Source organism: Ramlibacter sp. (assembly GCF_050250995.1).
Taxonomy (GTDB): domain Bacteria; phylum Pseudomonadota; class Gammaproteobacteria; order Burkholderiales; family Burkholderiaceae_C; genus Ramlibacter.
The window spans coordinates 109,962-221,728 of record NZ_JBFWNP010000003.1 but is presented as its reverse complement, the minus strand read 5'-3'; the positions used below and the strand labels follow the sequence as shown (position 1 = coordinate 221,728).

Annotated in this window: 109 protein-coding genes and 1 other RNA gene (2 of these 110 cut by a window edge); 45 read left to right on the top strand and 65 right to left on the bottom strand. The window is 67.0% G+C overall.

Annotated elements, in window-relative coordinates; all coding sequences use genetic code 11:
• The 7 genes from AB7E83_RS04700 to AB7E83_RS04670 form a co-directional block, all read left to right on the top strand.
• Window positions 1-126: the 3' portion of an exodeoxyribonuclease VII small subunit gene (locus AB7E83_RS04700; RefSeq protein WP_428565843.1), read on the top strand. It extends 102 nt beyond the left edge of the window; only the last 126 of its 228 coding nucleotides appear in the window; the start codon falls outside the window, past its left edge; its stop codon occupies window positions 124-126.
• A complete protein-coding gene (locus tag AB7E83_RS04695) occupies window positions 111-1,040 on the top strand; it encodes a polyprenyl synthetase family protein (RefSeq protein WP_428565842.1) in 930 nt (309 codons plus the stop codon). The genes AB7E83_RS04700 and AB7E83_RS04695 overlap by 16 nt, the downstream gene beginning before the upstream one ends.
• Before the next feature lie 10 nt (window positions 1,041-1,050).
• Window positions 1,051-2,934, top strand: a complete 1,884-nt coding sequence (gene dxs, locus AB7E83_RS04690) for a 1-deoxy-D-xylulose-5-phosphate synthase (protein ID WP_428565841.1) — start codon at window positions 1,051-1,053, stop codon at window positions 2,932-2,934.
• 176 nt (window positions 2,935-3,110) lie between these two features.
• Window positions 3,111-4,190: a TRAP transporter substrate-binding protein gene (locus tag AB7E83_RS04685; protein ID WP_428565840.1), complete on the top strand. Its 1,080-nt coding sequence runs from the start codon at window positions 3,111-3,113 to the stop codon at window positions 4,188-4,190.
• Window positions 4,191-4,303: 113 nt separating this feature from the next.
• Window positions 4,304-4,609: a helix-turn-helix domain-containing protein gene (locus AB7E83_RS04680; protein ID WP_428565839.1), complete on the top strand. Its 306-nt coding sequence runs from the start codon at window positions 4,304-4,306 to the stop codon at window positions 4,607-4,609.
• Window positions 4,606-5,862, top strand: coding sequence for a type II toxin-antitoxin system HipA family toxin (locus AB7E83_RS04675; protein ID WP_428565837.1), 1,257 nt, complete (start codon window positions 4,606-4,608; stop codon window positions 5,860-5,862). Before AB7E83_RS04680 ends, AB7E83_RS04675 begins: the two co-directional genes overlap by 4 nt.
• A 157-nt stretch (window positions 5,863-6,019) precedes the next feature.
• Complete coding sequence (locus AB7E83_RS04670; protein WP_428565836.1) at window positions 6,020-7,102, top strand: TRAP transporter substrate-binding protein; 1,083 nt, start codon at window positions 6,020-6,022, stop codon at window positions 7,100-7,102.
• 47 nt (window positions 7,103-7,149) lie between these two features.
• Here AB7E83_RS04670 and AB7E83_RS04665 read toward each other — a convergent pair whose 3' ends face one another.
• From AB7E83_RS04665 to AB7E83_RS04655, 3 genes are read right to left on the bottom strand one after another with little or no spacing between them, the layout of a single operon-like run.
• Entirely contained in the window at window positions 7,150-7,656 is a 507-nt protein-coding gene (locus AB7E83_RS04665) for a hypothetical protein (RefSeq protein WP_428565834.1), read from the bottom strand.
• A 2-nt stretch (window positions 7,657-7,658) separates the two neighbouring features.
• Window positions 7,659-9,209, bottom strand: coding sequence for a TRAP transporter large permease subunit (locus AB7E83_RS04660; protein WP_428565832.1), 1,551 nt, complete (start codon window positions 9,207-9,209; stop codon window positions 7,659-7,661).
• 24 nt (window positions 9,210-9,233) lie between these two features.
• Complete coding sequence (locus AB7E83_RS04655; protein WP_428565830.1) at window positions 9,234-9,773, bottom strand: TRAP transporter small permease subunit; 540 nt, start codon at window positions 9,771-9,773, stop codon at window positions 9,234-9,236.
• 152 nt (window positions 9,774-9,925) lie between these two features.
• Between AB7E83_RS04655 and AB7E83_RS04650 the strand changes: the two genes are divergently transcribed.
• Window positions 9,926-11,143, top strand: a complete 1,218-nt coding sequence (locus tag AB7E83_RS04650) for an SUMF1/EgtB/PvdO family nonheme iron enzyme (protein WP_428565828.1) — start codon at window positions 9,926-9,928, stop codon at window positions 11,141-11,143.
• Here AB7E83_RS04650 and AB7E83_RS04645 read toward each other — a convergent pair.
• From AB7E83_RS04645 to AB7E83_RS04610, 8 genes are read right to left on the bottom strand one after another with little or no spacing between them, the layout of a single operon-like run.
• Window positions 11,124-12,239: a substrate-binding domain-containing protein gene (locus tag AB7E83_RS04645; protein ID WP_428565826.1), complete on the bottom strand. Its 1,116-nt coding sequence runs from the start codon at window positions 12,237-12,239 to the stop codon at window positions 11,124-11,126. The genes AB7E83_RS04650 and AB7E83_RS04645 overlap by 20 nt on opposite strands.
• Window positions 12,240-12,274: 35 nt before the next feature.
• On the bottom strand, window positions 12,275-12,664 hold the full coding sequence (locus AB7E83_RS04640; protein WP_428565824.1) for a carboxymuconolactone decarboxylase family protein: 390 nt from the start codon (window positions 12,662-12,664) through the stop codon (window positions 12,275-12,277).
• 2 nt (window positions 12,665-12,666) lie between these two features.
• A complete protein-coding gene (locus AB7E83_RS04635; RefSeq protein ID WP_428565822.1) occupies window positions 12,667-13,650 on the bottom strand; it encodes a Bug family tripartite tricarboxylate transporter substrate binding protein in 984 nt (327 codons plus the stop codon).
• Window positions 13,647-15,305: a flavin-containing monooxygenase gene (locus AB7E83_RS04630; RefSeq protein WP_428565820.1), complete on the bottom strand. Its 1,659-nt coding sequence runs from the start codon at window positions 15,303-15,305 to the stop codon at window positions 13,647-13,649. Before AB7E83_RS04630 ends, AB7E83_RS04635 begins: the two co-directional genes overlap by 4 nt.
• 39 nt (window positions 15,306-15,344) lie before the next feature.
• Window positions 15,345-16,070 (bottom strand): enoyl-CoA hydratase/isomerase family protein, encoded by a 726-nt coding sequence (locus tag AB7E83_RS04625; RefSeq protein WP_428565818.1) that lies wholly within the window; start codon window positions 16,068-16,070, stop codon window positions 15,345-15,347.
• Entirely contained in the window at window positions 16,063-17,274 is a 1,212-nt protein-coding gene (locus AB7E83_RS04620; RefSeq protein WP_428565817.1) for a CaiB/BaiF CoA transferase family protein, read from the bottom strand. Before AB7E83_RS04620 ends, AB7E83_RS04625 begins: the two co-directional genes overlap by 8 nt.
• 13 nt (window positions 17,275-17,287) lie before the next feature.
• A complete protein-coding gene (locus tag AB7E83_RS04615; RefSeq protein WP_428565815.1) occupies window positions 17,288-18,796 on the bottom strand; it encodes an aldehyde dehydrogenase family protein in 1,509 nt (502 codons plus the stop codon).
• Window positions 18,793-19,710 (bottom strand): NAD(P)-dependent oxidoreductase, encoded by a 918-nt coding sequence (locus tag AB7E83_RS04610; protein ID WP_428565813.1) that lies wholly within the window; start codon window positions 19,708-19,710, stop codon window positions 18,793-18,795. Before AB7E83_RS04610 ends, AB7E83_RS04615 begins: the two co-directional genes overlap by 4 nt.
• A 90-nt stretch (window positions 19,711-19,800) precedes the next feature.
• Between AB7E83_RS04610 and AB7E83_RS04605 the strand changes: the two genes are divergently transcribed.
• The 3 genes from AB7E83_RS04605 to AB7E83_RS04595 are packed head-to-tail and all read left to right on the top strand — an operon-like array spanning window position 19,801 to window position 22,049.
• On the top strand, window positions 19,801-20,511 hold the full coding sequence (locus AB7E83_RS04605; RefSeq protein ID WP_428565811.1) for a GntR family transcriptional regulator: 711 nt from the start codon (window positions 19,801-19,803) through the stop codon (window positions 20,509-20,511).
• 48 nt (window positions 20,512-20,559) lie between these two features.
• Window positions 20,560-21,285, top strand: a complete 726-nt coding sequence (locus tag AB7E83_RS04600) for an ABC transporter permease (protein ID WP_428565810.1) — start codon at window positions 20,560-20,562, stop codon at window positions 21,283-21,285.
• A 20-nt stretch (window positions 21,286-21,305) separates the two neighbouring features.
• On the top strand, window positions 21,306-22,049 hold the full coding sequence (locus AB7E83_RS04595; RefSeq protein ID WP_428566157.1) for a phosphate ABC transporter ATP-binding protein: 744 nt from the start codon (window positions 21,306-21,308) through the stop codon (window positions 22,047-22,049).
• Window positions 22,050-22,078: 29 nt separating this feature from the next.
• Here the strand turns inward: AB7E83_RS04595 and AB7E83_RS04590 are convergent, their stop codons facing one another.
• Window positions 22,079-22,657 carry a hypothetical protein gene (locus AB7E83_RS04590; RefSeq protein ID WP_428565808.1) on the bottom strand — a complete coding sequence of 193 codons (579 nt, stop codon included), beginning with the start codon at window positions 22,655-22,657 and terminating at the stop codon, window positions 22,079-22,081.
• A 203-nt stretch (window positions 22,658-22,860) separates the two neighbouring features.
• Between AB7E83_RS04590 and AB7E83_RS04585 the strand changes: the two genes are divergently transcribed.
• From AB7E83_RS04585 to AB7E83_RS04555, 7 genes are all read left to right on the top strand, one after another.
• Window positions 22,861-23,334, top strand: coding sequence for a (2Fe-2S)-binding protein (locus AB7E83_RS04585; protein WP_428565807.1), 474 nt, complete (start codon window positions 22,861-22,863; stop codon window positions 23,332-23,334).
• Between the two features lie 27 nt (window positions 23,335-23,361).
• A complete protein-coding gene (locus tag AB7E83_RS04580; RefSeq protein WP_428565805.1) occupies window positions 23,362-25,734 on the top strand; it encodes a xanthine dehydrogenase family protein molybdopterin-binding subunit in 2,373 nt (790 codons plus the stop codon).
• A 22-nt stretch (window positions 25,735-25,756) separates the two neighbouring features.
• A complete protein-coding gene (locus AB7E83_RS04575) occupies window positions 25,757-26,551 on the top strand; it encodes an FAD binding domain-containing protein (protein WP_428565803.1) in 795 nt (264 codons plus the stop codon).
• A 97-nt stretch (window positions 26,552-26,648) separates the two neighbouring features.
• Window positions 26,649-27,542: an AAA family ATPase gene (locus AB7E83_RS04570; protein ID WP_428565801.1), complete on the top strand. Its 894-nt coding sequence runs from the start codon at window positions 26,649-26,651 to the stop codon at window positions 27,540-27,542.
• 6 nt (window positions 27,543-27,548) lie between these two features.
• A complete protein-coding gene (locus tag AB7E83_RS04565; protein WP_428565799.1) occupies window positions 27,549-28,730 on the top strand; it encodes a vWA domain-containing protein in 1,182 nt (393 codons plus the stop codon).
• A 28-nt stretch (window positions 28,731-28,758) separates the two neighbouring features.
• Window positions 28,759-29,340 (top strand): CoxG family protein, encoded by a 582-nt coding sequence (locus AB7E83_RS04560; protein WP_428565797.1) that lies wholly within the window; start codon window positions 28,759-28,761, stop codon window positions 29,338-29,340.
• Between the two features lie 58 nt (window positions 29,341-29,398).
• Window positions 29,399-30,427 carry an XdhC family protein gene (locus AB7E83_RS04555; protein WP_428565795.1) on the top strand — a complete coding sequence of 343 codons (1,029 nt, stop codon included), beginning with the start codon at window positions 29,399-29,401 and terminating at the stop codon, window positions 30,425-30,427.
• A 93-nt stretch (window positions 30,428-30,520) separates the two neighbouring features.
• Here AB7E83_RS04555 and AB7E83_RS04550 read toward each other — a convergent pair whose 3' ends face one another.
• The 14 genes from AB7E83_RS04550 to gyrA form a co-directional block, all read right to left on the bottom strand.
• The gene (locus AB7E83_RS04550; protein WP_428565793.1) at window positions 30,521-31,492 is read right to left on the bottom strand and encodes a TRAP transporter substrate-binding protein; all 972 of its coding nucleotides are present in this window, start codon (window positions 31,490-31,492) and stop codon (window positions 30,521-30,523) included.
• A gap of 105 nt (window positions 31,493-31,597) precedes the next feature.
• Window positions 31,598-32,893, bottom strand: a complete 1,296-nt coding sequence (locus tag AB7E83_RS04545; RefSeq protein ID WP_428565791.1) for a TRAP transporter large permease — start codon at window positions 32,891-32,893, stop codon at window positions 31,598-31,600.
• Entirely contained in the window at window positions 32,886-33,395 is a 510-nt protein-coding gene (locus tag AB7E83_RS04540; RefSeq protein ID WP_428565789.1) for a TRAP transporter small permease, read from the bottom strand. The genes AB7E83_RS04545 and AB7E83_RS04540 overlap by 8 nt, the downstream gene beginning before the upstream one ends.
• Window positions 33,396-33,483: 88 nt before the next feature.
• Window positions 33,484-33,762, bottom strand: a complete 279-nt coding sequence (locus tag AB7E83_RS04535; protein ID WP_428565787.1) for a ComEA family DNA-binding protein — start codon at window positions 33,760-33,762, stop codon at window positions 33,484-33,486.
• A gap of 8 nt (window positions 33,763-33,770) precedes the next feature.
• A complete protein-coding gene (gene rfaD, locus AB7E83_RS04530; protein ID WP_428565785.1) occupies window positions 33,771-34,778 on the bottom strand; it encodes an ADP-glyceromanno-heptose 6-epimerase in 1,008 nt (335 codons plus the stop codon).
• The gene (gene rfaE1 / locus AB7E83_RS04525; protein WP_428565783.1) at window positions 34,775-35,704 is read right to left on the bottom strand and encodes a D-glycero-beta-D-manno-heptose-7-phosphate kinase; all 930 of its coding nucleotides are present in this window, start codon (window positions 35,702-35,704) and stop codon (window positions 34,775-34,777) included. Before rfaE1 ends, rfaD begins: the two co-directional genes overlap by 4 nt.
• Window positions 35,701-36,834, bottom strand: coding sequence for a lipopolysaccharide assembly protein LapB (lapB, locus tag AB7E83_RS04520; protein ID WP_428565781.1), 1,134 nt, complete (start codon window positions 36,832-36,834; stop codon window positions 35,701-35,703). Before lapB ends, rfaE1 begins: the two co-directional genes overlap by 4 nt.
• Window positions 36,824-37,114, bottom strand: a complete 291-nt coding sequence (locus tag AB7E83_RS04515) for a LapA family protein (RefSeq protein WP_428565780.1) — start codon at window positions 37,112-37,114, stop codon at window positions 36,824-36,826. The genes lapB and AB7E83_RS04515 overlap by 11 nt, the downstream gene beginning before the upstream one ends.
• A gap of 35 nt (window positions 37,115-37,149) precedes the next feature.
• Window positions 37,150-37,449, bottom strand: a complete 300-nt coding sequence (locus AB7E83_RS04510) for an integration host factor subunit beta (protein WP_428565778.1) — start codon at window positions 37,447-37,449, stop codon at window positions 37,150-37,152.
• Window positions 37,450-37,520: 71 nt separating this feature from the next.
• Complete coding sequence (rpsA, locus tag AB7E83_RS04505; protein ID WP_428566154.1) at window positions 37,521-39,242, bottom strand: 30S ribosomal protein S1; 1,722 nt, start codon at window positions 39,240-39,242, stop codon at window positions 37,521-37,523.
• A 70-nt stretch (window positions 39,243-39,312) separates the two neighbouring features.
• Window positions 39,313-41,334 carry a bifunctional 3-phosphoshikimate 1-carboxyvinyltransferase/cytidylate kinase gene (locus AB7E83_RS04500; RefSeq protein WP_428565777.1) on the bottom strand — a complete coding sequence of 674 codons (2,022 nt, stop codon included), beginning with the start codon at window positions 41,332-41,334 and terminating at the stop codon, window positions 39,313-39,315.
• Entirely contained in the window at window positions 41,335-42,216 is an 882-nt protein-coding gene (locus tag AB7E83_RS04495) for a prephenate dehydrogenase (protein ID WP_428565775.1), read from the bottom strand. It lies immediately after the preceding gene.
• Between the two features lie 5 nt (window positions 42,217-42,221).
• A complete protein-coding gene (pheA, locus tag AB7E83_RS04490; RefSeq protein ID WP_428565774.1) occupies window positions 42,222-43,304 on the bottom strand; it encodes a prephenate dehydratase in 1,083 nt (360 codons plus the stop codon).
• Window positions 43,305-43,313: 9 nt separating this feature from the next.
• Entirely contained in the window at window positions 43,314-45,968 is a 2,655-nt protein-coding gene (gene gyrA / locus AB7E83_RS04485) for a DNA gyrase subunit A (RefSeq protein ID WP_428565772.1), read from the bottom strand.
• Window positions 45,969-46,213: 245 nt separating this feature from the next.
• Between gyrA and ompA the strand changes: the two genes are divergently transcribed.
• From ompA to AB7E83_RS04455, 6 genes are all read left to right on the top strand, one after another.
• On the top strand, window positions 46,214-46,918 hold the full coding sequence (gene ompA, locus AB7E83_RS04480; RefSeq protein WP_428565770.1) for an outer membrane protein OmpA: 705 nt from the start codon (window positions 46,214-46,216) through the stop codon (window positions 46,916-46,918).
• A gap of 105 nt (window positions 46,919-47,023) precedes the next feature.
• Window positions 47,024-47,734, top strand: coding sequence for a bifunctional 2-polyprenyl-6-hydroxyphenol methylase/3-demethylubiquinol 3-O-methyltransferase UbiG (ubiG, locus tag AB7E83_RS04475; RefSeq protein ID WP_428565769.1), 711 nt, complete (start codon window positions 47,024-47,026; stop codon window positions 47,732-47,734).
• A complete protein-coding gene (locus tag AB7E83_RS04470) occupies window positions 47,734-48,429 on the top strand; it encodes an HAD-IA family hydrolase (protein ID WP_428565767.1) in 696 nt (231 codons plus the stop codon). Before ubiG ends, AB7E83_RS04470 begins: the two co-directional genes overlap by 1 nt.
• A 13-nt stretch (window positions 48,430-48,442) precedes the next feature.
• Window positions 48,443-48,814: a transfer-messenger RNA gene (gene ssrA, locus AB7E83_RS04465) on the top strand.
• A 59-nt stretch (window positions 48,815-48,873) separates the two neighbouring features.
• Window positions 48,874-49,599 carry a pseudouridine synthase gene (locus AB7E83_RS04460; RefSeq protein WP_428565765.1) on the top strand — a complete coding sequence of 242 codons (726 nt, stop codon included), beginning with the start codon at window positions 48,874-48,876 and terminating at the stop codon, window positions 49,597-49,599.
• A 77-nt stretch (window positions 49,600-49,676) separates the two neighbouring features.
• On the top strand, window positions 49,677-50,024 hold the full coding sequence (locus AB7E83_RS04455) for a hypothetical protein (RefSeq protein WP_428565763.1): 348 nt from the start codon (window positions 49,677-49,679) through the stop codon (window positions 50,022-50,024).
• A 22-nt stretch (window positions 50,025-50,046) separates the two neighbouring features.
• On the opposite strand, the gene AB7E83_RS04450 is transcribed toward AB7E83_RS04455, so the two are convergent.
• The 7 genes from AB7E83_RS04450 to AB7E83_RS04420 all read right to left on the bottom strand — a co-directional run bounded on the left by AB7E83_RS04450 (window position 50,047) and on the right by AB7E83_RS04420 (window position 56,502).
• Window positions 50,047-50,895 (bottom strand): spore coat protein U domain-containing protein, encoded by an 849-nt coding sequence (locus tag AB7E83_RS04450; RefSeq protein ID WP_428565761.1) that lies wholly within the window; start codon window positions 50,893-50,895, stop codon window positions 50,047-50,049.
• Window positions 50,895-53,321 (bottom strand): fimbria/pilus outer membrane usher protein, encoded by a 2,427-nt coding sequence (locus tag AB7E83_RS04445; RefSeq protein WP_428565759.1) that lies wholly within the window; start codon window positions 53,319-53,321, stop codon window positions 50,895-50,897. Before AB7E83_RS04445 ends, AB7E83_RS04450 begins: the two co-directional genes overlap by 1 nt.
• Window positions 53,318-54,037, bottom strand: a complete 720-nt coding sequence (locus AB7E83_RS04440) for a fimbrial biogenesis chaperone (RefSeq protein WP_428565757.1) — start codon at window positions 54,035-54,037, stop codon at window positions 53,318-53,320. Before AB7E83_RS04440 ends, AB7E83_RS04445 begins: the two co-directional genes overlap by 4 nt.
• Before the next feature lie 11 nt (window positions 54,038-54,048).
• The gene (locus AB7E83_RS04435) at window positions 54,049-54,438 is read right to left on the bottom strand and encodes a hypothetical protein (RefSeq protein WP_428565755.1); all 390 of its coding nucleotides are present in this window, start codon (window positions 54,436-54,438) and stop codon (window positions 54,049-54,051) included.
• A gap of 196 nt (window positions 54,439-54,634) precedes the next feature.
• Window positions 54,635-55,102, bottom strand: coding sequence for a spore coat protein U domain-containing protein (locus AB7E83_RS04430; protein ID WP_428565753.1), 468 nt, complete (start codon window positions 55,100-55,102; stop codon window positions 54,635-54,637).
• 227 nt (window positions 55,103-55,329) lie between these two features.
• Window positions 55,330-55,668: an H-NS family nucleoid-associated regulatory protein gene (locus tag AB7E83_RS04425; protein WP_428565752.1), complete on the bottom strand. Its 339-nt coding sequence runs from the start codon at window positions 55,666-55,668 to the stop codon at window positions 55,330-55,332.
• 60 nt (window positions 55,669-55,728) lie between these two features.
• Window positions 55,729-56,502, bottom strand: a complete 774-nt coding sequence (locus AB7E83_RS04420; RefSeq protein ID WP_428565750.1) for an alpha/beta fold hydrolase — start codon at window positions 56,500-56,502, stop codon at window positions 55,729-55,731.
• 122 nt (window positions 56,503-56,624) lie between these two features.
• Between AB7E83_RS04420 and AB7E83_RS04415 the strand changes: the two genes are divergently transcribed.
• The 6 genes from AB7E83_RS04415 (at window position 56,625) to AB7E83_RS04390 (ending at window position 62,205) form a co-directional block, all read left to right on the top strand.
• The gene (locus tag AB7E83_RS04415; RefSeq protein WP_428566152.1) at window positions 56,625-57,566 is read left to right on the top strand and encodes a YncE family protein; all 942 of its coding nucleotides are present in this window, start codon (window positions 56,625-56,627) and stop codon (window positions 57,564-57,566) included.
• 58 nt (window positions 57,567-57,624) lie between these two features.
• On the top strand, window positions 57,625-58,389 hold the full coding sequence (locus tag AB7E83_RS04410; protein ID WP_428565749.1) for a polysaccharide deacetylase family protein: 765 nt from the start codon (window positions 57,625-57,627) through the stop codon (window positions 58,387-58,389).
• Window position 58,390: 1 nt separating this feature from the next.
• Entirely contained in the window at window positions 58,391-59,374 is a 984-nt protein-coding gene (locus AB7E83_RS04405) for a sterol desaturase family protein (protein ID WP_428565747.1), read from the top strand.
• A 170-nt stretch (window positions 59,375-59,544) separates the two neighbouring features.
• On the top strand, window positions 59,545-60,249 hold the full coding sequence (locus AB7E83_RS04400) for a YdcF family protein (RefSeq protein ID WP_428565745.1): 705 nt from the start codon (window positions 59,545-59,547) through the stop codon (window positions 60,247-60,249).
• A 46-nt stretch (window positions 60,250-60,295) separates the two neighbouring features.
• Window positions 60,296-61,309 (top strand): NAD-dependent epimerase/dehydratase family protein, encoded by a 1,014-nt coding sequence (locus AB7E83_RS04395; RefSeq protein ID WP_428565743.1) that lies wholly within the window; start codon window positions 60,296-60,298, stop codon window positions 61,307-61,309.
• Window positions 61,306-62,205 (top strand): radical SAM protein, encoded by a 900-nt coding sequence (locus AB7E83_RS04390; protein ID WP_428565742.1) that lies wholly within the window; start codon window positions 61,306-61,308, stop codon window positions 62,203-62,205. The genes AB7E83_RS04395 and AB7E83_RS04390 overlap by 4 nt, the downstream gene beginning before the upstream one ends.
• Window positions 62,206-62,228: 23 nt before the next feature.
• Here the strand turns inward: AB7E83_RS04390 and AB7E83_RS04385 are convergent, their stop codons facing one another.
• The 22 genes from AB7E83_RS04385 to gmd all read right to left on the bottom strand — a co-directional run bounded on the left by AB7E83_RS04385 (window position 62,229) and on the right by gmd (window position 83,229).
• Window positions 62,229-63,113, bottom strand: a complete 885-nt coding sequence (locus AB7E83_RS04385; RefSeq protein WP_428565740.1) for a glycosyltransferase family 2 protein — start codon at window positions 63,111-63,113, stop codon at window positions 62,229-62,231.
• Window positions 63,110-64,123, bottom strand: a complete 1,014-nt coding sequence (locus AB7E83_RS04380; protein ID WP_428565739.1) for a glycosyltransferase family 2 protein — start codon at window positions 64,121-64,123, stop codon at window positions 63,110-63,112. Before AB7E83_RS04380 ends, AB7E83_RS04385 begins: the two co-directional genes overlap by 4 nt.
• Entirely contained in the window at window positions 64,120-65,382 is a 1,263-nt protein-coding gene (locus AB7E83_RS04375) for a hypothetical protein (protein ID WP_428565737.1), read from the bottom strand. The genes AB7E83_RS04380 and AB7E83_RS04375 overlap by 4 nt, the downstream gene beginning before the upstream one ends.
• Window positions 65,379-66,200: an NAD-dependent epimerase/dehydratase family protein gene (locus tag AB7E83_RS04370; RefSeq protein ID WP_428565735.1), complete on the bottom strand. Its 822-nt coding sequence runs from the start codon at window positions 66,198-66,200 to the stop codon at window positions 65,379-65,381. The genes AB7E83_RS04375 and AB7E83_RS04370 overlap by 4 nt, the downstream gene beginning before the upstream one ends.
• Complete coding sequence (locus AB7E83_RS04365; protein ID WP_428565733.1) at window positions 66,197-66,856, bottom strand: methyltransferase C-terminal domain-containing protein; 660 nt, start codon at window positions 66,854-66,856, stop codon at window positions 66,197-66,199. The genes AB7E83_RS04370 and AB7E83_RS04365 overlap by 4 nt, the downstream gene beginning before the upstream one ends.
• A 3-nt stretch (window positions 66,857-66,859) precedes the next feature.
• Window positions 66,860-67,426: a hypothetical protein gene (locus AB7E83_RS04360; RefSeq protein ID WP_428565731.1), complete on the bottom strand. Its 567-nt coding sequence runs from the start codon at window positions 67,424-67,426 to the stop codon at window positions 66,860-66,862.
• Window positions 67,423-67,983 (bottom strand): dTDP-4-dehydrorhamnose 3,5-epimerase, encoded by a 561-nt coding sequence (gene rfbC / locus AB7E83_RS04355; RefSeq protein WP_428565730.1) that lies wholly within the window; start codon window positions 67,981-67,983, stop codon window positions 67,423-67,425. The genes AB7E83_RS04360 and rfbC overlap by 4 nt, the downstream gene beginning before the upstream one ends.
• Window positions 67,980-69,053 carry a CDP-glucose 4,6-dehydratase gene (gene rfbG, locus AB7E83_RS04350; RefSeq protein ID WP_428565728.1) on the bottom strand — a complete coding sequence of 358 codons (1,074 nt, stop codon included), beginning with the start codon at window positions 69,051-69,053 and terminating at the stop codon, window positions 67,980-67,982. Before rfbG ends, rfbC begins: the two co-directional genes overlap by 4 nt.
• A complete protein-coding gene (rfbF, locus tag AB7E83_RS04345; RefSeq protein ID WP_428565726.1) occupies window positions 69,050-69,823 on the bottom strand; it encodes a glucose-1-phosphate cytidylyltransferase in 774 nt (257 codons plus the stop codon). The genes rfbG and rfbF overlap by 4 nt, the downstream gene beginning before the upstream one ends.
• A 90-nt stretch (window positions 69,824-69,913) precedes the next feature.
• Window positions 69,914-71,122: a glycosyltransferase family 4 protein gene (locus tag AB7E83_RS04340; RefSeq protein WP_428565724.1), complete on the bottom strand. Its 1,209-nt coding sequence runs from the start codon at window positions 71,120-71,122 to the stop codon at window positions 69,914-69,916.
• On the bottom strand, window positions 71,119-72,033 hold the full coding sequence (locus tag AB7E83_RS04335; RefSeq protein WP_428565722.1) for an NAD-dependent epimerase/dehydratase family protein: 915 nt from the start codon (window positions 72,031-72,033) through the stop codon (window positions 71,119-71,121). The genes AB7E83_RS04340 and AB7E83_RS04335 overlap by 4 nt, the downstream gene beginning before the upstream one ends.
• Before the next feature lies 1 nt (window position 72,034).
• On the bottom strand, window positions 72,035-72,973 hold the full coding sequence (locus AB7E83_RS04330; protein WP_428565720.1) for a hypothetical protein: 939 nt from the start codon (window positions 72,971-72,973) through the stop codon (window positions 72,035-72,037).
• 6 nt (window positions 72,974-72,979) lie between these two features.
• Window positions 72,980-73,774, bottom strand: coding sequence for a formyltransferase family protein (locus AB7E83_RS04325; protein WP_428565718.1), 795 nt, complete (start codon window positions 73,772-73,774; stop codon window positions 72,980-72,982).
• Window positions 73,771-75,105, bottom strand: a complete 1,335-nt coding sequence (locus AB7E83_RS04320; RefSeq protein WP_428565716.1) for a DUF4910 domain-containing protein — start codon at window positions 75,103-75,105, stop codon at window positions 73,771-73,773. The genes AB7E83_RS04325 and AB7E83_RS04320 overlap by 4 nt, the downstream gene beginning before the upstream one ends.
• Window positions 75,102-76,523: a hypothetical protein gene (locus AB7E83_RS04315; RefSeq protein ID WP_428565714.1), complete on the bottom strand. Its 1,422-nt coding sequence runs from the start codon at window positions 76,521-76,523 to the stop codon at window positions 75,102-75,104. Before AB7E83_RS04315 ends, AB7E83_RS04320 begins: the two co-directional genes overlap by 4 nt.
• A gap of 1 nt (window position 76,524) precedes the next feature.
• Window positions 76,525-77,166, bottom strand: coding sequence for a glycosyltransferase family 2 protein (locus AB7E83_RS04310; RefSeq protein WP_428565712.1), 642 nt, complete (start codon window positions 77,164-77,166; stop codon window positions 76,525-76,527).
• On the bottom strand, window positions 77,139-78,227 hold the full coding sequence (locus AB7E83_RS04305) for an N-acetylneuraminate synthase family protein (protein ID WP_428565711.1): 1,089 nt from the start codon (window positions 78,225-78,227) through the stop codon (window positions 77,139-77,141). The genes AB7E83_RS04310 and AB7E83_RS04305 overlap by 28 nt, the downstream gene beginning before the upstream one ends.
• Window positions 78,214-79,083: a dTDP-4-dehydrorhamnose reductase family protein gene (locus AB7E83_RS04300; RefSeq protein ID WP_428565709.1), complete on the bottom strand. Its 870-nt coding sequence runs from the start codon at window positions 79,081-79,083 to the stop codon at window positions 78,214-78,216. Before AB7E83_RS04300 ends, AB7E83_RS04305 begins: the two co-directional genes overlap by 14 nt.
• 34 nt (window positions 79,084-79,117) lie before the next feature.
• On the bottom strand, window positions 79,118-79,804 hold the full coding sequence (gene pseF / locus AB7E83_RS04295) for a pseudaminic acid cytidylyltransferase (RefSeq protein WP_428565708.1): 687 nt from the start codon (window positions 79,802-79,804) through the stop codon (window positions 79,118-79,120).
• A gap of 8 nt (window positions 79,805-79,812) precedes the next feature.
• Window positions 79,813-81,627 carry an ABC transporter ATP-binding protein gene (locus AB7E83_RS04290; RefSeq protein ID WP_428565707.1) on the bottom strand — a complete coding sequence of 605 codons (1,815 nt, stop codon included), beginning with the start codon at window positions 81,625-81,627 and terminating at the stop codon, window positions 79,813-79,815.
• Window positions 81,624-82,031, bottom strand: coding sequence for a MarR family EPS-associated transcriptional regulator (locus AB7E83_RS04285; RefSeq protein ID WP_428565706.1), 408 nt, complete (start codon window positions 82,029-82,031; stop codon window positions 81,624-81,626). Before AB7E83_RS04285 ends, AB7E83_RS04290 begins: the two co-directional genes overlap by 4 nt.
• A gap of 79 nt (window positions 82,032-82,110) precedes the next feature.
• Window positions 82,111-83,229, bottom strand: coding sequence for a GDP-mannose 4,6-dehydratase (gene gmd / locus AB7E83_RS04280; RefSeq protein ID WP_428565705.1), 1,119 nt, complete (start codon window positions 83,227-83,229; stop codon window positions 82,111-82,113).
• 297 nt (window positions 83,230-83,526) lie between these two features.
• On the opposite strand from gmd, the gene AB7E83_RS04275 reads away from it, so the two are divergent.
• The 15 genes from AB7E83_RS04275 to ntrC all read left to right on the top strand — a co-directional run bounded on the left by AB7E83_RS04275 (window position 83,527) and on the right by ntrC (window position 99,458).
• Window positions 83,527-84,666, top strand: coding sequence for an N-acetyl sugar amidotransferase (locus tag AB7E83_RS04275; protein ID WP_428565703.1), 1,140 nt, complete (start codon window positions 83,527-83,529; stop codon window positions 84,664-84,666).
• Window positions 84,663-85,280, top strand: coding sequence for an imidazole glycerol phosphate synthase subunit HisH (gene hisH / locus AB7E83_RS04270; protein WP_428565701.1), 618 nt, complete (start codon window positions 84,663-84,665; stop codon window positions 85,278-85,280). The genes AB7E83_RS04275 and hisH overlap by 4 nt, the downstream gene beginning before the upstream one ends.
• Window positions 85,280-86,065 carry an AglZ/HisF2 family acetamidino modification protein gene (locus AB7E83_RS04265; RefSeq protein WP_428565699.1) on the top strand — a complete coding sequence of 262 codons (786 nt, stop codon included), beginning with the start codon at window positions 85,280-85,282 and terminating at the stop codon, window positions 86,063-86,065. The genes hisH and AB7E83_RS04265 overlap by 1 nt, the downstream gene beginning before the upstream one ends.
• A gap of 10 nt (window positions 86,066-86,075) precedes the next feature.
• Complete coding sequence (locus tag AB7E83_RS04260; RefSeq protein WP_428565697.1) at window positions 86,076-86,942, top strand: dTDP-4-dehydrorhamnose reductase family protein; 867 nt, start codon at window positions 86,076-86,078, stop codon at window positions 86,940-86,942.
• A gap of 2 nt (window positions 86,943-86,944) precedes the next feature.
• On the top strand, window positions 86,945-87,973 hold the full coding sequence (locus tag AB7E83_RS04255; protein WP_428565696.1) for an SDR family NAD(P)-dependent oxidoreductase: 1,029 nt from the start codon (window positions 86,945-86,947) through the stop codon (window positions 87,971-87,973).
• A 13-nt stretch (window positions 87,974-87,986) separates the two neighbouring features.
• The gene (locus AB7E83_RS04250; RefSeq protein WP_428565694.1) at window positions 87,987-89,276 is read left to right on the top strand and encodes a class I SAM-dependent methyltransferase; all 1,290 of its coding nucleotides are present in this window, start codon (window positions 87,987-87,989) and stop codon (window positions 89,274-89,276) included.
• A gap of 26 nt (window positions 89,277-89,302) precedes the next feature.
• Window positions 89,303-90,385, top strand: a complete 1,083-nt coding sequence (wecB, locus tag AB7E83_RS04245) for a non-hydrolyzing UDP-N-acetylglucosamine 2-epimerase (protein ID WP_428565692.1) — start codon at window positions 89,303-89,305, stop codon at window positions 90,383-90,385.
• Between the two features lie 8 nt (window positions 90,386-90,393).
• On the top strand, window positions 90,394-91,614 hold the full coding sequence (locus AB7E83_RS04240; RefSeq protein ID WP_428565690.1) for a glycosyltransferase family 4 protein: 1,221 nt from the start codon (window positions 90,394-90,396) through the stop codon (window positions 91,612-91,614).
• Between the two features lie 10 nt (window positions 91,615-91,624).
• The gene (locus AB7E83_RS04235) at window positions 91,625-92,569 is read left to right on the top strand and encodes an NAD-dependent epimerase/dehydratase family protein (protein ID WP_428565689.1); all 945 of its coding nucleotides are present in this window, start codon (window positions 91,625-91,627) and stop codon (window positions 92,567-92,569) included.
• On the top strand, window positions 92,566-93,753 hold the full coding sequence (locus AB7E83_RS04230) for a UDP-N-acetylglucosamine 4,6-dehydratase (protein WP_428565687.1): 1,188 nt from the start codon (window positions 92,566-92,568) through the stop codon (window positions 93,751-93,753). The genes AB7E83_RS04235 and AB7E83_RS04230 overlap by 4 nt, the downstream gene beginning before the upstream one ends.
• Window positions 93,754-93,758: 5 nt before the next feature.
• Window positions 93,759-94,427, top strand: coding sequence for a sugar transferase (locus tag AB7E83_RS04225; RefSeq protein ID WP_428565685.1), 669 nt, complete (start codon window positions 93,759-93,761; stop codon window positions 94,425-94,427).
• Between the two features lie 341 nt (window positions 94,428-94,768).
• The gene (gene glnA / locus AB7E83_RS04220) at window positions 94,769-96,187 is read left to right on the top strand and encodes a type I glutamate--ammonia ligase (RefSeq protein ID WP_428565683.1); all 1,419 of its coding nucleotides are present in this window, start codon (window positions 94,769-94,771) and stop codon (window positions 96,185-96,187) included.
• Between the two features lie 158 nt (window positions 96,188-96,345).
• A complete protein-coding gene (locus AB7E83_RS04215; RefSeq protein ID WP_428565681.1) occupies window positions 96,346-96,873 on the top strand; it encodes a hypothetical protein in 528 nt (175 codons plus the stop codon).
• Window positions 96,874-96,876: 3 nt separating this feature from the next.
• Complete coding sequence (gene glnL / locus AB7E83_RS04210; RefSeq protein ID WP_428565679.1) at window positions 96,877-97,944, top strand: nitrogen regulation protein NR(II); 1,068 nt, start codon at window positions 96,877-96,879, stop codon at window positions 97,942-97,944.
• Window positions 97,944-99,458, top strand: a complete 1,515-nt coding sequence (gene ntrC, locus AB7E83_RS04205; protein WP_428565677.1) for a nitrogen regulation protein NR(I) — start codon at window positions 97,944-97,946, stop codon at window positions 99,456-99,458. Before glnL ends, ntrC begins: the two co-directional genes overlap by 1 nt.
• Window positions 99,459-99,482: 24 nt before the next feature.
• Here the strand turns inward: ntrC and xth are convergent, their stop codons facing one another.
• From xth to AB7E83_RS04155, 10 genes are all read right to left on the bottom strand, one after another.
• The gene (gene xth, locus AB7E83_RS04200) at window positions 99,483-100,262 is read right to left on the bottom strand and encodes an exodeoxyribonuclease III (protein WP_428565675.1); all 780 of its coding nucleotides are present in this window, start codon (window positions 100,260-100,262) and stop codon (window positions 99,483-99,485) included.
• Between the two features lie 351 nt (window positions 100,263-100,613).
• Window positions 100,614-101,216 (bottom strand): RES family NAD+ phosphorylase, encoded by a 603-nt coding sequence (locus tag AB7E83_RS04195; RefSeq protein WP_428565673.1) that lies wholly within the window; start codon window positions 101,214-101,216, stop codon window positions 100,614-100,616.
• Window positions 101,203-101,847, bottom strand: coding sequence for an integrase (locus AB7E83_RS04190; protein WP_428565672.1), 645 nt, complete (start codon window positions 101,845-101,847; stop codon window positions 101,203-101,205). The genes AB7E83_RS04195 and AB7E83_RS04190 overlap by 14 nt, the downstream gene beginning before the upstream one ends.
• A 486-nt stretch (window positions 101,848-102,333) precedes the next feature.
• Window positions 102,334-105,108, bottom strand: coding sequence for a conjugal transfer protein TraG N-terminal domain-containing protein (locus AB7E83_RS04185; protein WP_428565670.1), 2,775 nt, complete (start codon window positions 105,106-105,108; stop codon window positions 102,334-102,336).
• A gap of 25 nt (window positions 105,109-105,133) precedes the next feature.
• A complete protein-coding gene (locus tag AB7E83_RS04180) occupies window positions 105,134-106,573 on the bottom strand; it encodes a conjugal transfer protein TraH (RefSeq protein WP_428565668.1) in 1,440 nt (479 codons plus the stop codon).
• 22 nt (window positions 106,574-106,595) lie between these two features.
• Entirely contained in the window at window positions 106,596-107,432 is an 837-nt protein-coding gene (gene traF, locus AB7E83_RS04175; RefSeq protein WP_428566149.1) for a conjugal transfer protein TraF, read from the bottom strand.
• Between the two features lie 29 nt (window positions 107,433-107,461).
• Window positions 107,462-107,848 carry a hypothetical protein gene (locus AB7E83_RS04170; RefSeq protein WP_428565667.1) on the bottom strand — a complete coding sequence of 129 codons (387 nt, stop codon included), beginning with the start codon at window positions 107,846-107,848 and terminating at the stop codon, window positions 107,462-107,464.
• Complete coding sequence (gene traN, locus AB7E83_RS04165; RefSeq protein WP_428565665.1) at window positions 107,845-110,238, bottom strand: type-F conjugative transfer system mating-pair stabilization protein TraN; 2,394 nt, start codon at window positions 110,236-110,238, stop codon at window positions 107,845-107,847. Before traN ends, AB7E83_RS04170 begins: the two co-directional genes overlap by 4 nt.
• 4 nt (window positions 110,239-110,242) lie before the next feature.
• A complete protein-coding gene (trbC, locus tag AB7E83_RS04160; protein ID WP_428565663.1) occupies window positions 110,243-110,881 on the bottom strand; it encodes a type-F conjugative transfer system pilin assembly protein TrbC in 639 nt (212 codons plus the stop codon).
• Window positions 110,868-111,767: the 3' portion of a TraU family protein gene (locus AB7E83_RS04155; protein ID WP_428565661.1), read on the bottom strand. The gene runs 123 nt beyond the window's last position; 900 of the gene's 1,023 nt are visible here — the last part of the coding sequence; the start codon falls outside the window, past its right edge; its stop codon occupies window positions 110,868-110,870. Before AB7E83_RS04155 ends, trbC begins: the two co-directional genes overlap by 14 nt.

The window sequence follows — 111,767 nt, the reverse complement described above, 5'->3', positions numbered from 1 at the left end:
CAGTTGCTCGCCGGGTACGAGCGCGGAGCCGATCTCCTGAAGTACTGCCGTGACAAACTGCAGGCCGTGGAAGACCAGATCAAGGTGCTCGACGGAACGACTTTGAAACCATGGACGCAAGAGTGAAGGGCGCGGAGGTCGCCGCCGGCTTCGAGCTGGGTGCGTGGTGCGCCGAGCGGCTCGCCCGCGTCGAGCGTGCGCTCGACCAATGGCTGCCCGCCGATGCGCCGGCCGGCCTGGGCGAGGCGATGCGCTACGCCGTGCTCGACGGCGGCAAGCGCCTGCGGCCGCTGCTCGTGATGGCGGCGAGCGAAGCGGTGCGGGGCCACGAAGAAGCCGCGCTGCGCGCCGGCTGCGCCGTCGAGCTCATCCATGCGTACTCGCTCGTCCACGACGACATGCCCTGCATGGACAACGACGTGCTGCGCCGCGGCAAGCCCACTGTGCATGTGCGGTTCGGGCAGGCGACGGCGCTGCTCGCGGGCGATGCGCTCCAGGCGCTGGCCTTCGAATTCCTGACGCCCGAGCCGGACGACGCCGGCGGCGTGCCGCAGGCGGCGCAAGCGCGACTGTGCGCACTCCTCGCACGGGCCGCGGGCCATGCGGGCATGGCGGGCGGGCAGGCGATCGATCTTGCCGCCGTTGGCCGCACCCTGACCGAGGACGAGCTGCGCCGCATGCATCGGCTGAAGACCGGCGCCTTGCTGCAGGCGAGCGTCATGATGGGCGTGGCGTGCGGCAACGCAACGCCCGACGCAGCCGCGGCACTGGCCGATTACGGCCGGGCGGTGGGCCTCGCGTTCCAGGTGGTCGACGACATCCTGGACGTCACCGCAGACTCGGCGACGCTCGGCAAGACGCCGGGCAAGGACGCGGCGCAGGACAAGCCGACGTACATTTCGCTGCTGGGGCTCGAGCGGGCGCGCGGTTATGCGCGCGAGCTGCTCGAGCAGGCGCGCGGCGCGCTGGTCGCGAGCGGGCTCGAGGACACCCGGGCGCTGCGCGGCCTGGCCGAGCTGGTGGTGGACCGGGAACACTGATGATGCTTCTATGACGCTTCTGCAACAGATCGAGACCCCCGCGCAACTGCGCCAGCTGCCCCGTGCGCAACTGCGCCAGGTCGCCGACGAGCTTCGCGCATACGTGCTGGACAGCGTCGCCAAGACGGGCGGCCACCTGAGCTCGAACCTCGGCACCGTGGAGCTCACGCTCGCGCTGCACTACGTGTTCGACACGCCGCACGACCGCATCGTGTGGGACGTGGGCCACCAGACCTATCCGCACAAGATCCTCACCGGCCGGCGCGACCGCATGGACACGCTGCGCCAGCTGGGCGGGCTCGCGGGCTTTCCGCAGCGCGCGGAGAGCGAATACGACACCTTCGGCACCGCGCATTCGTCGACCAGCATCTCGGCGGCGCTCGGCATGGCGTTGGCCGCGAAGCACAAGGGCGAGCGGCGCAAGGCCATCGCCGTGATCGGCGACGGCGCGATGAGCGCCGGCATGGCCTTCGAGGCGCTCAACAACGCGGGCGTGTGCGACTGCAACCTGCTCGTGATCCTCAACGACAACGACATGTCGATCAGCCCGCCGGTGGGCGCGCTCAACCGCTACCTGGCCCAGCTCATGAGCGGCCGCTTCTACACGGCGGGCAAGACCGTCGCGAAGAACGTGCTGTCCATCGCGCCGCCGCTGTTCGAACTCGCCAAGCGTTTCGAGGAGCACGCGAAGGGCATGGTGGTCCCCGCGACGCTGTTCGAGAAGTTCGGCTTCAATTACATCGGCCCCATCGACGGCCACGACCTCGACTCGCTCATCCCCACGCTCGAGAACATCCGCAACCTCCAGGGGCCGCAGTTCCTGCACGTCGTCACGAAGAAGGGGCAGGGCTACAAGCTCGCCGAGGCCGACCCCGTGGCGTATCACGGCCCGGGCAAGTTCGACCCGGCGGTGGGCCTCACGAAGCCCGCGACCGTGCCCAAGCCCACCTTCACGCAGGTGTTCGGCCAGTGGCTCTGCGACATGGCCGCGAAGGACTCGCGCCTGGTCGGCATCACGCCCGCCATGCGCGAGGGTTCGGGCCTCGTCGAATTCGAAAAACGCTTTCCCGACCGCTACTTCGACGTCGGCATCGCCGAGCAGCATGCGGTGACCTTCGCCGCGGGCATGGCGTGCGAAGGCCTGAAGCCGGTGGTGGCGATCTATTCCACCTTCCTGCAGCGCGGCTACGACCAGCTGATCCACGACGTCGCGCTGCAGAACCTGCCCGTGGTGTTCGCGCTCGACCGCGCGGGCCTGGTCGGCGCGGACGGCCCCACGCACGCGGGCGCCTACGACATCCCCTACCTGCGCTGCATTCCGCAGGTGAGCATCGCCTGCCCCGCCGACGAGAACGAGTGCCGCAAGCTGCTCACCTCCGCGTTCGAGCAGAACCATCCCGTGGCCGTGCGCTATCCGCGCGGCGCGGGCGCCGGCGTCGCCATCGAGCCGGGGCTGTCGTCGCTGCCCTTCGGCAAGGGCGAGGTGCGGCGGCAGGGCAAGGGCGTGGCGGTGCTGGCCTTCGGCACGCTGCTGTACCCCGCGCTCGAAGCCGCGCAGCGACTGAACCTCACCGTCGCCAACATGCGCTGGGCCAAGCCGCTCGACACGGAATTGCTCCTGCAGCTCGCGCAGACGCACGAGGCATTCGTGACGGTGGAAGAGGGCGCGATCATGGGCGGCGCGGGCAGTGCGGTGACCGAGGCATTGAACGCCGCGGGCATCGTCAAGCCGGTGCTGCAGCTCGGCTTGCGCGACGAGTACGCGCCGCATGGCGACCCCGCCCGCCTGCTCGCGCTGCAGGGGCTGGATGCGGCGGGCATCGAAGCGTCGATCCAGGCGCGCTTCGCAACTTTGCTCGATCGCGGTGCGCCATCGCTCAAGGTTGTCGGCTGAAAAGCAACGGTTCCTGAAAAAAGACTGACTGCGCGCGTGCAGTCGAAGGTTGTCAGGGTTTCCTCACGGGAAAACCCCTGAGCTACTGCATCGGCAGATTCCTAGAATGGATTCGCTCTCGCAAACTTTAGTTGCGTCAGATTCCGTCAGCCTTGTCCTTCTCAGGAGTGCAATCCATGGATCGTCGTTCCCTCATCAAGAATGCCGGCATCGCCGGCGTGCTGGCCGCCGGCGTCGCGCCCGCGGTACACGCGCAGGCGGCAGTGCGCTGGCGCATGGCGTCGAGCTTTCCCAAGGCCCTCGACACCATCTTCGGCGCTGCTGAGGTGTTCTCCGACCGGGTGAAGAAGATGTCCGGCGGCAAGTTCGAGGTGTCGGTCCACGCCGCGGGCGAACTGATGCCCGCGCTGGGCATCGTGGACGGCGTGCAGCAGGGCTCGGTGGAGTGCGGCCACACGGCGCCGTACTACTACTTCGGCAAGAGCCCGGTGTTCGGCCTGGGCTGCGCGATTCCCTTCGGCCTCAACAGCCGGCAGATGACGGCCTGGATGTTCGAGGGCAACGGCATGAAGCTGATGCGCGAGTTCTACGCGAAGTACAGCATCATCAACTTCCCCATGGGCAACACCGGCGCGCAGATGGGCGGCTGGTACCGCAAGGAAATCAAGTCGGTCAAGGACCTCAAGGGCCTGAAGTTCCGCACGGGCGGCTTTGCCGGCATGGTGATGGAGAAGCTGGGCGCCATCCCGCAGAACCTGCCGGGCGGCGAGATCTACACCGCGCTCGAGAAGGGCACGATCGACGCGGCCGAGTGGGTGGGCCCGTACGACGACCAGAAGCTCGGCTTCAACAAGGTCGCGCCGTTCTACTACTACCCCGGCTGGTGGGAAGGCGGCCCGCAGCTCGACCTGTTCGTGAACCAGAAGGCCTACGACGCGCTGTCGCCGGAGAACAAGGCCATCGTCGAAGCGGCCGCGTCCGAGGCGCACATCATCATGCAGGCGCGCTACGACGGCCGCAACCCGATGGCGCTGAAACAGCTCGTGGGCGCGGGCACCAAGCTGCGTCCCTTCCCGAACGAGGTGCTGTCCGAGGCGTTCAAGGCGGCGATGGCGCTCTACGCGGACCTGAATGCGAAGAATCCCGAGTGGGCGAAGGTCTACGCCGACTACTCGAAGTTCCGCGCCGACCAGAACCTCTGGTTCCGCTTCACCGAAGCGACCTTCGACCGGTTCATGCAGTCGCAGAAGCTGTAAGAGGCGCTCGCGCACGACAAAGGCCCTTCGGGGCCTTTTTTTTCGTGCCGTCCGTTCGCGCTTATGTCCACCATTTTTTACAAAGAAACAGGATTTTGCTTAAAATGGTGGACATGCCGAGCCGTCCACCCATCATCTTCCCCCAGGAGCAGCGCACGCTGAAGGCCCTGGGCGAGCGCATTCGCCTCGCGCGCTTGCGTCGCAGGCTCACGGCGACCGCGATCGCGCAGCGAGCAGGCATCGCGCGGGCGACGCTTTACAACGTGGAAAGCGGCGATGGCCGCGCCACGATGGGGACGTATCTCCGCGTCCTCGCCGCGCTCGGGCTCGAGAAGGACCTCGATCTCGTGGCCGCGGACGACAAGGTGGGCCGCAAGCTGCAGGATCTTTCGCTCGACGCGCAGGGGACTCCTCCATGAGCGTGTCGGCAGGTACGCTCGAAGTGTGGCTGGACGCGGACGTCGGGCCGCTTGCGCGCGTCGGCATGCTGTCGCACGACCGGGGTCAGATCCGGTTCCGCTACGACCGGGCGTGGCTGCACGATCCTCGCGCCTTCGCACTCGACCCCGACCTGTCGCTCGACGACCAGCCGTTCTTTCCGAAGCCCGAGCTGGGCAATTTCGGGATCTTTCTCGACTCGTCCCCGGATCGCTGGGGCCAGACGCTGATGAAGCGCCGTGAGGCGCTTCAGGCCAAGGACGAAAAGCGCGCGGCGCGTACGCTCTACGCTTGGGACGTCCTCGTCGGCGTCCAGGATCCCACCCGGCAGGGCGCCTTGCGCTTCCGGCGGCCCGGAGATGAAGGCTTCTTGGCGGACGAGAAAATGGCCGCCCCGCCCGTGACGACCTTGCGCGACCTCGAAGCCGTGGCTCTGCAACTCACGGGCAAGCGCATCGACGACCTCGATGCGCTGCGCAAATGGCTCGCCGTGCTCGTTGCGCCGGGCGCATCGCTGGGCGGGGCGCGACCGAAGGCCAATTTCACGGACACTGATGGCACGCTCTGGATCGCGAAGTTTCCCGCGCGCGACGACGACCGCGACATCGGCGGCTGGGAATACGTCGTTCATCGGCTCGCGCTGCTCGCCGGCGTTGACGTGCCCCGCGCGCGCGTTCACCGGGTCGGCTCCGGATTCCACACCTTCTGCGTCGAGCGGTTCGACCGCGTGGCGGGCAAGCGCCGCTTCTACGCCTCGGCCATGACCCTGCTGCGCAAGGAGAGAAGCGAAGGCACGAGTTACCTCGAGCTCGCGGAATTCATCCGCCACCACGGCGATGCGCCGCACGCGGCGACGGACCTGCGGCAGCTCTATCGGCGCGTCGCGTTCAACGTGGCGGTCGGAAACCGCGACGATCATTTGCGCAATCACGGATTCCTGCTCGGACAGGCCGGGTGGCGGCTCGCACCCGCCTTCGACGTGAACGCGAGTCCGGACAAGGCGCACCATGTGCTGAACATCGACGACGTCGACGACAGGCCCAGCCTCGAGTCGGTGCTCGAGACCTCCGAGTTCTATGGTGTCGACGAGGTTGCCGCCGCGGTCGTCGTGGAGGAGATTGCCGGCGTGGTGGACGACTGGCGAGCCATCGCCGCGCAGACCGGCTTGTCCCGGGCGGACGCCGAGCTCATGCAGCCCGCGTTCGCGGCGCACGCCGAATACCGCGGCTCGTGACTCGCCCGACAGCCAGCCGACTCGCCTGGCGCGCCGAATACTCGCTTCGGCGCCACGTTCCCCACGCGCTGCCAGCCTTCTGACAGGGTTTCGAGTCCGCCGAGCTTCATCATCGCGCGCGCAGTAACTCGAGACAGACAACAGGAGTCTTCATCCAATGGATCGCCGTTCCCTCATCAAAAACGCCGGCATCGCCGGCATCGTCGCCGCCGGCGTCGCGCCCGCGGTGCATGCGCAGGCCGCGGTGCGCTGGCGCCTCGCCTCCAGCTTCCCCAAGTCGCTCGACACCATCTTCGGCAGCGCCGAAATGTTCTCGAAGACCGTGCGGGCGCTGTCCGGCGGCAAGTTCGAAGTGTCTGTGCATGCGGCCGGCGAGATCACGCCCCCGTTCGGCGTGGTCGACGCGCTGCAGCAAGGCAGCATCGACATGGCGCAGACCGCGCCCTATTACTTCACCGGCAAGGACCCGATCTTCGCGTTCGGCTGCGCCGTGCCCTTCGGCCTGACCGCGCGCCAGATGGATGCGTGGATGGAGCACGGCGAAGGCCGCAAGCTCATGGACGAGTTCTATGCCAAGTACGGCTTCACCAGCCGCAGCTCGGGCAACACCGGCACGCAGATGGGCGGCTGGTACCGCAAGGAGATCAAGACCGTCGCCGACCTCAAGGGCCTGAAGATGCGCCTGGGCGGCGGCCTCTTCGGCGAAGCGATGGCCAAGCTCGGCGTCGTGGCGCAGAACATGCCGGCGGGCGAGGTGTACTCCGCGCTCGAAAAGGGCACGCTGGACGCCACCGAATTCGTCGGCCCCTACGACGACGAGAAGCTCGGCTTCAACAAGGTCGCGCCCTTCTACTACTACCCCGGCTGGTGGGAAGGCGGCGCCGAGCTGGAGTTCTTCATCAACACCAAGGCGTACAACGCGCTGTCGGCCGAGTTCAAGGCGATCGTCGACGCCGCCACCAACGTGGCCGCGCGCGACATGACCGCGAAGTACGATGCCCGCAACCCCATCGCGCTCAAGCGCCTGGTGGCCGCCAAGACGAAGCTGCGGCCGTTCAGCAAGGACATCATGGATGCGGGCTGGAAGGCTGCGCAGGAAGTGTTCGCCGCGCACGAGGCGAAGTCGCCCGAGTTCAAGAAGATCCACCAGTCGATGCGCGCGTTCCAGCGCGACCAGATGCTGTGGGAGCGCTTCTCGGAGTTTCGCTACTCGAGCTACATGTCGGGCGTGAAGGTCTGATAGCAGCCCCCGTCATTCCCGCCTCCGCGGGAATGACGCAGCGGCGTTCAACGGAAGTTGCGGAACGACTTCAACTCGACGACGAGCCGCTCGAACTCCTCGAGCATCGCCTTGTCGGCCGTGTAGAACACCGCGAACTTGCCCAGCAGGGTGCGCACGTACAGGCGCGGCGCGATCAGCCATTCGAGGCCGCGCACGCGAATGAGCTTCGCGTAAGCGAGCTCGTGCAGTTCCATCTTCTTGTCCCACATCCAGCTCTGGTGCAACGCCTCGGGCGTCAGCGTGGTCTTGCTGGTCTGGATGAACCACCATGTGATCGCGACGACGGCGAAGGCCGCCAGCGGCCAGCCGAGCGCCATCGCGTTCGAGGCGCCGGCCGGCGCGAGCTTTCCCGCGGCCCATAGCGAATGCATCCAGGTGCCGATGGCGGCGACGAGGCCCGTGGCGAGCAGCCGGAAGAACCGCGAGAACGCGGCCGCCCGGATTCGCGCCGGCCGCGGCTCGAAGCGAAACGGCGGCGGACCCAGCGTCTCGGAAAGGGAGGGCGCGGACAAGGCTACTTCTTTTCCTTGAACAGCTCGTCGATCTTCCTCTGCTCTTCGTCCTCGGCCGACGTCCCGCCGGCCGCGGGTTCGGCGCCGGACGCCGCACCGGCCGCGGGCTCGGCCGAAGGCATGCCCGCGGCGGGCAGGTCGGCCGGCACCTCGATCCTCACCTTGTCGAGATCGACCTTCACCTCCTCGTCGAGGAAGACGGTGACGACCTTGGGAAAGAAGATCACGACGGCCACCAGCAGCAGCTGCATGAACACCCACGGGATCGAGCCGAGGTAGATGTCGTTGGAGAGCACCGGCCTCGGGATGCGCTTCTCCTTGAACAGCGTGTCGGCGATGCCGCGCAGGTAGAACAGGGCGAAGCCGAAGGGCGGATGCATGAAGCTCGTCTGCAGGTTCACGCACAGGATCACGCCGAACCAGATCAGGTCGATGCCCATCTTCGCCGCCACCGGCGCGAGCATCGGCACGACGATGAACGCGATCTCGAAGAAGTCGAGGAAGAACGCGAGGAAGAAGACGAAGATGTTGACGACGATGAGGAAGCCGACCTGGCCGCCCGGCAGGCCGGTGAGCAGGTGCTCGACCCAGATCGCGCCGTCGACGCCCTGGAACACCTGGCTGAAGACGCGCGAGCCGATGAGGATGAAGACGACCATCGCGGTGAGCCGCATGGTCCCGTGCATCGCCTCCCACAGCAGCGCGAACGACAGCCGCCGGTGTATCGCGGCGAGGATCAGCGCGCCCACCACGCCCATCGCGCCCGCCTCGGTCGGCGTCGCGATCGCGTGGTCCTGGAACGGCAGGCCGCCCATCGAGCCAAGCACGACGAAGATGAGCGCGGCCGACGGGACAATACCCTTGAGGCACTTGCCCCACAACGCCCAGCCGTGCAGCGTGCGGGCTTCCTTCGGCACGCCGGGGATGTCCTGCGGACGCACGAGGCCCAGCGCGAAGGTGTAGGCGGCGAAGAACAGGATCTGCAGGATCGACGGACCCCAGGCGCCCTTGTACATGTCGCCCACGGGCTTGCCGAGCTGGTCGGCCAGCACCACGAGCACGAGCGACGGCGGCACGAGCTGCGTGATGGTGCCCGAGGCCGCCAGCACGCCCGTGGCGTAGCGCATGTTGTAGTTGTAGCGCATCATCACCGGCAGCGAGATGAGCGCCATCGCGATCACCTGGCCCGCCACGGTGCCCGTGATCGCGCCGAGGATGAAGCCGACGATGATGACCGAGTAGCCGAGGCCGCCGCGCACGGGGCCGAAGAGCTGCCCCATCGAGTCGAGCATGTCCTCGGCGAGGCCGCACTTCTCGAGGATCGTCCCCATGAAGGTGAAGAAGGGGATCGCGAGCAGCAGCTCGTTCGACAGGATCGAGAAGATCGAGATGGGCAGGTTGCCCATGAACGCCGCCGGGAACCACCCCATCTCGATGGCGAAGAAGCCGCACGCCAGCCCCAGCGCCGCCAGCGAGAACGCGACCGGGAAGCCGATCAGCATCACGACCACCAGCCCCGCGAACATGATCGGGGCGAAACTTTGCATCTGCATCTTGTTCTCCGTCCTTCGTGCGGCTTACTGCACCGGCTTCTCGTAGGTCACGTCCATCGCGAAGCGGCCCTGCAGGTAGGCCACCCGCTTGATGATCTCGGCGATGCCTTGCAGGAAGAGCAGGCCGAAGCCGAGCGGCATGGTGAGCACGGCGGGCCAGCGGATCAGGCCGCCCGCGTTGTTGGACATCTCGTTGGTGACGAACACCTTCCAGAAGTACGGGACGGAGAGCCAGAAGAGCAGCCCGATCACGGGCAGCAGGAAGAACGTCAGGCCGAACAGGTCGACCCAGACCTTTCCGTTGCCGCGCAGCTTGCCGTAGATGATGTCCACGCGCACGTGCTCGTTCTTCTCCAGCACGTAGGGCGCGCCGAACATCACGATGGCGGCGAAGAGGTACCACTGCACCTCGAGCCAGGCGTTCGAGCTCATGTCGAAGCCGTAGCGCACGAAGGCGTTGCCGGCGCAGATCATCGCGGAGATGAAGACGCACCACGCCGCGAACCGGCCGAGGCGCTCGTGCAGCCAGTCCAGCGCCAGCGCAAATTTTAGTAGTGCTGCCATTTCGTCTCCTGGGCCTTAAATACTATCCGCTGGCTCGGCCGCTGTTTGAAAATAGCCTGACGAGCAACGGATCTCGCATTGCGCGGCCATCGCCGACCGGTGGCGCTGAATAATACTGAGGAATGACCCGACTTCACCCGCGCAATGAGCGAATGAGCGCCGATTCCGCCGAAGTGCGACACGCCGGCGCCGACGTGCTGTCGCTCGCTCTCATCGACGCGCGCAACCGCACGCTGCAATTGTTGTCGCACTTCGAGGGTGCGCCGGCCGACAGCGTCGCCGATGCGACGCTGCCGCGCTGGACCGCCGGCCATATCGCCTGGCTCGCCGAGTCGTGGATCGCGCGCAACCCGCAGCGCGGCCTGGGCGCGGCATGCCCGCGCGACGCCGTGCGGCTCGCGTCCATCGATCCGCAGGCCGATCGCTGGTACAACCCGGCGCTCGCGACGCCCGCGGACCGCCGCTCGGACGCGCAGCCCTCGCTCGACGCCGTGCGGGCCTGGCTGCTCGAGACGCTGGAGACGACGCTCGACCTGCTCGACAAGGCCGCGGGCGACGACGCGGCCCTGTACTTCTACCGCATGGCGCTGTGGCACGAGGACCTGCGCGCCGAACAGCTCGTGGCGCACGCGCAGGCGATCGGCCTCAACGTGGGCCTGCCCCTGCCCGGGGGCGCCGCGCCGCGCGAGCCGCTTGCGCTGCCGGCCACGCAGTGGCGGCTGGGCTGGCAGGGTGGCGGATTCGCGATCGACATCGAGGGCGGCGAGGAGGCCGTCGACGTGCCCGAGTTCGAGATCGACGCGCAGCCGGTCGGCTGGTCGCAGTTCGTCGAATTCATCGACGAGGGCGGCTACGACCGGCCGGAGTTCTGGCGGTCGGAGGGGTGGCGGTGGCTCGAACGCGCGACGGCGCTGGAAGGCCGGCGCGGACCGCGCCACGTCGAACAGATCGGCGTGGCGAGCGGCGCGGTGCTGCAGACCGTCTTCGGCAGGACCACGCGCATGAGCGGCACGCAGAACGTGATGCACGCGAGCTGGTGGGAAGCCGATGCCTTCGCGCGCTGGGCCGGCCGGCGGCTGCCGACCGAGGTCGAATGGGAAATCGCGGCGCATGCGGCGACGCGGCGCGGCTTCCGCTGGGGCGAGGTTCGCGAGTGGACCGGCGGCACCTTGCGGCCGTGGCAGGGCTTCGTATCCGACCCGTGGTCGGCCGATGCGGAACTCGATGCGACGACCGTCTTCGGTCAGGCGCGCGCGATCCGCGGCGCGTCGTTCGCCACGCCCGCGCGCATGCGCCACCCGAAGGCGCGTGCATGGGCATTGCCCGAGCGCGACGACGGGTTCGTCGGGTTCAGGACCTGCGCGCTCTGACGGCGCGCCGCTTCGGCGCGAGCGTCCACCATGGCAATTCCTCGGTGAGGCTCAGGACCTCGCCGCTGCGCCACGGTTCGTAGCCGGGCAGCTGGCGCAGGACCGACTGCCAGCCGTCGTGTTGCAGCAGCGCGCGCAGCGCGCGCACGGGCGGCTCCTCCAGCACGTCCTTCAGGCACACCAGCCAGTAGTGCTCCTGCACCAGGGGCACGAAGTCGACGCCCTGCGCGCGCGCCGTCGCCTCGATCCCCAGCCCCGCATCGGCATCGCCCGCGGCGATGGCGTGCGCCACGGCGCCGTGCGATGACTCGACGCGGTCGTGGCCCCGCACGTCGCGCGGCGCGACGCCGGCCTCGGCGAGCAGGTGATCGAAGAGGAGGCGCGTGCCGCTGCCGAGCGCGCGGTTGACGTAGCGGGCTTGCTTGTCGCGCAGGTCCGCGAGCGAACGCAATCCGAGCGGATTGCCCGGCGCGACCAGCAGCCCCTGGCTGCGCGTGGCGAATCCCATGAGCTTGTGCAGGCCCGGGCGCAGCAGCGGCGCGTAGGTCGCTTCCGCGAGGCTTCCCCGCTGCACCGACAGCGGTGTGTGGAAGCCCGCGACCGTGCATCGGCCCTCGTTCAGGGCGGCGATGGCGTCGACGCTGCCGCTGAAGCGCACATCCAGATGCAATCGCGCCTGCGCCACCGCGAACTCGCGCAGTTGCGTGAGGCCCTCGTCGTGGCTCGCGAAGAGCGTGAGCACCTGGGCGCTGTCGTCGAAAGCCACGGCGAAGGCGCGCTCGAGCTCCGCGCGCAGCGCCTCGACCTGCGGCGCGAGCCGCGCCTGCGCCTGCCGCTCGGCCCACAGCAGCTTGTCGCCGAAGGGCGCGAGCCGGGCGGGCTGGCCTTTCTCCCACACGATGAGCGCGTGGCCGAGTTCGGCTTCCCAGCGCTTGAGCTCGCCCCAGACGTGGCGATAGGAAAGGCCGACCGCCTGCGCCGCGCCCGAGATCGAGCCGTGCGCGCGCACGGCGTGCAGCAGGTCCATCAGCGCGTTTCGGATGAAGCCGGCGTCGCGTTCCGCGGACCAGGAATAGGAGAGATCGACCTTGCGCACCGCCCGAGTATGCGTCGGGACGGGCGCCAGGCCCGTCAGCTTCCCTTGCTTTCCGCCTCGTACTCGCGCCAGACTTCCTTCGCGAGCCGCAGGCTGTCGTTCGCCGCCGGAACGCCGCAGTAGATCATCGCCTGCAGCATGATGTTGACGAAGTCCTCTTTCGTGACGCCATTGCGGATGGCCGCGCGCATGTGCAGCCGCAGCTCGTGCTCCCGACCGAGCGCGGTAAGCATGGCGAGATTCAGCATGCTGCGCGTCTTGCGCGGAAAGTCCGGGCGCGACCAGACGGCGCCCCAGGCGAATTCCGTCACAATCTGCTGGAATTCGTCGGTGAGGACGTTCTGCTCGAACGCGCGATGGACGTAGTCGGGTCCCAGGACTTCCTTGCGGGTGGCCAGGCCGGTTTCGAAGAGTTGCTTGTCCATGGTTACTCCGCCGCCTTGACCTTGCCGCTCTTCACGATTTCGGAGTAGCGCACCGTCAGGTCCGCGATGAAGGCGGCCCACTCCTGCTGCGTCCGGGTGTCCGGCACGGACCCCTTTTCGATCACCTGCTGCTGGAAAGCCGGGTCCAGAATGATCTGGCGGATGTCGTTGGAGACCTTCTGGACGATTTCCGGCGGCGTGGCCTTGGGCGCCATGACGCCGGAGAAGCCGACGCTGATGGTGCCGGGGAACTGCTCGTGGACGGTCGCCACCTCGGGAAACTGCGTGGCGCGCTTGTCGGAGAGACTCGCGATCACCTTCAGCCGGCCTTCCTTGATGTGCGGCAGCGTGGCCGCCATCGTGTCCACGCCCAGCTGGATGTGCCCGCCGATGAGGTCGTTCACGGCCATCGGGCTGCCCTTGTACGGCACCGGCACGATGTCCATGCCCGTGCGCAGCTTGACGAGCTCGCCCGCGAACTCGAGGCCGGTCGCGCTCACGCTCCAGGAGAGCTTGCCGGGCGCCCGCTTGGCCGCGGCCATCAGCTCGTTGAGGTTGTTGTACGGCGCATTGCGGTTCGCGACGATCAGCCAGGCCTGCGTGAAGACCGGCGCCACCGCGACGAAGTCGCGCTGCGTGTTGTACGGCAGCCTCGGGTAGAGCGCTTCGTTGATGACCGTGCTGCTCGTGGCGATGACGGTGAAGGTGTAGCCGTCGGGGGTCGCGTCCTTGCCGGCCATCATGCCTGGGATCGCGTTGCCGCCGCCGCGGTTTTCAACGACCACGCCCTGGCCCCAGCGCTGGGCCAGTCGCTCGGCGAGCATGCGGGTGATGATGTCGGTCGCCTGCCCAGCCGGGAAGGGGATGATGAGCTTCACCGGCCGATTGGGGTAGCCGGCGGCGCGGTCCTGCGCGGATGCGCCCAAAGGTGCCGCGAGCGAGGCCAGGGCAAAGCCCAGCAGCGTGAGTGATTTGAGCAGCTTCATGTCGTCGTCTCCGGAGTTGTCTGGGGGGCCTGTGCCTTCAGTGCGAAGCCTTCGTAGTTCTTCGCGGCGATGTCGTCGCAGATCTTTCGGTACTTGTCGAGGCCGGCGACGTAGGGCATGAACACGCGCGGCTTGCCGGGGATGTTCGCGCCGACGTACCAGGAATTCGCAAGCGGATAAAGCGTCGAGTCCGCGACCTGGTTGACGTGCTCGACCCACTGGTCTTCCTTCGCGACCTCGGGCTCGATCGCGACGACACCGCGCGCGCGCAGGTGCTGCAGGCAGTCGGCGATCCAGTCCACGTGCTGTTCGATGGACGAGACCATGTTCGTCTTGACCGACGGGCTGCCGGGGCCGGTGATGACGAACATGTTCGGAAAGCCCGCGGTCATGAGGCCGAGATACGTGCGCGGACCGTCCGCCCACTTCTCTCGCAACGATCGGCCGCCGCGGCCACGCACGTCCATGTCGAGCAGGGCGCCCGTCATCGCGTCGTAGCCGGTGGCGAACACGATCGTGTCGAGTTCGTACTCCTTCGTGCCCGTGCGCAGACCCTTCGCCGTCACCTCCACGATCGGATCGCTCTTCACGTCCACCAGCGTGACGTTGTCGCGGTTGAAGGTCTCGAAGTAGCCGTTGTCCAGGCAGAGGCGCTTGGTTCCGATGTAATGGTCGTTCGGCATCAGCAGCTTCGCGACCTCGGGGTCGCGCACGATGCCGCGGATCTTGTCGCGCACGAACTCGCAGGCGGTCTCGTTCGAGTCCTTGTTCACCAGCAGGTCGTTGTACGCGTACAGGAAGCTGATGTTGCCGCCGGTGTTCCACTTCTTCTCGTACACCGCGCGCCGTTCGTCCTCCTCCTCCTGCAGCGCCGACTTCGTCGGCGGCGCGTGGCCGGCGATGCCGAACGGCGTGCGCCGCGCCTCTTCGCGCCACTCCGCGTATTTCTTCTTGTGGGCCGCATCGGCCTCCGGCGTGAGCGGCCGGTTGATCGCGGGCACCGTGAAGTTGGCGGTGCGTTGGAAGACGTGCAGGTGCTTCGCCTGTTCGGCGATGAGCGGAATGGCCTGGATGCCCGAGGAACCCGTGCCGATCACGCCCACGCGCTTGCCGGCGAAGTCGACCCCTTCGTACGGCCACTGGCCGGTGTGGTGCCACTCCCCGCGGAAATTCTCGAGCCCCGGGAAGCGGGGCACGCGCGGCAGCGAGAGGTTGCCCGACGCCATCACGCACCAGCGCGCGGTGGCGCGATGGCCGGCGGCCGTCTCCACCGTCCACTGGCTGGAGGCATCGTCGAACGTCGCCGAGCTCACCCGTGCGTTCAGCACGATGTCGCGGTTCAGGTCGAAGCGCTCCGCGACGTGGTGGATGTAGCGCAGGATGTCGGCCTGCGCGGCGAAGCGCTCGGGCCACACCCACTCCTGTTGCAGCTTCTCGTCGAACGAATACGAGTATTCGAGGCTCTCCACGTCGCAGCGTGCGCCGGGATAGCGGTTCCAGAACCAGGTGCCGCCGATGCCGCTGCCGGCCTCGAAGACCTTGACCTTCAGGCCCAGCCCTCGCAGGCGATGCAGCGCGTAGAGGCCGGCGAAGCCGCCGCCGATGACGATGGCGTCCAGTTGTTCGGCGCCGTCCGGGGCTCTGGTGTTCGACATTGTTCGTGCTCCTCGATTTCGATTCGGTCGTGCGTTCGGTCAGGCGATGGCGCCCACGCGGCGAGCCAGTTCCTCGGACCGCAGCGAGCGCTCGTAGTCGTCGCGCTCGGCCGCGGCGTCCGGCGCGTTGCCGGCGATCGCGTTCATCTGCCGCTTCATCGATCGCACGGCCTGCGGCTCGCACGCGCCTATGGCCTCCACGTAACGGCTCACCGTCGGCGCGAGTTCGTCGCGGTCCACGAGTTCGGTGAGGAAGCCGATGCGCAGCATTTCCTCGTCGGCAATGGTCTGTGCGGTCAGAAAGAGACGCTTCGCCTGCGTCGGGCCGAGCTGCGTCGTGTAGCGGCGCAGGCCACCGGGGTAGTAGTGCAGGCCGAACTTCGCGGCCGGCATGAACATGCGCGAGCCACGCACGCCGATGCGGAAGTCGCAGCACAGCGCGAGGTCGGTGGCGCCGCCGTACACGCTGCCGTTGAGCGCGCAGATCGTGGGCAGCGGGAAGTCCTCGACCACGTCCAGCAGCTTCTCGAATCGCCCGTCGAGCGTCTGCACGATGGCCTGGATGGTGTAGCCGGAACTGAAGGTCTGCTCGCCGGTGCCGGTGAGCACCAGCGCGCGCGCCTCGCCCTCGTCGAGGACCGTGTCGAGGTGCCGGCGGATCACGTCGAGGTCGTCCGGGTCGAGCCGGTTGTGTTCGCGCGGGCGGCGCAGCCGGATCACGGCGGCGGCGCCTTCGCGGTGGAGGCCGGGCGGTTCGCTATGCATGAGGCGCCATTTCGTGTTGCTGGATCACGCCTTCGGCCGCGAGCTGGTCGAGATCGCCTTCCGCGAAGCCGAACTCGGCGAGGACTTCGCGGGTATGCTGTCCGAGCAGGGGCGGCGGCGTGCGCACGCACCCGTCCTGCAGCGCTTCCATGCGGATCGGCGTCGCGACCTGCTTGAGGGCGCCGACAACCGGATGCTCGATCTCCTCGACGAGCCCGCAATGCCGCACCTGCGGATCGTCGAAGACGTCGGCCAGGCCGTTGATGGGGCCGGCGGGAATGCCGAGCGCATTGAGCTCGCGGGTCCACTCCATGCGCGTGCGGGTCTTCAGCTTCGACTCGATCAGGTCCTTCAACGCGGCGCGATTGCGCATGCGCGCCGCGTTGTCGGCGAAGCGCGGATCGCCGGCGACATCGAGGCGCAGCAATTTGCACAGACGTGCCCACATGTCGGGCGTGGCGGGTGCGAGGTTGAGCGGGCCGTCGCTCGCCTCGTAGACGCCATAGGGCGCGATGACGGGGTGCTGGTTGCCGGCAACCCCGGGCACTTCGCCGAGGCTCAGGTAGCGCTGGCCCTGCACGCTGAGCAGGCCGACCAGGCTGGCGAGCAGCGAACCCTCGACCCGCTGGCCCCGCCCGCTCGTCCGGCGGCCGATGACGGCGGACAGGATCCCGATCGCCACCCACATCCCCGATGTGAGGTCGCCGATGGCGGTGCCCACGCGCGTGGGACCCGTTTCGTCCTGGCCCGTGATGCTCATGAAGCCCGAATACCCTTGCGCGATCTGGTCGAAGCCCGGCAAGGCGCCCAGCGGCCCGCCGCTGCCGAAGCCGCTGATGCTGCCCATGATCAGCTTCGGGTTGGCCGCGGCCAGGGCGTCCCAGCCTAGGCCCATGTCCTCCATGGTGCCGGGCTTGAAGTTCTCTAGGACGATGTCGACCTCGCCCGCCATGCGCCGCAGCAGTTGCAGACCGCGCGGGTCGCGGAAGTTGACCGCGATGCCTCGCTTGTTGCGGTTCGCGGAGAGGTAGTAGACGCTCGTGTCGTGGTCGAACGGACCCCAGCCGCGGATCATGTCGCCCGCGGGCGTGGGCTCGACCTTCACGACGTCCGCGCCGAGGTCGGCGAGCACCATCGAGCAGAACGGGCCGGACAGGGCGCGGGACAGGTCGAGGACGCGAAGTCCCGCCAGGGGCAGACTCAAGGTGCTTCTCCGGTCACTCGAAGTTGACGACGACGGTCTTCTTGTGCGTGAAGTGGTCGAGCATGGATTCGAGCGAGAGCTCCTTGCCCAGGCCCGACTGCTTCACGCCGCCGTAGGACAGGTTCGGTCCCGCAACCTGGTTCTGGTTGACCTGCACGATGCCGGCTTCGAGCCGGGCGCAGGCTTCCATCGCCAGCTTGAGGTCGTTCGTCCACACGGTGGCGGCGAGCCCGAAGTCTGAGTCGTTCGCCATCGCGATCGCCTCGTCGAAGGTGCCGAAGCGGATCACGCAGGCGACGGGGCCGAAGATCTCCTCCCGCGCGAGCGTGCTGTCGTTCGAGACGCCGGTCACGAGCGTCGGCTGCAGGTAGTAGCCGTGCGCGAGAGCCGCGTTCCCGGGCAGCGCCGAACAGGTGTGGAGCACGCAGGACGCATCTCGCTTCGCGAGGTCGATGTACGAGCGCACCTTGTCGAACTGGGCCTTCGAGATGATCGTGCCGACGTCGGTGGACTCTTCGAGCGGATCGCCGATGACGAGCTTGTCGGCGGCTGCCTTGAGCCGTGCGACGAACTCGTCGTGGATGCTCTCGTGCACGAACATGCGGCTCGCGGCCGTGCAGCTCTGGCCCTGGCGGGTGAAGCGCATGCCGGCCATCGCGCCCGCGACGGCCTTGTCGAGGTCCGCGTCGGCGAGAACGATCATCGGCGACTTTCCGCCGAGCTCCAGGGTCACCGGCACGAGCTTCTTCGCCGCGGCCTGGTAGATGATCCTGCCCGTCTCGACCGAGCCGGTGAACGACACCTTCTTCACGTCGGGGTGGCTCACGAGCGCCGCGCCCGTGCTCGGACCGTGACCGGAGACGACATTGAGCACGCCGGGGGGAAGCACGCTGCCGAGGATCTGGATCACGCGAAGCACGCCCAGCGGCGCTTCCTCCGCGGTCTTGACGACCACGGTGTTGCCGGCGGCCAGGGCGGGGGCGACCTTGAACGCCATCAGCATCAGCGGTGCGTTCCAGGGAATGATCGCGCCGACGACGCCGATGGGTTCGCGCACGGTGTACGTGAGCGCCCCGGCCTTCAGCGGAATCGTCTCGCCCTTGAGCTCGGGGGTGAGGCCGCCGAAGAAGGTGAAGACGTCGCTCGTGGCGAGCGCTTCGGGGCGGCATTCGGTACGCAGCGCCTTGCCGGTCTCGAGCGCGACGAGCCGTGCGAGTTCTTCGACGTGGCCGTTGAGCACACGCGCCGCTTCCGCGAGCAGCTTGCCGCGATCGCGTGCGCTCGTGCGGGCCCAGCTGCGCTGCGCCGCACGCGCCGCCTGCACCGCGGCGTCCACGTCGTCGGCCCCGGCTTCGGGCGCGCGACCGATTTCCAGGCCGGTCGCGGGGTTGTGGACCGCGAAGGTCTCGCGGCCGCCGGGCGCCGTGAAGTCGCCGTCCACATACATCCTGCCGCTGAGCATGCGGGCCAGGCCGTGCGGGTCGAGGTCGAACCGGCCGAGGTCGCGGGACGTGCTTGTCATCGCGCTGCTCCCGAGTCGTCGTTCGCGGCCTTGCCGAGTTGCACGCCGTTCCACGCCTCGAAGAGGTGGAGGATGGCCGAGAAGTCCTTCTTGCCGCCGCCCTGCGTCATGGCGTGCGACCACACCTGCTTCACGCTGTTGCCGAGCCACATCGAAACCTGGAGGTTTTCCGCTTCGTCGAGGCACAGGCGGACGTCCTTGTGCATCAGCTCCGTTCGGAAGCCGAAGTCGAAGGTGCGTTGCGGCACGGTCTGCGGAATGATCTTCTCGGTGGCGAAGCTTCGCCCGCTGCTCGCGTTGATCACTTCCAGCATCGTGTCGAGGCCGAGGCCGAGCCGCCGCCCGAGCACGAGCGCTTCCGAGGCTGCGGCCAGCGAGGTGGCCGCCAGGAGGTTGTTGATGAGCTTGAGCGACTGGCCGTGGCCGACTTCCTCTCCGACGTAGGTGAGCCGGCTGCCGATGGTGGTGAGCAGATCCTTCAGCGCGGAGAACGTGGCGCGATCGCCGGCCACCATGATCGCGAGCGTGCCGCTCGCGGCGGCGCCGACTCCGCCGCTCACCGGAGCGTCGATCGAACTCACGCCCTTCGCGTGCAGTGCAGTGGCGACTTCCGTCATGGTCTTCGCGCCGGAGGTGGAGAGGTCGACGTAGCGCTTCATCCGCGTTCCGTGGATCAGGCCCTTGTCGCCCAGCGCGACGGCGCGCACGCTGTCCGGCGTGGGCAGGCTGACCAGGACCGTCTCGGACGCGGAGGCAACTTCCATTGGCGTCGCCGCGGAGGTCGCGCCCTTCGCGACCAGGGTCCGAACCGCCGCTTCGTTCACGTCGCACACCACCACGCTGTGCCCCTGCGCCAGCAAGCGGCTGACTATGGGCTGGCCCATGGCCCCCAGGCCGACGAATCCGAGTTGCATCCGCTGTCTCCTGAAATTCAGCACACTATCTGTGAAATTTCAGTTTTCGTCTAGTGTATTTTCCATGACTCGCGTAAAGTACAAGAACTCATGCCATCGACTAAGAAAAGTGCAGTAACGCTCGTGCGCGAGGTCCTCGAGGACGAGATCAACAGCGGCGTGCGGCAGCCCGGGGAGCCGCTCGACGAGAACGAGCTGATGGAGCGCTTCGGCGTATCGCGCACACCGGTGCGAACCGCGGTGCTGCAACTGTCGATGCAGGGCCTGATCACGATCCTTCCGCGCTCGGGCACCTACGTGGCGCGAATGTCCGCGCGCGAATTGCTGGCGATGCTGGAGGTGCTGGCCGAGCTGGAGGCCGCGTGCGCGCGGCTTGCGACGCGCCGGTTCAGCCCGGCGGACCGGCGCAAGTTGAAGGCCCTGCACGAGGAGGCGCTGCCGGCCGCGCAGCGCGAGGACCACGAGGCGTACGAGCGCTACAACGCGCAATGGCACGGCATGCTCTATGCGGGCTGCCTGAATCCGTACCTGCGCGACCAGATCCTCACCATTCGCCGCCGCAGCAAAGTCTATCGGCGCAGCGTGTTCGAGGAGCCGAGCCGCATCCGCATCTCGTACGCCGACCACGGGCGGGTGACCGACGCCGTGATGGCCGGCGACCCGGAGGCGGCGGGGCGCGCGATGCTCGAGCACATCGCGGGTTCGACCCAGGATTTTCTGGAGGTTCTCGCCCGCATTCCCGGACTCGAGGACGGCCTGGTGCGCCGCAAGCCCGCGGCCGCTATGCACGGCGCTTCATAGCTCGAATTCCTGCTTTCGCGGGACGGCCGCGGTCCGTACCATCCCCGCGTGAACCAGTTCTTCGAAAGCGCAGCCGTCGCGCTGCAATTGATCGCCGGCGGCGACCCCGCCCTCGCCGCGATCGTCGGCCGCTCTCTCCTCGTCAGCAGCCTGGCCTGTCTCGTCGCCTGCACGGCGGGTCTGGCGCTCGGCGCATGGCTGGCCGTCGCGCGGTTCGAAGGGCGCGGCGCCGTGCTGACCGTGCTGAACACCTCGCTCGCGCTGCCCTCGGTCGTCGTCGGGCTCGTGTTCTACCTCCTGCTCTCGCGGTCGGGTCCGCTCGGCTTTCTTGGCTGGTTGTTCTCCGTCAAGGCGATGGTGCTCGCGCAGGCGGCGCTCGTGCTGCCCGTGTGCATGGCGCTCACGCGGCAGGTGGTGGAGGATGCGGAGAGGTCGCACGGCGAACAGTTGCGCTCGCTCGGCGCGGGTTCATTCCTGCGCGCCCTGCTGTTCGCGTGGGACGAACGCTTCGCCCTGCTCACGGTGCTGCTCGCGTGCTTCGGCCGTGCGATCTCCGAGGTGGGCGCGGTCATGATCGTCGGCGGCAACATCGACGGCTTCACGCGCGTGATGACGACGAGCATCGCGCTCGAGACGAGCAAGGGCGACCTGCCGCTCGCGCTCGCGCTGGGCATCGTGCTGCTCGCCGTCGTTCTTCTGCTGAACGCGGCCATCGCGCTCCTGGCGCGCTGGCGCGGCGCGGCGAACGATCGCACGGTGATGGCCGCCGCATGAGGCTCGATGCGGCAAACGCGATGCCGGGACGCGCGAAGTCGGAACAACCCGCAACCCCCGGCGCGGGCGATTCGCTCGTCGCGCTCGAGGACGTGGTCGTGCGATTCGGCCGGGTGGATGCCTTGCGCAGCGTGAACCTCCGCATCTCGGCAGGCGAGCGCGTGGGCTTCATCGGCGCCAACGGCAGCGGCAAGAGCACGCTGCTGCGCGTGCTCAACGGGCTGGTCGAGCCGATCGCGGGCTCGGTGCGGCGCGAGCGCGGGCTGCGCCAGGCGATGGTGTTCCAGCGCCCCTTCATGCTGCGAACGAGTGCGCTGAACAACGTGGCGCTGGGCCTGTGGCTGCGGGGATTTCCGTGGGAGGACGCGAAGCATTTCGCGCACGGCGCGCTCGAGCGCGTGCGGCTCGACGGCGTGGAGCACCGCAGCGCGCGGACGCTCTCCGGCGGCCAGCAGCAGCGCCTCGCGCTCGCGCGCGCCTGGGCGGTCAAGCCGGCGATGCTGCTGCTCGACGAGCCGACCTCGAGCCTCGATCCGCAGGCCAAGCGCGAGGTCGAGGCGCTGATGGGCGAGTTCGCGGACTCGGGCATGACGCTCGCGTTCGCAAGCCACAACCTGGGGCAGGTGAAGCGCCTGGCGTCCCGGGTCGTCTACCTCGAACACGGGCGCGTGCTGGCCGATCTGCCCGTCAAGGAGTTCTTCGACGGGCCGCTGGCGCAAGTGTCGCGCGAAGCGGATCTGTTCGTGAAGGGCGAGCTGGGCTGATCTTGCGCCGCGCCGCGCCGCGCCGCGCCTCAGCGCGGAAACGGCACGCTCGGCCCCGCATCGCGGTACGGCCCGGAGTCCGCCCCGATGTCGGCCAGCGACACCGGCCGGGAGCTGGACATGATGCTGCTGCTGTCCATCGCCGCGCGCGGCATCACCTGGTGAAGCAGTTCGCGCAGTTCGCCGAGTTGTCCGGTGGCATGCAGTTGCTCCGAGGAATGCATCCACAGGCCGCCGAAGTGGCTGAATTCCAGCAGCCAGGTGCTGCGCACGGCTTTTCGCACGCTGTGCTCGAGCAGGGGCAGCCCGAGCAGCGAGTGAACGCTCGACTGGCGCTGCCACTTCTCCATGCGCAGCATGCCGATGAAGACGTCGAAGCCGTCGGGCGCGCGGCCGAGGCGCCGCACGTCGACCGTGACGCAGGCGGGATCGATGCCCCACTTGCGCAACTGGAGGGCGATGACGTTCTTGTATTCAACCTCGAGGCCGCGGCCGGCGGCGCTGGAGTTGAAATCGCTGTCGGCCTCGCGCGCATCGCGCGTCGCGCGGGCGTGGCGCGTGCGCTTGGGGCGTGCGCGGCGCGCGAAGAGCTTCCTGAAGTCGAACATCGGCAAGCCTCGAGGGTGAGTGAATGGGAGACGGATGACGCTCGCACTGCACGCCGGCCCGCTGGAACAGGACGCGATTCTAGATCGGCCCCGGACGAGACAAAAGCTTTGGTGTTCATCGGGCCTCATTAGGGTTTCGCCTAGGGAGGGGGCCGGAAGCCCGTCCAACAATGCCCCTTCCAGACATTCGAGGAGAGCAGGACATGCGGGTCGAGCTGAAGGTCAACGGAAAGGCGCAGGCGCTCGACGTCGCGCCCAACACTTTGCTGGTGCAGGCGCTGCGGGAGCAACTGCGCCTGACGGGCACCCACGTGGGCTGCGACACCGCCCAGTGCGGCGCCTGCACCGTGCTCGTGAACGGGCGCGCCGTCAAGTCGTGCAACACGCTTGCCGCGCAGCACCCCGGCGCGGAAATCACCACCATCGAAGGCCTGGCCGCGGCCGACGGCACGCTGCACCCGATGCAGGCCGCGTTCAAGGATTGCCACGGACTGCAATGCGGCTTCTGCACGCCGGGCATGGTGATGAGCGCGCTCGACCTGTGCAAGCGCCATCCGAATGCGAGCGAGTCCGAGGTGCGCGAGCAGCTCGAAGGCAACCTGTGCCGCTGCACGGGCTACCAGAACATCGTCAAGGCCGTGCGGCAGGGCGCCGCGGCCATGGCGTCCCAACCCTGAACGACCACGAGCGAAGGAGAAGCCAACATGGGTGCATCCGATTTCGCGAAGCTGCCGCACATCGGCGAGGCCTTGCGCCGCAAGGAGGACTACCGCTTCCTCACCGGCGCCGGGCAGTACACGGACGACATCAACCTTGCCCACCAGCGTTTCGCGGTGTTCGTGCGCTCGCCGCACGCGCACGCGGCCATCCGCGCGATCGACGTCGCGAAGGCCGAGGCGATGCCGGGCGTGGCGAAGGTCTTCACCGGCAAGGACATCGAGGGCAAGATGGGCGGGCTGCCCTGCGGCTGGCTCATCACGAGCGTCGACGGCCAGCCGATGAAGGAGCCGCCGCATCCGGTGCTCGCGCAGGGCAAGGTGCGCTACGTCGGCGACCCCGTGGCGATGGTCGTCGCGGACACGCTGGAGCAGGCGCGCAACGCGGCCGAGGCGGTGGACGTGGAGTACGACCCGCTGCCGGCGGTGATCGACATGCGGCAGGCCGCGAAGGGTGCGGCGCTGCACGACATCGCGCCGGACAACCATTGCTACAAATGGGCCATCGGCGACAAGGCGAAGGTCGATGAGGCGTTCGCGCGCGCGGCGCACGTGACGAAGATCGATCTGCACAACAACCGGCTCGTGCCCAATGCGCTGGAGCCGCGCGCGGCCATCGGCGCGTTCAACCGCGCGACCGACGAGTACACGCTCTACGTCGCCAACCAGAACCCGCACGTCGAGCGGCTGCTGATGACGGCCTTCGTGCTCGGCCTGCCCGAGCACAAGGTGCGCGTGATCGCGCCCGACGTCGGCGGAGGCTTCGGCTCCAAGATCTTCCTGTATGGGGAGGACGTCGCGCTCACCTGGGGCGCGAAGCAGCTCAACTGCGCGATCAAGTGGACGGCGGACCGCGGCGAGTCTTTCGTGTCCGACGCGCACGGGCGCGACCACCTCACGCATGCGGAGATGGCGCTCGACGCCAGCGGCAAGTTCCTCGCGCTGCGCGTGAAGACCGATGCGAACCTCGGCGCGTATCTGTCCACGTTCTCGACGGCCGTGCCGACCATCCTGTATGCGACGCTGCTGGCGGGCCAGTACACGACGCCGCAGGTCTACGTGGAGGTCGACGCGTGGTTCACCAACACGGCGCCGGTCGATGCGTACCGGGGCGCGGGCCGGCCCGAGGCGACCTACGTGCTCGAGCGGCTCGTGTCGCGCTGCGCGTGGGAGCTGGGCATCGGCCAGGACGAGATCCGCAGGCGCAACTTCATCACCACGTTCCCGTACCAGACGCCCGTGGCGCTGCAGTACGACACCGGCGACTATCCCGCCGCGATGGCCCGCGCGCAGGAACTCGCGGAGGTCGCGGGATTCGATGCGCGCCGCAAGGCGAGCGAGGCGAAGGGGCTCAGGCGCGGCATCGGCTACAGCAGCTACATCGAGGCCTGCGGCATCGCGCCGTCGAACATCGCGGGCGCGCTCGGCGCGCGCGCGGGATTGTTCGAATGCGGCGAGATCCGCGTGCATCCGACCGGCTGCGTGACGGTGTTCACCGGCTCGCACAGCCACGGCCAGGGGCACGAGACCACGTTCGCGCAGGTCGTCGCGGCGCGGCTGGGCATCGCGGTCGAGGCGGTCGACGTCGTGCATGGCGACACGGGCCGCGTCCCCTTCGGCATGGGGACTTATGGATCGCGCTCCATCAGCGTGGGTGGCGCGGCCATCATGAAGGCGCTCGACAAGATCGAGAACAAGGCGAAGAAGATCGCGGCGCACCTGATGGAAGCGGGCGAGGGCGACGTCGAGTTCTCGGGCGGCGAGTTCCGCATCAAGGGCACCGACAAGAAGGTGACATTCGGCCAGGTCGCGCTCACGGCCTACGTGCCGCACAACTACCCGCTCGACAAGCTGGAGCCGGGCCTGAACGAAACCGCGTTCTACGACCCGACCAACTTCACCTTTCCGGCGGGCACCTACATCTGCGAAGTGGAAGTGGACCCGGCGACCGGCACGACGCGCATCGACCGCTTCACCGCGGTCGACGACTTCGGCACCATCATCAACCCGATGATCGTCGAGGGGCAGGTGCATGGCGGACTCGTGCAGGGCATCGGGCAGGCGCTGCTCGAGAACTGCGTGTACGACCCCGACAGCGGGCAACTGCTCACGGGTTCGTTCATGGACTATGCGATGCCGCGCGCGGACGACCTGCCGCCGTTCCGGCTCGACACGATCTGCACGCCGTGTACGCACAACCCGCTGGGCACGAAGGGCTGCGGCGAGGCGGGCGCCATCGGCTCGCCGCCGGCCGTCATCAACGCCGTGCTGGACGCGCTGCGCGACCTCGGCGTGAACGAGCTCGACATGCCGGCGTCGCCGGCGCGGGTTTGGGACGCGATCCAGAAGGCCCGGCCCTGAGTTCAGAGGAGGAACGACCACCATGTATCAATTCACTTTCGAACGGCCGGCGAACCTCGCCGATGCGGCGAAGCAGGCGGCGGCGGGCAGCGCCAAGGTGCTCGCGGGCGGACAGACCCTGCTGGCCTCGATGAAGCTGCGGCTCGCGAACCCCGAAACGCTGGTCGATCTCGGCGGCATCGCCGAACTCGCGGGCGTGAAGCGCGAGGGCAACGCGCTCGTCGTTGGCGCGATGACGCGGCACGAGGACGTCGCGTCCAACCCCGACGTGCGGTCCGCGATTCCGGCCCTGGCCGCGCTGGCCGGCGGCATCGGCGACCGGCAGGTGCGCGCGATGGGGACGATCGGCGGCTCGGTCGCCAACAACGACCCGGCCGCGTGCTATCCGGCGGGCCTGCTGGCGTTGAACGCGACCGTGCGGACGAACCAGCGCACCATCGCGGCGGACGACTTCTTCCAGGGCATGTTCGCGACCGCGCTGAAGGACGGCGAGCTGATCACGGCGGTGAGCTTCCCGATCGTGAAGCGCGCGGCGTACATGAAATTCCGGCAGCCCGCGTCGCGCTTCGCGCTTATCGGCGTCTTCGTCGCGCAGACGGATGCCGGCGTGCGCGTCGCGGTGACGGGCGGCGGCAATGGCGTGTTCCGTCATCGGGAGCTGGAAGCGGCGCTCGCGAAGAGCTTCACGCCCGAGGCGGCCGCTTCCGTGCGTGTCGATGGCAGCAACCTGTCGAGCGACCTGCACGCCAGCGCGGCCTACCGCGCGAACCTGATCGGGGTGATGACGCAGCGCGCGGTGGCGAAGGCGCTGGGTTGAGGGGTATGCTGGAGTCCGCTGCGCTCGCCTTTCGCGCGAGCGCGCCCCGGGCGCCCACCGTTTAGGGCCCAGGCGCGCGCAGCGAACCCCCAGCACCATGTTCGCGACCATCGACGCCCTCCAGACCGAACTCGAACAGGCCGGCTACTTCGCCGACCGCCGTCTTGCCACGGCCGTTTTCCTCGCGCTCAAGCTGCAGCGTCCGCTGCTGCTCGAGGGCGAACCGGGCGTCGGCAAGACCGAGCTCGCCAAGGCGCTGTCGACAGCGCTGCAACGCGAATTGCTGCGGCTGCAGTGCTACGACGGACTCGAGCTGCGCGAGGCGCTCTACGAGTGGAACTACGCCGCGCAGTTGCTGCACATGCGCGCCGTGGAGGGCACCGAGACCGCCGAGCAGATCGAGCGCGAGGTCTACCAGCCGCGCTACCTGATCCGCCGGCCGCTTCTGCAGGCGCTGCAGACGCCCGAGCCCGGCGCGGTGCTGCTGATCGACGAGGTCGACCGTGCCGACGAGCCCTTCGAAGCTTTCCTGCTCGAGTACCTGGGCGAATACCAGGTGAGCATTCCCGAGATCGGCACGATCCGCGCCGTGGCCGCGCCGGTGACGATCCTCACCAGCAACCGCACGCGCGAGTTGAACGACGCCGTGAAGCGGCGCTGCCTCTATCACTGGCTCGAGTACCCGGATCGGGAACGCGAACTCGCCATCGTGCGCGCGCGCGTGCCCGAGGCGAGCGATGCCTTGTCGCGGCAGGTGGCGCAGTTCGTCGGCCGGCTGCGCAGCGAGCCCTTCGCGAACGCATTCCAGCGCGCGCCCGGCATCGCCGAGAGCGTGGAGTGGGCCAAGGCGCTGGTGGCGCTGGACACGCTGCAGATCGATCCCGAGGTGGTCGCGGATACGGCGGGCATTCTCTTCAAGCAGCGGGAGGATGTGGCGGCGCTGACGAAGGAAATGGCCGTGGATCTGCTGAAGCCGGAGGAAGTCCAGTGAACCCGCATGCAGCTCGGTGACGCGCGCACCGGCAAACTCGCGGACAACATCGCGGGTTTCGGCCGCACCCTTCGCCGCGCGGGCGTGCGCATCGACAGCTCGCGCATCGCGCTTGCGCAGGAGGCCGCGCGGTGGCTCGACATCGGACGGCGCGAGGACGTCTCGGCCGCGTTCGAGGCGGTGATGATCAGCCGCGAGCAGGACCGCGCCGTCTTTCGCGAACTGTTCGACGCCTACTTCCGCGATCCCGAGCTCGCGCACAAATTGCTCGCGCAACTGCTGCCGGCCGCCGAGAGCAAGGGCGAGGCCCGCAAGCGCCGCCCGCGCGTGAACGACGCGCTGTCGCCGCAGCGGGCATTCGGCGGCCAGGCGGCCAGGCCGAAGGAAGAAGAGATCCAGCGCGACGCCGCGATGACGGCGAGCGAGGTCGAACGCCTGAAGCACGCCGACTTCAACTCGCTCGGCGCGGGCGAATACCGGCTGGTGGAGCGCCTCGCGCGCGACGTGCCCCTGGCCGTCCCGACGTTCGCCGCACGGCGCAGCCGGCCCGGCGCGCGCGGCGCGCAACTGCACTGGTCGCGCACGCTGCGGCAGGCGTCGCGCACCGGCGGCGAACTGCTGCTGCTGCGCCGCCTGGAGCGACGCAAGGAGAGCCTGCCGCTGCTGGTGCTGGTCGACGTGTCGGGTTCGATGGAGCGCTACGCGCGGCTGCTGCTGGCCTTCCTGCACGCGGCGACGCGCGAGGTGCGGCGCCGCGACGTGTTCGCGTTCGGCACGCATCTCACGGACCTGACGCCCGCGTTCAAGCTGGCCGACACCGACGCCATGCTCGCCGCGTCCGCCGAAGCGATCCGGGACTATGCGGGCGGCACGCGGCTAGGCGAATCGTTGCGGACCTTGCGCGAACTGCATGCGAGGCGGCTCGTGGGACGGCGCACCCTGGTGCTGATCGTGAGCGATGGCCTCGACACCGGCGAGCCCGAACTGCTCTCGCGGGAGCTCGCCTGGCTGGTGCGACGCTCGCGCCGCCTGCTCTGGTTGAATCCGCTACTGCGCTTCGATGCGTATTCTCCGGTGGCCCGCGGGGCCGCGGTGCTGCATCGGCATGCGCACGGCATGCTGGCGGTTCACAATCTCGCCAGGCTGCAGGAACTGGCGGCTGGCCTGGCCGCGGTGATGAAGACCTGAAGACCCATCAATCAAGGGAAGAAGAAACATGGACATGGAAGGGCGCCGCCACCTGGCGGTCACGCAGCAGCAGGCCTGGGACGCGCTGAACGACCCGGAGGTGCTGAAGGCCTGCATCCCCGGCTGCGACCGCGTCGAGGCGACGGGCGAGAACCAGTACGCGGTGGGCGTGGCCGTGCGCATCGGACCCGTGGCGGCCAAGTTCAACGGACGCATCACGCTCAGCAACGTGCAGGCGCCCAACAGCTACACGATCACTTTCGACGGGCAGGGCGGCCCGGCCGGCTTTGGCAAGGGCACCGCGGACGTGTCGCTGTCGCCGCCGGAAGAGGGCGCGGGCTGCGAACTCGCGTACAAGGTCAACGCGCAGGTCGGCGGCAAGATCGCGCAGGTGGGCCAGCGGCTGGTGGACGGCGTCGCGAAGTCGATGGCCGAGGACTTTTTCAAGCGTTTCGACGACGAGATGCAGCGCCGCCACCCGGTCGCCTTCGTCGCGGACAGCAAGCTCGTGCGCGACGAGCCGACGGTGCCCCGGGGCGGCGTGCCGTGGTGGGCCTGGGCGGCGGGCGTCGTCGTCGTCGCGGTCATCGTGATGCTGGTGCGGCGATGATGCGCGGCGCGCCGGATCATCGTCTCGCGACGCCTCTCGCGCGTCGCTGAAGCAGGCCATGGAGAACCTCGACGTCACGGTGCTGCGCGCGGTGCGCGACTGGCGGCTGGCGGGCAAGCGCGCGCTGCTTGCGACCGTCGTGCGCACCTGGGGCTCGTCGCCGCGCCCGGTCGGCTCCATCATGGCTCTGTGCGAGGACGGCGCCGTGACCGGGTCGGTCTCCGGCGGCTGCATCGAGGACGACTTGATCCACCGCTACACGCAGGCGTATGCACGCGAGGAATCGGGCCACGAAATTCCCATGGGCCCGCCCGCGTTCGTGAAGTACGGCGTGACGGCGGACGAGGCGCACCGCTTCGGTTTGCCGTGCGGCGGCACGCTGGAGCTGATGCTGGAGTTCGACCCCGATGCAGCCTCGCTCGCCGAACTGGTGGCGCAGCTGGAGCAGGGGCGTCTGATGCGCCGGCGCGTGCGCCTGGCCGATGGCGTCGTGACGCTCGAAGCCGCGTCGTCGCCGCAGGAGCTGACGCTGGGCGCGGCCGAACTCGTCAACACCTTTGGCCCCGAGTACCGCATGCTGCTGATCGGCGCGGGGCAACTCGCGGAGTACCTGGCCACGATGGCCTTGTTCAACGGCTTCGCGGTCACGGTGTGCGACCCGCGCGAAGAGTATCGGGGAGCGTGGAGCGTGCCGGCGGCGAAGGTGGTGACCGACATGCCCGACGACACCGTGCTGGCCTTCAGGCCCGACCGGCGCAGCTGCGTGATCGCGCTCACGCACGACCCGAAGCTCGACGACCTGGCCCTGCTCGAAGCGCTCAAGTCCGAAGCTTTCTACGTCGGCGCCATCGGCAGCCGCCGCAACAACGAGGCGCGGCATGCGCGCATGAAGGAACACTTCGGCGAGACCGACGCGAGCCTCGCGCGCCTGCGCGGCCCGATCGGCATCTACATCGGCAGCAAGATGCCCTCGGAAATCGCGGTGAGCATCATGGCCGAAGTCCTCGCCGTGAAGAACGCCGTGCAACTCCCGCGCGACATGGAAGTCGCCGCCGCCAAGAATAAATTGGGGTCAGATTCCAATTAAACATAGAATAAATTGGGGTCAGATTCCAATTAAACATTGGCGTACCTAGTACGCCGATTAATTGGAATCTGACCCCAATTAGTTTTTTTCAGCTCAGAGCTTGCGGTAGGCGTCGACCAGCTGCTGGCCTTCGGGGCCGGCTTTCTCCAGCCACTCCTTGAGCATCGTGTCGCCGATCTTCTTCATGTCGGCCTTCAGGGTGGCAGACGGCGCGATGATGCTCATGCCGTTGGCCTTGAGCTTGTCGAGCGTCTCGGCGTTCGCCTTGCGGCTGTTCGCCCAGCCGCGCGCCTCGGCGCTGGCGCCGGCCTTGAGCAGCGCGTCCTGCGTGGCCTTGTCGAGCGCGTTGAACGCGGCGCGGTTCACGATCACCGCGTTCTTGGGCAGCCAGGCCTGCGTGTCGTACCAGTTCTTGATGTGCTCGAAGGTCTTGGTGTCGAAGCCGGTGGAGCCCGAGGACATGTACGAGTCGACGACGCCGGTGGCCATGGCCTGGGAGAGCTCGGCGGCCTGCACGGTGACGGGCTGCGCACCCACGAGCTCGGCGATGCGCGCCGTGGCGGGGCTGTAGGCGCGCCACTTCAGCCCCTTCATGTCGGCGGCCGAGTTGAGGGTGCGCTTGGTGTAGATGCCCTGCGGCGGCCAGGCCACGGCGTACAGCACCATCATGCCTTGCTCGCCAAGCTTCTTCTCGATCAGCGGCTTCTGCGCGCGCCAGAGCTTCATCGCGGCGTCGTAGCTGTCGGCGAGGAAGGGCAGGCCGTCCGCGCCGAAGATCTGCCACTCGTTCTGGAAGTTCACGAGCAGGATTTCGCCGATCTGCGCCTGCCCGCCCTGGACCGCGCGCTTGATCTCGGGCGCCTTGAAGAGCGATGCGTTCGCATGCACCTGGATCTTGAGCTTGCCGCCGGTGGCCTTGTCCACGTCGCTGGCGAACTGCGTGAGGTTTTCGGTGTGGAAGTTGGACGCCGGGTAGGCGGCCGGGAGATCCCACTTGGTCTGGGCGGAGACCTGGGCGCAGAACGCCAGGGCAGCGGCGGCGTGGAAGGCGAACTTGAGTTTCATCGCGGCTCCGGGAAAAGGGGGTTGTGATGGCGACCCAGAATACGTGCAATGACCGTGCCCGCGGATGCGGTGTTACCCCTGTCGCCCGCGCGACGCGGGCCGCGTCTACATCTTCGACGGCAGCCAGGTCGCGATCTGCGGGAAGAACCAGAGCAGCAGCACCATCGCGCACATCAGGAAGAAGAACGGCATGGTGACGCGGGCGATCCAGGGCATCTGCCTGCCCGTCATGCCCTGGAGCACGAAGAGATTGAAGCCCACGGGCGGGGTGATCTGCGCCATCTCCACGACGATCACGATGAAGACGCCGAACCAGATCATGTCGAAGCCGGCCGCCTGCACCGTCGGCAGGATGACGCCCATGGTGAGGACGACCATCGAGATGCCGTCGAGGAAGCAGCCCAGGAGGACGTAGAAGGCGGCGAGCGCGACCATCAGCATGAAGGGCGACAGGCCCAGCGACGAGATGAAGGCCGCGAGGTTGCGCGGCAGGCCGATGTAGCCCATGGCGAGCGTGAGGAAGGCGGCGCCCGCGAGGATGAGGGCGATCATGCAGTAGAGCCGCGTGGCGCCGAGCAGCGACTCGCGGAACGTGGCCCGGGTGAGCGAGCCCTGTGCCGCCGACAGCACGAGTGCGCCGACGACGCCCACCGCGGCGGCCTCGGTGGCCGTCGCGATGCCCGCGTAGATCGAGCCGAGCACGCCGCCGATCAGCAACATGACCGGGATCAGGTGGCGCGACTCGGCGAGCTTCGCGGCAAAGGTCATCGGCGCATCGGGCGGCGGAATGCGGTCGCGATTGAGCATCGCCCACACCGCGATGTAGCCGGAGAACAGCGCGGCGAGGACCATGCCCGGGAAGATGCCGGCGACGAAGAGGCGCGCGATTGACACGTCCGCCGTCACGCCGTAGACGATCATGATGATCGACGGCGGGATCAGCAGGCCCAGCGTGCCCGCGCCCGCGAGGGAGCCGACGGTGATGTCCTCCGGGTAGCCGCGCTTGGCGAGTTCGGGCAGCGACATCTTCCCGATGGTGGCGCAGGTGGCGGCCGACGAGCCCGACACGGCCGCGAAGATCGTGCAGCCGATCACGTTGGTGTGCAGCAGTCGCCCGGGCAGGCGGTCGACCCAGGGCGCGAGGCCGCGGAACATCGACTCCGACAGCCGCGTGCGGAACAGGATTTCCCCCATCCAGATGAAGAGCGGCAAGGCGGTCAGCGTCCAGCTCGATGCGGCGCCCCAGACGGTGACCGCCATCGCGTCGCCGGCCGGCCGGGACGAGAACAGTTCCATCCCGATCCAGGCCACGCCGGCGAGCGTCAGCCCGATCCAGACGCCGGAGCCCAGGAGGGCGAAGAGCGCCACGACCAGCAGCGTGGTGATCGCGACGTCACTCATTGCGCAGCGCCTCCTGCGAGCCGACGGTGCTTCGCAAGCCGCGCCATTCGAGCAACCACTCGTCCACCAGGGCCACGAGCAGGATCACGGTGCCGAGCGCCATCGCGAGCTGGGGAATCCACAGCGGGGTGGCGTCGCTGCTCGTCGAGATGTCGTTGAGCTGGCGCGACACCCAGGCGAGACGCACGGCGTAGAAGGCGAACAGCGCCGCCAGCAGCACGCCGGCCGTGAGCGCCCAGAGTTCGAGTGCGCGCTTCGCCCCGCCTTGCAGGTGGGAGACGAGCAGCGTGACGCGGATGTGCTCGTTGCGCTTCAGCGTGTGGGCGAGCGCGAGGAAGCCCGCCGCCGCCATGGCATAGCCCGCGTACGCGTCGGTGCCGGGCACATGGAAGCCGAACTGCCGGCTCACGATGGACAGCAGCACCATCGCCAGCACGCCGATCATCGCAAGGGCCGCGAGCCACGCCGCCCCGTCGTAGAGCGCATCCAGGTACCGCCGCATCGTCGCCCGTCCTCGTTGGTTCGGTGGGGCATTATTGCCCGACATTCCGGGAGTCGCTCCCGAAATGGGAGGCCGGCGTCGTTCCCGTTCAGCGCGCTCGCGTCACGGGGGCCAGCGGCAGGCCGTTCACGGTCATTCCCTCGGCCGACAGCTTCGCCGCGCGGGCGGGGGCGAGGCCCTTGACCCGCGCCATCAGGTCGGCCCAGTCCTTGAACGCGCCCTTCTCGCGCGCTTGCAGGATCGAGCGCGTGCTGGCGGGGCCGAGGCCCTTGAGGCCGTCGAGGTCGGCTTCGCTGGCGGTGTTGACGTCGAGGGCGAAGGCGCTCGAAGACAGCAGGCAGGCGCCGATGAGAAGAGGGTGCCTCACCATGCCCCTCACCCCAGCCCTCTCCCCAGAGGGGCGAGGGAGTTCATGTACGAGGCCACGCCGGTGGCGACGTCGGCGAATGCATGATCGCAGCCCGCTGCGCGCAACGCGGTCAGGTCCGCCTGTGTGTAGCACTGGTATTTGCCGCGCAGTGCATCGGGGAAAGGGATGTATTCGATGAGACCGGCCGCCACCGCGGATTCGGTCGTGTGGTTCTGCCCGGTCAGGGCGCTCACCACCGACGTCGCCACGTCGTTGAAAGGCTGCGCGCGCCCCGTGCCGAGGTTGAAGATGCCCGACTTCTCGGGATGGTCGAAGAACCAGAGGTTCACCGCCACCACGTCGTCGATGAAAACGAAGTCGCGCTTCTGCTCACCCGGCCCGTAGCCTCCGTACTCGCCGAACAGCTTCACCTTGCCGTGCTCGCGGAACTGGTTGAACTGGTGGAAGGCCACGCTCGCCATGCGCGCCTTGTGCTGTTCGCGCGGGCCGTACACGTTGAAGTAGCGGAAGCCCGCCACCTGGTGCTGCACGCGCGCGAAGTCCGCGCCGCATTCGCGCCGCATGCGTTGGTCGAACAGCAGCTTGCTGTAGCCGTAGACGTTGAGCGGCAGCTCGAACTCCGGCGTTTCGCGGAACGTGTCCGAGCCCCCGTAGGTGGCCGCGGACGATGCATAGAGGAGGCGCGTGCCGCGCTCCCGGCAGGCTTCGAACAGCGCCACGGACACGCCGTAGTTGTTGTCCATCATGTACCTGCCGTTGGTCTCCATCGTGTCGCTGCACGCGCCCTCGTGGAACACGGCCTCGACCTCGCCGAAGGCGCCTTCGCCGAAGGGGCCGTAGAACTCGGCGGCGTCGACGTAGTCGGCGATGCGCAGGTCGGCGAGGTTGCGGAACTTGTCCCCGTCCGTCAGGTCGTCGACGGCGACGATGTCGTCGATGCCGCGGGCGTTGAGTCCCTTGACGATGTTGGAGCCGATGAAGCCGGCCGCGCCGGTGACGACCACGCGTGTCATGCGAATAGTTCCTCGTAACTCACGGTGGCGGTGCCGAACTTGCCCACCACGATGCCGCCCGCCTTGTTGGCGATCGGTATGGCCTCGCGCATCGAGAGGCCGGCGGCGACCATCGCCGCGAGCGTGGCGATGACGGTGTCTCCCGCGCCCGTGACGTCGAACACTTCGCGGGCCTGTGCGCTCACGTGCAGCTCGCCCTCGGCGTCGAAGAGCGTCATGCCTTCTTCGCTGCGGGTGACGAGCAGGGCGCCCAGGTCCAGCGACTCGCGCAGCGCGCGTGCCTTGGTGCGCAATTCGTCCTCGCCGTGCCAGCGGCCCACCACGTCCTGCAGCTCCGCGCGGTTGGGCGTGATGATGTCGGCCCCGCGGTAGCGCGAATAGTCCGAGCCCTTGGGGTCGATCAGCACCTTCGTGCCGTGCGCGCGCGCCGCCGCGATCATGCGGGTGATGTGCGCGAGGCCGCCCTTGCCGTAGTCGGAGAAAAGCACCGCGTCGTGCTGCGTCACGAGCGCATCGAAGGCCTCGCCCTGCTGCGCGAGCACGTCGTGGTCGGGCTCGTTCTCGAAGTCCATGCGCAGCAGCTGCTGCTGGCGGCCGATCACGCGCAGCTTCACGGTGGTCTGCAGGCCGGGATCGCGCTTGAGGTGCGCGCCGACGCCCGACTCCCTCAGCATCGACTCGAGCCGATGTCCCGGCTCGTCGTCGCCGACGACGCCGAGGAAGCTCGCCTTCGCGCCGAGCGCGACCGCGTTGTACGCCACGTTGGCCGCGCCGCCGAGGCGAACTTCCTCGCGGCCGATGCGCACCACCGGCACGGGCGCCTCGGGCGAGATGCGGTCGACCTCGCCGTACCAGTAGCGATCGAGCATCGCGTCGCCGACGACGAGCACGCGTGCGCGGTTCATGGTCTCTCGGGTGGGTTTCATAGCTCTTCGACTCTTCGCGCGGGATAGCTGTCCCACGCCTGGCAACCGGGGCACTGCCAGAAATGCTGCTTGGCCTCGAAGCCGCAGGCCGCGCAGCGGTAGCGCACGAGCGGCTTCACGGCATGGTCGAGCGCGCGTTGCACGTTCGGATGGAACTGCTCCTGCGCAAGCGTCTCGCCCGCGAGCCACTTCGTCGCGGCCACCAGGGACGGCTCGCGTTCGAGGTGCCGCGCATACCACTGGCGCGCCGCCGCCGCATCGGGCTCGAGCGCCACGATGCCCTCGAGCACGTCGAGCGAGGGCAGCTGTTCGTAGTTCGCCTTCAGGATGTCGAGCGCCTCGGCCTGCATGCCGCTGGCGATCGCCGCCTCGGTCAGGGGGCGCGCGATAAGCGGAAGTCCGGCGGGCGAAGCCTGCGCGAGCTGCGCCAGCGTGCGGAAGGCGCCGTCGCGGTCGCCCGCACGCCGTTGCAGGGCGGCGAATTCGATGCCGGGGCGCGGGGTCGCCGGCGCGAGCCGGATCGCCTCCTGCAGCAGCTGCCGCGCCACCTCGGGCGGCGCGCTCGAGGCATCCTCGCAAAGGTAGTGCGCCAGCCGCCCCGAGAAGTTGCCCTGGCCCGCGTCTTCCAGCTTCTGCGCGATCTCGGCGGCCTGCGTCCAGTCGCGCGAACGCTCGTAGATCGCGAGCAGGGCGAGCAGCGCCTGGCCTTCGTAGGCCGTGCCTTCGAGCTTGCGCAGCGCCTCCTCCGCCCGGTCGAGCAGGCCCGCCTTGAGGTAATCGAGCGCGAGCGCATGCTGCGCCCGGTGCCGGTCCGCCCGCGCGAGGTCGCCGCGCGAGAGCAGGTGTTCGTGGACGCGCACCGCGCGCTCGTACTCGCCGCGGCGGCGAAACAGGTTGCCCAGCGCGAAATGCAGTTCGGACGTGTCCGGGTCGTTCTGCACGGCTTCGATGAAGGCGTCGATCGCCTGGTCCTGCTGCTCGTTGAGCAGGAAATTGAGGCCGCGGAAGTACGCCTTGGGCGCCTGCCGGTTCTCGATGCGCATCTGCCGAAGGTCGAGCCGCGAGGCCAGCCACCCGAGCACGAAGGCGATGGGCAGGCCCCACAGGAGCCAGCTCAGGTCAAAGTCCATGCGGGGCGTCGGATGCCACGGGGGGCAGGGGCGTGACGGAGGGCGAGCCCGGCTGCTGCGCCTGCAGGGCCTGGCGGCGCTGCCGCAGCCAGCGCGGCACCATGCCGAGCGCGCCCACGGCCAGGCCGATGGCGAACGCGGCCAGCACCACCAGCACGAGCGGGGCGCTCCACCCGGTGCCGAAGAAGAAGTGCAGCGTCACCTCGTGCTGATTGTTCAGCGCGAAGGCGAAGAGCGCAAAAAAAATGGCTGCCTTGAGCAGCCATGTCACGTATTTCATCGGGTGCCTCGGTGACGAGGATTCTATTCGGCCGGTCAGCCCCCGAGTTCCGCCGTCCGCTGGTCCACCGCTTCGCGCAGGGCCTTGCCCGGCTTGAAGTGCGGCACGCGCTTCTCGGGGATCTGCACGCTCTCGCCCGAACGCGGGTTGCGGCCCATGCGGGGCGGCCTGCGGTTGATGCTGAAGCTGCCGAAGCCGCGGATCTCGATGCGGTGCCCGCGCACCAGCGCCTCGCTCATCGCGTCGAGGATGGTCTTGACGGCGTACTCGGCATCCCGGTGCGTCAGCTGGCCGAAGCGCGCGGCCAGTTCTTCTACGAGGTCACTGCGGGTCATGCTGCGGAATCGAGGCGAAAGCGAAAAGCGGAAGTCGCCGCGGAGCGGGGCTCCACGGCGACAGTCTCGCCTTACTTGTCGCTGTTGTCCAGCTTGGCGCGCAGCAGCGCGCCCAGGCTCGTCGTGCCCGCGTTCTCGCGCGACGACTGCTGGCTCAGGTTCTGCATGGCGCCCTGCTCGTCGAGCATGTCCTTCTGCTTGATGGACAGCTGGATGTTGCGCGTCTTGCGGTCGACGTTGACCACCACGGCATTGACTTCGTCGCCTTCCTTCAGCACGTTGCGCGCGTCCTCGACGCGGTCGCGGCTGATCTCGGAAGCACGCAGGTAGCCGATGATGTCGTTGCCCAGGTCGATCTCGGCGCCCTTCGGGTCGACGGTCTTGACCTTGCCCGACACCGCGCTGCCCTTGTCGTGCACCGAGGTGAAGGTGGCGAACGGGTCGCCGTCGAGCTGCTTGATGCCCAGCGAGATGCGCTCGCGGTCGACGTCGACGCCCAGCACGATGGCTTCGACTTCCTGGCCCTTCTTGTAGTTGCGAACCGCGGCTTCGCCGGTTTCGTTCCACGAGAGGTCGGACAGGTGGACCAGGCCGTCGATGCCGGCGGCGAGGCCGACGAACACGCCGAAGTCGGTGATCGACTTGATCGGGCCCTTGACGCGGTCGCCGCGCTTGGTGTTCTGCGCGAATTCCTGCCACGGGTTGGCGCGGCACTGCTTCATGCCCAGGCTGATGCGGCGCTTGTCTTCGTCGATCTCGAGGACCATGACTTCGACTTCGTCGCCCAGCGACACGACCTTGGCCGGGGCCACGTTCTTGTTGGTCCAGTCCATTTCGGACACGTGGACCAGGCCCTCGATGCCGGGCTCGAGTTCGACGAACGCGCCGTAGTCGGCGATGTTCGTGATCTTGCCGAACATGCGGGTGCCGTTGGGGTAGCGGCGCGAAACGCCCATCCACGGGTCGTCGCCCATCTGCTTGAGACCCAGCGACACGCGGTTCTTCTCGGTGTCGAACTTGAGGATCTTGGCGGTGAGTTCCTGGCCGGCCTGAACGACTTCGCTCGGGTGGCGCACGCGGCGCCAGGCCATGTCGGTGATGTGCAGCAGGCCGTCGATGCCGCCGAGGTCGACGAACGCGCCGTACTCGGTGATGTTCTTGACGACGCCGCGGACGATGGAGCCTTCCTTCAGGGTCTCCATCAGCTTGGCGCGCTCTTCGCCCATCGACGCTTCGACGACGGCGCGGCGCGACAGCACCACGTTGTTGCGCTTGCGGTCGAGCTTGATGACCTTGAATTCGAGGGTCTTGTTCTCGTAGGGCGACAGGTCCTTGATGGGCCGGGTGTCGATGAGCGAGCCGGGCAGGAAGGCGCGGATGCCGTTGACCAGCACCGTGAGGCCGCCCTTGACCTTGCCGGTCGTGGTGCCGGTGACGAATTCGCCGGATTCGAGGGCCTTCTCGAGGCTCATCCACGAGGCGAGGCGCTTGGCCTTGTCGCGCGAGAGGATGGTGTCGCCGTAGCCGTTTTCGATGGCGTCGATGGCGACCGAGACGAAGTCGCCGGGCTGCACTTCGATGCCGCCGGTGTCGTTCTTGAATTCGTCGATGGGGATGTAGGCCTCGGACTTGAGGCCGGCATTCACGACGACGTGGTTGTGTTCGACACGCACCACTTCGGCGGTGATGACTTCACCCGCGCGCATTTCGGAGCGCTGCAGCGATTCCTCGAACAAGGCGGCAAAAGATTCGGACATTGAGTTTGCGTGTGACCCTTGCGAGCCACGGGTTATGTTGAGAACCCCGTCACCGGTGCGCTGCTGCGCGGAGGGAGTGCCGGGGGCCTGGTACTGCTTGCTTTGCTTACTTGCTTTGCTTCTCGTCCCACCACTGCAGAACCTGGGCGACCGACTCTTCGACGGCCTGGCCCGAGTTGTCCAGAAGGAGGGCGTCTTCGGCGGGCTTCAAGGGCGCGACGGCTCGATTGGAATCTCGCGCGTCGCGTGCCTCGAGGTCGGCACGAAGGGTATCGATTGTAGTCTCGATTCCCTTTGATATCAATTGCTTATGCCGGCGGTCGGCGCGCTGGGCCGCGGAGGCCGTGAGGAAGATCTTGAGCCGCGCGTCCGGGAAGATCACGGTGCCCATGTCGCGGCCGTCGGCCACGAGGCCCGGCAGCCTGCGAAATCCGTGCTGCAGAGCCACGAGCGCGGCGCGCACGGCGGGCAGCGCCGAGACCCGCGAAGCGTTCATTCCCGCCTGCTCGGTGCGGATGGCGTCGGTGACTTCTTCCTCGCCGAGGTACACGTGGCCGTGCTCGAAGCGGATCGGCAGTGCGGCCACGAGGGTGGCGATGGCGTGCTCGTGCGCGGAGTCGAGTTCGAGCCCGGCCTTCGTCGCGGCATGGCCGGCGATGCGGTAGAGCGCGCCGGAGTCGAGATAGTGATAGCCGAGGCGGCGCGCGACTTCGGAGGCGAGGGTGCCCTTGCCCGAGGCCGTGGGACCGTCCACGGCGATCACGGGGATGTCGCCCGGCTCGGCCGTGACCACGCCGAACAGCGTCTCGAAGTAATCCGGGAAGGTCTTGGCGACGCACTTCGGGTCGAGGATGCGGACCGGGCCGGCGAAGGCCGCGAGCGAAAAGCACATCGCGACGCGGTGGTCGTCGTAGGTGTGGATCGCCCGGCCGTCCTGTCCGCCTTCGCGGAAACGAGGAATGGGCGGCGAAGGCAGAGGCGTGACCTCGAGAAAATCCGCACCTTCGCGTACCTCGGCGCCCAGCTTGCGCAACTCCGTCGCCATCGCCGCGATGCGGTCGGTCTCCTTCACGCGCCAGCTCGCGATGTTGCGCAGCGTGCAGGGGCCGTCGGCGTACAGCGCCATGACGGCGAGCGTCATGGCCGCGTCGGGCATGTGGTTGCAATCGAGGTCGACGGCCTTCAGCGGCCAGGCGCCACGCCTGACTTCGAGCCAGTTGGGGCCGCTTTCGACCTGCGCGCCCATGGCCACGGCCGCGTCGACGAATCGGATGTCGCCCTGGATCGAGCTCGCGCCCACGCCTTCGATGCGCACCGGCCGCGCGTCCGCCGCGATCGCGCCGAGCGCCACGAAATAGCTGGCCGAGGACGCATCGGCCTCGACGTGGATTTCGCCCGGCGACCGGTACCGGCTTCCGGCCGGGATCGTGAAGCGCTGCCAGCCCTCGCGCCGCACCTGCACGCCGAAGCGCTGCAGCATGTTGAGCGTGATCTCGATGTAGGGCTTGGAGATGAGCTCGCCGATCACGTCGATCGTCACGTCCTGCTTCGCCACCAGCGGCAGCGCCATCAGCAGCGCGGTGAGAAACTGGCTCGACACGTCGCCGCGCACGGCGATGGGGGCGTCCAGCTTCAGCGCCGGCGCGGGGTCGATGCGCAGGGGCGGATACCCCTCTGTCCCCAGGTACTCGATCCGGGCGCCGAGTTGCCGCAGCGCATCGACCAGGTCGCCGATGGGGCGCTCGTGCATGCGCGCCACGCCGCTCAGTTCATAAGCGCCGCCAAGGAGCGCGAGGGCGGCCGTCAGCGGGCGCATCGCCGTCCCGGCGTTGCCGAGGAAGAGGCGCACGTGCCCCCGCCCCGGCCCTTCCCCAGCGGGGGAGGGAGGAATGCCCGTGATCGAAATCGCCTGCCCCTGATGCACCACGCTGCACCCGAGCGCGCGCAGCGCATCGAGCATGACGCGCGTGTCGTCGGAGTCGAGCAGGTCGTGGACGACGGTGCGGCCGCCGCATAGCGCGGCGAGCAGCAGTACGCGATTGGAAATGCTCTTGGACCCCGGCAGCACCACCGTGCCGCCCGCGCCGGACAGAGGCGGCAGGTCGAGGAAGGCCGTGGCGAACGCCATCTACTTCTTGTGCGAGGAGATGCGCCAGTGCGCGCGCGTCGTGCTGGCCTGGTGGATCATGCTTTCGAGCGCCTCGGAGTTGCCGGCCTCGATGGCGGCCTGCATCGCGTCGAGCGTGCGCTGGAAGATCTTCGTCTGCGCGATCAGTTCCTGCTTGTTGGCCAACATGATGTCGCGCCACATCTTGGGGTCCGCCGCGGCGATGCGCGTGAAGTCGCGAAAGCCCGGGCCGGCGAGGGAAAGGAACTCCTGGCCCTGGGCCTGGCCGGTGATTCCGTTCATGAGCGCGAACGCGATGAGATGCGGCATGTGGCTCACCGCGGCGAACGCGGCGTCGTGCGACTCGGGCGACATCTGCTCCACCTTGCAGCCGAGCCCTTCCCACATGTCCTGCGCGCGCTTGAGGTGGTTGACTTGCGTGCGCTCGATGGGGGTGAGGATGACCTGGCGTCCGGCATAGAGGTCCGGGTCGGCATGCTCGACGCCGGACACTTCCTTGCCGGTGATGGGATGGCAGGGCACGAAGGAGCCGATGTGGTCGCGCAGCACGCGGCGCGCCGCATCGACCACGTCGCGCTTGGTCGAGCCGACGTCCATGATCAGCATGTTGCCGTTGATCAGGTGGCGGATGGCCTTGAAGGTCGCCTCGGTCGCGGAAACGGGCACGGCCAGCAGCACGATGTCGGCGCCCGAGACGGCGAGCAGCGCCGACGGCGCCTCGACGTCGATCACGCCCATCTGCCGCGCGCGCTCGGTGGTGGAGGGCGACTTGCTGTAGCCCACGACGCGCTTCACGAGCCCCGCGCGCTTGAGCGCCAGCGCGAACGAACCGCCCATGAGGCCGCAGCCGATCAGGCCGAGTTGTTCGAAGACGTGTGCCATCGGTCTCAATCGCCCAGCGGATAGGTGCCCAGCACCCGGTAGAACGCGCACAGCGAGCGCAGCTCGGCCAGCGCCGCCGCCACGTGCGGCTGCGACGGGTGTCCCTGCACGTCGATGTAGAAAAAGTATTCCCACTGGCCCGAGCGCGCCGGCCGCGACTCGAACCGGGTCATCGACACGCCGTGCTGCTTGAGCGGCACGAGGATGTCGTGCACCGCCCCGGGCTTGTTGGCGACGGAGACGATCAGGCTCACGCAGTCCTTGCCCGAAGCTTCCGGCGCGGGCAGGGTCTGCGGCAGGCAGACAATGGCGAAGCGGGTGCGGTTGTACGCATCGTCCTGGATTGCATGCGCCGCGACGTGCAGGCCGAACTGCGTGGCGGCGCGCTCGCTCGCGATGCCGGCCCACTTCGGATTGCCGGCGGCCTGCTTCGCGCCCTCGGCATTGCTCGAGACGGCGCGCCGCTCGGCGTTGGGCAGGTGCGTGTTGAGCCAGCCCTGGCACTGTGCGAGCGCCTGCGGATGCGCAAGCACGACCTCGACGTCGGCCAGCGAATTCGTCGTGCGCAGCAGGTTGTGGCGGATCAGCAGGCTCGTCTCGCCCACCACATGCAGGGGCGTGTTGAGGAACAGGTCGAGCGAGCGCGCGACCACGCCCTCGGTGGAGTTCTCGACCGGGACCACGCCGAAATCGGCGCTTCCGGCCGAGGTGGCGCGGAACACCTCGTCGATGCTCACGCAGGGCACGTGTTCGATGCTCGCGCCGAAGAAGGCGAGGGCGGCCTCTTCGCTGAACGTGCCGGCGGGGCCGAGGTAGGCGACGCGGTGCGGCTCCTCGAGCGCGCGGCAGGCCGACATGACCTCCCGCCAGATGTGCGCGACGTTGTCCGCCTTCAGCGGCCCGCCGTTGGCGGCCTGCAGGTTCGCGATGACCTGCGCCTCGCGGTCGGGGCGGAAGACGGGCGAGCCTTCGGCGCGCTTGATCTCGCCGACTTCGTTGGCGAGTCCGGCCCGCTTGTTCAGGAGGGCGAGCAGGTCCTTGTCGACGGCGTCGATGGCGGTGCGCAGTTCGGCGAGTGTTCTCGGCATGCCGCGACTTTACTCCGGCGCCTCTTCGGAGTCGCCGTCGGCGTTCTCCGCGCCTTCGGCCGGGGCGGCCGCGTCGTTCTCCACGATGCGCTGCAGGCCCGAGAGCTTCGAGCCCTCGTCGAGCCCGATGAGCGTGACGCCCTGCGTGGCGCGCCCCAGCTCGCGGATCTCGCTCACCCGCGTGCGAACGAGCACGCCGCGGTCCGTGATCAGCAGGATCTCGTCGTCGGCATGGACGAGCGTCGCGGCCACCACCTTGCCGTTGCGCTCGCTCTGCTGGATCGCGATCATGCCCTTGGTGCCGCGGCCGTGGCGGGTGTACTCGCCGATGGGCGTGCGCTTGCCGTAGCCGTTCTCGGTGGCGGTCAGCACGCTCTGCTGCTCGTCCTCGGCCACCAGCATCGCGATGACGCTCTGCCCCGGGTCGAGCGACATGCCGCGCACGCCGCGCGTGGTGCGGCCGAGCGGCCGCACGTCTTCCTCGTGGAAGCGCACCGCCTTGCCGCCGTCGCTGAACAGCATCACGTCGTGCTGGCCGTCGGTGAGCGCCGCGCCGATCAGGTAGTCGCCGTCGTCGAGGTTGACGGCGATGATGCCGCCCTTGCGCGGGTTGCTGAATTCGTCGAGCGCGGTCTTCTTGACCGTGCCCATCGAGGTCGCCATGAAGATGAAGCGGTCGGCCGGGAAGCTGCGCGCCTCGCCGGTGAGCGGCAGCACCACGTTGACCTTCTCGCCCTCGGCGAGCGGGAACATGTTGACGATGGGCTTGCCGCGCGAGCCGCGCGAGCCGGCGGGCACCTCCCACACCTTGAGCCAGTACATGCGCCCGCGGTTGGAGAAGCACAGGATCCAGTCGTGCGTGTTGGCGATGAAGAGCTGGTCGACCCAGTCGTCATCCTTGGTCTGCGTCGCCTGCTTGCCCCGCCCGCCGCGCTTCTGGGCGCGGTATTCGCTCACGGGCTGGCTCTTGATGTAGCCGGAGTGGGACAGGGTCACCACCATGTCGGTGGGCGTGATCAGGTCCTCGGTGCCCAGGTCCTGCGCGTTGTGCTCGATCACGCTGCGGCGCGCGCCCAGCTTCGTCTGGCCGAACTCCTGGCGGATGGCCGTGAGCTCCTCGCCAATGATGGCGGCCACGCGCTCGGCACGGGCGAGGATGTCGAGCAGGTCCTCGATCTCCGCCATCACTTCCTTGTATTCGGCGACGATCTTGTCCTGCTCGAGGCCGGTGAGGCGCTGCAGGCGCATCTGCAGGATTTCGGAGGCCTGCGTGTCCGACAGGCGATAGAGCCCGTCGCCGCCCAGGCCGTACTGGCGCTCGAGGCCGTCGGGACGATAGTCGTCGGCGTTGACGACGGAGCCGTCGGCGCGCGCGCGGGTGAGCATCTCGCGCACCAGAGACGAGTCCCAGGGCCGGTTCATCAGCTCCATCTTGGCCACCGGCGGCGTGGGGGACTCGCGGATGATGCGGATGAACTCGTCGATGTTGGCCAGCGCCACGGCCAGGCCTTCGAGCACGTGGCCGCGCTCGCGCGCCTTGCGCAGGTTGAACACGGTCCTGCGCGTCACGACCTCGCGGCGGTGCTGCAGGAAGATGTCGATGAGCTGGCGCAGGTTGCACAGGCGCGGCTGGCCGTCGACCAGCGCCACCATGTTCATGCCGAAGGTGTCCTGCAGCTGGGTCAGCTTGTAGAGGTTGTTGAGCACGACCTCGGGCACTTCGCCGCGCTTGAGCTCGATGACCAGGCGCATGCCGGACTTGTCGCTCTCGTCCTGGATGTGGCTGATGCCCTCGATCTTCTTTTCGTGGACCAGCTCCGCCATGCGCTCCTGCAGCGTCTTCTTGTTGACCTGGTAGGGCAGCTCGTCCACGACGATCGCCTGGCGCTGGCTGCGGTCGCCGCCTCCGGTGAGGTCCTCGAAGTGGCACTTGGCGCGCATGACGATGCGGCCCCGCCCGGTGCGGTAGCCTTCCTTCACGCCCGAGACGCCGTAGATGATGCCGGCGGTGGGGAAGTCCGGCGCCGGCACGATCTCCATCAGCTCCTCGAGCGTGGCCTCTGGGTTGCGCAGCAGGTGCAGGCAGGCGTCGACCACCTCGTTGAGGTTGTGCGGCGGGATGTTGGTGGCCATGCCGACCGCGATGCCGCCCGAGCCGTTGACCAGAAGGTTGGGGAGTTTCGAAGGCAGGACGAGCGGTTCTTTCTCGCTGCCGTCGTAGTTGGGCCCGAAATCGACCGTTTCCTTGTCGATGTCGGCCAGCATTTCGTGCGCGATCTTGGCCAGCCGGATCTCGGTGTAGCGCATCGCCGCCGCGTTGTCGCCGTCGACCGAGCCGAAGTTGCCCTGGCCGTCCACGAGCATGTGGCGCATGGAGAAGTCCTGCGCGAGCCGCACGATCGTGTCGTAGACCGACTGGTCGCCGTGGGGGTGGTACTTGCCGATGACGTCGCCCACGATGCGGGCGGACTTCTTGTAGGGCCGGTTCCAGTCGTTGTTCAGCTCGTGCATCGCGAAGAGCACGCGGCGGTGCACGGGCTTCAGGCCGTCCCGGGCGTCGGGCAGGGCACGACCCACGATCACGCTCATGGCGTAATCGAGGTAGCTGCGCCGCATTTCCTCTTCGAGGCTGACGGGCAGGGTTTCTTTGGCGAATTGGGTCATGAGGGACGGCGGGTGAGCGTGGCTCGGCAGGCGGGAAGCCGTTGATTTTACTTTCGCCCGCTCCTTGTCGCGCTGTGGCAACATCTGCGGCGGTGATGCGGTTTCGTCCTACGTGCCTCAGCCGGTCAAGCGATTGCTGGTGTAAGCTCGTATGGCACAATAAGTTGGACGTATATGGTGAATTGGTCACCTGACACGTAGTTTGGACGCAGCGCGGCTGCGCTTTTTTCCCGAAGAGGAGAACCATGAAGAAACTGAATAAAGTGGCGCTGCTGTTTGCCTCTGTGGCGTTTGCAACCGCCGCGGGTGCGCAAGTCCGCGCCGCCGACGGTGGCAACCGCATCGACAACTGGCAGAACGGTACCGGCCAGTACGTCTGGCGCAACGGCACGAACGAGCTGTGCTGGCGCAACAGCAACTGGACGCCCGCCACCGCCGCTGTGGGTTGCGATGGCGCGCTGGTTCGCGCTGCTGCGCCCGCTCCGGCTCCGGCTCCGGCCGCCCGTCCCGCGCCGCCCCCCGCGCCTGCCGCGCGTCCGGCTCCGGCTCCGGCTCCGGCTGCACGCCCGCCCGCGCCGCCCCCGGTCGCCGCGACCAAGGTGACGTACGCCGCCGACGCGTTCTTCGACTTCGACAAGTCCGTGCTCAAGCCGGAAGGCCGCGCCAAGCTGGACGACCTGGTCGGCAAGATCAAGGACATCAACCTCGAAGTGATCATCGCCGTCGGCCACACCGACTCGGTGGGCACCGACGCCTACAACCAGCGCCTGTCGGTCCGCCGTGCGGAAGCCGTCAAGGCCTACCTGGTGACCAAGGGCATCGAGCGCAACCGTGTCTACACGGAAGGCAAGGGCGAGAAGCAGCCCGTCGCCGACAACCGCACCGCCGAAGGCCGCGCGAAGAACCGCCGCGTGGAAATCGAAGTGGTGGGTACGCGTCCGAACCGCTAAGGTTCGGGAGCCTGCTGCTTCATCGAAGCAACAGGTTCAGGTCGTTACCTTGAAAAAGCCCCGCGCCGCGGGGCTTTTTCGCATTCAGCCTCGACAATTCCTCCCGTGAGCGAACCGACCCTCAATGCCGATCCGGCCGAACTGGCCAAGTTCTCCGAGCTCGCCCACCGCTGGTGGGATACCGAGAGCGAGTTCCGGCCCTTGCACGAGATCAACCCGCTGCGATTGGGCTGGATCGAGTCGCAGGCCCCCCTGGTCGGTAAGCGCGTGCTCGACGTCGGCTGCGGGGGCGGGATTCTCGCGGACTCGATGGCGCGCAAGGGCGCGCAGGTCACGGGCATCGACCTGTCGAGCAAGGCGCTGCGCGTGGCTCAGCTGCACGCGCTCGAAGCCGGCACGCCCAACATCGGCTATCGCGAAATCAGCGCCGAAGCGCTGGCGGCCGAATCGCCAGCGACCTATGACGTCGTGACCTGCATGGAAATGCTCGAACACGTGCCGGACCCGGCGTCGGTCGTGCGCGCTTGCGCCACGCTGGTGAGGCCGGGCGGCTGGGTGTTCTTCTCGACGATCAATCGCAACGCCAAGAGCTTTCTCTTCGCCATCGTCGGCGCCGAATACGTGCTCAACCTGCTGCCCCGAGGCACCCACGAATACCTGAAGTTCCTTCGGCCGAGCGAGCTCGCGCACGCGTGCCGTTCGGCCGGGCTGCATCTGCAACAGACCCGCGGCATGGAATACAACCCCCTGACGCGGCGCTACGGCTTGTCCAGCGATACCAGCGTCAACTACCTGGTGGCCACGCGCCGAAACTGATGGCCTCCCCCACGCCCAACATCCCCCCGGAAATCCGCGCAGTGCTGTTCGACCTCGACGGCACGCTGATCGACAGTGCGCCGGACCTCGGCGCGGCCGCGGACAAGCTGCGAACCGACCGCGGGCTGCCTTCGCTTCCGCTCGAGGTCTACCGCCCGATGGCTGGCGCGGGCGCGCGGGGCATGCTCGGCATCGCGTTCAACCTCAAGCCCGAGGACCCGGAGTTCGCGCAGCTGCGCGAGGAGTTCTTTTCCACGTACGAAAACGCGATGACGGAGCGCACCCAGGTCTTCGAAGGCGTGGCCGAACTCATCGACGCCATTCAGGGGCGGCAGATGCCCTGGGGCGTGGTGACGAACAAGGCGATGCGATTCACGGGGCCGCTCACGAAGAAGCTCGCGCTCTTCGCCAAGGCCGGCACGGTGGTGGGCGGCGACACGACGCCGCACGCGAAACCGCATCCGGCGCCGCTGCTCGAAGCGGCCCGGCAGCTGGGCCTGGAGCCTTGCCAGTGCATGTACGTGGGCGACGACGAGCGCGACATCGAGGCCGGGCGCGCCGCGGGCATGTACACCGTGGCGGCGATGTACGGCTACCTCGGCCGCGACAAGCAGGTGCCCGACTGGGGAGCCGACGCCCACATCGAAAAGCCGCTCGATCTGCTGCCCCTCTTGAATTTCCGTCCTTCGGCGTAAGATACGAGTCCTTGGGGCTGTACTGGTTTCGACGTGGGTTCGGAATCGCAGCAGGGCATGCCGAGGTTCAGTTACCTCGTAAATCCGCTGAAAACAAACTAACTGCGAACGACAACACGTACGCACTCGCCGCTTAATTGCGACGGGCCTCACAACAGTTGGCCGATGGGCTGGGTGAAGGGCGCAAGCCCTGAGCTGTGAGGTAATCTACATGGGCTGGCCCTGACCCGGGTACCTTGGGTCGGGGCGAGACAATAGGGTACTGGCTGTTCCCGCAGCGTGCGACTGCGCGGCGGGGGCGGCGAGATCAAATCAGATCGCTACGCATGTAGAACTGTTCGACGAAGGCTTGCGGACGCGGGTTCAAATCCCGCCAGCTCCACCAGATACGGCGAGGCCGTCCATTCGCAAGAATGGGCGGCCTTCGTTCATGGGCTCTCGACCTTGCAACTTCACCAGATTCTCTTCTCCCAGGGCTTCGGCACCCGCCGCGTCTGTACCGGCCTCGTCGAGCAGGGTTTCGTCGAGATCGACGGCAGCGTCCACGACGACCCGTTCGAGCAGCTCGACCCCATCGGCCTGCGCTTCCGAGTCCAGGGAAAGGCGTGGGAGTACCACGAGAAGGCCTATCTCCTGCTGAACAAGCCGGCCGGCTACGAGTGCTCCCAGAAGCCGGGCGCCTGGCCGAGCGTGTATACGCTGCTGCCCGCGCCGCTGCGTCAACGGGCCGGCCCCGGCGCGACGCCCGGCGTGCAGGCCATCGGGCGGCTCGACCAGGACACGACGGGCCTGCTGCTTTTCTCCGACGACGGCAAGTTCATCCACCGCATGGCGTCGCCGAAATGGCATGTGCCGAAGGTGTATCGCGTGACCTGCGAACAGCCGGTGGACGAGAAGCAGGCGAGGTCCTTGCTCGCGGGCGTGACGCTGCGCGACGACCCGGTGGCCGTGAAGGCGGCGGCGTGCGAAATCGTGACCTCGTACGTGCTCGACCTCACGTTGACCGAAGGCAAGTACCACCAGGTCAAGCGGATGATTGCCGCCGTGGGCAACCATGTCGTCGCCCTCGATCGCGTTCGCATCGGAGGCATCGACCTGCCGTCCGATCTTGCGCGTGGCGAGTGGCGGTGGCTGCGCACGGATGAGGTTCAGGCGCTCGCCGGACGTTGACCGCGGTCGTGGACAGCCGCCGCGGCCTTTGTTAAAAGGGAGCGGCAGTCGCAGTCGCAGTAGCAGTCGCAGTACCCATGGATCAGAACAACAGGTTGTTCGCCACCGTCGTGGCGCTTTTCTCGTTCGTCGCGTTTGCCGGACCGCCCGCGCTCGCCGCGACACCCCCCTGCAGCGCCGCGAATTTCTCGGTGGCTCGCTTCGACGCCATCCAGCGCGGCATGAGCGTCGACCAGGTCGTCGCCGTCATCGGCTGCGGACCGACGGACCTCGGCAGCCAGTCGACTCGACAATGGCGCTTGCTGACGTGGTCGGTCGGCGCGCCCGGCACGCCCGCGCTCTCGATCAGCGTGTGGTTCGACACGAGCAACTGGCAGGCCCAGCCCCTGGTGGGGCCGTCCTTCAAGATCGCGCAGGGGTTCTAGCCCGCTTGCCGCCGACCATGGATCAATAGGTGATGGTCAGCGTGCGGGCCTGCGTCGCCTGACACCCCGCGCCCGAGGCGCAGGTGCCCGACTGACCGGCGGGAGCCGTGCCGGTGATGGTGTACGACTGCGCGTTGCCGGTGCCGAGCGCCGACGATGCATTGACCGCGAGCGAGTAGCCCAGGTCGAGCAGGCTGCCGCCGGACTCCACCGAGAGCTGATACGGCGTCGTGCGCGTGCAGCGCAGCTGGAAATTGCTCGTGCCGATGCCCGGCGTGGTCTGGAACGAGGTGTAGTTGATGACGAGCGGCGACGGGTCGGTGGTGAAGTCGCAGGCCGGGTCCACCGTGGCCGCGAGGGAGAGCGTGCCCGTGCCCCACACACGCCCGCTGCTGTTGGAGGAGCGGATCGTGACGGTCAGCGAGTTGTGCGTGTAGGTGCCCGGCGCGGCCGTCGACTGCCCGCCCGGAATGCGGAAGCAGAACGTGCTCGTGAGCGGGCCGATGTTGGTGTACAGCCAGCTGGTCTGCGCGTTGCTCACCGTATCCCCGCTGTTGCCGCCCCAGGCCTGGGAACATGCCGCGTAGTTGGTCGAGAGCTGGAAGGGCAGCGAGTTCGCGCCGCTCGCGAGGTTGCCCGTGCTCGACGACACCCCCACCCAGAACGTCGACGGGAACTGCGTCTGCAACCACCCGCGCGAGCACGAGAATCGCACGCTGCCCTGCGTGTCGTTGCTCGTGCTCGAGAACGGGTCGTAGGCGTTCGTGCTCGATGCCGAGGCCGACACGATGTTGCACGACTGCGCGAGCGCCGCACCGGCCCCCGACGCGAGAGCGGCGGCCATGGCCGCCTTCAAAATCCAGCGTTTCATCACCTCTTCACTCCTTCGCAGCGCAGCGGCCCGACGCGGGCGATCTCGTCGATGGCCCCGGGCGGCAGTTGCACGGCGAACTCGCACTGCGCCCCCTTCCACTTCAGCCGCAGCGTGTTGGAAGCCTGCAGGCCGGTCACGAATGCTTCGCCGCGCCGCGCCACGTAGAACTCCTGCGTGTCGCCCACCAGTTCGAGCTCCGCGCCCGCGGGCGCCGGCTCGCCGTCGTCGAAGACGATGCGGATCAAGGCGCCACGGCCGCTTCGCACGGGGAACGTCACCTTCACGCCGCTGCGCATCGGAGGCGAGACGATCTGCTCGATGTTGTCGATCTCGGCGCTGATCGGCAGCTCGCTGGGATCGAGGCGGATGCTGTTGTCCTGGTAGGGCAGCAAGCCCGGCACGAGCGCCTTGCCCTCGGCGTCGGTGCGCGTGAGCAGCCGGCCATGCACGCCGATGCCGACGTTGGCGTAGCCCGGCACCTCGACCAGCGCGAAGCTGTTGTCGATCCGGCGCGACGCGTACAGGTCGCCGTCCATCCACACCAGCGCGCCCTGCGCCCCGACGCGCAGCGTCTGCTGCTCGCTCGATGCGCTCGCATCTGCCGTGAGAAGCATGCGGCCGCCCTGGTAGTAGAGCCCGCCTTCGGCGTAGGGGCGGCTCTCGCGTCCGCCGCCGAGCACGCGCCAGCCGAGGCCGGTGTCCTCCGTCAGCCCCTTGTTGGCCGACACATAGGCGTCGTTGCCGCCCGACCGGTGCGCGCCCACCGCCGTGACGCTCGTGCGGTTGTCGAGCGCGATCGTGTAGTTCACCGTGGCCGACACGCCGCCGCTCGCGCCGGCGACGCGCGTGAGGTTCAGCGAGAGCGCGCTGCGGGGCGACAGTGGCACGGAGTAGTTGGCCGAATAGGTGCTGATGTCGCCGCGATCGAACGTGGAAATGCGCGCGGCGCCGAGCGCGAAGGTGCCCCAGCGGTCGTCGCTGAAGCTGTAGCTGGACGAGACTTCGAGCTGGTTGGGCAGCACGTCGCGCTCGGTACCCAGCTCGCTGAAGCCGCGGGTCGCGCCCACCGCGCGCACCGAAAATCCGTGCCGCAGACTGCTGTTCTCGACCGCGAGCAGCCATTGGCCGCCCCGGCCGCGGAAAACGTTCTGGCTCGCGCGATACGCGGCCATGCCGAGCAGACCATAGGGCAACCCGTGCAGGCCGCCGACGCCGATGTTGCGCGTGTGCTCGCCCAGCTGCGCCGACGCTTCCGCCGTGAACCGCTTGGTGATTCCGAGGCGATACAGCGCCGACGCGAATCGCTCGCCGTAGTTGTTGCTCTGGCTGCCCAGGTTCAGGCGAACCGCGCCGGCCTCGACGCTCCAGTCGCTCAGGCCTTGTTCGAGCAGGTAGCTGCTCGTGAAGAAGGGCTGCACGACGACCGTTTCGCGGCCCAGGACGTCGCGCACGACGATGCGCGCCTCGCCGGCGCCCGACAGCAGGGGGAAGTTGTCGATGACGAAAGGTCCCGCCGGCACCGACGCCGTCTTGCGCAGCGCGTCGCCCACGTACAGCTCCACCGTGCTCGGGGCCGACGAGGTGCCCGCGATCACGGGCACCGGCTGGGACACGAAGCCCGGCGTCAGCGCGAAGTTGCGTCCGAGTTGCACCCCGCCGAAGTACACGGGCCGCGCGAGCAGGCCGCCGCGCGTGACGGAATCGCCGGCCCGCAGCGTGAGATTGCGCTGCGGCCAGTCGCGCGTGAAGGTCGTTTCCAGGCGCAGCGCGAGCGTCTGGGCGGCCTGGCCCGGCGCCTGGAGATGCCGCGTGACGAAACTCGATGTGAAGACGCCGGCGGGGGTGGAGTAGCCCAGTTCCGACAGCACGCCGACATCCGTGGTGGCGCCCGTGCTGCGCTGCTGCGTACGCGAAAGGTTGGTGTCGAAGTTGAGGAAAAGGGCGGGCTCCGCCGTCGCCACGCGCGCACGCTGCGGCGGCGCGGCGCCTTCATCCACACGCGTGCGAGCGAAGGCGGCCGGCGAGAACACGAGTTCCACGGACTGGTTGGCTGCATTCATGCGCGCCTGGAAGCCGGGAACCGCCCCGAGCGAATACCAGGTCTGTCCGCGCGCCTGCGCCGAGGGCGCGCCCGGGCGCCGCTGGAGCCGCCACTCGTCGAACGCTTCGGCGGGAGCGTACAGCACCCCCTCGCGCTCGAGGAGGGTCCAGCTGCCGCTGGGCGAATTGTTGACGGTGACTTCGAGCGGTATGAAGCGCTGCGCCGGTGCCCGGGGCGAGGCCGCCGGCGGCGTGGGCGCGGCGGGCGTCTCGGCCGCGCCTTGCGCCCAGCCCGCCCTTGGCGCCGCGGCGAGGCTCGCGGCGAGTGCGATGGGAAGGCTCGCGCGTCCCAGCGCGGAAGACGTTCGGCGATCCAGCGTCAAGGCACGGTGATGTCGAAGAGATCCGTCTTGCCGTCGTCGTAATCCACCTGCAGCTGCGCGCGTCCGGGCGCAATCGGCGCGGTGGATTTCATCGGGCTGCCGCGGCGCGCGCCGGGCAGGATGTAGGTGCCGCCCTCGAACGTGGCCAGCACCTGCGCGTCGCGCTTGAGCGCCGCCTCTCGCACCTGCGCGTAGGCCGTGCCGGTGTTGCGGCACATCGCGTCGAGCGTGGTGGGGCCGCTGCGCACGACATCGCAGCTCATCTGCCGGCGGGCGACCGGCGGCGTCACGAAGACGGGCATGCTCAATGCGAGCGCAATGGGCACCTGGATGCCGGCGCGCACGGCGCCGATCTCCGGCACCTCGCGAACCACCATGCGGTAGATCAGTTGCCGGCTGGCGTCCGCCGGGGCCAGCAGCGCAAGGCGCACCACCTGTCGCGCTTTGGGTGCGAGCTTCACGATCGGCGGCGCGAGGATGAGGTCTTCGGTGGGCACGAGCTGGTCGACGCCGTCGGGCGATTGCGTCCAGGCGCTCAGGTCCGCCTGCAGCACGAGTTCGGTATCGCCCTCGTTCGTGACGGTCATGGCGACGGCGCGGTCGCGCGGCCCCATGTAGATGCGCACCGGCGTGACCGAAAACGTGCCGGCGGCCGCGGGCGCGGTCCATGCCGGCAGGAGGGTGGCGGCGGCAAAGGCCAGCCAGGCGAACTTCATCGCATTCTTCCTCAGAAACTGACCACCATCTGCACAGGGCCGTCACTGTCGTCGATGTTGGACATGTGGACGCCCGTGACCGAGCCTGCGGAGAGCTCCGGCCCGTCGTCGAAGGACTGTTCGGCGGTCTCGGGTCCGAATTCGTAGCGGAATGCGCGCGTGCGCAAGCTCGCGCTGTCGAAGCCGGGCGCCGGCTGGATGTTCACGTACTGGCCGCTGCTGCACACGACGCGAACCTGGGTGCCCCCGCCGCTGCTGCGCGTGCCGCTGGTGCAAACGCCCGGCCAGCGATTGGGCGGCGGGCTGGGCGCGTTCCCGTCCTGCTCTGGCGGATTGGTGGGGACCCAGGGGACATTGCCGCCCGCCCCACCCGCCGACTCGCCGCGCAGGACGATGCGCACGACAAAGCTATCGGCTGCCGTCGTCGCCTGCGCCGGCCCCGCGGGCAACGCGCAAGCCGCGACGCAGGCAGCCAGGGCACGGGTCAGTGCGCTTGCAGAACTCGTGGTGTGCTTCACTTCGTCCGCTCGGTTGGATCCCGACGAAACAAGGGAATAGGACGGTGCGACGAGATCGCCTGCCGCCCACGGCCTGCCATCAGTAAACGACGTAAAGAGCGTGCGTCTCGTTGCTCGTGCAGCCGGTGCCGGTGGCACAAGTGCCGCTCTGGCCGGCGCCCATGGTGCCGGTGACGCTGAGGTTCACGGCCGTGGTGCCATTGCCGGTGCCCGTGGGCGTGCCCGACAGACCCAGCGAATAGCCGAGCTGCAGATTGGACGCGCCAGCGGCGACCGTCTTGGTCGTCGACGGCGTGGCCGTCGAGTCGAAGCCAACCTTGAACGGCAGGCTGTTGGTGCATTTGACGGTGAACGCTCCGCCCGTCGCCGTGCTGGCGCCCGTCTGGAACGAGTCGTAGGCGAAGGTCAATGCGCCGGGCGTGGAAATCTCGCACTTGGGTGTGAGATTGATCGTGACCGTGACGTCCTTCGTCTCGTTCGCTGCGAATGCGGGAGCGGTGAGGAGGGCGGAGAAGCCGAGCGCGACGGCGAGGGCGACGTGTTTCATGTGAATACTCCTTGCTTAAGAAATCGGCTACTTGCGGCGGAGCCGATTGCCTGCTGAAGGATTCACTATAGCCCTCCTGGTAACGTCTTGCAACAATCAAACCGTGATAAATCAACGGGTTACGTCAACTAGTCAGCTTTCGGTAAGATTTTGTTACGGATGAGCTGGTGCCGCGGGGCGTGGCGGAACTCGGTCTGGCGGACCGATCCAGCGCGCCGGCTGTCACCTCAGGCGGACTTGCGATTTCGGATCCGATGCTTCTCGAGGTCGCCGCCGGCGTCGAGGAGGTCGCGCACCCACTGCGGCTTGCGGCCGCGGCCGCCCGACCAGAGCTGGCCGTCGGGTCCCTTGTAGCGCGGCGCGGCCGGCTTCGCGGACGGATGGGTGCGCGCCGTGCGCGCCCTCGCTGCGCGGGGCTCGAGGCCCAGGTCGGCCGGCGTGAGGCCGTAATCGGCGATTTTCTGCAGGACATCCTGAATGACCGCCTGCTTTTCGGTGGCCTCGATTTCGGCGGCCTTCTGCTGCAATTCCTCGATCTGTTTCTTGATTTGCGAGAGCGACGTCATGAATTCGTGAATTGTTTGAAATTGCGAACGGCTGGATCTTAAGCGTTCGGCTCCGCGGAATCAGACCGAATCCCGGAGAAATTGCACGATGGCGTCGCGGGTGGCTTCGGGCTGGTCGCGGTGGGGGGAGTGGCCGCAGCGGGGCAGGGCGCGGCGCACGACGTTGGCGCGCTGCGAATGGATGTCCTCGATCTGCGCCAGGGTGCCGTACGGGTCGTCCTCGCCCTGGATGGCGAGGACGGGCGCCGTAATTCGCCGGCATTCCGCGCGGATATCGAATTCGCGGAATGCGGGGTCGAGCCAGATATCGTTCCATTGCCAGAAGGCGCCGTCGACATCGACATGGTATTTTGCGAGCCGTTCGCGCAGGTCCGAATGCAGATAGGCTTGGCGCGCCTGCGCGATCGAGCGCAGGGAAATATCTTCCACCATCACGTGCGGCGCCAGGGCGACGCAGGCCGTCACGGGCAAATGGCTCGAATGAATGAGCGCGATGGTGGCGCCGTCCGAATGGCCGAGCAGCACGGGCCGCTCGATGCCGAGCGAGGCCAGCAGTGCGGGGAGGACTTCGAGCGCCTCGCGGTGCATGTAATCCGGCTTGAGCCGGCCGGCGCCGCGCACATCGGGCACGGGGTCGGAGCTGCCATAGCCGCGTCGCGAATAGACGATGCCGGAACGCCCCGTGGCCCGGCAGAGTTCGGCGGGCCAGTCGCGCCACATGGCGACGGAGCCGAGGCCTTCGTGGAGGAAGACGAGGGGTGCGACGCGTCGACCGACGCCGCCCTCGATGCGTTGTACTTCGAGGCGCACACCGTTGATCTGCATCAATTCCATGCGTCCATGCTACGGCAGCCGCAAGCGCGGCCGCCGCCCCCGGCTACACTCCAACGTTACCTGCCGAATCTGCTGTGTCCTCCCTCATTCCCACCGCTTGGCTGCCCCGCGTTGCCGCGGCGCTGTTCGCGTTCGTCGCCGGCCTCGCGTCTGCCCAGACCACCCCGATCTTCGTGCTCAATTCGCTCGACGCGAGCGTGAGCGTCATCGACCCGGTCGCGTGGCGCGAGACGAAGCGCATCCCGACGGGCAAGGAGCCTCACCACCTCTATCTGACGCCGGACGAGAAGTCGATCATCGTCGCCAACGCGCTCTCCGATACGCTCACCTTCATCGACCCGAAGACGGCCGAAGTGCAGCGCACGGTGCGCGGCATTCTCGACCCCTACCACCTGCGCTTCTCGCCCGACATGAAGTGGTTCGTGACGGCGGCGAACCGGCTGAACCACGTGGACATCTTTCGCTGGGACGGCAAGGACCTGGTGCTCGCCAAGCGCATTGCCACCGGCAAGACGCCCAGCCATCTCTGGATCGACAGTCGCAGCACGACGCTGTTCGCGACGATGCAGGACAGCGACGAGTTGGTCGCCATCGACCTGGCGACGCAGAACGTGAAGTGGCGCATCAAGACGGGGCCGCTTCCCGCCGACGTCTACGGCACGGCCGACGACAAGCATGTGCTCGTGGGACTCACCGGCGGCGACAGCGTCGAGGTGTTCGACGTGGCGAGCGACTTCCCGAAGTCCGTCCGCCGCATCAAGACCGGCGACGGCGCACACGCGTTCCGCGCCGCTGGAGACAAGCGCCATGTCTACGTCAGCAACCGCGTGGCGAACACCATCAGCAAGCTCGACATGGTGACGATGCAGGTCGTTGACCAATACGCCGCGCCCGGCGGGCCGGACTGCATGGAAGTGGTGAAGGGTGGCAGGCTGCTGATGGTCACGTCGCGCTGGGCAAAGCGTCTCACCGTCATCGACACCGAGACGAAGAAGGTCGTGCGGCAGGTGCCGGTCGGGAAGTCGCCTCATGGCGTCTGGACGCTGGACCACGCGGCGCGCTGAGGGCGCCGGTCGCTCGTACTCCCTCTCCCGCTTGCGGGACAGGGTGGGGGCGAGGGCGGTGGCGCTCACGATCGCCGTGTTGGCGCCCGCCACCTTTGCCTCGACTTGCGAGAAGCCTGTCTACCTGACGCTCGACACCGGCCACATGGGTGTGGCGCAGTACATGGCGGACGTGCTGAATCGCCACCAGGTGAAGGTGACGTTCTTCGCCGCGAACGAGCGCACGAAAGAGGGCGATGGGAGCCTGGGCAACCATTGGGCGCCGTGGTGGAAAGCGAGAGCGGCCGAGGGTCACGAATTCGCCTCGCATACCTGGGACCACACGTACTGGCGCGCCGACCTCCCCGGCGAACCTCTGCGGTTTCGCGTGCGCGCGTCGGCGGGTCCCAGCGAGGGCGTGGAGCGCACGTGGACCGCGGCGCAGTATTGCGAAGAGATCGGCAAGGCGGCGAAGCGGATCGAAGAGGTCACCGGCAAGAAGACGCTGCCTCTGTTTCGCGCCCCCGGGGGCAAGACCTCGCCGAAGTTCCTGGCCGCGACCCGCGAGTGCGGCTACGCGCACGTCGGCTGGTCGCGGGCCGGCTTTCTGGGTGACGAGCTGCCCAGCGAGACGGCGAGCAATTCGCAACTGTTGCAGCGCGCCTTGCGCGACATCCGGAAGGGCGACATCCTGCTTGCACACCTCGGGATCTGGTCGCGCAAGGACCCGTGGGCGCCCGCCGTGCTGGAACCGCTGATCGTGGGGCTGAAGGCGAAAGGGTTCTGCTTCGCGACCCTGCGCGATCATCCGGATTACGCGGCATGGGTGGCAAGGGCGCGGTGAGATGAACTGGATCGAGGAGATTTTTTCTGCGGCGCAGCAGTGGCTGTTCCAGTCGGTGATGCAGCCGGTGATGTTCCATATCGGGCTGGGGCACCTGCTGGAGGACGGCTACGTGGCGGCCGGTTGGCTGCTGGTGGGGCTGATCCAGATCGCGGTGCTGCTGCTCGTGATCGGGCCCTTGCAGCGCTGGCGACCGGTCGAGGCCGTGACCGACCCCGCCGCGATCCGCGTGGACATTCTCTACACGCTGATCCATCGGCTCGGGCTGTTCCGCGTGGCGTTGTTCTTCACGGTAGAGCCGCTGTTCGACGCCATGTTCGGGGCGCTGCGTGTGGCGGGCTTCGGCACGCTCCATCTCGACCAGCTATGGCCCGGCGTGACGGATCTCGCGTGGGTGAGCTTTCTCATCTACCTTGTTGTCTTCGACTTCGTGGATTACTGGATTCACCGGGGGCAGCATCACTTCCAGTGGTGGTGGGCGCTGCATTCGCTGCACCACTCGCAGCGGCAGATGACGATGTGGAGCGATAACCGGAATCACCTGCTGGATGATTTGATTCGGGATTCGGTGCTGGTGGTGGTGGGGCAGTTGCTGGGGGTGGGGCCGGGGCAGTTCGTGGCGATCGTGGCAGTCACTCAATTGAGCGAGAGCTTGCAGCATGCGAATCTGAAGGTGTGGTTCGGGAAGGTCGGCGAGCGCTTGTGGGTGAGTCCGCGGTTTCATCGGCTTCATCACAGCATTGGGCTGGGGCATGAGACGGCGGGAAGGGGAACCTTGGGCGGGTACAACTTCGGGGTGTTGCTGCCGTGTTGGGATCTGGCTTTCGGCACGGGCAATTTCGAGCGAAGGTACGACCCGACGGGGATACGCGATCAGGTGGAAGCGGGGCGCGACTATGGGCGGGGGTTCTGGCGGCAGCAGTGGTTGGGGCTGCAACGGATGGGGGCACGGCCCGGACCGACGTCGAAGCACCAGTCGATTTGACGGTTGCGGCCCGCGCGACGACGCTTTCGATTGAATTTCGGGTCACCTCACTCGAGTCCTGAACGGTTCGGGTTTTCCGGGGGAACGACAATGCGTTTTTCGGCGGGTCGCCAAACTTGATCTCACGAATCGTCACGGCCGCGATCTCGCCGCTCGGGACTGCGCTCCTGATGCTCATGCTGGCCGCGCTCGTGGGGCGCTTGTCGCCCGCTCGGGGATCGCGGCGCCTGGCGAACGGGCTCGCGCTCTTCGCCTTTGCATGGCTGTGGGTGTGGTCGACGCCGCTGGCCAGCGAGTCGCTCGCCCGCTGGCTCGAGGCAGACGCGGGCGCTCGAACCATGGCTGAACTTCCGCGCGCACGGGCCGCGGTCGTCCTGGGCGGCGGAATGCTCGGCGCACGCCCGCCCCTGCTTCCCTATCCGGACATGGGCGCGGCCGCGGATCGCATGTGGCATGCGGCGCGCATCTATCACGCGGGAAAAGCCCCCTTGCTGGTGCTCTCCGGCGGGATCTCGAGGCCGGGCGAGCCGAACGAATCCGAAGCGATGCAGCTTCTGCTCCTGGACCTTGGCGTTCCACGCGAGGCGATGCGCCTCGAAGGCGCAAGCTTCAACACGGCGTCCAATGCCCGGATGAGCGCGCGACTCCTCGAGGCAGAGGGAATCCGATCCGTGTTGCTCGTCACCTCGGCGCTGCACATGCGCCGCGCGAGGAAGAACTTCGAGGCGGCCGGCATCCATGTGGTCCCGGCGCCGACGGATTTCGGCGCGGTCGCGCGTCCGTTCGACGTCGGTCAATTGCTGCCGGAGGCCAGCGCGCTGACCGGCTCGGCGGATGCCATGAAGGAGCTCGTCGGGTACGCGGTCGGTCGATAAGCGTGCGCCATGTTTTCTTCCACCGTTCGAATCCCGGAGTGTCGACATGACGACATTGCGCAGAGCCCTCGTCACCGGCGGGAGCGGACTGATCGGTCGCCACGTGCTGAGGGCGCTGGTGGAGCGAAGTCCTGCCCTGGCTGTGGGCGTGGTCACGCGCCGCCCCGATGCGCTGCCGCCGCTGCCGCCGGGACATCGCGCGATCGAGCTGGATCTCTCCAGGTCGATCGACATCGAGGATGACTTCGATCTCGTGATCCATTGTGCCGGCGAGATTCGCGACAGTGGCCGCATGGCGCAGACGAACGTGGAGGGAACGCGCCATCTGCTCGACTGGGCGATCCGGCGCGGAGTCCAGCGGTTCATCCATTTCAGCAGTGTGGCCGTCTACGGCGCCGCAGCGGGGCGCAATCGGGTCGACGAGCGCAGCCCGCACGCGCCGGACAATCCGTATGCCGTGTCCAAGGAGCTTTCGGAGGACATGGTCCGGCAGCGATGCGGCGAGCATGGCATCGACCATGTGATCCTGCAACCCGCGAACGTCATCAGTCTTCGTCCCTTCACTGAAGACCATCTGCTCAATCTCATGCGCCAGATCCAGCGAGGACGCTTCCGCCACTTTCGCGGTCCGGACGCCGTGTTCAACTACATCGGCGCCGAAGCGGTGGCGAACGTCGTGACTGCGTGCATCGACGAACCGCTTGCGGGGCGGACCTTCATCCTGAATACGCCGCACCGCCTTCACGATGTCGTGGGCTGGATTGCCGAGGAGCTCGCCGTCGATATCCGGCCGAGGCCCTGGCCTCGTGCGATCGGCGCGGCCGCCGGCGCAGTCTTCGACGGGGCCGCGCGAATCAGCGGACGTTCCATGCCCTTCAGCCTCGCGCGTTTCCGGGAATTGACGAACGCAAGGGTCTTCGACGCGGCGGCCGTCGCGGCGGCATTTCCGGGCGCGCAGACGCCGGGGCTGGAAGCGACGGTCCGGGCGCTGGCCAGACGTTATCTGGCCGAGGGTAAACTGGACGCGGTCCCGGGCACGCCCTCCCGGAGGTGCGCATGAAGAAGCTCCTCTTCTCGATTCGAAACCTGCTGCAGCGCCTGGTCGGCCCGGTGGCGTTGCACCGGTTGCGCAAGCGCATCGTGCGTCGCAGCAACACGGAAAACGGCTCGTGCGGACACGCCGAGCGCTGGATCTACATCTACCCGACCTTCGCATGCACGCTGAAGTGCTCGTACTGCCAGAACCTGCATGCCACGGGCATCCACAACCCGCTCGAGCAATGCACGATGACGCCTCGGGCGTGGGCCGAATCGATCAACCGGATCGGCCGTCACGTCGTCATCAGCGGCGGGGACCCCTTTGTCTATCACGACCTTCCCGGCATCGTGAACAGGATCGCGCCGCACCTGAAGGTCGTGATCTGCAGCGATCTCTCGGCGCCCGGCACGCTGGATGCGCTGCGCGCCATGCGGCGCCCCGTGTCGCTCGATGCGACGTACCACCCCAGCTCGGGTAAATCCGGGAAATTCCTGCAGACCGTGGAAGCCGCGCGCGGGCTCGACGGGATCGAGATCGCCCTGCATTCGGTGGCGGCCGGCAAGGCCGTGAAATTCCTGCGGCGAACGCAGAAGGAGTTTCTGGCGAAAGATCTTCGCCTCAACCTCGTGGCCGCGTATGGCGACCTGGCATTCGAAGGAAGCCGCCAGCAGCAACGGGAGACGGTCTATTGCACGAAGCGGAACATCAACATCGGGCCGGATGGCAAGCGCTACCCGTGCCTGACGAAGACCATCCGGATGCAGGATCCACTGTGCAGCGTCACCGCGCCGGGCATCGCCGACGATATGCCTCCGCACCTGTGCAACGACTTCGGTCACTGCGTGCCGGGCGACCTGGAGGAAGTCGGCATGCGCATCGAACGACTCGACGGCCGGGGTGTCCTTCGACCCTGCTGAGGCGCTCGCGCCTCATGCCTGCCTCATGCCTGCCTCGGGCCCGATCGGCCGAGGATCCCGTCGAAAAGTCCGGCAGCGCAGGCTTCGAGGTAAGTCCACCGGTTCTTCACGATCGACAGCAGCAAGGCGCGATTGCCGAGGGTGGAGACGAGCTGGGCGAGACCGTACGCGAGCGGCACGTGCTTCATGCGAAGCAGCAGGAAGCTGTTGCGCACCTGGTAGTAGCAGCGCAGGGGGCTGTGGATCGACACGGTCCGGCCGGCGACCTGCACCGCCGCACTGCCGATCCGGTGGGGCATCACGGCCTGCGGAATGACGCGCATGGGAACGCCTTCCGCCCGGCAGCGCAGGCACCATTCGGTGTCGACGAAATCGATGAAGAGACTGGCGTCGAGGCCGCCCGCGAGCGCGAAGACCTCGCGCGTCGCGACGCTACCCGAAGAGATAACGATGTCGACATCCACCGGATCGCGACCACCGAGGCTGTACACCGCCGTGGCGCGGCCGCGCGCGTCGACGCGTGTCGACGGCAGCTCGGCGCCCGAGGCGTCGTCCACGCAGGCTGGCGCCACGATGTCGGGCCGGCCGAGACGAAGCTGCGCCACGAGGGTCGCGAGCATGCCGGCGGGCACCTGCGAGTCCTGGTCGAAGAAAGCGATCGCGTCGGCATCCCCGGCCGCCTCGATGCCCATGTTCTGCGCGTGCGCGATGCCGGCGTTGCGCCCGAGCGTGATCAGGGTGCAGCCGGTCGGCAGGTCCGCAGCTTGCAGTGTCGGCCGTTCGGTGTTGTCGACGAGCACCACCCGGGCATCGCCGGATGTGAGCGTCGCACATAGTGTGCGCAGGCGCTCGGCATCCGGTCGGTAGCAGACCACGACGCAGCAGACCCTCGCCGGCAGGCTGCTCATTTCGGACGATTCTTGATCCGGTTGTACAAGGTCCAGAGCCAGGGTACCGTGGCGCGCAAGGGAGAGCCGTTGAGGAATTCGACCGCGCGCACCCGGGCGCTGGCGCGAATCCGGCTGCCGTCGAAACCGGTGTGCGCGGCGAGCGACGACTCGATCTGGTTTCGGGTGGCTTCGGAAATCGGCCGGCCGGCCACGCTGGCTTCGACCAGCGCGTAGATGTAGGCGTTGCGGTGGTAGCCGAGCAGGAAGGACGGACCGAGTTCGCGGACGACCTCGGCGGCGCGCGCGTCGCCGGGAACATAGGATTGGAGAAAGGCCTGGAACTGCGCGAGGCTGCGCAGGATCACGCCCCAGACCGAGGGCAGCGAAGCCGACTCGCTGGCCAGATGCAGGCGGATGGCAAAGTGATCGGCCGGGTCGCCCGCCTTGTACGAGCCGCGCATCAGCGACAGCCACAAGGCGTCGTCGGCGAAGAAGAGTTTCTCGAAGGGCGGGATGCCGCCCACGCGTTCGTAGTCCCGCGAGCGCATGACGAAGCCGGTGCCGAAGACGTCGCGGTCGAAGTCGAGCCGCGCGCGCAGGTAGCCGGCTGCATCTTCACGCTCGGGCGGCACGCTGCACGCCCGCAGCGTGCGTCCTTCGGAGTCGATCATGCGGCCCCCCGTCTGGTAGAGCCCCGCGTCGGGATGCGCGCGGATCAGCGCGTCGACGGCGGCAAGAAAGCCGGGCCCGAGCAGGTCGTCGTGGCCGATCAGCGTCATGTATTCGCGCTTGGGCGCATGCAGGATGCGCGCCCAGCTTTCGACGATGGACAGCGACGACGTGGAGCTTTGCAGGCGGATGCGCGGATCGGTGAGTGTCTTCAGCCAGGGGCCGGTTTCGTCGGTGCTCTGGTTGTCGAGAATGGTCAGCTCGAAGTCGGCGTGCGTCTGCGCCAGGATGCTGGCAACGCAGTCCTGGACGTAGGGCCAGCCGTTGCGGACAGGCAGGAAGATGCTGAACGAGGTCACGTGGGCTGGCCGGCTGACGGTCTGGTTGCGGAGGCGGGGGCGGGCGCTTCGCGGTAGTGCGAGGCGAGCATGACCGAGAGAATGAGGATGCCCATCGAGGAGAACATGTTCGGATTGGTCGCGCACATCAGCATGTAGTACCCATATCCCACGGCAAGCGTCGCGTGTCGAGCCGGCCGGTTGCGCCCGAAGGCGCCGAATATGGGGTGCAGCAACAGCGCCAACATGCCGAGGGCGCCGAAGATGCCGAAATTGCGGATCATTTCCAGGTACGTGAGTTCGGCCACGGATGCATAGGCCTTGGGCGGCGACCACGGGTAGAACGCTCCGAGTCCCTGGCCGAAAATCAAATCCGGCAGCGAACTGAATATCTCAGCGTAGTCGTTCAACAGATTGAGCTTGGCGCTGTTGGAGTGTTCTTCCGGATCGAAGAAGGCGCCGAGTTCGTTGCGAAAGATGTAGGCGGCCAGCACGAATGCAGCCGCAGCGACGACCGTCGCCAACGCCTTGCGATTCGAATGAAGGAACCAGAGAGACAGGGGCAAAGCAATCCCCACCAGGATGTTGTTTCGAGTTCCGGCGAGCACCATGCCGACGACGTTGACCGCCACCAGGGCCGCGAAGCGGATGCGTGCGCCTCGGGTCTGGGCGCTCCGTGCACGGTCGTAGTAGTGGGCGATCGCGATCGCCAGCATCGGCGACGTGACGAAGTAGACCTGGAACAGCACGACGTCGGCGCCGTAGTCGCGGTTGTCGATGGACAGAATCCCGGTGTCGGCGCCAATGACATAGAGCAAAGGCTCGAGATCCGGAAAGATCGCGATCGCGATGGCCGTGCCGATGATGGCTACTGCCAGCAGGGTGAGCGTTGCGGCCATCCGTTCGAAGAGGTCGGTGCGCGTGATATCCAGCAAAAGTGCGAAGGAGATCAGGACGTAGCCCTTGAGCATCTGGAATCCGTCGAAGGGCTCCCCGCCCCCTCGCACGTAATACACGAAGATCGACAGGATCGGAATAAGGATGAAGAGAAGGGTGTAGGCCAGCAGGCTTTCGCGTACCCGTACCGGCTCGTTGCCAGCCACGAGCCGAAGCGTACCGATCCCCCAGCAGGCGGCGAAGGCCCAGACCTTCAGGCCGAAGACCTTGTCCGCCGGGTCGAAGACACAGGACAGCAGGAAGACCCACAGCGACAGTGCGAACAGGACGTTCATGCCACGCGCGGGGGCGGGGCGTCGTGCGTGAGCGGCCAGCGTGTTCATGACTCGGGCGCCGGGGGGACACCCCAGAACGCAAGGGGTTCGTGGGCCGCATACGGGAACTGGCCCAGGCCAAGTTCGATGCGCCAGCCGTGGTCGCGCACCCAGGTTTCGACGAGGCGGCGCACCGAGATCGGTTCGCCCGAGCAGATGTTGAGCACTCCCCGGTTGCGCGGCGTCGCGGCAAGTTCGACCAGGCGCTGCGCCACCGACTCGACCGGAAGGTAGTCGCGCAGCTGCTCGCCCATCGACATGGGAAACACCGGCTTGCCTTCCTCGACGGCTCTCTTCAGCGCGGGGTACAGCGAGTTTGCGGGCTGGCCCTGCCCATACATGTAGAACAACCGGGCCCAGCTCAGGTTGAAGGGGTGCCGCGCCTGCAGGGACTGCAGATGCAGTCGCAAGGTGTCTTTCGCGATCGCATAAGGATTGGCCGGGCGGGCCGGTGCGTCCGGCGCGAGCGGGCCGTACTGGAAGCCGTACTCGAAGCAGGTGCCGGTCACGACCAGCGACGGAAGTCCGGCCTCGACCAGCGAAGTCAGGAAGGCGCGCTGGGCCGGCAGCTCATGATCGACGTGGTGGGCCGAACCGTAGTTGGGCAGGCCGGCCCACGCGAGGTGGATCACGACCTCCGCATGGTCGAGCGCGGCCCAGGGGTCGGCGGGCGGCCGGTGCAGGTCGAGCGCTGTCCACCGCACCGAGTCGTCCTGCAGCGTCGGCGGCCGGGTCGCGGTGGCGATCGTCTGCAGCCCGCGCAGCCGCAACTGCGCGAGCACATGACGACCCACGAAGCCGCTGGCGCCGACTACCGCGACTTTCATCCGATGACTTCCAGCGACGGGACCGCGGTGACGAAGCGGCAGCCCCAGGCGCGTGCGCCCGCGAGCTGCGCGGTCACTTCGGTCTTCAGGTTCCACGGGAGGATGACCACGTAGTCGGGCTTGTCTTCCCACAGCGTGGCTTCGCCGACGATCGGGATCCGGCTGCCGGGCATGAATTTGCCCGCCTTGGCCGGGTTGCGATCGACCACGTAGGCGATCAGGTCGGGCCGGCATCCGCCGAAATTGATCAGCGTATTGCCCTTCGCGGCCGCGCCGTAGGCGGCGACGCGTCGGCCCTGGCGCTTGCAATCGATCAGGAAGGAAACGAAGTCGTCCTTGACTCTTTCGGCGCGGCGCTGGAAATCGCTGTAGGTGGACGCCTTCGTCAGGCCGAAAGCGGCTTCGCGTTCGAGCAGGCGAGCGACGGATGCCTCGCGTGCGCGCCGCCCGGTGTCGCTGCGCTGCGCGAAGACTCGCAGGCTCCCTCCGTGCGTGGGCCACTCCTGGACGTCGAACACCGTCAGCCCGTTGGCTTCGAAGATCGTCGAGACCGCGGTGAGCGAGAGGTACGAGAAGTGCTCGTGATAGATGGTGTCGAACTGGTTGTGCTCGAGCAGCTGCCGCAGGTGAGGGAACTCGAAGGTCGCGACCCCCACGGGCTAGAGCAGGCGAGCGACACCCGACACGAAAACGTTGATGACCGGCACGTGCGCCAGCACGTTATTGGCTGCCAAGCGGTCGGCGCCGCGCCCCTGCGCGGCGAGCTCGCTGCCCACGCGGGCGCCGAAGAACGACTCCAGCGTCTCGATGCCCTTGTCGCGCGCCGCCTTGGCCGTACTCGCGGTCGGCTCGACCCCGAGACAGGGGATGCCCCTCGCGCGGACGTACTGCAGCAGGTAACCGTCGTTGGACGCGACCTCGACCACGTGGCTGCCGGGGCCCAGTGCGAAGCGCTCGCTCATGTCGGCGACGTAGCGCTCGGCATGGGCGAGCCAGCTCGTCGAAAACCCGCTGAAGTAGGCGTATTCGCTGGAGAACAGCTCGTCTGCCTGGGCGAAATCCTCGGTCTGCACGAGCCAGCATCGTTCACACACCACCACGCGCAGCGGGTAGGTTTTTTCGGGCGCCTGCAGCGTCTCCCGCGTCAGGTACGCGTTGGACGGCGGCGCGCTGCCGAGGTCGATCAGTTGCAGCGTCAGTTCGGCTGCACAGTGGCGGCACTTCATGCGGTGAGTCCTGGATAGGCCGCCGACAGCAGCGCGAAGCCACGGTCGCGGTCGGATTGGTCGGTGACAGGCAGCGGCCATTCGATGCCGATGCGCGGCTCCTGCGCGTTCACGCCGCCTTCGCTCGAAGGCACGTAGGCGTGGCTGTGCAGATAGACGAGTTCGCAGTCGTCGGTGAGCGCCTGGAAGCCGTGCGCGAAGCCCTCGGGGATCAGCATTGCACGGCCGTTGTCGGGCGACAGGCGCTCGGCATGCCAGCGCAGGAAGGTCGGCGAGCCCGCGCGCAGGTCGACAGCGACGTCGAACACTTCCCCGCGGATGCAATTCACGAGCTTCATCTCGGCATGGGGGGCTTGCTGGAAATGCATTCCCCGCAGCGCGCCCCGTCTGCGCGTCAGCGTGTGATTGATCTGGGCGATCGGCGCATGCCAGCCCGCGGCCCCCAGCTCCTCGCCGCAGAACAGGCGCGACAGGAATCCGCGGTCGTCCTGCAGCCGCCGGCGCTCGATCACCTTGAGCGAGGCGAGCGGCGTGTCCGTGATGGCGAACCGGCTCATTGAAGCGTGGCCTCATAGGCGTCGATGTCGGCCGCGCACAGTGCGCGCGCATCGCGCCCGTCGGCGTGACCGCGATACCAGGCCATCGTGCGTTGCACCGCCTCGCTCAGCGACCAGCGCGGAACGACGTCGAGCGCGTGGCGCGACTTCGCGGTCTCGAGCGCGAGCCATCCCGCTTCGTGCGGCCACTCGTCGCCGCCGCCGAATTCGGTCGTGCCCTGGCTGTAGGCGGCGCGAGCGAGTTCGATCACCTCGCGCACCGTTGCTGCCTCGTCGGTGGGTGGACCGAAGTTGTACGGGCCGGCCGCCTCGGGCCCGGCCCAGAGTCGTTCGGCCAGCCGCAGGTAGCCGGCCAGCGGCTCGAGCACGTGCTGCCAGGGGCGGATCGCGGTCGGCCTGCGGATCGTCAAAGGCCGTCCCGAGCTCCAGGCGCGCACGGCATCCGGAATCAACCGGTCGGCCGACCAGTCGCCGCCGCCGATGACGTTGCCGGCACGTGCCGAGGCGACCGCCATGCCCTGCGCCGCGAGGTACGAGGCGCGATAGCAGGCGATCACCAGCTCGCAGGCCGCCTTGCTGGCACTGTAGGGATCGTGTCCGCCGAGCGCATCGGTCTCGCGGTAGGGAAACGGATGTTCGAGGTTCTGGTACACCTTGTCCGTGGTCACCGCGACGACGGCCTTGACCGTGGTCACGTTCCGCAGGGCATCCAGGACATGGGCCGTGCCTTGCACGTTGGTGGCGAAGGTGGCCAGCGGTTGCCGGTAGCCCTCGTGCACCAGGGCCTGCGCGGCGAGGTGCAGGACGACCTCGGGCTGCGCGGATTGCACGACGGCGGCCACGGCAGCCGGGTCGCGGATATCGCCGAAGCGGCTGTCGATGAGCGCCGCAACGCCGGCGAGGCCGAAGAGTTCGGGCTGGGTGGCCGGTGGCAGGCTGAGGCCGACCACCTGCGCGCCCAGACGATGAAGCCACAGCGACAGCCAGGCGCCCTTGAACCCCGTGTGTCCGGTCAGCAGCACCCTCTTGCCGCGCCAGAATGCGATGTCGGGCCGGACCGGGGCATTCATTTCCAGCACTTCCACGGCGCTTCGCCCGACATCCACAGCTCTTCGAGCAGGTTCTTCTCGCGCAGGGTGTCCATGGGTTGCCAGAAACCCAGATGCTCGAATGCCATCAGCTCCTGGCTCGCGGCGAGTCGCGACAGCGGCGCGTCTTCCCAGCTCACGTTGTCGCCATCGATCAGCGACAGGCAGCGCGGGGACAGCACGAAGAATCCGCCGTTGATGAGCCCGCCGTCGCCGCGTGGCTTCTCGGTGAAGCCCGTGACCGCGTGGCCCGAGCGCTGGAGCGCACCGTAGCGGCCGGGCGGCTGAACGGCCGTCACCGTGGCCATCTTGCCGTGGCTGCGATGGAATGCGATCGAAGCCCGGATGTCGACGTCGCTCAGCCCGTCTCCGTAGGTGAAGCAGAAGGCATCCTCATCGCCGACGTAGTCGGCCACGCGCTTGAGCCTGCCGCCCGTCAGCGTGCTGTCGCCCGTGTCGACCAGCGTCACCTTCCAGGGCTCGGCCTTCTGCTGGTGAACTTCCATGTGGTTGCGGCTCATGTCGAACGTGATGTCCGACATGTGGAGGAAGTAGTTCGCGAAATACTCCTTGATCACGTAGCCTTTGTAGCCGCAGCAGATGACGAAGTCGTTCACGCCGTGCGCCGAGTAGAGCTTCATGATGTGCCACAGGATCGGGCGGCCGCCGATCTCCACCATCGGCTTGGGCTTCAGGTGGGTTTCTTCGGAAATGCGGGTGCCGAGGCCTCCGGCCAGGATGACTGCTTTCACGTTGCGACCTCGAGGAAAGTGGGGCGGCCATGGACGCCGCGATGGGGAGACGATGAGAAAAGAGTCTCGAGCACGATCAGGGACTTCATGTCAGGCGTGTCCCTTCGGCTGGGGCGCGAGGTCGGCGGTGACCTCCCGCAGGATGCGCTGGTAGCCGCGACCGAAATCGAGGGTTCGCGCCTGCAACGCGGCCGCCGCATTGGCTTCGAGTTCCGTGCGCGAAAGTTCGTCGGACGCGGACCAGACGCGTTCGAGGATCGCGGCGAGCGCGTCCGCGTCGTCGGGGTGGAAATAGTGTCCGTGCGCGGGTTGCTGTTCGACGTGGGTGCCGATGTTCGAGAGAACGACCGGCCGGCCCATGCTCTTGGCTTCCTCGACGCTGGAACTCCAGCCTTCGAAGCGCGAGGGATTGAGCACCGCGACCGAGTTGCGCATCAGCACCAGCATTTCCGTGTAGTCGATGAGGCCCAGCAGCCGTATGTTGCTCTGCAGGCCATTGGCTTCGATGAACGTGCGCAGATCGTCGATGTACTGCGTGCCGCCGAGCCGGTCGTCCCTGGGGTTGCCGGTGCACAGGACCTGCACGTCGGTGCCGGACCGCTTGAGGCGGTCCACGGCCTGTAGAACGACCATGTGGTTCTTGTGCGCCCAGAACTGATTGGGAAGGTGGAAGTACCGGCCGGAAAATCCGTACTTCCGGCCGATGGCTTCGAGCGTCGGCTCGTCCGCGGCGCGCGCGCGCGGCTGCGAGACGAAGGGCAGCACGCGGGCGCGCGCCCAATGCTCGGCCGGCGCGATCCGCTTGAAGTCCTGGAAGGCGTCTTCGCTGCTGAGGATCACCCGGTCGCTTTGCGCGACGAGCGCGCGCAACGTCCGCGTCTCCTTGTCGGCATCGAGCCTGGGAAACAGGTGCGGCAGATGGAGGTACTGGAAATCGGGCACCCACGAAATGATGCGACAGGGCATCGTGCCTTTGCAGGGGAACTGCAGGTGCGACAGCACGTCGATGCCATGCGACTTCAGCATCCACCTGAACATCGGCATGATGCCCAGGGTGCGCTCGAGCACCCGGTGGAAGAACCACGGCACCGTACCGCGCTGGATGAGCCGGGTGCGCACGACCGTCGCGTACGGCAGGAACTGCTGCTCGATCGCGGTCGGCAGGTCGGCCGCGAAGAAGACGTAGGGTCGGAAGCTGCCGTCATCCACCTGCGCCAGTGCGTGGAGCAGGTTCCGGATGTAGTTCAGGCCACCCGTGTACTCGAACGGCGCATCGAACCAGAAGCCGATCTTGATCATGGCGTCCTGAACCAGCGTGCGTACTCGGCCAGGCCCTCGTCGAGGGAGATCGCGGGCTCGAAGCCGATCTGCCGCAGCTTCGAAGTGTCGGCCAGATAGAAGCGGGGATCGCCTGGCCTGACGTTGCCGTTGAAGCGGATGTCGACATCGGCGCCGAGGGCGTCCCTGAGCTTGTGCAGCACGGTGCTTGCGGTGATGCGCTGCCCGGCGCCGCCGTTGACCACGGTGAAGGCCGCATCGCCCTCGGCCAGCTTGACCATGAGCGCCGTGGCGTCGTCGACGTGAATCCAGTCGCGCGTCTCCTCGCCGGTGCCCCAGAATGTGACTTCCCGCGCTGACGAAGACAGCTTGCCTGCTGCGTCCCACAGCAGCTGCTTGGCCAGGCCCGGACCATAGATCGAGAAGTAGCGGATGATCGCCGCCCGCGTGCCGAAGTGGCGCGCATATGACCCGATCAGCTCCTCGGTGATCTTCTTGTGGTCGCCGTAGGGCGAGACCGGGTTCGGAGCATCGTCTTCCGCGAGCGGCCTGTCATCGGCCGCGCCATAGACGGCGGCGCTCGACGGATAGATCAGCAAAGCGGTCGATCCGGTCAGTCTCAGGTGCTCGAGCAGTTCGGCCGTTCCCGCCACGGTCTTCTGGAACGCCTCGTGCGGATTCGTCAGCGAATAGCCCACGGAGCCCGCGCCCGCGCAGTGGACGACGAGCTCGTAGCGTTCGTCCAGCGCTCCCAGGGCCGCCTGTGTGATGTCGGAGGGAACCCAGGTATCGAATCCGTGGGCAAGCGCCTCGCCCGCCGTCCAGGCGCCGCGCCCGATGCCGACGATGCGATAGCCGCGCGCGCGGAAGCGGCGGGCCACGGCGCGCCCGAGGAATCCGTACCCACCCGTGACGAGGGCGGTCTTGCGCATGTCAGGCGCCACGCTGCTTCGTCTCCCACATCGCCGGGATGTCGGCGATCTTCGCGAGTCGCTGGGCCTGCAGGTCGTAGACGGGCAGTTCCCGGATCTTGTCCAGACGGGTCTCGAAGTCGTCGAAAGTAAGCCGGCCCTGTTCGTCGTGGAACTCGCGGAAACGGGCGCGCCGGTAGGCCTCGGCGGGTGTCAGCACCTTCAGATCGCCGACCAGGTCGTTGCGGACGAAGAAGACGTTGTTGCCCGCGGAGTTGGAGGCCACGAGCGAATAGCCCTTGCGCTCCGCCAGCGCGCAGAGCGCGCAGATGGAAGCGCCGTAGTACACCTTCGACCAATGGGCGTTTCCGCGGACGAATGCGGGGTCGTAAGGCGTGGTGACCTGGGCCACGGGTCCGAACTGGCTGCTGTATTCGCACACGACGATGCGCGGCGAGATCGTGTCGATCGCCTCCCAGACCCAGTAGTCGTTGCCGTCGATGTCGACGGACAGCAGGCCGATGTCGCCGGCGATGCCGTTGCTGGCGAGCAGCTGGTTGATGTTGTCCTTCGTGATGAACGAACAGTGCGCCTTCAGGTTGCTGGCCCAGTAGATCGGATCGCGGCGGATGTATTCGATGTTGTCTTCGCTGCCGTCGATCACGAGGCCCGACCAGGCATTGTTCGTCAGCAGGAAGCGCGTGTTGGACTCGACGTAGTTCTCGACGCCGAACTCCACGAAGATCGGCCGCTCGATGGGAACGTTGCGCACGAGGTGCTGGATGATGCCGTCTTCGCCCCACTGGGAGAAGACGCGGAATTCCGCGGCGCGCGGGTCGCCGGCATCGGCCGTCTGACGCGCCTCGATGCGGCCGAGCGACTCCTGGATGAGGGTGACGCGTTCGGACAGCGTGTTCAGCCGGGCGAGAAATCTCTGGAGCTTGTTCAGCATGGCGGTCATGGGCCCTCAGAACTGGCGGAAAAGCTTCGGCGCCTTGCGCTCGAACGCGCCTTCGAGATAGCGGTCCACGATTCGGTTGTCATGGAGGTCGTACACGGGATGCAGATGCTCCGGTCGCCAGTCGCTTCCCCGCCAGATGCGGCCGGTCGTGGTCTGCCTTTGCGTGCCGAGCTGGGGGTTTCTCTTTACCGCGTCCACCAACTGGGTAAGTTCCTCGCCCAGCGACGAAACCGCCCGGCACGCGAGATCGTGAATTCCGTCGCCGGGCACCAGGTCTGCCGCACTCTGGTGGACCAGGCTGCCGCCGTCGATGTCCTGCGTCAGTTCGTGGACCGTCATGCCGGTCATCTGCGGCTCGAGGAAGTAGCTGGGCCAGAAGTGCGTGATGACGCCGCGGTACCAGGGCGACAGTCCACCATGGATGTTCCATTTCAGTGGCGCCCGCAGGCCGGCAAGGGTCTGCGCCGTCAGCTTGTGCACGCCGTACGAGAACACCAGGTCTGGCTGAAGGCCGTTGACGAAATCGACGGTGGCGGGAGTATTCAACTCCTCGAGTTCGACGTTGCGGCGGGTCACATCGGGCAGCACGGCAGGGCCGAAATGCCTGGCCTCGGCGGCGTCGCGGCCGGCGAAGTGGCGCCGGAAAAGTGCGGCGGTTTCCGGGCGCAGACCTTCGGGCGGCTCGGGCACGAAGGCCTCGCGATGCTCGATGACGAGGCCGGCCAGGTGGCCGGTTCGGGCGAAGGAGCGGGCCATGTAGGCATGGCGCGGGTGCGATCCGGTCAGGAAGACGATTTTCATGGGTTTTCTCCAGCAGGAGCGAGCAGTCCGGCATCCCGCAAGCGCGTCACGACGGGCAGTAGATCGGAGACCGAGCAGTTCGCCCGATCCGCGATGTCCACGAGGTCGTTCGTTCCGTCGCTGTAGCTCAGTGTGTACAGGATGCGTTCTAGGATCACCCGGCCGTCGAAGACTTCGTCGCTCGAGGTCTTCCAGGTGCTGGCCGAATTCATCGTCGGGTAGAGGCCGCGGCGACCCAGCTGCGGCTCGCCGTTGGGCTGGAGATTCTGCCAGGGTGCGGCCAGGTCGAGCTCCTTCAGGAAGCGCTCGATGCGGTCGATGCTATCCACGAGTGCTTCGATGGTCATGAATTCCTTGGTGTCCAGGGAATTGTGATAGCCCGGGTATTCGCCATAGACGTCCCGTGCCATCTGTCCGACCGGCAAGTTGAAGCCCGGCGAGCAGAACTGGCGTTCGTCGGAGCCGCCTGCCGGCGAGAACGGGCGCAGCCGCAACGGTTCGCCGCGACCCTTCCAGTGTTGTGCGAGGCGGTCGACGGTGGCGTCAGCCCGGCGCGAGGCCTTGTAGCTCAGAGTCGCCGGACCGCCGACGCAAGTCAGGACCAGGCCAGCGTCCAGATGCGTCTTCAAGTGATCGCCGAAAAGATGGAGGTAGCACAGGCTGCCGATCGTTTCGGGATTCAGGACGAACCGGAACCTGTGCTGACGATTCGGCCAGGCGCGGATGCGGTGGTAGAGCCCGAGCAGCACGAGCGGCCCGCTCAGTTCGTTGTTGGCGATGGACGGATGGCAGAGATAGCTGGAAAGCAGGATTTCGCGTTCTCCCTCCCCGTCGAGCAGCGTGTGGGCCAGCGGAACCCGGCCCACCCTGAAGTCCGCATCGATCCGGGCGTGATAGTCCCCATCGTTCTTGAGTTGCCGCCGGACTTCGTCGCTCAGGCAGAAGCCCCACGTGCGGTTGTAGTAGCTCGTCACGTACGGAATCGCCTGGGGCAGGTGCGGCAGGCTGTGCAGATGCTTCTGCAGTTCCGCGAGAGGAATGCGGGTGTCGACCGCCTCGGAGTAGTTCACCACGTGCAGGTTGCTCGCCTCGAGGTCGCACACCACCGTTCCGTCGGGCGCGGTCAGCCGGGCCGAACGGCAATGCCACTCCGGAGGTGCCGTCCAGTCGAAGACCTGCGTGCCCGTCGGAACGCCGAACACTTCCAAGGGCATGTGCTCGGCGAGGATGGCGTAGCTGCGCTCGATGCCCGGGCCCGTGATGGATCGCAGCAGGGGAAAGAGCCGGTCGAAAAGACCGTCGAGCAGCTTGAATTCCGGTGAGTGGGTCATGAGTTCGTTCGGGCGCGGCCGGTCATCGACTGCACGTCGTCGAGGACGCTCAGGAAGGCGCGGGTGTCGAGGCGTCGAGCGTACTCGGGTAAGGTCACACGGCTTGCGGAGTCCTCTCCCCCCGGTCGGTGCGTGATGTCGTGCAACGCCTGCGCGTCTTCGAAGAGCTCGACGTGATCGAGGATGTCGTCGTGCCAGAAATAGTTGGAGCGCTTCAGCAGGCAAACGCGGCACCCCGCCTGCAGGGCGAAGTAGAACACCGTAGACTGGACGCCTACGGCATAGCCGCATTTGCGAAAGAGTTCGGGAAAGGCGAGTTCGTCGCAAACGACATGGATGTTTGCGTGCCCTGTGAAGCCGGCGATGATCTCTTCCTTCCGGTCGAATTCATGCGGATGGAGCTTGAAGTACACGAGCTGGGAGCGGTCCATCGCGGCGATCTCCCGAGCCAAGTCGGCCAGGGCCTCGCGGTACATGTAGCTCGAAACCATCAGCACGTCCCTGCCGTCGCTGGCCACCCGTTCGGTGAACAGCGAATCGTTGCCGATGGCGCGGGTCAGCCTGACGGGGAAATGGGTGTTGCGACGCCAGTACTCGGAATAGGTGAGGTAGGCGAACGGCAGCGACAGGCCGGGCTCGTCCGCAGTGATGGAAGTGGGATAGGACCAGTAGATCGTATGGCGAGTGGACGCGCCGTGCTGCAACTCGACGACTGGGATTCCGCGCTCCTTGGCAGCGAGGAACATGCCTTTGAGCGATCCGTTGTTGACGCCGACAATCACCTTCGGGTTGCACTTCCTGAGCGCCAGACGGTAGTGGGCCAGGGTGGCGCGGTGCATCGATAGCGAGTCGCCGACCAGGCGCGTGAAGCCCGGCCGCAGGCCGAAGTGCCTGTCGATCGCATCGTCGAGCCGTCCGGCGATCTTCGTGGCCTCTTGTTCGTCGCGGCCGATACGAAGCGCCACCGGCGGAATCCGCGTGGTCTTGCGGCAGGCGAGAAGGCTGGGAAGGTGCACTGCCGATCGATTCAGCAACTCGACCGCGACCGCGTCGTCGGGGAACAGGTCATACAGCGGATCGGTGATGTTGTCGACGATCCTCGTGCCCTCGCGCACGCGTTGAGCGGTGATGAAAATGTACTTCGGCGAGCGAGCCTGCATGTAGCGGCGCGAGGCCATGTTGACGAGGGGCTTCACCAGGTCCTTGGCACGCGACTTCCACGATGGGGCAGGCAAGGGTTCTGGGAGGGTGAAAGGGCCCCCGAGCAACGTGTGCAGGCTGAGGTAGACCTCGCTGCGGATCATGTCCCAGTAGTAAATGCCGTCCGCCGCCTTCGCGGAAAAGAGCCTCGCGTCGGTTTCCATCCGGAAGAAGACCTCCGTGATGTCCGCGATGGTGACGCCCCGTCCGCTCGCCATGTCAGCGCCACACGGCCAGGCCCATGGCCCGAAAGATCTTCGCGTTGCCCGAGATGATTCGCCCGAACCGGGACGCACCGCTTCGCTCTCGCACTTGAAAAGGAAGCTGCGTGACCCGATAGCGCTTCCTCGCAGCGAAGAGCGCCAACTCCGTGCCGATCGAGCCGTAGGAGTCGAAGTGTCCGAGCGCCTCGAACACCTTCGTGCGATAGGCCTTCATCCCGCAAAGCGGATCGTCGATGCCGTACCGCATCTTCGTGTACGCGGCGAACACATGCTCGGCAAGGCGTTGGCGGCGGCTGCGCACGCCGATTACCACGTCGGCGCCCGCGTCCAGGGCATCGATGAACTGCTGGATGAGCGTGGGATCGTGCTGGCCGTCGGCGTCGACGGTGATGATGGCCTCGCTGCCGATCTCGGCCGCCTTGCGGAAGCCCGAATTCAGAGCGCCGTCGTAGCCGCGATTCGCCGGATGCGAGACGACCACGGCGCCGCTGGCGGCGGCCAGTTCGGCGGTCGCGTCCGTCGAGCCGTCGTCGACGACGATCGGCGTCCCGTATCGGCTCGCGGCACTGACGACGGCCGAAATGGTCTTCGACTCGTTCCAGGCCGGAATCACGATGCCGATTCGAGATCGGTCCATCGCAGATGCTCCCCGGATTCCAGATTCCGCCGGGCGACCATCCCGACCAGCTTGTCCATGTCGTAGGGCGCGACTCCGTCCGACGGGCACGGGCGCAGCACGGTCAAATGTTCACGTGCCACCTTCTCGCCCGCGCGCAACGGCGCCGTCAGGCGCACGGCGCGGCGCTGGAGCACCACGGTCTCGCTCTCGTTGGCCTCGACCTGCTTGATGCCGACGCCCATCGCGTTCTCGAGCTCGCGCGTGCGGTCGACCATGTCGCGCCAGCTCTTCGGGTCCATCGAGAAGGCGTGGTCGGGGCCGGTGCGCGCCACGTCGTCGGTGAAGTGCTTCTCGATCATGCGCGCGCCGAGGGCGACGGCGCCGAGCACCGTCGCATGGCCGGGCGTGTGGTCGCTCAACCCGAGAACCATGTCGGGGTACATCTCCCGGTAGACCTTCAGTACGTTGAGGTGGATGTACTTGAAGTTCTCGAGGCTGGCCGTGTAGTTGGTATTGCACTGCATCAGGCACAGCATCGGGTTCACGTCCAGCGCGGCGGACACCGCACGCCGCACGTCGTCCATCGTCGAAGCGCCCGTGGCCATGATGCAGGGCTTGCCCTTGCCGGCGATGTAGCGGATCAGCTCCGTCCACGTGATGTCGCCCGAGCCGATCTTGTAGGCCTGGACGTGCGGGTCGATGTGGTCGACGAGGTCGAAGGCATAGGGGCTGGTGAAGAACGTGATCCCGGCCTCGCGGCATGTATCCACGAGGTCTGCGGTCCAGTCGAGGCTGACGCTCGCGTCCTTGTAGACCTCGAAGACGGACTTCTTCCAGCCTGCCTGGTGCGACTGCTTGCCGCGCAGGGCCTTGAATCCGTGGTCGCTCACGATGGTGTCGGCCTTGAAGTGCTGGAACTTCGCCGCATCCGCCCCCGCCTCGGCGGCCAGGTGGATCAGTTCCTTGGCCCGGCCGAGGTCGCCGTCGTGATTGGCGGCGATGTCGGCGATGAAATAAGTCGGCCGGTCGCGGCCGATCTGTTTGCCGTCGATCTCCAGGAGGGGGCTAGGCTTGGTCATCGTATTCCTTGGCAAGGCTGTCGATCTGGCTTTGGAGGTCAGGCAGGCGGACCTGCAGGGTGCGCTCGAACTTCGTGCAGTCCATGCGCATGTCCTTGGGCCGATACGCCTTCAGGAAGTGCGCGTCGGCGGCGAGGATGCGCTTCATGTACTGCGTGGGCAGCTTCATCTTCTCGGCGAAAGCGAAGTCGAAATCGGCCTTGGTCATGCCGTCGCGAGCGCCCAGGTTGAACACGCCGGCCGGACGCATTTCGATCACGCGGTCGATCATCTCGCCGAGCGTCGTCATCGACAGCGGGCTGAAATACACGTCGTCGAGCACTTCGACGTTGCGCTGGTTGCTCATCGCGTTGATCACCCAGTCGGTCAGGCTTTCGCGGTGGGGCGCCTTGCTGCGGCCGACGAAATTGGTGCGCAGGATGGTGCTGCCGACGCTTCCGGCGGCCAGCTCGCCGGCGTATTTGGAGAAGGCGTAGTTGTTGGTCAGGGTAATGCGGTCTTCTCGATGCGGACCGGTGCCGTCGTACACCTGGTCTGTGGAGATCTGGACCAGATGCGAGCCGGTGCCGGATTTCGCGATCCATCCGGCGATGTTCTCCACGGTCCGCGTGTTCAGCAGGTACGACTCGTGGGTGCGTTCCTGGCACCGCTCCACGCTGGTCAGTCCGACGAGGTTCACGATGACTTCGGGGCGGATCTTGTCGAGACTCGCGAAAGTGGCTTCGCGGTCGGACAGGTCGAAGGCGTGGTCGGCCGCGGACTTCTGCGCGTGCGTGGACACCACCCGGCCGAGAGCGCGCAACTGCGGAACCAAGGTGGTGCCGAGGAGTCCGGTAGCGCCTGTGACAAGAATCATGGTGAGATGTGTTGGGAAGAGGGTGCCGGGGAGGCTAAGCAGTGGCAAGTGCTCTGAACATCAGCTCGGCGCGGTGCCAGTCGTCCTCGGAATCGATATCGACGACGCGCCAATGAGGAATCGGCATTCCGATTCCGGCGGTATGCATTCGCTTTCCTTCCAGCCAGGCCGAAGCGCGCCCCCAGTAGAACTGCCCGCAGTCGTGATACGACTTCTCCAGGTCCTGGGTCCGGGTCAGTTCGGCGCCGGGGTCGATGAACTGCATCTGTCCGGTGTCGGTTCGGCGCATGGCGCGCTGGATCGGATGGGGGTATTCGGTGACGGGATAGACGAAGTCGGCCTGGCGCTCGCGAAGCAGTTCGTACGCAGCCAGCAGGTCCGTGGCCTTCAGCAAGGGTGTTGCAGGATAGATGCAGCAGGCGTATTCGACGTCCCAGCCCGCTCGCCGGCAGAAATCGACGGCATGCGCGATGACCGGGACCGTCGGCGTGTGATCGTCGGCCAGATTCGCCGGGCGCACGAAAGGCGTTTCGGCGCCATGCGCGCGAGCCAGCGAGGCGATCTCTTCGTCGTCGGTGGACACGATGACATGCGCAAAAAGGCTCGAACGGATCGCCGTGTCGACGGCCCACGCCAGCATCGGCTTTCCCGCGAAAGGCCGGATGTTCTTGCGGGGAATTCGCTTGCTGCCGCCGCGTGCGGGGATCACCGCGATGTTCATCGGAGAGGTCATGCAACGGCCTCGCTTGCGGGTTGGCGCGTCAGGTCCCCGTAGGAGCCGGCACGAACGATCTCGCCCTTGTCCAGCTCGAACACCTGCGTGCAGGTGCGCAGCGTGCTCAGGCGGTGCGCGATGATGAGGATCGTGATGTCATCGTCGAGGCCCTCGATCGCCTGCATCACCGAAGCCTCCGTCTCGTTGTCGAGCGCGCTCGTGGCTTCGTCGAGGATCATGACGGCCGCGCCCTTGTACAGCGCGCGCGCGATGCCGATGCGTTGCCGCTGGCCGCCGGACAGGCGCACGCCTCGTTCGCCGACGACGGTCTGGTAGCCCTTCGGCCAGGACTCGATGGCGTCGGCAAGCTGCGCGCGGGCCGCCGCGCCGCGCACGCGCGAGTGATCGATCTTTTCCGGGGGAACGCCGAAAGCGATGTTCTCCGCGATCGTGCTGTCCGCAAGAAAGATCGACTGGGGCACGTGGGCGATGTTCGCCTGCCAGGCGCGCCGATTGCCTTCGTCCACCGGAACACCATCCACGCTGAGAGATCCGGACTGCGGCGCGAGAAGGCCCATGACGATATCGAGGAGCGTGCTCTTGCCGCTGCCCGTCTTGCCGATGAAGCCGACGCGGGCGCCCTTCGGAACCGTCAGGGAGATGCCCTCGAGCACCGGGGCGGCGTCGGCGGCGTAGGCGAAAGATATGTTCTCGAGGGTCAGGTGATGGCGGAAAGGCAGGGGGGCGGGGGCGGGCTGGTCGACGTAGGCGGGGAGCGGCTGGTCGAGCAGGTCGAGCGTGTCCTGGAGCGATGCCTGCGCCCCCCGGATGCTGATCCAGGAAGCATAGGCGGCTTGAAGGACGGGCAGGAGTCGCTGAGCACAAAGAGCGAGCGTGCCGAGAATCGGGAGTGCCGTCTGAATGCCTCCGGGCTGCTGCGCCAATGCGAATGCAAGCCCGGCGATCAGCAGCATGCCGAGCGTTTCCGTCCCGATGCGCGGGGACTGGGCGACGAAGTAGTTGTTGCCCTGCGCGCGCCGCAAGGGCAGGTCGGCATTGCGATAGACACGGCAATACGTCGCCTGGCTGCCGTCGATCAGCACGTCGCGGACACCTCCCAGGCCTTCCTGCAGGGCCTTGAGAACATTCGTCGACTCCTGGGCGACTCGATTGCTGTCGCGCAGCAACTGCTTGCGCGTCAGGAGGACGATGACGGCGTAGATCGCCCCGAACCCACCGAACGCCGCCAATGCGATCCGCGGATCGACCATCAACATCGCAACGATGATCAGCGTCATCAGGATCGCGGAGCTGACGATCGTCAGCACGGGAATCACCACGAGATAGATGGACGCGTTCGCCTTCATGGCGATGCTGTTGATCACCTGGCTGCTGTTCTTGGCGAGATGCACCGCATACGGTTGATATAGGGTGCGCCGGTACATGTCCGTGCTGAGGTCCGAACCCGTCGCGAACGACAGTCGCGTGCTGGCCCAGATGAGCAGCAGGCGCATGGAGCCGGCGGCCAGCGTGGCGATGCCGAATGCCAACGTCAGCGGCAACAGGAGCTGCGATGCGTCGACGATCCCGAGTGCGTCGATGAAAGGGCGGGCCAGACGATGCTGGAAGACCGCATCAGGCGACGTCAGCAGGCCGAGCAGCGGCAACACGGCGCCGATGCTGAAGATTTCCGCAACGGACGCGAGAACCGTCAACATGAGAAGCAGGAGCAGCTGCCAGCGTCTGCGGGAACGGATGTGCGACCAGAGTCGACGCAGCAACTGGTCGATCGGCTGCGTGACGGCCGATGTGCCGGCAGGCGATGTCATTCCGGCTCGCCGATCCGCTCGGGACCCTGCTGGCGCAGCTCGCCGCGCAGCTCGTCGATCATTCCCTGCAGGCGCTCCCATTCCGCTTCCTTGCTGGCGAGGAAGCGGCGCGTCATCTCGAGTTTTTCCCTCATGCCCTTGGGCGTGAGGAGGTAGGAATAGGCCAACTTGTTGTTGGCGCGACGGAAATTGCGGACTTTCAGCAACCCCTTGTCCAGCAGGGCGTGCAGCACGTAGTGCGTCTTGCCCAGACTCAGGCCGAGCGCGCGCGACAGCTCGCGCTGCGAGAGCTGCGGGTCCGCCGACAGCAGCCGCAGCGCGGTCAGCATGACGGCGGGCTCGCTGGGAGAGCCTACCGCAGCAGGCTCGTACAGCTCCAGGCGTTTGGCGGCAGGTGCGTTCATGGCGTGAACGTTCGATTGTACTTTAGCGTCATCGCGCCCCATGAAGGGGAGTGGGGACGGCCGGCGATCCGCCCGGCCACTATTCGTGATAGTCGAAAGCCTGGAAGCCGGCCTGCTTGACCAGGTGGTCCCGCCGCGCGCTGGTGTAATCGCTTTCGACCATCTCGCGCACGAGTTCCTCGAACGTCGTGCGTGGCGTCCAGCCCAGCTTCTCGCGGGCGCGGGTGGGGTCGCCCAGCAGGGACTCCACCTCGGTGGGCCGGAAATAGCGGGGGTCGACCCGGACGATGACGGCGCCCACCTTCACGGCGGCGCGGTCTCCGGTGACGCTGTCCACGATGCCGACTTCATTTTCCCCTTCGCCCTCGAAGCGGATCGCGATGCCCAGTTCGGCGGCCGCCCTCTCCACGAACTGCCGGACGCTGTACTGCACGCCCGTGGCGATCACGAAGTCCTCCGCCTTCTGCTGCTGCAGCATCATCCACTGCATTTCGACATAGTCGCGCGCATGGCCCCAGTCGCGCAGCGCGCTCAGGTTGCCGAGGTAGAGGCATTCCTGGAGGCCCAGCGCGATACGTGCGACCGCGCGCGTGATCTTGCGGGTGACGAAAGTTTCTCCTCGCAGGGGACTCTCGTGGTTGAAGAGGATCCCGTTGCACGCGTACATGCCGTACGCCTCTCGATAGTTCACGGTGATCCAGTAGGCGTACAGCTTGGCGACCGCATAGGGGCTGCGCGGATAGAAGGGCGTCGTCTCCTTTTGCGGCGTTTCCTGGACGAGCCCGTACAGCTCCGAACTCGATGCCTGGTAGAAGCGCGTCTTCTTCTCCATTCCGAGGATGCGGATCGCCTCGAGCAGGCGCAAGGTGCCGATGCCGTCGACGTTCGCCGTGTACTCGGGGGTCTCGAAGGAGACGGCCACGTGGCTCATCGCAGCCAGGTTGTAGATTTCGTCGGGCTGGACCTGCTGGACGATGCGGATCAGGTTCGTGCTGTCGGCCAGGTCGCCGAAATGGAGCGAGAACCGCTTGTGCTCGATCTGCGGCTCCTGGTACAGATGGTCGACCCGGTCCGTGTTGAACAGCGACGAGCGCCGCTTGATGCCGTGGACCTCGTAGCCTTTGTTCAGCAGCAACTCGGCAAGGTAGGCGCCGTCCTGGCCGGTCACGCCGGTGATCAATGCGACTTTGGAGGTCATGAGGGGTGATGGTGAAGTGTCGGTCCGGTGTCGCGGGGCGTTGGCAACGAGCGGGTCGGCTGCGAGGTCCGACCGGCGTGTCCAATTGTGCAAGCGCGCAATGTTAACTCGCCGTGCGAGGGGCCGAGACGCGGAAGGCTGGCCCGGCGCGCGAGGACGGACGTCGAGTCGCTCTACACTACAATCGGCTGTTCACGTCATGAACGATCCTGCCGGGTTCCGCGCATCATCGTGACGGAGTGCCGGTCGGACGTGCGATGTCGGCAGTGCATAACTTCAATTTGTCCCACCGGCACCATGGCTGACCGACCCTATCAGATCTGCACCAACTGCATCATGGACACGAGCGACTCGACGATCACGTTCGACGAGCGCGGCTGGTGCGAGTACTGCCAGAATTTCCATACCAACATCAAGCCGAACTGGCATCCCGACGAACGCGGCATCCAGGAGATCACGCCCCTGATCGAGAAGATCAAGCAGGAGGGCAAGGGTCGCGCGCACGACTGCATCATCGGGATCAGCGGCGGCATGGACAGCTCCTATGTCACCCACGTCGCCGTCAAGAAGTTCGGCTTGCGGCCGCTCATGTTCCATTGCGACGCAGGCTGGAATTCCGATCTTGGCGTGAGCAACATCCAGAAGCTCATCGACGCGCTGAACCTCGACCTCGTGACCGAGGTGATCAACTGGGAGGAGATGAAGGACCTCCAGCGGGCATTCTTCCGCTCGCAGGTGCCCTTCCAGGACCAGCCCCAGGATCTCGCGCTGTTCTCGGCGCTGTATGCATTCGCGGCCAAGGAAGGATTCAAGTACGTGATCACGGGGGGGAACAACTCCACCGAATGCGTGCGCGAATGCCTCGAATGGACCTACTTCTCGACGGACACCCGGTATGTGAAGGACATCCATCGCCGCTTCGGCGAGCGGCCGCTCAAGACCTTCCCGATGTGCGACATCCTCAAGTACAAGACCTACTACCGGTGGGTCAAGGGCATGAAGGTCGTGAAACTGCTCGACTTTTATCCGTACAACAAGAAGCGGGCCATCCAGGAACTCATCGACAACTACGGCTGGCGGCCGTACCCGATGAAGCATTACGAGTCGCGCTTCACCCGCTTCTACGAATCGTTCTGGACGCCCCGGAAGTTCGGCTACGACAAGCGGCGCGCCTACTTCTCCAGCGAAATCCTTACCGGCCAGATGACGCGCGAGGAGGCGCTCGAGCGCATCTCCCGCCCGGAGCTCGACGAGCAGACGATGCGCCAGGAGTTCGAGTACGTGGCCACCAAGCTCGATTGGACGGTCGAGGAGTTCGAGGCCATCTTCAACGGTCCCAACAAGCGTTTCAGCGACTATGCCAACAACCTGTGGCTGATCACCCTGGGTGCGAGAATCTCGAATCTGCTGGGAATCGATAACCGCATCTTCAGATGATCACGATCGTCGACTACGGCCTGGGCAACGTCCAGGCCTTCAAGAACGTCTACAAGCGGCTCGGGATCGAATGCCGCTCCGCTTCGACGGCCGGCGAGCTCGAAGGTGCGAGCCGGGTCATCCTGCCGGGCGTGGGCGCTTTCGACCACGCGATGGAACTGCTCGATGCTTCGGGCATGCGCTCGACGCTCGACAACCTCGCCCTGCGCCAAGGCGTGCCCGTGCTCGGCATCTGCGTCGGCATGCAGATCCTCGCTCGCTCCAGTGACGAGGGCACGGCGAGCGGGCTCGGCTGGGTCGAAGGCACCGTTCGCAAATTCGACGCCGGGCGGGTGGCCGGCCCGCTGCGCCTGCCGCACATGGGTTGGAACGACGTCCAGCCCGTTGCGGCTTCGCCGCTGTTCGAAGGGCTGGAGAACGACGCCCGGTTCTATTTCCTGCACTCCTACTATTTTCAGTGCGACCGCGAGAGCGACTCAGTGGCCCGCGCCGAATACGGCGGGCCCTTCAGCTGCGTCGTGCGTTCGCGCAACATTCATGGCGTGCAGTTTCACCCCGAGAAAAGCCACCACTGGGGCACCCGGCTGCTGAAAAATTTCGCGGAGCTTCACTGATGCTGCGGCCCAGGATCATCCCGACCCTGCTGGTGCGCGACAAGGGTCTCGTGAAGACCGTCGGCTTCCGCGAGGGCAAATACGTCGGCGATCCGACCAACGCCGTAAAGATCTTCAATGAGAAGGAAGTCGACGAGCTCATGGTGCTCGACATCGACGCGACGGCCAAGCGGCAGGAGCCCGACTACCGCATGATCGAGAACTTCGCCGCCGAGTCGCGGATGCCGCTCTGCTATGGCGGCGGCGTCCGGACCGCGGCGCAGGCCAAGACGATCATCGGCCTGGGCGTCGAGAAGGTGGCGATCAGTGCCGCGGCCATCGCCGATCCTCGCCTGGTGGGCCAGGTCGCGGAGGCGGTCGGCAGCCAGAGTGTCGTGATCGTGCTCGACGTCCGCAAGGCCCGCTGGGGCTCGCGGCACGAGGTCTGGACGCACAACGGCACCGTGAACACCAAGCGGTCGCCGGCCGAGGTCGCCGCGCAGATGGGGCAGCACGGGGCGGGCGAGATCGTGCTGAATTCCATCGACAACGACGGCAAGATGTGCGGCTACGACCTCGCGATGGTCGAGCCCGTCCGCGAGGCCGTGAACCTGCCGATGACCGTGCTGGGCGGCGCGGGCTCGCTCGACGACATCGGGGCGCTGATTCGCCGCTTCGGCATCATCGGTGCGTCGGCCGGGAGCCTGTTCGTCTTCAAGGGCGTCTACAAGGCGGTCCTGATCAACTATCCGCGAACCGAGGAAAAGGACCGCCTGATCGCGTCCTGTCTCGCGTCGAGCGCTTGAGGACGGGCGCGTGAAGGTTCTCGTGCTCGGCGCCACCGGACTCCTCGGCAATGCGGTATTGCGCGTGCTTTGCGAGGCCGGCGTCCACGAAGTCAGCGGGACGGCGCGGCGCATGGACGCAGCGCGTCATTTCACGCCGGCAGTCGCGTCCCGGCTGGTGGCGGTGAACGACATCGAGGACCTGGACGAACTCGAACGTCTCTTCGACGCCGTGCGGCCCGACGCCGTGGTCAACTGCGTGTCGGTCGGCAAGCCTTTGCCCGCCGATCCCATGCGCACAATCGCCCTCCTGTCCCTGTTGCCGCAGCGCCTGGCCGCCCTCTGCGCGCGCCGCGGCGCCCGGCTCGTCCAGATGGGGTCCGACGGCGTGTTCACGGGGGCGAAGGGAAAGTACGTCGAGGACGATTGCGCCGACGCGACGGACGTCTACGGCGTCGCCAAGATCCTTGGCGAGGTGCGCGATGCGCATGCCGTGACGATCCGCGCTTCGATCCTGGGACCCGAGCTCGGCACAAAGCACAGCCTGCTGGAGTGGTTCCTCGCGCAGGACGGGAGTTGCCGCGCCTTCACGCGGGCGATATTTTCCGGATTGCCCACGGTGGTGTTGGCGCGCGTGATCCGCGACGTCATCCTGCCGCGACCCGGGCTGCACGGCATCTACCATGTCGCGGCGGCGCCGATCTCCAAGTACGAGCTCCTGCGACGGGTTGCCGAACGCTACGGCAAGACGATCGAGCTCGTGGCCGACGACAGCGTCGTCATCGACCGCTCCCTCGTGGCGCGCCGGTTCGCCGACGCGACTGGTTTCGAGGCGCCCGGATGGGACGCGCTCGTCGAAGAAATGCATTCATATCGATACGGACTGACTGGGAACTGAAAATGTTCAAGGACAAGGTTGTTGTGATTACGGGCGGCACGGGCTCGTTCGGGCGTCAAGTGCTCAAGCGTTTCCTGGAGACGGATGTGCGCGAGATCCGGATCTTCAGCCGCGACGAGAAGAAGCAGGAAGAGATGCGCTCGGAGCTGAACAATCCGAAGCTCAAGTTCTACATCGGCGACGTCCGCAGCTACGACAGCATCCACCAGGCTCTGCGCGGCGCCAATTACGTCTTCCATGCCGCCGCGCTCAAGCAGGTGCCCTCGTGCGAGTTCTATCCGCTGGAAGCGGTGAAGACCAACATCCTCGGCGCCGAGAACGTGCTGAACGCCGCGGTCGCCAACCGGGTCGAGAAAGTCGTCGTGCTGAGCACCGACAAGGCGGTCTACCCGATCAACGCGATGGGTCAGACCAAGGCGCTCATGGAAAAGGTGATGGTGGCCAAGGCGCGGCTGCTCGACTCCAGCGAAACCACGCTTTGCGCCACGCGCTACGGCAACGTGATGGCTTCGCGCGGCTCGGTCATTCCATTGTTCATCCAGCAAATGAAGGAGGGCAAGCCGCTGACGGTGACCGACCCCTCCATGACGCGATTCCTGATGTCGCTCGACGATTCCGTGGACCTGGTCGTGCATGCCTTCCTTCATGGCCGGGGTGGCGACATCTTCGTGCAGAAGGCACCGGCATCCACCATCGGCGATCTCCTGCAGGCGCTCAAGGAACTGTTCGAGCGCGACAACCCGGTGCGGGTCATCGGCACGCGTCACGGCGAGAAGCTGTACGAGTCGCTCGTCTCCCGGGAGGAGATGGCGCGCGTGGAGGACATGGACGGCTACTACCGGATTCCGGCGGATAACCGCGACCTCAACTACGCGATGTATTTCACCGACGGCCAGGAGGAGATTTCCACGCTGGACGACTACACCTCGCACAACACGCAGCGCCTGACGGTGCCGCAGGTGAAAGAGCTTCTCCTGAAACTCGACTACGTCCAGCAGCACCTGCGCGGCGGCAGCGTCCGCGCCGATTGAGGAAGCACCGCCGATGGCGACATCCGAATCCCTTCCGCTGTGCGCGTTCTGCGACAGCTCCCGGTTGAGTCCTGTCATGGATTTTGGCGAGGTGGCGCTCGCGGGCGCGTTCCTGACGCCGGATCAGTTCGACGGCGAGCGAAAGTTCCCGCTGCGCGTGTGCTTCTGCAACGACTGCTACGCGGTGCAGGTCATCGACAAGGTGCCCGCCGACGTGATGTTCCAGAACTACTTCTACTTCTCATCGTCGATCGGCACCTTGCGCAACCACTTCAAGGCCTACGCCGAAGAGGTGAGTGCCCGGTTCCTGCCGGCGCCCGCGGCGTCGACGGTGCTGGAGTTCGGCTGCAACGATGGCGTGCTCCTGCGGCCGCTGGCCGACCAGGGCATCCGCACCGTGATCGGCGTCGATCCGGCAAGCAACGTGGTGGCGACGATCGACGATCCGCGCGTCACGGTCGTCAACGACTACTTCACCGAGGCGGTGGCCGCCGGCATCGTCGAGCGGCATGGCCCGGTCGACATGATCATGGCGAACAACGTCTACGCGCACATTCCCGACATCCAGGGGACGACGCGGGCGATCCGGCTGGCGCTGGCGGACGACGGCGTGTTCGTCTTCGAGGTGCACTATCTCGGCAAGGTCATCGACGAGCTGCAGTACGACATGGTGTACCACGAGCACCTGTACTACTACTCGCTGATCTCGGCCATCAAGCATTTCGAGCGCTACGGCATGGTGGTCTTCGACGTGAAGGCGGTGCCCATCCATGCCGGCTCCATGCGTTTCTACGTGTGCAAGAAGGAAAGCCGGCACGCGGGCACCGTGTCCGACGCGGTGCGCAGCCTGGAAGCCGAGGAGCTGGCTGCCGGGTTCGACCGGCACGAGACCTTCACGCAGTTCTCGCGCAAGGTCGAGGAGCGACGACGCGCGCTGATGGAACTGCTCGCGACGCTGCGCAGCCAGGGCAAGCGGATCGCCGGCTATGGCGCCTCGGGCCGCGCGAACACCATGATCCAGTATTGCGGCATCGGCAAGGACCAGATCGACTACATGGTCGACGACGCGCCGGCCAAGGCGGGTTTCTACACGCCGGGGTCGCATCTCCTGATCCACCCGAGTTCCGTCCTCACCGAAGGGACGCCACCCGACTACGTGGTGGTGTTCGCCTGGAGCTTCGTCAACGAGATCCGAGCTCGCAACAAGGCGTACCTCGAACGTGGCGGCCGCATGATCCTGCCGCTGCCAGAAGTCAGCGTCCTTCCGCCGCTGCCCGCGTCCGGCATACTTCCGACCAACTAAACGATTCCGGCCCCGGAGCAATTTGCATGAAAGTCCTTTCGATCTTTGGCACCCGTCCCGAGATGATCAAGATGTGGGCGACGCTGAAGAAGCTCGACCAGCTGAACTTCGAGCACATCATGGTGCATACCGGCCAGAACTTCACGCCGGAACTCAGGGAATTCTTCTTCACCGACCTGCAGTTGCGCAAGCCGGACTACGAGTTCGATATCGACGTGACGAGCTATGGCCGCGAAGTGGCCGACGTCGTGCGCAAGTCCGACGAGCTGATGGAGAAGATCAAGCCCGACGCGCTGCTCGTGCTCGGCGACACCTACAGCGGCCTGTCGGTGCTGCCTGCATCGCATCGAGGCGTCAAGATCTTCCACATGGAAGCGGGCCTGCGTGCCTGGGACCGCCGGATGCCGGAGCAGCGCAACCGCATCCTCATCGACCACATCAGCAACGTCCTGCTGCCGTACAACCAGTATCACCGCGAGAACCTGCTGCGCGAAGGCATCCACCCCAGCAAGATCATCGTGACCGGAAACACGACCTTCGAGGCGATGAGGGCCTTCGCACCCCAGATCGACGCGAGCGACATCCTGACCCGGCTGAGCCTGTCGCCGAAGGACTACATCCTCGTCACCGCGCACCGCAGCGAAAACGTCGACAACCCCGAGTACCTCGCCATCATCTTCGAGGCGATCGGCAAGCTGGCACAGCGTTTCGATCGCGAGGTGATTTTTCCGATGCACCCGCGCACGAAGAGCAAGCTCGGGGGCATCGAGATTCCGAAGCGCGTGCGCGTCATGGCGCCCCTCGGTTTCTACGACTTCAACCGGCTGCTTCGCGAGTCGTTCTGCGTCCTGTCGGACTCGGGGACCGCGGCGGAAGAGGGCCTGTTCTACAAGGTGCCGAACGTCAGCCTGCGGATGGCGACGGAGCGACAGGAGACCCTGGAGAGCGGGGCGACCATCGTCTGCGGCATGGGTGTCGACAACATCGTCGAATCGGTGACCACAGCCGTCAGCCTGCCGTGGGAAGCGCGGTACGAGTTCGAGGAGAACTTCTCGCCTTCCTCCGTCGTGGTCAACGCGCTGAGAACCCGCATCACCAACTTTTTCTAGAAGACGCCGTGCGGGTCGCGCTCATTGCCGCGCACTACCCGCCGATGCGGACCTCGGCTGCCGTGCAGATGCACGACCTGGCGCGTGAGTTCGATCGGCAGGGCCACGAGGTCGTCGTGATCGCGCCGACGGTCGGCCTGGGCGCATCCTGGTCCACCGAGCGCCTCGATGGCGTGACGGTGCTTCGGGTCGATGCGCCCCGTTCGGCCGACCTGGGGTATGTCCGCCGCACGATCGGCGAGCTCGTTGCGCCCCTGGTTGCCGTGAAGTGCCTGCGCAAGAGTCCCTATGCACGGACGCCGTGGGACCTGGTGGCCTGGTATTCCCCGACGATTTTCCACGGACCGCTGATCGCGTACCTCAAGCAGACCACGGATGCGCACGCCTACCTCATCCTGCGGGACATTTTCCCGGAATGGGCGGTCGACCTGGGCATCCTGCGCAAGGGACCCGTGTACGCCTTCCTCAAGGCGATCGCGAATCTGCAGTACTGGGTCGCCGACACGATCGGGGTGCAGACGCCCTCGAACCTGGCTTACCTGTCCGGCTGGCGCAAGGCGGGCCGGCGCGAACTGGAAGTCCTGCAGAACTGGCAGCGGCCGTCGCCCGACATCGGATCGTCGATCGACATTTCGCGCACCCCGCTGGCGGGTCGCGCCATTCTTGCGTACGTCGGCAACATGGGCGTGGCGCAAGGCATGGACATCCTGATCGACCTCGCGGAGGCCATGGCCGGACGCGAGGACGTGGGCTTCGTATTCGTCGGCCGCGGCTCGGAAGTGGAACGGCTGCGGGCGGACGCGGCACGTCGCGGACTCACTAACGTCCTCTTCTTCGAGGAGGTCGATTCCGGGGAGATGCCGGGACTGCTCGCGCAGTGCCATGTCGGGTTGCTGACGCTGGATCCGCGGCACCGCACGCACAACATTCCCGGCAAATTCCTCACCTACCTCCTGGCCGGTGTGCCGACGCTCGCGCGCGTGAACGCGGACACCGACCTGCAGCACCTCATCGAACAGGAAGACGTGGGACGCGTCTGCACCGGCGACGATGCCCAGGTGATGAAGCGGCTGGCCGAGGAGCTCCTGGGGACGACATTGGAGCAGCAGGCGATGGCGCAACGGTGCAGGACGCTGGCCCGGCGCATGTTCTCGCCGGCTGCAACCGTGACGCAGATGGTCGCGGCGGCGACGGCACGGACCGCGCCGGCGCCGGCGGCACCACAGTGAGGGGCAGGCCTTGACCGTCGTCGTCACCGGCGCGAACGGATTCGTCGGCTCCGCGCTCGTTCGCGCGCTGCATGCGGCTGGCGTGCCCCTGCGGGCATGCACCCGCGTTGCGCAGCGCAGCGGGCCGGTCGAGTCCGTCGGGATGGGCGAACTCCAGGACCTGGGCAACTGGGCGCCCTTGCTTCAGGGGGCGCAGTGCGTGGTTCATACCGCCGCCGTCGTGCATCGGCCGGGCGCCCCCGCGGAGGCCTACTTCCGCGTCAACACCGACGCCACGCTGCACCTGGCGAACCTCGCGGTGGCGGCCGGCGTGAAGCGCTTCGTCTTCGTCAGCACCGTCAAGGTCAACGGGGAATCGAGCGCGCCGGGTCGTCCCCTGACCGAGGCGGACGTGGCGGCTCCGACGGACCCGTACGGTCTCTCCAAGCTGAAGGCCGAAGAAGGACTGAGGCAACTCGTCGCCGGCACCGGCATGGATTTCGTCGCCGTCCGGCCGCCCCTTGTCTACGGTCCGGGCGTCGGTGGGAATTTCGCGCAGATGATGAAGTGGGTGGCGCGTGGCGTGCCGCTGCCGCTTGGAAGCGCTCGCGGAAACCGACGTACGCTGGTGGCACTGGACAATCTCGTCGACCTGCTCGTCACGTGCATCCGTCATCCGGCGGCCGCGAACGAGGTATTCTTCGCCGGGGACGCAGAGGGTCTCTCGACGGCCGAACTGGTGGAGCGGCTCGCGCTGGCGATGGGCAAGCGTGCTCGCCTGGTGCCGATGCCTCCCTCCCTGCTCATGGCGGCTGCGAAAATCGTCGGACGACCCGGAATCGCGCAGCGGCTGCTGGGCAACCTGCAGCTCGATATCGGCAAGGCAGCGGACCGGCTCGGTTGGCGACCGCCGCTGGGCGTGGACGAGGGGCTCCGCCGCGCCGCGGCGGCGCACAGAAGTGGAACGACGGTATGAATGTGTTGCAGTTGATCGGCCGTAGCGAGGAACTGTTCTCGCAGGACATCCGCACCCGGGGCGCGGAGCTCGACGAGGCGGTGCGTGGCGGCCGGTTCCTGGTCCTGGGCGGCGCGGGTTCGATCGGCCAGGCCGTCGCGCGCGAAATCTTTCGCCGCTCGCCGCGCAGCCTCCACCTCGTCGATATCTCCGAGAACGACATGGTCGAGACCGTGCGCGACATCCGCAGCACCCTGGGTTACATCGACGGAGACTTCCGCACCTTCGCGCTGGACTGCAACTCGCCGGAGTTCGATGCGCTGATGGCCGCAGAGGGGCCGTACGACTACGTGTTGAATCTCTCCGCGCTGAAGCATGTGAGGAGCGAGAAGGATCCGTTCACGCTCATGCGCATGCTGCAGGTGAACGTGTTCAACACGCTGTCGACGTTGGCGACGGCACGTGGCTTCGGCGCCAGGAAGTATTTCTGCGTGTCCACCGACAAGGCGGCGAACCCCGTGAACATGATGGGGGCGAGCAAGCGGATCATGGAGATGTTCCTGGCGCGCGAGAGCGAGACGCAACCGCTGTCGCTCGCCCGCTTTGCCAACGTCGCGTTCTCCAATGGCTCGTTGCTGCACGGCTTCAACCAGCGCATCGCCAAGCGCCAGCCGATTTCGGCGCCCAACGATGTGCGCCGCTATTTCGTGACGGCCAGGGAGTCGGGCGAGCTGTGTCTCCTGTCCTGCCTCCTGGGCGCGAACCGGGAGATATTCTTCCCGAAGCTAAGCGAAAAGCTGCACCTCATCACGTTCTCGGACATCGCGGTGCGTTACCTGCGCGAACTCGGCTATGAGCCGCACGAGTGCGGATCCGAACAGGAGGCCCGTGAGCGCGCCGACGAACTGATCGCGGCGAAGCGCTGGCCCTGCCACTTCTTCGCGAGCGACACGACGGGGGAAAAGGATTTCGAAGAATTCTTCATGCCGGGCGAGGATCTGGATTTCGACAAGTTCGACGGCATCGGCATCATCCGTTCTCCGTCGACCTACGACGGCCCCGCGCTCGATGAATTCAGCGCCGGGGTCCGCCGGCTGCGCGAGCGGGCGGCATGGAGCAAGCAGGACATCGTGGACCTGTTCCGTGCGCTGCTGCCGGAGTTCGCCCACAAGGAAACCGGCAAGTATCTCGATCAGCGGATGTAGGCCGGATGCAAAGATTCTTCGACATCGTGTTCTCCACGCTGGCGCTGCTGTCGCTGGCGCCGCTGCTCGTTCCCGTGGCGCTGCTGCTGCGGTTCACAGGCGAGGGCGAGATTTTCTTCCTTCAGGATCGCATTGGCCGGGGCGGACGGGTCTTCAAGCTGTTCAAGTTCGCGACGATGCTCAAGAACAGCCCGAGCTCCGGGACCGTGACCGTCAAGGGCGATCCGCGGATCCTTCCGATGGGGCATTTCCTGCGCCGTACGAAGATCAATGAACTGCCGCAGCTCCTCAACATCCTGCTGGGCGACATGAGCGTGATCGGACCCCGTCCCCTGACGCAACAGACCTTCGCGTGCTATACGCCGGAAGTCCAGCGCGCCATCACGAGCGTCCGGCCCGGGCTCTCCGGCGTGGGATCGATCGTGTTCCGCAACGAGGAAGAAATCCTTTCGGGCGCCGCGGGCTCCTTCGACTATTACGACCGCGTGATCGCGCCGTACAAGGGCGAGCTCGAGCGATGGTATGTGAAGCACGAAGGGCTCTACGTCTACTTCGCCTCCATCATGCTCACGATCATTGCCGTCCTGGTCCCCGATACGCGGCTGACCTGGAAGTTGCTGCGCGGTTTGCCCGAGCCGCCCGATGCCCTCAAAACCGTGTTGCACTGGAGTTGAGAACTCTTGCCAGGCCATTCGAGGTCTTCACAGCAGCCTCGACTTCCGCGCAGAATCGACGACTCGCTTCGGAATCGCCGCGCTTGAATCCTGATTGGTGCATCGGGCGTTACGCCTCATAATGGTGCGTTCAATTTTTGCACCAATATGGAGGCTTCGAGCCTTGTATGTGAAGTCGTAATCCCGAGAAACGGCAAAGGCCTCGGACCCGGGCAAACCTTTGGTATTCGGTCGGACGATCTCACGTGGCGGCCCCATGCACCACCTTTGGCACAAAACCTGCATCCGCCCCTCCCGCAACACATCCATCAACAACCAACCAAACCCCCAGGAGAAACCTGATGGCAGCCAAGACCGTCGCAGACGTGATGAAGCAAGTGAAGGACAACGAGGTCAAGTTCGTCGATTTCCGCTTCACCGACACCCGCGGCAAGGAACAACACGTCACGGTCCCCGTGTCGCACTTCGACGAAGACAAGTTCACCTCCGGCCATGCGTTCGACGGCTCCTCCGTCGCCGGCTGGAAGGGCATCGAGGCGTCGGACATGCTGCTCATGCCCGATCCGAGCACGGCCAACATCGACCCCTTCTTCGAAGAGACCACGCTCATCCTGACGTGCGACGTCCTCGAGCCGGGCGACGGCAAGGCCTATGACCGCGATCCCCGTTCCATCGCCAAGCGCGCCGAGGCCTACCTCAAGGCGTCCGGCCTGGGCGACACGGCCTTCTTCGGCCCGGAACCCGAGTTCTTCATCTTCGACGACGTCCGCTGGGGCGCCGACATGTCCGGCTCCTTCGTCGAGATCGACGAGTACGAAGCCTCGTGGAACACCGGCAAGAAGATGGAAGGCGGCAACAAGGGCCACCGTCCCACCGTCAAGGGCGGCTACTTCCCCGTTCCCCCCGTCGATAGCACGCAGGACATGCGCGCCGAAATGTCGCTGATCCTCGAGTCGCTGGGCATCCCGGTCGAAGTGTTCCACCACGAAGTGGCGGGCGCCGGCCAGAACGAGATCGGCACCAAGTTCAACACGCTCGTCGCGCGCGCCGACTGGAGCCAGCTGCAGAAGTACGTGATCCAGAACGTCGCCAATGCCTACGGCAAGACCGCGACCTTCATGCCCAAGCCCCTCGTCGGCGACAACGGCTCCGGCATGCACGTCCACCAGTCCGTGTGGAAGGATGGCAAGAACCTGTTCGCCGGCGACGGCTATGCCGGCCTGTCGGACTTCGCGCTGTACTACATCGGCGGCATCATCAAGCACGCGCGCGCGCTCAACGCCATCACCAACCCCGGCACCAACAGCTACAAGCGCCTGGTGCCCGGCTTCGAGGCGCCGGTGAAGCTGGCCTACTCGTCGCGCAACCGCTCGGCATCGATCCGTATCCCCTACGTGGCGAACCCCAAGGGCCGCCGCATCGAGGCGCGCTTCCCCGATCCCCTGATGAACCCGTACCTCGGCTTCGCGGCCATGCTGATGGCCGGCCTCGACGGCGTCGAGAACAAGATCCATCCCGGCGAAGCCGCCACGAAGGACCTGTATCACCTGCCGCCGGAAGAAGATGCGAAGATCCCGACCGTCTGCCACAGCCTCGACCAGGCGCTCGACTACCTGAACAACGACCGCGCGTTCCTCACCAAGGGCGGCGTGTTCACGGACAGCATGATCGATGCGTACATCGACCTGAAGATGCAGGAAGTCACGCGCTTCCGCATGACGACGCATCCGATCGAGTTCGACATGTACTACTCGCTGTAAGCGAAACGGACGATGACGGGGCCGCCTTTTGGGGAGGCTTCTGTCCTTGTGCAAAAGGCGCCTTTCGGCGCCTTTTTTTCCATATGGATCAAGGACTTGTGCAACATTCCGGAAGTTGAGCCATACTGGCAGGCCGTCCTCCCTGGAGGAAAGTGCCCATGAAAGCCGTTCTCCTCGTTTCCCTCCTGCTCACCGCGACCGCCGCGTCGGCCCAGACGGCCAAGATCTGGCGTTGCGGGAACACCTATACCAACGACCCCGCCGAAGCGCGCACGCGCGCCGAGTGCAAGCCCGTCGAGGGCGGCAACATCACGGTGGTGGAGGGCACGCGCGTCAACCGCAACGCAGCCAATGCAGCGCCTTCGTCGTCCGCCGTTCGCGTGGCGACGGCGCCGTCGTCGTCCTCGAATCCCGCGAGGAACGACGAGCAGAAGGCGCGCGATGCCGACGCGCGCACGATCCTCGAGGCCGAACTGAAGAAGGCCGAGGCGCAGCGCGAAGCGCTCGTGAAGGAATACAACAACGGCGAGCCCGAGAAGCTGGGCCCCGAGACACGCAACTACCAGAAGTACCTCGATCGCGTCGCCGAACTCAAGGCGAGCATCGGCCGGACCGAGAACGACATCGCCGGCATCAAGCGTGAGCTTTCTCGCGTGGGCGGCGGCACGGTTCCTGCGTCCCGCTAGGGCTTGACCCCTCCGAAATTCCGCCCCGACCGATTCCAGGCCCTCGACCTGCTGGCCACGCTCGTGGCCGTCGTCCGCGGCGACGGCACCGTTCTCTTCGCCAACTCCGCGCTCGAGGACGCGCTGGGCTCCTCGCGCCGCACGATCGAGGGCAAGCATTTCCCCACCTTCTTCACCGAGCCCGCGCAGCTGCTCGTCGTGCTCGATGGCGCGCGGCGCAACGAGTATGCGGCGCTGCGCTACGACGCATTCCTCATTCGCCCGCATGCCGACCCCGCGCCGGTCCACGTCGTGCTCGCGCAGACCGATCAGGCCAACGAGTTCGTGGTCGAGATGCTGCCGCTCGAGCAGCAGGCGCGGCAGGACCGCGAGGAGCGCCTGATCGACCAGGCGCAGGCGAACAAGGAACTCATTCGCAATCTCGCGCACGAGATCAAGAACCCGCTTGGCGGCATTCGCGGCGCGGCGCAATTGCTCGAGATGGACATCGGCCGCGAGCTTAAGGAATATACGCGCGTCATCATTCACGAGGCCGATCGACTGCAGACGCTCGTCGACCGGCTGCTCGCGCCGCATCGCAAGCCGCACGTGGTGGGCGACGTCAACATCCACGAAGTCTGCGAGCGCGTTCGCTCGCTGATCCTCGCGGAGTTCCCGCGCGGTCTGTCGGTGGTTCGCGATTACGACACGTCGATTCCCGAGTTCCGCGGGGACCGCGAGCAGTTGATCCAGGCCGTGCTGAACATCGCGCACAACGCGTGTCTCGCATTGAACGAACGCATCGCGGCAGGCGATGCGCAGCTCACGTTTCGCTCGCGAATTTCCCGGCAGGTGACCTTCGGCAAGAAGCGTTATCGATTGGCACTGGAATTGCATGTCATCGACAACGGGCCCGGTGTGCCCGAGTCGATCAAGGACCGCATCTTCTTCCCGCTGGTCTCCGGCCGCGAAGGGGGTTCGGGGCTCGGCCTGACGCTTGCACAGACGTTCGTGCAGCAGCACGATGGCCTGATCGAATGCGACAGCGCGCCGGGCCGCACCGATTTCAAAATACTCATACCACTGCCGTGATGAAGCCGATCTGGATCGTTGACGATGACCAAAGCATCCGCTTCGTGCTCGAGAAGGCGTTGCTGCGCGAGGACCTTCCCACGCGCAGCTTCACCAACGCGCGCGACATGCTGTCGGCGCTCGACGCCGCAAATGACGAAGAAGGCCCGCAGATCCTGGTGAGCGACATCCGTATGCCCGGCGGCAGCGGCCTCGATCTCCTTGCGAAGGTGAAGGAGCGCCACCCCGGACTGCCCGTCATCATCATGACGGCCTTCTCCGACCTCGACTCCGCGGTGTCGGCTTTCCAGGGCGGCGCGTTCGAATACCTCCCGAAGCCCTTCGATCTGCCCAAGGCCGTCGAGCTGATTCGCCGCGCGGTGGAAGAGAGCCAGCGCGAGGAAGTGGCCGAGGAGCGAATGGTGGCCGCGCCCGAGATGCTGGGTCAGGCCTCGGCGATGCAGGACGTGTTCCGCGGCATCGGCCGGCTCTCGCAGAGCAACGTGACCGTGATGATCACCGGCGAGTCGGGCACGGGCAAGGAACTCGTCGCGCGGGCCTTGCACAAGCATTCGCCCCGCGCGGGCGGCCCCTTCGTCGCGATCAACACGGCCGCGATCCCGAAGGACCTGCTGGAGTCCGAACTCTTCGGCCACGAGCGAGGCGCGTTCACCGGCGCGCAGACGATGCGGCGCGGCCGCTTCGAACAGGCCGAGGGCGGCACGCTCTTCCTCGACGAGATCGGCGACATGCCTTTCGATCTGCAGACGCGCCTGCTGCGCGTGCTGTCGGATGGGCACTTCTATCGCGTCGGCGGACACAACGGCATCAAGGCCAACGTGCGCGTGATCGCCGCAACGCACCAGGACCTCGAGCAGCGCGTGAAGGAGGGCAATTTCCGCGAGGACTTGTTCCACCGCCTCAACGTGATCCGGCTGCGCCTGCCCGCGCTTCGCGAGCGCCGCGACGACATTCCCATGCTCGCGCGCCACTTCCTGATGGTGAGCGCGAAACAGCTGGGCGTGGAGCCGAAGCGGATTTCGGACGCGGCGCTGACGCGGCTCACGCACTTCGCGTTTCCCGGCAACGTGCGTCAGCTCGAGAACATCTGCCATTGGCTGACCGTGATGGCGCCCGCGCAGCTGATCGAGCCCAAGGATCTGCCGCCGGAGGTGGGAAGCGCGCCGGTCCCGGTGGAGACCTCGCCAGCGCCGGTGGCGACCTCGACGGCCACGCCACCCGTCGCCTCGACGGAGACGAGGGCTGCGGAGGCGTCATCGGCCGCCGCAGCCGCGTCGACGTCTTCACCGACCGAGCCGCAGGACTGGGAGCGCGGCCTGGAGGCCGAGGCGATGCAGCTGCTGCTGGCTGGGCATCACGACGTCTGGGACCGCCTTACGCGCCGCTTCGAGTCGCGTCTGATCCTCACCGCCCTGCAGAACACCCGCGGGCGCCGCATCGAGGCCGCGCAGAAGCTCGGCATCGGCCGTAATACGATCACGCGCAAGATCCAGGAGCTGGGGCTGGACGACTGAACCGGGCGCTTCGGCGCTATCCGGTCAAGCCAGTTCGACCGTCACCGGCGCGTGGTCGCTCGGCTGCTTCCACTTGCGCGGCACGCGGTCGATGGCGCAGCTCGCCACCAGCGGCCGCAGCGCCTCGCTCACCAGCACGTGGTCGATCCGCAGGCCACGGTTCTTCTGGTAGCCGAGCATGCGGTAGTCCCACCACGAATAGCTCTTCTCCGGCTGCTCGAACATCCGGAAGCTGTCGACGAGGCCCAGCGCCATCAGTTCGCGGAAATGGTCGCGTTCCTGCGTCGTGTGGTGGATCGTCTCTTTCAGGCCCACGGGATCGTACGAATCCCGGTCCTCCGGCGCGATGTTGAAGTCGCCCAGCAGCACGAGGCGCGGATGGCGCTCCAGTTCCTTGCGGACGTACTCGCGCAGGCCGCGCAGCCACGACATCTTGTATTCGAACTTCTCCGTGCCCGGCGCCTGGCCGTTGACGAAGTAGCCGTTGACGACACGCAGCTCGCCCTGCGGCGTGTCGAGCGTCGCGGCGATGACGCGCGAGTTCTCGTCCTCGAAGCCCACGATGTTCTTCACCACGTCGCGCAGCGGCGCGCGGCTCATGATGGCCACGCCGTTGTACGTCTTCTGGCCGAACACCGCGCAATGCTCGTAGCCCGCGCCGCGCAGCGCGTCGAGCGGGAACTTGTCGTCGGTCAGCTTCAGCTCCTGCAGGCACAGCACGTCGACCGGGTTGGCCGCCGTCCAGTCCAGCACGTGCTGCAGGCGCGCGGTGAGCGAGTTGACGTTCCAGGTGGCGAGTTTCATGTTATCTCTACGCTGTTGATTCTTATAGTGTTTTCAGAGTGTTGTGGCGCTTTTTTTCTTCTGGCTACCCGTCTAGCTACCCACTTTCGTCGAGCCGGCATGACCTCTCCAGGGATCGCCTGATACGGAGCAGTGCAAACCATCACCGCCGACAAGTCGTGGTGGTCGTCCAAGGCTGGAGCATCTGGGGCAATCGTACTTGCCGCTCGAGAAGAGAGTGCGGCAAGTAACCCCAGCCGAACTGCGAGGGCTGCGTGGTTGGTGGGGTTCTCCGTCACGGCGTCGACAACCTGAGTGCGCAGTTGCCTCTCGTACTGATTGGCTCCTGCAGAACGGGACAACTGACGGCCCTCAAGCGGGCAGGACGACGACTTGGTACGTCTTGAGGAAACTCGGCCAATCGACGTGGTCGCGTAGCGCGATGTCGTCGACGAGCGAGAGCTTCTCGGCTGCACGGTCGAACAGTGCGGCGCACGCGGCCGGGTGGTTGTTACGCGAGGGGTAGAGCACACCGTCGAATCGAGGCGCGCCATCCGGCTCGGCGAGCGCGTGTACCAGCGCAGCGATGCGCTGCGTGTGAACGTAGCGACGGCTGGCTAGCTGGGACAGGTTCAATCCGAACTGCGATGCCATCACGCCGGGCGCGGTGAGGTCGGCGAGCGACAGAGGCTCGAGGACGCCGATCGCCCTGACCGTGCGCGTGTACACCTCGGTTCGGGTGATCACGCGCTTCGCGCGGCGGTTCCAACGGTGCTGGCGGAAGACGGACTCCATGAGCACGGTCGCCAGGTCGAAGCCGACATAGAGCGTGCCGTACTGGAGGCCCGGGTCGTCGTACCGATTGCCGCCCGAGCGGCCGAAGTGAAGGGCCGTGCCGCAATACGCTGACCGGCTGACGTGCTGGAGAAGTTCTCCCGCCGGAATGATTCGGGACGGAACATCAGACGTCGGCACGGACGTGCTCCGCCGGCTGCACGCCGAGCGAAGCAAGCACGACGCGCGCAACAGCGTCGACGTTGCCTCGATTTGCGCTCGCCACCGGAGATTGGCCGCCAAGGGCTTCGCTGGGCTCCGCCAGGGCGCGGTACACCGTCCAGGCGTCGACATCTTCCGCAGCTTGGAGCACGGTGCGCGTCAGTTGCAGGCCTGGTGCCTCCAACTGCCAGTCGGGAATGCGCTGGCCGCGGCGGCCGACGTCCAGCGCAAGCAACCTGCGTGCGGTGATGTCCTTGTAGATCTGCTGGCGGGACTTGTGAGCCAGGCGTACGAAGTCGGAGAGAGGCAGGTTGTGCGGTCGCTCGAACTCGCGCAGCAGTTCGGCGCGGCCTCGCTGGATGTCGGCGGCCATCGGCGACCAGGAGGTGGCCGCGCGCAGCGACGCGGCCTTCCGGCCCAGCGTTTCGGTCAGGGGTGTCGCCTCGGCGGTCACGTTCGTGGCCGCCGCCACCTTTTCTCGAACAAGTCGGTCAAGCTCGAAGAGGAATGCGCCACGGTCGCGAACCGTGACCGCCTTGTCGAAGCGGCGAACTTCCGTCGGGGTGACAAGTGGTTGGTTCAAAGCTGATGCCGCTTGTGCCTTGCGCATGGCGAACTCCGCGTACGCACTGAGATGCGGCAGAGTAGTCTCGTTTGTCTCGTATGTCAACTTTGACAACATATCCGGTCGTGCGGTGCAGTGGCGAATCTCTGCGCACCGGTATGCGGTCGCCCCCGGGGCATTGCAACGGCGGGCCATCGGCGCTACCTTGCGGACCAGAGGCATGAAATGCTACGGAAGGCCATCTTTCTCACTCTCGTCGGGGCTGGCGCCCTGGTTGGCGTTGTCGCTGCGATCAACGGGGACTGGGGTCTTCGCGTGGTCATGGCAGGGCTTGGCGCGCTCGTCGGGGCCGCATTGGGTGGCGCCGTGATCAGGCTGGGGCGACGAGCCACGGAGCGCCGAGAGATTCCAGGCATGGGCACGACGACGGCAGACATCGCGGCTAACTTCTGGCGCGACAAAGGCCGTCCACCCATGTAGGCCAACGAGAGCCCAGGCCCGGCGCAAATGGTTCGTCAACCCTGCCGCTTTCTACTTCTTCCTGAGCACTCCTTTCACCGCGTCCTTGGCCTCGTCCAGAGTGGCCCCGGCATCAGCCGCAACCTGGCGCCCGGACTGGAGAAGCAGCGACTTCTTGGTAGAGACGGTCCCGTCCGCTGACCGACTCACTTCTGTCTCGGCGTCGAATCCTCGGCGCGACCGGTCCGTTTGCTCGCGGATGGCTGACCCACCCAGGCCGACCTCCGGTCTGAGGCTGGGTCGCACCTGCTCGGAGATGGTTGGCGGGTCGCTCCCGAGTCCGCGCGCAACGGCGCCGCGGTTCTGGGCATTGCGCGCGGCCAAGTCGGGATTCAAGGCGGGATCGGACGCCGACGCGGCCCACCGATCGCGCAGATCATGGAAGGACGCGGGCAGCGAGGCGCCGTCGGAGAAGCTGCGCGACGGACGAAGTGCCTGTCGCGCCAGCTCCGCGTCGAGCAATGTGGCAGCCGCCGCGCTGTCGCCGCCGTAGCGCTCGGCGTAGCGCAGGAACATTGCGAGGTTGTACGGATCCTGGGCGATGTCGATGGCGATGGACTCGCCACGCTCGCGCGCCTCGGAGACGCGCTCAGCCAATGCGCTGCGCTCGCCGTACGAGGCCTGAGCCTGCTGGGCCCGCGACGCGGTCGTCGCGAGGCGGCTCCCCAGTTCCCGTGCCTGGCGCGCATCGTCGGACATCGCGCTGACCAACGTGGCGTCACGCGAGACGCGATCTCCAAATTGCTTGAACTCGGCGATCTGGTCGCTTGTCATGGATCCGAGCATCTTCCTCTGCTCCGCGGAGAGGCCGCTCATGTAGGCCTTGTCCGCGCTGGCATCGACCTGCGCTCCCGCTACACCCGCGTTGAAGCCGAGGCGGCCGGAAGCGCCGAACGCGATACGCGCGACCTGCGACTGGGTGAGCCCGGTGTTGTCGGCGACGCTCTTGGTTATCTGGTCCAGCCGCGTCAGCGTCTCGCCCAGTTGCTCGAAGCTGCTGGTCGAGGTGCCCGACGAACTGCGCGAGGACTTGAGCTTTGCCAGCCCCTTGGTGAAGGCCTCGGTCAGGACGGTGGACCGTTCGTTGCTAGCGGACACCATCTCGCCCCGCGCTGCGTCTGCCTGGCGGCTGGCCTCGCTCACGTCCTGCTCGCTGACCCGCATCGATACCACGCGCGAGGCGAAGCCCTGATTCCGCAGCAGGTTCGCGGCCGTGCGTCCGGTGAGCGCGCTCGACGTGAAGGTGTTGCCGCTCAGATCGCTCTGCCAGGAACTCATGAACGCCGACGTGCGATTCGGTGCCAGCTGCAACTGATCCATCGCGACGTTGCCCATCGACACGTTGCCAACGGCGGCCCCTGCGGTGCTGCCGGCCAGCATGCCCTGCAGCCCGGACAAGCCGCCGACAAGCGCGGTGCCGAAGTTCTCCATGCGCTTGAGCGCGGCCCAGGCGATGAAGGGGATGCTGATCGCCAGGTAGCCGACCACGGCCTCGCCGGAGATTGCACGCGAGTAGATCGTCGATGCGGTTTGCAGTGCGAGGGCCTTGGTGCCCGTGCCCAGGTCCGATGCAGCGGCCAGGTCGTAGGCGGCGTAAACCGAGGCCATGTAGTTGAGCACCGCGTACAGCGGCGGCCACAACTGGATCCAGATCAGGATGGCCGCATAGCCTTTGAAAGCGATCATCGACTCGCGTCCGCTGGTCAACAGGAGCAGCAGCACGAAGAGCGGGAACAGGGCGTAGGTGAGCGCCTCGATGACATTGCGGAACACTGGCAGCGACTGTTCGGCGACCTTGCCGTAGTTCATCCAGGTCGCGTTCTGCTGCGCCACCGCCTGCGCCCGGCCGACCGCGAGCACCATCGCCGCCGGGTCGTTCACCTTCTGGCCGATGATGTTGCTGGTGTCGCTGATGGCGTTGAGCACGGCGTTCTGCCGGATCAGGTCCGTTGCCGTCGCGGCTGCTGTTGCGATGCTGTTGCGGATGTAGGCCTGCTGGATCTGGCCGGCGATCGCCGCCGTCGCCGCCGCACTGGGCAGCGTGGGGTTGAGCTGGAAGGCCAGCCGGCCCTCGATGCGGGTGACCTGCGCCGGCAGGCGGCCGTTCAGGTTGCCGTAGACATTGGGGCAGGTGTCGACGGTCACCGCGCCGGCGGCGCCGGTCACCGTGCTGAAGCGGGCCGGATTTGGCGTGGCCATCAGCGCCCACACATCGTCGGAGGTGGAGAACGTGGCCGGATCGACGGTGCCGTCGATCAGGTCGTACATCGTGCAGTTGTGGATGAAGTTGATCAGGTCGGTGCGGAAGGTGGGGTCCTGGAACACCACGTTGCCGGTCTCGCGGATCAGGCGGTTGCCGAACATCAGGCCGTTGCGCTCGTAGCTCAGTTCGGCAGGCATCGCGCCTGCACCGGGGATGACCTGGAACGCGGTCTCGAAGAGGCCGGTCAGCGTGTGACCGATGGTGCTGGTGATGCTGCCGAGCATGGCGACGCCGAACGGCACATTGGCAACCACCTTGACCGCTGAGCCGCCGGTCTTGTCCACGATGCCCACGGTCACGCGGGGAACGATCAGCACCGAAAAAACCAGCAGCACGGTGGCCAGCCACTTCCAGCCCTGCAGCTTGTCCGGGGCGAAGGCGTAGGCAACCAGGGCGGCGATGAAGCCGCAGAAGGCCACCGCCGCGACGGCAGCCGCGTAGTCGCTCGACGCATGGATGGCTGCCGCGGCATTGAAGATGCCGAACAGGCTGTCCGCGTTCTGGTAGGCGAAGATCTCCCACATGGCCGCCTCGAGGCATCGGTGCGGGCTACCGGGCCACGTAGGCCGCGCGCTGCCCCAGCATGTCCATCACGTGCTGCGGCATGCTCGAGCGCAGCTGCCGTTCGAGTTGCTCCAGGTGGCTGGACACAGCGCGGAAGGAGCCGACCTTCTGGTACAGCAGGTTCTTCTCCTGCGACAACTGCAGCAGCATGGCCTGGGCACGCTGGCGCACCTGGTTGGCGAGTTCACGCTGGTTCTGCTGGAGCGTGTAGTCCTTGTCGAGCGCGGCCATCCCGAGCCGCAGGTTCCTCTCAAGGAAGACGTAGGCATAGTCGGCTGCGATCACATCGCGGTACTGGCCGATCAGGCTGTCGGCCAGCCCCGAGCCGGGAATCGTCGCGCCGATCGACAGCATTCGGTACACCGGCTCGGTGGTCTGGTTGACGAAGCCGACCTCGGCCGAGTTGTTCGGGATCGCGGTGCGAGTCGCGATCTTGTCGGCGATCGACCGCATCATGGTTTCGACCCGGGCCGTGAAGGGCGTGTGCGTGTAGCTCGTGTTCAGTGAGACGACGTCGCAGTTCGTGTAGTCGTTGCAGCGCAGCAGGTGCTGGGTGACGTTGGTGCCGGTCGCGGCCGCCTGACCGTAGAGCAACTGGCTGATCGAGGTGATCGTCGGTGGCACAGGCTCCGGGTCGCGGTTCGCGCTCTCCGGATGGAAGATGACAGTGCCGACGATGCTCATGATCAGCTCGCGCTCGGCGTCGTCCAACGCCGTGCCGGTGCGCTGCAGAGCCTTCCAGGTGAGGTTGCCGACGAAAGGCGCCTTGTTTCGAACGTTTGGATCTGCGGAACTGCGCGCTGAGGCCAGGATGCTCGGCCGGTCGCTGGCGCATCGGCGACGGGCCGCGTCGCGGTCGCTTTCCAGCCCCATCTCGATCGCCAGGTCGCCACAGGCCTCCTGCGAGCTGTAGCCCGTGGCCTCGGCCGCCGTGCTGACGATGGCCTTGGCGGTCTCGCAGGAGTTGATGCGCGCGTTGTTGATCCAGGTCTCCAGGCCCTTCGCCCACTTTGTCAGGCCACCCAACAGCGGCGAGACCGACTCCAGCGCGAGCTGGAAGGCGATGCCCGGCAGCGCGGCCGTGATGTTGCGCAGCATGTTCTTGAACTCCTCGGCCGAGATGTGCGAGAACGAGCCGCCGAAGACGTCGATGCCGCCGCAGCCGGCCTTGGCGCTGGGGAACTGGATCGCGGCGAGCTGGTAGACCTTGTTCGGCGAGCGCATGAACAGGCTGCCGCCGGTATAGGTGTTGAAGGTCTGCCCGCGAAACGCGCCCGGGGCGGTGTAGTTCCCGATCGTGCCCAGGTTGTTGAACATGATGTTCACCTCGGCGTTGAGGTCGCCGGCCCGTGCCGCCCCGGCCTGCAATGCGGTGGCCAGGGCGACGAGGGCGGCGCAGATGCGCTGGGATTGGCGGTTGGGCATGACGATCCTCCGGGGAACGGGATCAGGGCATTCCGAGCTGTCGCACGGCGCTGGGCACCATGGCCTCGAAGGCCGGCGCCGCAGCGGCCGAGATGCGCTCGAGCAGTTGGGACTCGGACAGCACACCGAAGCCGATTGGCACGATGCGGCCGGTGAAGGGCTGAGCCAGGTAGACAGCGGGCACCTGGGCCACGCGCAGCGCGGTGGCCGCGCCGTTGTCGCGGCGCGCTGACGCGAAACCCGGCAGCGCGCCGCCGTCCAAGCTGACCGCTTCGACGCGGATGCCGTGGCGCCCCTGAAACGCTTCCAAGGTCGGCGCGAAGGCGTGGCAATAGGGGCAGTCGCCGCGGAAGAAGAACAGCAGCACATAGTCGCGACCCAACTCGGCGATCGAGCGCGAGCGTTCGCCCAGTTGCTGGGCCTCGAAGACTTCCAGCGCCTTGGCGTTGACCGGGCGTCCCTGCAGCGAGGGATCGAGCTCGGGCGTGGTCCAGGCGACCCGCTGCGCCACGTCGGCAAAGGTCGAAGCCTGGGCGACGACCTTGGCCTCCAGTTCCATGTAGCGCCGCACGTTGGCCTCGGTGGGCCGCATGACGGCGATGCCGCGCAGGTCCTCGACCCGCTGGCGCAAGCGATCGAGTTCCGCGAGTTCTGGCGGCCGGGGCTCGCGCCGTGAATCGCGGGCCACGACGGGCGGCCTCGTGGGCTTTGGCGGCACGGATCGAGGGGGCTCGGGCTCCGGGGTCGGGTCTTCGTAGAAGTGCCACCCACGCCAGGTGTCGCCCCAGAACCGAGGTGACTCGTTTGCGGCACCGCTCACTGCTGGCGCAGCACAAGCCGCAAGCAGAGCGAGCAACATCAACCGATGGATGCTGTGCATCGCGCGCCTCAGGACAGCGAACGCGGCGGCAGGCCGTCGCGGCAGTAGTTGATGCCGAAGTCGATGGTCCGTCGGCGAGCGCTGGGCTCTCCAGGAAGCTGAACGCCGTCCTGCCAGAAGCTCACCTTCAGGCGCCGGCAGCCCGGCTGCGCATAGCGGCGCTCCGTGCTCACGTCGATGTAGACCGGCGAGGTGGCCTTGAAGCGCGCCGTGATGGCGTCCGCCATCGGTCCTGACAGCAAGCCGTGCGCACGCCCGTCCGGTGCATCGATGGCCGCCAGCAGCAGCGGACGCGCATCGGGCACTGGGAGGCGTTCCTGGGCCGTGGACACGGACGAGAAGAGGGCCATGGCAAGCCCCAGCGGCAATGCCTTACCGACGTGCTCGCGGCTCATTGACACCTCCCCTGGCCGTAGTAGCAGGTCGGGATGCGGCTACCGCTCTGACCTTGAAGCGTCGCCACGTTGGGCAGGGTCGGCACCAGCGAGGCGTAGAACTCGCTGAGGTCCATCGCCGCGAAATCCAGCGACTGCAACTGCGCAACGGTGAAGCCCGAGCAGTCCGGGTTCTCCGCGCTGCCCCAGCCCTTGCCGACCTGCGTTCGGCCCTGCTCGTTGACGATGCGGGCCAGCATGCTGTTGAAGCAGCACTTGCGCGTGGTGTGCGTGATGCACGAGACGCAGGAGCCGAAGACCCGGATGCAGGACGAGCAGTAGGTGCCGACGGCGTGGCACAGGCCGGCACCTTCCTTCATCGCGAGCTTGCCTTCTTCCTCGTCGCAGGAGGATGCCGACATCACGACGTAAATGATCACGGCGATGACGAGCGACCATGGATCGAAGGCCACGACCAGGCTCTGGCCGGAGTACACCGCGACCGATCCCGCGGGCAGTGCCGCGCCGTTGACGGCGACCGTGACGCCGTAGGTGGTGAAGGTGCCGCTGAAGCCGCCGCCCATCAGCAGGGCCGACATGCCCTGGTAGATGAACTGGCGGTTCTCCGCGTTCATCAGCACGTCGTACACGAGCCGCGAGCCGGTGCCGAAGAGGCTCTGGTTGGTCATGCCAGCGCCCGCGTTGTCGGCGTAGCAGCAGTTCCTCAGCAGCCGGTCGCGGCAGCGGTTGTCCTCGCCATTGAACACCTGCATGCGGTCGGTGTCGAGGTAGACACCGGCTTCGCGCGCGGCCTCGAGCATCGACATGCTGCGCGCGAAGTCGGCATCGTTCGCGTGGCTGATGTCGTAGCAATTGCCCTGCAGGCAGAAGACGTTCGACGGGCAGTTGCTGGCGCTGGTCACCGTCTGTGCCGGCACCGGGCAGCTGTAGCTGTCCTCGTGCACCTCGCAGGCGCCGGTGCTGGCATTGCTGCGCCGGCAGACCGAACCCGAGGGCGTGCAGCCGGCGGCGACCAGCGGCCCGCACTGGCTGCCCGGCGCCGTGCCGCTGCAGTTCATCGTGCTCTCGTACTGCCAGCAGTCGCGGGTTACCGATGCCCCGTCGATCACCTTCGTCGCCGGGCCATCGGTGCACACGGCCGCGGTCTGAACGGTGCAGCGGCTGCCGTCGGCGACGGTGGGGCATTGGTCGTCCCAGCGGTCGGTTTCGGTGATGGTGGTGCGGGGCCGGGTGTACGACAGCCGCATCGTCGGGATCGGGCCGTAGGCAGGATTCGGATCCCAGCCGACGACGCTGCGCTCGCTGTCGAGGTTCCAGTAGTAGCCGGGCAAGCTGCCCGTCACGTCGTAGCCGACGAGCGCCGTGGCGCCACCGGCCGGCGCATAGCAGCGCGTGCCGTCGAGCGCCGAAGTCGTGCAGCCGCTGTCGCCCTGGCAGACGGTGTCCTGGATCAAGTCGCCACTTTGCGTGCCGGCCGGGCAGGCGGCATAGCGCCTCAGGAAGGGTTCGACGCTGGTGCAGCTGTAGCCGGAGTCACCGCCGCCAGTGCAGACTTCGGCCCGCTCGGCCGCGATCATGGCCGTCAGGGCGCAGGCGTCGCCGGAGCAGGCCTTGTCGGCGACCCAGACGCCGGTGCGGATCTCGGTACCAGTGCTCCAGGAGTAGCTCGTGTCGAGCACCGCGACCATCTGCGGGAACAGCACCGGTGTCGTCATGTCGACGTCGAAGAAGGCCAGCGGCGATGCGTCCTGCGTGATGCGGAAGTGCTGCGCCGTCTCCGGGCGGTCGGGCAGGCATTGCACGTCCACGCCGGTACGGCCGGCGCTGGCCTGGGCGAACCAGTCACCGGGCGTGCAGTTGGTGCTTCGTTCAATGCCGACGGTCAGGCTGCGCGTGCAGCGGTAGTTGCCGATGCCTTCGTAGCGCAGGCAGCTGCGGGTCTGCGTGCCTGCAGGGACGGCCGTTGTCGTGGTGGTGCAGCCGCTGTAGTACGACGCGAGGTTCTGGAGCACGCTGGAAGGCGCGCGGGCAATGCCCTGCGCCGCGGACACCGAGGGATCGCCGGGCCCGATGGCCGGACGGGGCAGGTTCGCCGATCCCATCGCACCGCGCTGCGCCTGGCACACCGGATCGTTCGGCAGCGTGGCGCAGAGTGACAGCCGCGCGCTGCCCTGGGACGAGAGGTTGGGCTGCCGGTAGTACCCGGATTCGGGTGGCGCCGCGGTGTAGCCCGGCACGACGCTGGTGGCAGTGGGCGCGTTGACGGTGGCGCGGGCGGCCGGGTTGGCGGACTGACCCGCCGCCACACCTTCTTCGTGCGGGCCGGCGGGCGTTGCGACCGGCGTCACGGCCACGCAGAACGCGGTGAAACAGGCGATCAGCTTGCGCATGGCATCACTCCCGGCGGCCGAGTCGGGCCAGGAAACGGCCGGCGTCCTTCGCGAAGGCCGGCGCCGAACGTTGGAAGTGGTCCAGCGCGTAGTCGAGGCTGACATCACCCGCCGCTACGACATGGTCGTCGGACCGCGCACATTGCTCGCCGCTGCAGGCGGTGTCCGTTCCGCCGGCCCGGGCGAGCACGAAGGCGGGCACGCGCTGGATCGCATACCGATCGAAGGCTCGCGGGTCGATCTGCACGGCCACCGGCCGCGTGCCGATCAGTTGCTGTATCCGCGCTGCGGTGCGTGGCAGCGACCCTTCGGATAGCCCGCGCAGCAGCAACTGCGCCCGGGCACGAGCTGCCTGGTCCACAAGGCGCGACAGCGCGGCCTCCGGCATGGCCAGGCTGATGAAGACGAGCAGGCGTGGCTCGTCGGCTCCCGGCAGCGTGGGTGACCCCGCAGCGCCCGCGAATCCCCGGGCCAGCGCCTCCAGGTCCACCGGCGTTTGCGTGGCCGGCGCCGGCAGGGCGTCGATCCGCGGCATCACTTTGACCGGCGGCAGACCGACAGGGGCTTGCGCACACACGGCTCCGGCGGTGAGCAGGAGGCCGGCCGCGAGTACGGCAAGGCGAAGGGAATCAGTAACCCACACAGCAGTTCCTCTTGCGGAACAACATGAAGGCGAAGTCCTCGCCGCGCACCGGGTACTCCTTGCCGGCGCCCCAGACGATGGTGCTGCGGCCGAAGGGCTGGCAGCAGCGCCCGCCGTCCTTGGTCGTGTTCGCCACCGGGTAGGTCAGCTGGGTCTTGTAGGCGGTCTTGTCCATCGCCGGCAGGAAGTAGGGGCCGCACAGCCCGGCCCTCCCGTGCCAGCCCCAGGCCAGCAGCTCGCGGTGCATCTTGGCGGTCAAGCGCTGGGCGATCAGCGCCGCCGTGCGCACGCCGCCGAGGTGGTAGGGCACATGGCCGTCGAGCGGGTAGAGGCCGCCCTGGCAGCCTGCGCACCAGAACATCTCGGGGATGCCCATGCCGGCCGTGGCGGCGACGCAGTCGGCAGCGCAGGCGGCCACGGCCACCGGGTTGGCAAACAGCACCGCCTCGGGGTTGAGGATCAGCGTCAGCTCGTCGTCGTTCCACAGCGGGTCGACTTCGGTGAGGTAAGCCAGATCGAACGAGCCACGTTCCAGGCACGGAAAGTCCGTCACCACCTCCAGCCAGTACAGCACCGGGTTGATGTAGAAATGCGCCTGGTAGAAGCTGCCGCCGTCACCGTCGCCCTCCGGCCGCGTGAAGCGGGCGGCGGTCGGTGCATCGATACCGGGGTCCAGGTCGACACCGCCGAGCGACGCCAGACAGAAGGGCTTGCGCACCGCCTCGACATGGCGCGCCGGCTCCCAGAAACCGATCGACAGGCCGACGGTCGGGTTCACGCCGCAACTGCAGACGGGGCTGGACGGATTGGCGATGTCTTCCTGCCCGTTCAAGTTGGCCAGCGTGGTGCCGCCCAGCGTGATCGGCAGGATGCAGCTCCAGCAGAT

What these genes read in the sequence shown, in the direction of transcription:
- AB7E83_RS04250 (WP_428565694.1), top strand. Translation starts at nt 87,987, where the DNA reads ATGGCGACATCCGAATCCCTTCCGCTGTGCGCGTTCTGCGACAGCTCC.
- AB7E83_RS04390 (WP_428565742.1), top strand. Translation starts at nt 61,306, where the DNA reads ATGAAGAAGCTCCTCTTCTCGATTCGAAACCTGCTGCAGCGCCTGGTC.
- AB7E83_RS04255 (WP_428565696.1), top strand. Translation starts at nt 86,945, where the DNA reads ATGTTCAAGGACAAGGTTGTTGTGATTACGGGCGGCACGGGCTCGTTC.
- AB7E83_RS04540 (WP_428565789.1), bottom strand. Translation starts at nt 33,395, where the DNA reads ATGCGGCGGTACCTGGATGCGCTCTACGACGGGGCGGCGTGGCTCGCG.
- AB7E83_RS04680 (WP_428565839.1), top strand. Translation starts at nt 4,304, where the DNA reads ATGCCGAGCCGTCCACCCATCATCTTCCCCCAGGAGCAGCGCACGCTG.
- AB7E83_RS04470 (WP_428565767.1), top strand. Translation starts at nt 47,734, where the DNA reads ATGGCCTCCCCCACGCCCAACATCCCCCCGGAAATCCGCGCAGTGCTG.
- AB7E83_RS04595 (WP_428566157.1), top strand. Translation starts at nt 21,306, where the DNA reads ATGCCGGGACGCGCGAAGTCGGAACAACCCGCAACCCCCGGCGCGGGC.
- AB7E83_RS04335 (WP_428565722.1), bottom strand. Translation starts at nt 72,033, where the DNA reads ATGCGCAAGACCGCCCTCGTCACGGGTGGGTACGGATTCCTCGGGCGC.
- AB7E83_RS04655 (WP_428565830.1), bottom strand. Translation starts at nt 9,773, where the DNA reads ATGGCAGCACTACTAAAATTTGCGCTGGCGCTGGACTGGCTGCACGAG.
- AB7E83_RS04550 (WP_428565793.1), bottom strand. Translation starts at nt 31,492, where the DNA reads ATGAAACTCAAGTTCGCCTTCCACGCCGCCGCTGCCCTGGCGTTCTGC.
- gyrA (WP_428565772.1), bottom strand. Translation starts at nt 45,968, where the DNA reads ATGACCCAATTCGCCAAAGAAACCCTGCCCGTCAGCCTCGAAGAGGAA.
- AB7E83_RS04495 (WP_428565775.1), bottom strand. Translation starts at nt 42,216, where the DNA reads ATGGCACACGTCTTCGAACAACTCGGCCTGATCGGCTGCGGCCTCATG.
- AB7E83_RS04425 (WP_428565752.1), bottom strand. Translation starts at nt 55,668, where the DNA reads ATGACGTCGCTCTCGCAAATCAAGAAACAGATCGAGGAATTGCAGCAG.
- AB7E83_RS04430 (WP_428565753.1), bottom strand. Translation starts at nt 55,102, where the DNA reads ATGAAACACGTCGCCCTCGCCGTCGCGCTCGGCTTCTCCGCCCTCCTC.
- AB7E83_RS04545 (WP_428565791.1), bottom strand. Translation starts at nt 32,893, where the DNA reads ATGAGTGACGTCGCGATCACCACGCTGCTGGTCGTGGCGCTCTTCGCC.
- glnA (WP_428565683.1), top strand. Translation starts at nt 94,769, where the DNA reads ATGGCAGCCAAGACCGTCGCAGACGTGATGAAGCAAGTGAAGGACAAC.
- AB7E83_RS04265 (WP_428565699.1), top strand. Translation starts at nt 85,280, where the DNA reads ATGCTGCGGCCCAGGATCATCCCGACCCTGCTGGTGCGCGACAAGGGT.
- traF (WP_428566149.1), bottom strand. Translation starts at nt 107,432, where the DNA reads ATGTTGCTCGCTCTGCTTGCGGCTTGTGCTGCGCCAGCAGTGAGCGGT.
- AB7E83_RS04190 (WP_428565672.1), bottom strand. Translation starts at nt 101,847, where the DNA reads ATGCGCAAGGCACAAGCGGCATCAGCTTTGAACCAACCACTTGTCACC.
- rfaD (WP_428565785.1), bottom strand. Translation starts at nt 34,778, where the DNA reads ATGACACGCGTGGTCGTCACCGGCGCGGCCGGCTTCATCGGCTCCAAC.
- AB7E83_RS04420 (WP_428565750.1), bottom strand. Translation starts at nt 56,502, where the DNA reads ATGGAATTGATGCAGATCAACGGTGTGCGCCTCGAAGTACAACGCATC.
- AB7E83_RS04500 (WP_428565777.1), bottom strand. Translation starts at nt 41,334, where the DNA reads ATGGCGTTCGCCACGGCCTTCCTCGACCTGCCGCCTCTGTCCGGCGCG.
- pheA (WP_428565774.1), bottom strand. Translation starts at nt 43,304, where the DNA reads ATGCCGAGAACACTCGCCGAACTGCGCACCGCCATCGACGCCGTCGAC.
- wecB (WP_428565692.1), top strand. Translation starts at nt 89,303, where the DNA reads ATGAAAGTCCTTTCGATCTTTGGCACCCGTCCCGAGATGATCAAGATG.
- AB7E83_RS04575 (WP_428565803.1), top strand. Translation starts at nt 25,757, where the DNA reads ATGTATCAATTCACTTTCGAACGGCCGGCGAACCTCGCCGATGCGGCG.
- AB7E83_RS04580 (WP_428565805.1), top strand. Translation starts at nt 23,362, where the DNA reads ATGGGTGCATCCGATTTCGCGAAGCTGCCGCACATCGGCGAGGCCTTG.
- AB7E83_RS04285 (WP_428565706.1), bottom strand. Translation starts at nt 82,031, where the DNA reads ATGAACGCACCTGCCGCCAAACGCCTGGAGCTGTACGAGCCTGCTGCG.
- AB7E83_RS04675 (WP_428565837.1), top strand. Translation starts at nt 4,606, where the DNA reads ATGAGCGTGTCGGCAGGTACGCTCGAAGTGTGGCTGGACGCGGACGTC.
- AB7E83_RS04230 (WP_428565687.1), top strand. Translation starts at nt 92,566, where the DNA reads ATGAATGTGTTGCAGTTGATCGGCCGTAGCGAGGAACTGTTCTCGCAG.
- AB7E83_RS04400 (WP_428565745.1), top strand. Translation starts at nt 59,545, where the DNA reads ATGCTCATGCTGGCCGCGCTCGTGGGGCGCTTGTCGCCCGCTCGGGGA.
- AB7E83_RS04450 (WP_428565761.1), bottom strand. Translation starts at nt 50,895, where the DNA reads ATGAAACGCTGGATTTTGAAGGCGGCCATGGCCGCCGCTCTCGCGTCG.
- hisH (WP_428565701.1), top strand. Translation starts at nt 84,663, where the DNA reads ATGATCACGATCGTCGACTACGGCCTGGGCAACGTCCAGGCCTTCAAG.
- dxs (WP_428565841.1), top strand. Translation starts at nt 1,051, where the DNA reads ATGACGCTTCTGCAACAGATCGAGACCCCCGCGCAACTGCGCCAGCTG.
- AB7E83_RS04565 (WP_428565799.1), top strand. Translation starts at nt 27,549, where the DNA reads ATGCAGCTCGGTGACGCGCGCACCGGCAAACTCGCGGACAACATCGCG.
- AB7E83_RS04360 (WP_428565731.1), bottom strand. Translation starts at nt 67,426, where the DNA reads ATGAAGTGCCGCCACTGTGCAGCCGAACTGACGCTGCAACTGATCGAC.
- AB7E83_RS04310 (WP_428565712.1), bottom strand. Translation starts at nt 77,166, where the DNA reads ATGGACCGATCTCGAATCGGCATCGTGATTCCGGCCTGGAACGAGTCG.
- AB7E83_RS04225 (WP_428565685.1), top strand. Translation starts at nt 93,759, where the DNA reads ATGCAAAGATTCTTCGACATCGTGTTCTCCACGCTGGCGCTGCTGTCG.
- AB7E83_RS04325 (WP_428565718.1), bottom strand. Translation starts at nt 73,774, where the DNA reads ATGAAAATCGTCTTCCTGACCGGATCGCACCCGCGCCATGCCTACATG.
- AB7E83_RS04320 (WP_428565716.1), bottom strand. Translation starts at nt 75,105, where the DNA reads ATGACCCACTCACCGGAATTCAAGCTGCTCGACGGTCTTTTCGACCGG.
- AB7E83_RS04170 (WP_428565667.1), bottom strand. Translation starts at nt 107,848, where the DNA reads ATGAGCCGCGAGCACGTCGGTAAGGCATTGCCGCTGGGGCTTGCCATG.
- AB7E83_RS04685 (WP_428565840.1), top strand. Translation starts at nt 3,111, where the DNA reads ATGGATCGTCGTTCCCTCATCAAGAATGCCGGCATCGCCGGCGTGCTG.
- AB7E83_RS04290 (WP_428565707.1), bottom strand. Translation starts at nt 81,627, where the DNA reads ATGACATCGCCTGCCGGCACATCGGCCGTCACGCAGCCGATCGACCAG.
- AB7E83_RS04215 (WP_428565681.1), top strand. Translation starts at nt 96,346, where the DNA reads ATGAAAGCCGTTCTCCTCGTTTCCCTCCTGCTCACCGCGACCGCCGCG.
- lapB (WP_428565781.1), bottom strand. Translation starts at nt 36,834, where the DNA reads ATGGACTTTGACCTGAGCTGGCTCCTGTGGGGCCTGCCCATCGCCTTC.
- AB7E83_RS04275 (WP_428565703.1), top strand. Translation starts at nt 83,527, where the DNA reads ATGGCTGACCGACCCTATCAGATCTGCACCAACTGCATCATGGACACG.
- gmd (WP_428565705.1), bottom strand. Translation starts at nt 83,229, where the DNA reads ATGACCTCCAAAGTCGCATTGATCACCGGCGTGACCGGCCAGGACGGC.
- AB7E83_RS04510 (WP_428565778.1), bottom strand. Translation starts at nt 37,449, where the DNA reads ATGACCCGCAGTGACCTCGTAGAAGAACTGGCCGCGCGCTTCGGCCAG.
- rfbG (WP_428565728.1), bottom strand. Translation starts at nt 69,053, where the DNA reads ATGAATGCCCCGGTCCGGCCCGACATCGCATTCTGGCGCGGCAAGAGG.
- AB7E83_RS04605 (WP_428565811.1), top strand. Translation starts at nt 19,801, where the DNA reads ATGCCATCGACTAAGAAAAGTGCAGTAACGCTCGTGCGCGAGGTCCTC.
- AB7E83_RS04570 (WP_428565801.1), top strand. Translation starts at nt 26,649, where the DNA reads ATGTTCGCGACCATCGACGCCCTCCAGACCGAACTCGAACAGGCCGGC.
- AB7E83_RS04300 (WP_428565709.1), bottom strand. Translation starts at nt 79,083, where the DNA reads ATGATTCTTGTCACAGGCGCTACCGGACTCCTCGGCACCACCTTGGTT.
- AB7E83_RS04585 (WP_428565807.1), top strand. Translation starts at nt 22,861, where the DNA reads ATGCGGGTCGAGCTGAAGGTCAACGGAAAGGCGCAGGCGCTCGACGTC.
- AB7E83_RS04440 (WP_428565757.1), bottom strand. Translation starts at nt 54,037, where the DNA reads ATGAAGTTCGCCTGGCTGGCCTTTGCCGCCGCCACCCTCCTGCCGGCA.
- AB7E83_RS04640 (WP_428565824.1), bottom strand. Translation starts at nt 12,664, where the DNA reads ATGGACAAGCAACTCTTCGAAACCGGCCTGGCCACCCGCAAGGAAGTC.
- pseF (WP_428565708.1), bottom strand. Translation starts at nt 79,804, where the DNA reads ATGAACATCGCGGTGATCCCCGCACGCGGCGGCAGCAAGCGAATTCCC.
- xth (WP_428565675.1), bottom strand. Translation starts at nt 100,262, where the DNA reads ATGAAACTCGCCACCTGGAACGTCAACTCGCTCACCGCGCGCCTGCAG.
- AB7E83_RS04405 (WP_428565747.1), top strand. Translation starts at nt 58,391, where the DNA reads ATGAACTGGATCGAGGAGATTTTTTCTGCGGCGCAGCAGTGGCTGTTC.
- AB7E83_RS04610 (WP_428565813.1), bottom strand. Translation starts at nt 19,710, where the DNA reads ATGCAACTCGGATTCGTCGGCCTGGGGGCCATGGGCCAGCCCATAGTC.
- AB7E83_RS04185 (WP_428565670.1), bottom strand. Translation starts at nt 105,108, where the DNA reads ATGTGGGAGATCTTCGCCTACCAGAACGCGGACAGCCTGTTCGGCATC.
- rfbC (WP_428565730.1), bottom strand. Translation starts at nt 67,983, where the DNA reads ATGAGCCGGTTCGCCATCACGGACACGCCGCTCGCCTCGCTCAAGGTG.
- AB7E83_RS04180 (WP_428565668.1), bottom strand. Translation starts at nt 106,573, where the DNA reads ATGCCCAACCGCCAATCCCAGCGCATCTGCGCCGCCCTCGTCGCCCTG.
- AB7E83_RS04375 (WP_428565737.1), bottom strand. Translation starts at nt 65,382, where the DNA reads ATGAACACGCTGGCCGCTCACGCACGACGCCCCGCCCCCGCGCGTGGC.
- AB7E83_RS04305 (WP_428565711.1), bottom strand. Translation starts at nt 78,227, where the DNA reads ATGACCAAGCCTAGCCCCCTCCTGGAGATCGACGGCAAACAGATCGGC.
- AB7E83_RS04625 (WP_428565818.1), bottom strand. Translation starts at nt 16,070, where the DNA reads ATGCATAGCGAACCGCCCGGCCTCCACCGCGAAGGCGCCGCCGCCGTG.
- AB7E83_RS04660 (WP_428565832.1), bottom strand. Translation starts at nt 9,209, where the DNA reads ATGCAGATGCAAAGTTTCGCCCCGATCATGTTCGCGGGGCTGGTGGTC.
- traN (WP_428565665.1), bottom strand. Translation starts at nt 110,238, where the DNA reads ATGCGCAAGCTGATCGCCTGTTTCACCGCGTTCTGCGTGGCCGTGACG.
- AB7E83_RS04330 (WP_428565720.1), bottom strand. Translation starts at nt 72,973, where the DNA reads ATGACCGCCATGCTGAACAAGCTCCAGAGATTTCTCGCCCGGCTGAAC.
- AB7E83_RS04695 (WP_428565842.1), top strand. Translation starts at nt 111, where the DNA reads ATGGACGCAAGAGTGAAGGGCGCGGAGGTCGCCGCCGGCTTCGAGCTG.
- AB7E83_RS04650 (WP_428565828.1), top strand. Translation starts at nt 9,926, where the DNA reads ATGAGCGCCGATTCCGCCGAAGTGCGACACGCCGGCGCCGACGTGCTG.
- ntrC (WP_428565677.1), top strand. Translation starts at nt 97,944, where the DNA reads ATGAAGCCGATCTGGATCGTTGACGATGACCAAAGCATCCGCTTCGTG.
- AB7E83_RS04455 (WP_428565763.1), top strand. Translation starts at nt 49,677, where the DNA reads ATGGATCAGAACAACAGGTTGTTCGCCACCGTCGTGGCGCTTTTCTCG.
- AB7E83_RS04315 (WP_428565714.1), bottom strand. Translation starts at nt 76,523, where the DNA reads ATGGCGAGCGGACGGGGCGTCACCATCGCGGACATCACGGAGGTCTTC.
- AB7E83_RS04395 (WP_428565743.1), top strand. Translation starts at nt 60,296, where the DNA reads ATGACGACATTGCGCAGAGCCCTCGTCACCGGCGGGAGCGGACTGATC.
- ompA (WP_428565770.1), top strand. Translation starts at nt 46,214, where the DNA reads ATGAAGAAACTGAATAAAGTGGCGCTGCTGTTTGCCTCTGTGGCGTTT.
- AB7E83_RS04515 (WP_428565780.1), bottom strand. Translation starts at nt 37,114, where the DNA reads ATGAAATACGTGACATGGCTGCTCAAGGCAGCCATTTTTTTTGCGCTC.
- AB7E83_RS04385 (WP_428565740.1), bottom strand. Translation starts at nt 63,113, where the DNA reads ATGAGCAGCCTGCCGGCGAGGGTCTGCTGCGTCGTGGTCTGCTACCGA.
- AB7E83_RS04340 (WP_428565724.1), bottom strand. Translation starts at nt 71,122, where the DNA reads ATGATCAAGATCGGCTTCTGGTTCGATGCGCCGTTCGAGTACACGGGT.
- rfaE1 (WP_428565783.1), bottom strand. Translation starts at nt 35,704, where the DNA reads ATGAAACCCACCCGAGAGACCATGAACCGCGCACGCGTGCTCGTCGTC.
- AB7E83_RS04615 (WP_428565815.1), bottom strand. Translation starts at nt 18,796, where the DNA reads ATGACAAGCACGTCCCGCGACCTCGGCCGGTTCGACCTCGACCCGCAC.
- AB7E83_RS04590 (WP_428565808.1), bottom strand. Translation starts at nt 22,657, where the DNA reads ATGTTCGACTTCAGGAAGCTCTTCGCGCGCCGCGCACGCCCCAAGCGC.
- AB7E83_RS04560 (WP_428565797.1), top strand. Translation starts at nt 28,759, where the DNA reads ATGGACATGGAAGGGCGCCGCCACCTGGCGGTCACGCAGCAGCAGGCC.
- AB7E83_RS04370 (WP_428565735.1), bottom strand. Translation starts at nt 66,200, where the DNA reads ATGAAAGTCGCGGTAGTCGGCGCCAGCGGCTTCGTGGGTCGTCATGTG.
- AB7E83_RS04670 (WP_428565836.1), top strand. Translation starts at nt 6,020, where the DNA reads ATGGATCGCCGTTCCCTCATCAAAAACGCCGGCATCGCCGGCATCGTC.
- AB7E83_RS04630 (WP_428565820.1), bottom strand. Translation starts at nt 15,305, where the DNA reads ATGTCGAACACCAGAGCCCCGGACGGCGCCGAACAACTGGACGCCATC.
- AB7E83_RS04635 (WP_428565822.1), bottom strand. Translation starts at nt 13,650, where the DNA reads ATGAAGCTGCTCAAATCACTCACGCTGCTGGGCTTTGCCCTGGCCTCG.
- AB7E83_RS04555 (WP_428565795.1), top strand. Translation starts at nt 29,399, where the DNA reads ATGGAGAACCTCGACGTCACGGTGCTGCGCGCGGTGCGCGACTGGCGG.